Annotated in this window: 98 protein-coding genes, 7 tRNA genes and 1 pseudogene; 38 read left to right on the forward strand and 68 right to left on the reverse strand. The window is 38.9% G+C overall.

The features are described from left to right. Window positions 1-34: 34 nt before the first annotated feature. From JEP71_RS08615 to JEP71_RS08630, 4 genes are all read right to left on the reverse strand, one after another. Window positions 35-382 (reverse strand): YfiM family lipoprotein, encoded by a 348-nt coding sequence (locus tag JEP71_RS08615; protein ID WP_198620366.1) that lies wholly within the window; start codon window positions 380-382, stop codon window positions 35-37. 131 nt (window positions 383-513) lie between these two features. Then, a complete protein-coding gene (gene pssA / locus JEP71_RS08620; RefSeq protein WP_198626177.1) occupies window positions 514-1872 on the reverse strand; it encodes a CDP-diacylglycerol--serine O-phosphatidyltransferase in 1359 nt (452 codons plus the stop codon). A gap of 178 nt (window positions 1873-2050) precedes the next feature. Continuing rightward, on the reverse strand, window positions 2051-4720 hold the full coding sequence (locus JEP71_RS08625) for a bifunctional acetate--CoA ligase family protein/GNAT family N-acetyltransferase (RefSeq protein WP_198626096.1): 2670 nt from the start codon (window positions 4718-4720) through the stop codon (window positions 2051-2053). Window positions 4721-4748: 28 nt separating this feature from the next. Continuing rightward, window positions 4749-5450, reverse strand: coding sequence for a tRNA-uridine aminocarboxypropyltransferase (locus tag JEP71_RS08630; protein ID WP_196534197.1), 702 nt, complete (start codon window positions 5448-5450; stop codon window positions 4749-4751). A gap of 231 nt (window positions 5451-5681) precedes the next feature. Between JEP71_RS08630 and JEP71_RS08635 the strand changes: the two genes are divergently transcribed. Further along, window positions 5682-6845: a tRNA/rRNA methyltransferase gene (locus JEP71_RS08635; RefSeq protein ID WP_100159391.1), complete on the forward strand. Its 1164-nt coding sequence runs from the start codon at window positions 5682-5684 to the stop codon at window positions 6843-6845. 90 nt (window positions 6846-6935) lie between these two features. Here the strand turns inward: JEP71_RS08635 and emrB are convergent, their stop codons facing one another. The 8 genes from emrB to JEP71_RS08675 all read right to left on the reverse strand — a co-directional run bounded on the left by emrB (window position 6936) and on the right by JEP71_RS08675 (window position 16489). Beyond that, window positions 6936-8453 carry a multidrug efflux MFS transporter permease subunit EmrB gene (gene emrB, locus JEP71_RS08640; protein WP_109374058.1) on the reverse strand — a complete coding sequence of 506 codons (1518 nt, stop codon included), beginning with the start codon at window positions 8451-8453 and terminating at the stop codon, window positions 6936-6938. Window positions 8454-8468: 15 nt separating this feature from the next. After that, complete coding sequence (gene emrA, locus JEP71_RS08645; RefSeq protein ID WP_198626097.1) at window positions 8469-9647, reverse strand: multidrug efflux MFS transporter periplasmic adaptor subunit EmrA; 1179 nt, start codon at window positions 9645-9647, stop codon at window positions 8469-8471. A 192-nt stretch (window positions 9648-9839) separates the two neighbouring features. Further along, window positions 9840-10367: a transcriptional repressor MprA gene (gene mprA / locus JEP71_RS08650; protein ID WP_023581117.1), complete on the reverse strand. Its 528-nt coding sequence runs from the start codon at window positions 10365-10367 to the stop codon at window positions 9840-9842. Window positions 10368-10858: 491 nt separating this feature from the next. Then, window positions 10859-12067, reverse strand: a complete 1209-nt coding sequence (locus tag JEP71_RS08655; RefSeq protein WP_198626098.1) for an MFS transporter — start codon at window positions 12065-12067, stop codon at window positions 10859-10861. Between the two features lie 166 nt (window positions 12068-12233). Beyond that, window positions 12234-12641, reverse strand: a complete 408-nt coding sequence (locus tag JEP71_RS08660; RefSeq protein ID WP_198626099.1) for a hypothetical protein — start codon at window positions 12639-12641, stop codon at window positions 12234-12236. Between the two features lie 10 nt (window positions 12642-12651). Next, the gene (locus tag JEP71_RS08665; RefSeq protein WP_198626100.1) at window positions 12652-13983 is read right to left on the reverse strand and encodes a phosphatase PAP2/dual specificity phosphatase family protein; all 1332 of its coding nucleotides are present in this window, start codon (window positions 13981-13983) and stop codon (window positions 12652-12654) included. A 104-nt stretch (window positions 13984-14087) separates the two neighbouring features. After that, window positions 14088-15857, reverse strand: coding sequence for a bifunctional alpha/beta hydrolase/class I SAM-dependent methyltransferase (locus tag JEP71_RS08670; RefSeq protein ID WP_198626101.1), 1770 nt, complete (start codon window positions 15855-15857; stop codon window positions 14088-14090). Next, the gene (locus JEP71_RS08675) at window positions 15854-16489 is read right to left on the reverse strand and encodes a CDP-alcohol phosphatidyltransferase family protein (protein WP_198620373.1); all 636 of its coding nucleotides are present in this window, start codon (window positions 16487-16489) and stop codon (window positions 15854-15856) included. Before JEP71_RS08675 ends, JEP71_RS08670 begins: the two co-directional genes overlap by 4 nt. 562 nt (window positions 16490-17051) lie before the next feature. Between JEP71_RS08675 and JEP71_RS08680 the strand changes: the two genes are divergently transcribed. Next, window positions 17052-19385 (forward strand): TonB-dependent hemoglobin/transferrin/lactoferrin family receptor, encoded by a 2334-nt coding sequence (locus JEP71_RS08680; RefSeq protein ID WP_232797567.1) that lies wholly within the window; start codon window positions 17052-17054, stop codon window positions 19383-19385. Between the two features lie 101 nt (window positions 19386-19486). Here JEP71_RS08680 and JEP71_RS08685 read toward each other — a convergent pair whose 3' ends face one another. The 8 genes from JEP71_RS08685 to nrdH form a co-directional block, all read right to left on the reverse strand. Continuing rightward, the gene (locus JEP71_RS08685; RefSeq protein ID WP_198620374.1) at window positions 19487-19837 is read right to left on the reverse strand and encodes a ribonuclease G; all 351 of its coding nucleotides are present in this window, start codon (window positions 19835-19837) and stop codon (window positions 19487-19489) included. A gap of 283 nt (window positions 19838-20120) precedes the next feature. Then, the gene (proX, locus tag JEP71_RS08690; RefSeq protein ID WP_075671542.1) at window positions 20121-21116 is read right to left on the reverse strand and encodes a glycine betaine/L-proline ABC transporter substrate-binding protein ProX; all 996 of its coding nucleotides are present in this window, start codon (window positions 21114-21116) and stop codon (window positions 20121-20123) included. A gap of 111 nt (window positions 21117-21227) precedes the next feature. Further along, window positions 21228-22427 (reverse strand): glycine betaine/L-proline ABC transporter permease ProW, encoded by a 1200-nt coding sequence (gene proW / locus JEP71_RS08695; RefSeq protein ID WP_198626102.1) that lies wholly within the window; start codon window positions 22425-22427, stop codon window positions 21228-21230. After that, window positions 22420-23619, reverse strand: coding sequence for a glycine betaine/L-proline ABC transporter ATP-binding protein ProV (gene proV / locus JEP71_RS08700; RefSeq protein WP_100159403.1), 1200 nt, complete (start codon window positions 23617-23619; stop codon window positions 22420-22422). The genes proW and proV overlap by 8 nt, the downstream gene beginning before the upstream one ends. A 623-nt stretch (window positions 23620-24242) precedes the next feature. Beyond that, window positions 24243-25211, reverse strand: a complete 969-nt coding sequence (gene nrdF / locus JEP71_RS08705; protein WP_196534186.1) for a class 1b ribonucleoside-diphosphate reductase subunit beta — start codon at window positions 25209-25211, stop codon at window positions 24243-24245. Window positions 25212-25235: 24 nt separating this feature from the next. Next, the gene (gene nrdE / locus JEP71_RS08710) at window positions 25236-27362 is read right to left on the reverse strand and encodes a class 1b ribonucleoside-diphosphate reductase subunit alpha (protein ID WP_198620378.1); all 2127 of its coding nucleotides are present in this window, start codon (window positions 27360-27362) and stop codon (window positions 25236-25238) included. A 5-nt stretch (window positions 27363-27367) separates the two neighbouring features. Then, window positions 27368-27787, reverse strand: a complete 420-nt coding sequence (nrdI, locus tag JEP71_RS08715; protein ID WP_198620379.1) for a class Ib ribonucleoside-diphosphate reductase assembly flavoprotein NrdI — start codon at window positions 27785-27787, stop codon at window positions 27368-27370. A gap of 11 nt (window positions 27788-27798) precedes the next feature. Beyond that, window positions 27799-28023 (reverse strand): glutaredoxin-like protein NrdH, encoded by a 225-nt coding sequence (gene nrdH / locus JEP71_RS08720; protein ID WP_023581131.1) that lies wholly within the window; start codon window positions 28021-28023, stop codon window positions 27799-27801. 283 nt (window positions 28024-28306) lie between these two features. Here nrdH and JEP71_RS08725 point away from each other — a divergent pair, with 283 nt between their 5' ends. Together JEP71_RS08725 and cspE are read left to right on the forward strand one after the other, a co-directional pair. Next, window positions 28307-28780, forward strand: a complete 474-nt coding sequence (locus JEP71_RS08725) for a methylated-DNA--[protein]-cysteine S-methyltransferase (RefSeq protein ID WP_198626103.1) — start codon at window positions 28307-28309, stop codon at window positions 28778-28780. Window positions 28781-28977: 197 nt separating this feature from the next. After that, window positions 28978-29187, forward strand: a complete 210-nt coding sequence (cspE, locus tag JEP71_RS08730) for a transcription antiterminator/RNA stability regulator CspE (protein WP_023581133.1) — start codon at window positions 28978-28980, stop codon at window positions 29185-29187. 98 nt (window positions 29188-29285) lie between these two features. Here the strand turns inward: cspE and crcB are convergent, their stop codons facing one another. The 10 genes from crcB to rsfS all read right to left on the reverse strand — a co-directional run bounded on the left by crcB (window position 29286) and on the right by rsfS (window position 38202). Beyond that, window positions 29286-29660: a fluoride efflux transporter CrcB gene (crcB, locus tag JEP71_RS08735; RefSeq protein ID WP_023581134.1), complete on the reverse strand. Its 375-nt coding sequence runs from the start codon at window positions 29658-29660 to the stop codon at window positions 29286-29288. Window positions 29661-29673: 13 nt separating this feature from the next. Continuing rightward, window positions 29674-30639: a lipoyl synthase gene (gene lipA, locus JEP71_RS08740; RefSeq protein ID WP_198626104.1), complete on the reverse strand. Its 966-nt coding sequence runs from the start codon at window positions 30637-30639 to the stop codon at window positions 29674-29676. A 101-nt stretch (window positions 30640-30740) separates the two neighbouring features. Then, entirely contained in the window at window positions 30741-31385 is a 645-nt protein-coding gene (gene lipB, locus JEP71_RS08745) for a lipoyl(octanoyl) transferase LipB (protein WP_109374076.1), read from the reverse strand. A gap of 163 nt (window positions 31386-31548) precedes the next feature. After that, window positions 31549-31812, reverse strand: coding sequence for a DUF493 family protein YbeD (gene ybeD / locus JEP71_RS08750; RefSeq protein ID WP_036912266.1), 264 nt, complete (start codon window positions 31810-31812; stop codon window positions 31549-31551). 192 nt (window positions 31813-32004) lie between these two features. Continuing rightward, on the reverse strand, window positions 32005-33216 hold the full coding sequence (dacA, locus tag JEP71_RS08755) for a D-alanyl-D-alanine carboxypeptidase DacA (RefSeq protein WP_198620382.1): 1212 nt from the start codon (window positions 33214-33216) through the stop codon (window positions 32005-32007). A 122-nt stretch (window positions 33217-33338) separates the two neighbouring features. Next, window positions 33339-34340, reverse strand: coding sequence for an endolytic peptidoglycan transglycosylase RlpA (rlpA, locus tag JEP71_RS08760; RefSeq protein WP_198620383.1), 1002 nt, complete (start codon window positions 34338-34340; stop codon window positions 33339-33341). Between the two features lie 10 nt (window positions 34341-34350). Continuing rightward, window positions 34351-35463: a peptidoglycan glycosyltransferase MrdB gene (mrdB, locus tag JEP71_RS08765; protein ID WP_198620384.1), complete on the reverse strand. Its 1113-nt coding sequence runs from the start codon at window positions 35461-35463 to the stop codon at window positions 34351-34353. Window positions 35464-35468: 5 nt separating this feature from the next. After that, on the reverse strand, window positions 35469-37364 hold the full coding sequence (mrdA, locus tag JEP71_RS08770) for a peptidoglycan DD-transpeptidase MrdA (protein ID WP_198620385.1): 1896 nt from the start codon (window positions 37362-37364) through the stop codon (window positions 35469-35471). A 38-nt stretch (window positions 37365-37402) separates the two neighbouring features. Then, the gene (rlmH, locus tag JEP71_RS08775; RefSeq protein WP_004246050.1) at window positions 37403-37873 is read right to left on the reverse strand and encodes a 23S rRNA (pseudouridine(1915)-N(3))-methyltransferase RlmH; all 471 of its coding nucleotides are present in this window, start codon (window positions 37871-37873) and stop codon (window positions 37403-37405) included. Between the two features lie 2 nt (window positions 37874-37875). Continuing rightward, complete coding sequence (gene rsfS / locus JEP71_RS08780; protein ID WP_006537732.1) at window positions 37876-38202, reverse strand: ribosome silencing factor; 327 nt, start codon at window positions 38200-38202, stop codon at window positions 37876-37878. A gap of 514 nt (window positions 38203-38716) precedes the next feature. Here rsfS and JEP71_RS08785 point away from each other — a divergent pair. Beyond that, on the forward strand, window positions 38717-39463 hold the full coding sequence (locus JEP71_RS08785) for a YbgA family protein (RefSeq protein WP_198626105.1): 747 nt from the start codon (window positions 38717-38719) through the stop codon (window positions 39461-39463). 10 nt (window positions 39464-39473) lie between these two features. Here the strand turns inward: JEP71_RS08785 and nadD are convergent, their stop codons facing one another. The 8 genes from nadD to JEP71_RS08825 form a co-directional block, all read right to left on the reverse strand. Further along, window positions 39474-40145 (reverse strand): nicotinate-nucleotide adenylyltransferase, encoded by a 672-nt coding sequence (nadD, locus tag JEP71_RS08790; RefSeq protein ID WP_198626106.1) that lies wholly within the window; start codon window positions 40143-40145, stop codon window positions 39474-39476. Then, complete coding sequence (gene holA, locus JEP71_RS08795) at window positions 40138-41172, reverse strand: DNA polymerase III subunit delta (RefSeq protein ID WP_198620389.1); 1035 nt, start codon at window positions 41170-41172, stop codon at window positions 40138-40140. The genes nadD and holA overlap by 8 nt, the downstream gene beginning before the upstream one ends. Continuing rightward, window positions 41169-41717, reverse strand: a complete 549-nt coding sequence (lptE, locus tag JEP71_RS08800) for an LPS assembly lipoprotein LptE (protein ID WP_198620390.1) — start codon at window positions 41715-41717, stop codon at window positions 41169-41171. The genes holA and lptE overlap by 4 nt, the downstream gene beginning before the upstream one ends. Before the next feature lie 12 nt (window positions 41718-41729). Continuing rightward, window positions 41730-44312 (reverse strand): leucine--tRNA ligase, encoded by a 2583-nt coding sequence (leuS, locus tag JEP71_RS08805; protein WP_198626107.1) that lies wholly within the window; start codon window positions 44310-44312, stop codon window positions 41730-41732. 326 nt (window positions 44313-44638) lie between these two features. Beyond that, window positions 44639-45364, reverse strand: a complete 726-nt coding sequence (locus JEP71_RS08810) for an amino acid ABC transporter ATP-binding protein (RefSeq protein WP_109374086.1) — start codon at window positions 45362-45364, stop codon at window positions 44639-44641. Beyond that, window positions 45365-46039, reverse strand: coding sequence for a glutamate/aspartate ABC transporter permease GltK (gene gltK, locus JEP71_RS08815; RefSeq protein WP_006537724.1), 675 nt, complete (start codon window positions 46037-46039; stop codon window positions 45365-45367). Beyond that, complete coding sequence (locus tag JEP71_RS08820) at window positions 46039-46779, reverse strand: amino acid ABC transporter permease (protein WP_099075884.1); 741 nt, start codon at window positions 46777-46779, stop codon at window positions 46039-46041. Before JEP71_RS08820 ends, gltK begins: the two co-directional genes overlap by 1 nt. Before the next feature lie 116 nt (window positions 46780-46895). After that, a complete protein-coding gene (locus JEP71_RS08825; protein ID WP_109374089.1) occupies window positions 46896-47789 on the reverse strand; it encodes an amino acid ABC transporter substrate-binding protein in 894 nt (297 codons plus the stop codon). Between the two features lie 365 nt (window positions 47790-48154). Here JEP71_RS08825 and JEP71_RS08830 point away from each other — a divergent pair, with 365 nt between their 5' ends. The 4 genes from JEP71_RS08830 to JEP71_RS08845 all read left to right on the forward strand — a co-directional run bounded on the left by JEP71_RS08830 (window position 48155) and on the right by JEP71_RS08845 (window position 51902). Next, complete coding sequence (locus tag JEP71_RS08830) at window positions 48155-48544, forward strand: metal resistance protein (protein ID WP_196534176.1); 390 nt, start codon at window positions 48155-48157, stop codon at window positions 48542-48544. Window positions 48545-48628: 84 nt separating this feature from the next. Next, on the forward strand, window positions 48629-50668 hold the full coding sequence (locus JEP71_RS08835) for a protein-disulfide reductase DsbD family protein (protein WP_198626108.1): 2040 nt from the start codon (window positions 48629-48631) through the stop codon (window positions 50666-50668). After that, entirely contained in the window at window positions 50668-51399 is a 732-nt protein-coding gene (locus tag JEP71_RS08840) for a DsbA family protein (protein ID WP_198620394.1), read from the forward strand. Before JEP71_RS08835 ends, JEP71_RS08840 begins: the two co-directional genes overlap by 1 nt. Further along, complete coding sequence (locus JEP71_RS08845) at window positions 51399-51902, forward strand: protein disulfide oxidoreductase (protein WP_198626109.1); 504 nt, start codon at window positions 51399-51401, stop codon at window positions 51900-51902. The genes JEP71_RS08840 and JEP71_RS08845 overlap by 1 nt, the downstream gene beginning before the upstream one ends. An 87-nt stretch (window positions 51903-51989) precedes the next feature. Here the strand turns inward: JEP71_RS08845 and lnt are convergent, their stop codons facing one another. The 5 genes from lnt to miaB form a co-directional block, all read right to left on the reverse strand. Continuing rightward, the gene (gene lnt / locus JEP71_RS08850) at window positions 51990-53516 is read right to left on the reverse strand and encodes an apolipoprotein N-acyltransferase (RefSeq protein WP_198620396.1); all 1527 of its coding nucleotides are present in this window, start codon (window positions 53514-53516) and stop codon (window positions 51990-51992) included. 7 nt (window positions 53517-53523) lie between these two features. Continuing rightward, on the reverse strand, window positions 53524-54405 hold the full coding sequence (corC, locus tag JEP71_RS08855) for a CNNM family magnesium/cobalt transport protein CorC (RefSeq protein ID WP_023581153.1): 882 nt from the start codon (window positions 54403-54405) through the stop codon (window positions 53524-53526). A 71-nt stretch (window positions 54406-54476) separates the two neighbouring features. Next, window positions 54477-54944: an rRNA maturation RNase YbeY gene (gene ybeY, locus JEP71_RS08860; RefSeq protein ID WP_151434555.1), complete on the reverse strand. Its 468-nt coding sequence runs from the start codon at window positions 54942-54944 to the stop codon at window positions 54477-54479. Beyond that, window positions 54937-55998: a PhoH family protein gene (locus JEP71_RS08865; RefSeq protein ID WP_198620397.1), complete on the reverse strand. Its 1062-nt coding sequence runs from the start codon at window positions 55996-55998 to the stop codon at window positions 54937-54939. The genes ybeY and JEP71_RS08865 overlap by 8 nt, the downstream gene beginning before the upstream one ends. Window positions 55999-56026: 28 nt before the next feature. Next, on the reverse strand, window positions 56027-57457 hold the full coding sequence (gene miaB, locus JEP71_RS08870) for a tRNA (N6-isopentenyl adenosine(37)-C2)-methylthiotransferase MiaB (protein ID WP_198626110.1): 1431 nt from the start codon (window positions 57455-57457) through the stop codon (window positions 56027-56029). Between the two features lie 205 nt (window positions 57458-57662). Between miaB and ubiF the strand changes: the two genes are divergently transcribed. Beyond that, complete coding sequence (ubiF, locus tag JEP71_RS08875; protein ID WP_109374098.1) at window positions 57663-58850, forward strand: 3-demethoxyubiquinol 3-hydroxylase; 1188 nt, start codon at window positions 57663-57665, stop codon at window positions 58848-58850. Window positions 58851-58904: 54 nt separating this feature from the next. Here ubiF and fghA read toward each other — a convergent pair whose 3' ends face one another. From fghA to nagB, 13 genes are all read right to left on the reverse strand, one after another. Next, window positions 58905-59735, reverse strand: a complete 831-nt coding sequence (fghA, locus tag JEP71_RS08880) for an S-formylglutathione hydrolase (protein WP_198626111.1) — start codon at window positions 59733-59735, stop codon at window positions 58905-58907. Window positions 59736-59788: 53 nt separating this feature from the next. Then, the gene (locus JEP71_RS08885) at window positions 59789-60901 is read right to left on the reverse strand and encodes an S-(hydroxymethyl)glutathione dehydrogenase/class III alcohol dehydrogenase (RefSeq protein ID WP_198626112.1); all 1113 of its coding nucleotides are present in this window, start codon (window positions 60899-60901) and stop codon (window positions 59789-59791) included. A gap of 18 nt (window positions 60902-60919) precedes the next feature. Next, on the reverse strand, window positions 60920-61195 hold the full coding sequence (locus JEP71_RS08890) for a metal-sensing transcriptional repressor (RefSeq protein WP_036938507.1): 276 nt from the start codon (window positions 61193-61195) through the stop codon (window positions 60920-60922). Window positions 61196-61458: 263 nt separating this feature from the next. Further along, a tRNA-Leu gene (locus tag JEP71_RS08895) sits at window positions 61459-61543 on the reverse strand. Between the two features lie 52 nt (window positions 61544-61595). Beyond that, a tRNA-Gln gene (locus JEP71_RS08900) sits at window positions 61596-61670 on the reverse strand. 5 nt (window positions 61671-61675) lie between these two features. Next, window positions 61676-61752, reverse strand: a tRNA-Met gene (locus tag JEP71_RS08905). Window positions 61753-61784: 32 nt separating this feature from the next. Beyond that, window positions 61785-61859 (reverse strand) — tRNA-Gln (locus JEP71_RS08910). Window positions 61860-61900: 41 nt separating this feature from the next. Then, window positions 61901-61975 (reverse strand) — tRNA-Gln (locus tag JEP71_RS08915). Window positions 61976-62002: 27 nt separating this feature from the next. Further along, window positions 62003-62087: transfer RNA gene (locus tag JEP71_RS08920), tRNA-Leu, on the reverse strand. Window positions 62088-62094: 7 nt separating this feature from the next. Then, window positions 62095-62171, reverse strand: a tRNA-Met gene (locus tag JEP71_RS08925). A gap of 411 nt (window positions 62172-62582) precedes the next feature. Next, window positions 62583-63815, reverse strand: a complete 1233-nt coding sequence (gene nagC, locus JEP71_RS08930; RefSeq protein WP_198626113.1) for a DNA-binding transcriptional regulator NagC — start codon at window positions 63813-63815, stop codon at window positions 62583-62585. Between the two features lie 13 nt (window positions 63816-63828). After that, window positions 63829-64989: an N-acetylglucosamine-6-phosphate deacetylase gene (gene nagA / locus JEP71_RS08935; RefSeq protein WP_109374101.1), complete on the reverse strand. Its 1161-nt coding sequence runs from the start codon at window positions 64987-64989 to the stop codon at window positions 63829-63831. Between the two features lie 124 nt (window positions 64990-65113). Then, on the reverse strand, window positions 65114-65920 hold the full coding sequence (nagB, locus tag JEP71_RS08940) for a glucosamine-6-phosphate deaminase (RefSeq protein ID WP_109374102.1): 807 nt from the start codon (window positions 65918-65920) through the stop codon (window positions 65114-65116). A gap of 480 nt (window positions 65921-66400) precedes the next feature. Between nagB and nagE the strand changes: the two genes are divergently transcribed. The 6 genes and pseudogenes from nagE to JEP71_RS08970 all read left to right on the forward strand — a co-directional run bounded on the left by nagE (window position 66401) and on the right by JEP71_RS08970 (window position 74397). After that, window positions 66401-68443, forward strand: coding sequence for an N-acetylglucosamine-specific PTS transporter subunit IIBC (gene nagE, locus JEP71_RS08945; RefSeq protein WP_198620402.1), 2043 nt, complete (start codon window positions 66401-66403; stop codon window positions 68441-68443). Between the two features lie 197 nt (window positions 68444-68640). Then, window positions 68641-70308, forward strand: a complete 1668-nt coding sequence (gene glnS, locus JEP71_RS08950; protein WP_036912065.1) for a glutamine--tRNA ligase — start codon at window positions 68641-68643, stop codon at window positions 70306-70308. A gap of 639 nt (window positions 70309-70947) precedes the next feature. Further along, the gene (gene chiP / locus JEP71_RS08955) at window positions 70948-72342 is read left to right on the forward strand and encodes a chitoporin ChiP (RefSeq protein WP_109374105.1); all 1395 of its coding nucleotides are present in this window, start codon (window positions 70948-70950) and stop codon (window positions 72340-72342) included. 530 nt (window positions 72343-72872) lie between these two features. Beyond that, window positions 72873-73712 (forward strand): DUF817 domain-containing protein, encoded by an 840-nt coding sequence (locus JEP71_RS08960; protein WP_196534167.1) that lies wholly within the window; start codon window positions 72873-72875, stop codon window positions 73710-73712. Window positions 73713-73773: 61 nt separating this feature from the next. Further along, a pseudogene (locus JEP71_RS08965) lies at window positions 73774-74051 on the forward strand (type II toxin-antitoxin system HicA family toxin). Then, the gene (locus JEP71_RS08970; protein ID WP_198626114.1) at window positions 74044-74397 is read left to right on the forward strand and encodes a type II toxin-antitoxin system HicB family antitoxin; all 354 of its coding nucleotides are present in this window, start codon (window positions 74044-74046) and stop codon (window positions 74395-74397) included. Before JEP71_RS08965 ends, JEP71_RS08970 begins: the two are co-directional and overlap by 8 nt. A gap of 81 nt (window positions 74398-74478) precedes the next feature. Here JEP71_RS08970 and fur read toward each other — a convergent pair whose 3' ends face one another. The 4 genes from fur to ybfF all read right to left on the reverse strand — a co-directional run bounded on the left by fur (window position 74479) and on the right by ybfF (window position 77209). Then, window positions 74479-74925: a ferric iron uptake transcriptional regulator gene (fur, locus tag JEP71_RS08975; RefSeq protein ID WP_023581171.1), complete on the reverse strand. Its 447-nt coding sequence runs from the start codon at window positions 74923-74925 to the stop codon at window positions 74479-74481. A gap of 189 nt (window positions 74926-75114) precedes the next feature. After that, window positions 75115-75642, reverse strand: coding sequence for a flavodoxin FldA (fldA, locus tag JEP71_RS08980; protein ID WP_004244384.1), 528 nt, complete (start codon window positions 75640-75642; stop codon window positions 75115-75117). A gap of 273 nt (window positions 75643-75915) precedes the next feature. After that, window positions 75916-76224, reverse strand: coding sequence for a LexA regulated protein (gene ybfE / locus JEP71_RS08985; protein ID WP_198626178.1), 309 nt, complete (start codon window positions 76222-76224; stop codon window positions 75916-75918). A gap of 190 nt (window positions 76225-76414) precedes the next feature. Beyond that, complete coding sequence (gene ybfF / locus JEP71_RS08990; RefSeq protein WP_198626115.1) at window positions 76415-77209, reverse strand: esterase; 795 nt, start codon at window positions 77207-77209, stop codon at window positions 76415-76417. Between the two features lie 460 nt (window positions 77210-77669). Here ybfF and seqA point away from each other — a divergent pair, with 460 nt between their 5' ends. From seqA to JEP71_RS09025, 7 genes are all read left to right on the forward strand, one after another. Further along, window positions 77670-78221: a replication initiation negative regulator SeqA gene (seqA, locus tag JEP71_RS08995; RefSeq protein WP_196573948.1), complete on the forward strand. Its 552-nt coding sequence runs from the start codon at window positions 77670-77672 to the stop codon at window positions 78219-78221. A gap of 74 nt (window positions 78222-78295) precedes the next feature. Continuing rightward, window positions 78296-79936, forward strand: coding sequence for a phosphoglucomutase (alpha-D-glucose-1,6-bisphosphate-dependent) (gene pgm, locus JEP71_RS09000; RefSeq protein WP_198626116.1), 1641 nt, complete (start codon window positions 78296-78298; stop codon window positions 79934-79936). 147 nt (window positions 79937-80083) lie between these two features. Continuing rightward, the gene (locus JEP71_RS09005; RefSeq protein ID WP_098943871.1) at window positions 80084-80566 is read left to right on the forward strand and encodes a DUF1456 family protein; all 483 of its coding nucleotides are present in this window, start codon (window positions 80084-80086) and stop codon (window positions 80564-80566) included. 157 nt (window positions 80567-80723) lie between these two features. Continuing rightward, window positions 80724-80966: a type II toxin-antitoxin system ParD family antitoxin gene (locus JEP71_RS09010; protein WP_109373939.1), complete on the forward strand. Its 243-nt coding sequence runs from the start codon at window positions 80724-80726 to the stop codon at window positions 80964-80966. Next, the gene (locus JEP71_RS09015) at window positions 80959-81252 is read left to right on the forward strand and encodes a type II toxin-antitoxin system RelE/ParE family toxin (protein WP_198626117.1); all 294 of its coding nucleotides are present in this window, start codon (window positions 80959-80961) and stop codon (window positions 81250-81252) included. Before JEP71_RS09010 ends, JEP71_RS09015 begins: the two co-directional genes overlap by 8 nt. Window positions 81253-81619: 367 nt before the next feature. Further along, a complete protein-coding gene (locus JEP71_RS09020) occupies window positions 81620-81826 on the forward strand; it encodes a YbfA family protein (RefSeq protein ID WP_036912074.1) in 207 nt (68 codons plus the stop codon). Window positions 81827-82048: 222 nt separating this feature from the next. Beyond that, the gene (locus JEP71_RS09025; protein ID WP_109373941.1) at window positions 82049-82792 is read left to right on the forward strand and encodes a type 2 GTP cyclohydrolase I; all 744 of its coding nucleotides are present in this window, start codon (window positions 82049-82051) and stop codon (window positions 82790-82792) included. Between the two features lie 94 nt (window positions 82793-82886). On the opposite strand, the gene JEP71_RS09030 is transcribed toward JEP71_RS09025, so the two are convergent. The 6 genes from JEP71_RS09030 to JEP71_RS09055 all read right to left on the reverse strand — a co-directional run bounded on the left by JEP71_RS09030 (window position 82887) and on the right by JEP71_RS09055 (window position 95153). After that, entirely contained in the window at window positions 82887-84959 is a 2073-nt protein-coding gene (locus tag JEP71_RS09030) for an SWIM zinc finger family protein (protein WP_198626118.1), read from the reverse strand. Further along, window positions 84956-86110 (reverse strand): VWA domain-containing protein, encoded by a 1155-nt coding sequence (locus tag JEP71_RS09035; RefSeq protein ID WP_198620409.1) that lies wholly within the window; start codon window positions 86108-86110, stop codon window positions 84956-84958. The genes JEP71_RS09030 and JEP71_RS09035 overlap by 4 nt, the downstream gene beginning before the upstream one ends. Next, complete coding sequence (locus JEP71_RS09040; protein ID WP_198626119.1) at window positions 86097-88679, reverse strand: DUF5682 family protein; 2583 nt, start codon at window positions 88677-88679, stop codon at window positions 86097-86099. The genes JEP71_RS09035 and JEP71_RS09040 overlap by 14 nt, the downstream gene beginning before the upstream one ends. 99 nt (window positions 88680-88778) lie before the next feature. Beyond that, a complete protein-coding gene (locus tag JEP71_RS09045; RefSeq protein ID WP_100159446.1) occupies window positions 88779-89888 on the reverse strand; it encodes an ATP-binding protein in 1110 nt (369 codons plus the stop codon). A gap of 25 nt (window positions 89889-89913) precedes the next feature. Continuing rightward, window positions 89914-93642, reverse strand: coding sequence for a DUF4132 domain-containing protein (locus tag JEP71_RS09050; protein WP_198626120.1), 3729 nt, complete (start codon window positions 93640-93642; stop codon window positions 89914-89916). A 380-nt stretch (window positions 93643-94022) separates the two neighbouring features. Then, window positions 94023-95153 carry a multidrug effflux MFS transporter gene (locus tag JEP71_RS09055; protein ID WP_198620412.1) on the reverse strand — a complete coding sequence of 377 codons (1131 nt, stop codon included), beginning with the start codon at window positions 95151-95153 and terminating at the stop codon, window positions 94023-94025. A gap of 102 nt (window positions 95154-95255) precedes the next feature. On the opposite strand from JEP71_RS09055, the gene JEP71_RS09060 reads away from it, so the two are divergent. Further along, a complete protein-coding gene (locus JEP71_RS09060) occupies window positions 95256-96017 on the forward strand; it encodes an AraC family transcriptional regulator (RefSeq protein WP_198626121.1) in 762 nt (253 codons plus the stop codon). Between the two features lie 80 nt (window positions 96018-96097). Here the strand turns inward: JEP71_RS09060 and JEP71_RS09065 are convergent, their stop codons facing one another. Beyond that, window positions 96098-97381, reverse strand: a complete 1284-nt coding sequence (locus JEP71_RS09065) for a citrate synthase (protein WP_100159450.1) — start codon at window positions 97379-97381, stop codon at window positions 96098-96100. A gap of 623 nt (window positions 97382-98004) precedes the next feature. On the opposite strand from JEP71_RS09065, the gene sdhC reads away from it, so the two are divergent. From sdhC to ybgE, 12 genes are all read left to right on the forward strand, one after another. Further along, window positions 98005-98385: a succinate dehydrogenase cytochrome b556 subunit gene (gene sdhC / locus JEP71_RS09070; protein ID WP_129586864.1), complete on the forward strand. Its 381-nt coding sequence runs from the start codon at window positions 98005-98007 to the stop codon at window positions 98383-98385. Further along, window positions 98379-98723, forward strand: coding sequence for a succinate dehydrogenase membrane anchor subunit (gene sdhD / locus JEP71_RS09075; RefSeq protein ID WP_006537664.1), 345 nt, complete (start codon window positions 98379-98381; stop codon window positions 98721-98723). Before sdhC ends, sdhD begins: the two co-directional genes overlap by 7 nt. Then, entirely contained in the window at window positions 98723-100489 is a 1767-nt protein-coding gene (gene sdhA / locus JEP71_RS09080) for a succinate dehydrogenase flavoprotein subunit (RefSeq protein ID WP_023581183.1), read from the forward strand. Before sdhD ends, sdhA begins: the two co-directional genes overlap by 1 nt. A 34-nt stretch (window positions 100490-100523) precedes the next feature. Continuing rightward, a complete protein-coding gene (locus tag JEP71_RS09085) occupies window positions 100524-101240 on the forward strand; it encodes a succinate dehydrogenase iron-sulfur subunit (RefSeq protein ID WP_006537662.1) in 717 nt (238 codons plus the stop codon). Between the two features lie 244 nt (window positions 101241-101484). Beyond that, window positions 101485-104289: a 2-oxoglutarate dehydrogenase E1 component gene (sucA, locus tag JEP71_RS09090; RefSeq protein ID WP_109373950.1), complete on the forward strand. Its 2805-nt coding sequence runs from the start codon at window positions 101485-101487 to the stop codon at window positions 104287-104289. A gap of 13 nt (window positions 104290-104302) precedes the next feature. Beyond that, window positions 104303-105508 carry a 2-oxoglutarate dehydrogenase complex dihydrolipoyllysine-residue succinyltransferase gene (odhB, locus tag JEP71_RS09095; protein ID WP_023581185.1) on the forward strand — a complete coding sequence of 402 codons (1206 nt, stop codon included), beginning with the start codon at window positions 104303-104305 and terminating at the stop codon, window positions 105506-105508. 161 nt (window positions 105509-105669) lie between these two features. Then, window positions 105670-106836: an ADP-forming succinate--CoA ligase subunit beta gene (sucC, locus tag JEP71_RS09100; protein WP_198626122.1), complete on the forward strand. Its 1167-nt coding sequence runs from the start codon at window positions 105670-105672 to the stop codon at window positions 106834-106836. Then, window positions 106836-107705 carry a succinate--CoA ligase subunit alpha gene (sucD, locus tag JEP71_RS09105; RefSeq protein ID WP_006537657.1) on the forward strand — a complete coding sequence of 290 codons (870 nt, stop codon included), beginning with the start codon at window positions 106836-106838 and terminating at the stop codon, window positions 107703-107705. Before sucC ends, sucD begins: the two co-directional genes overlap by 1 nt. Before the next feature lie 1487 nt (window positions 107706-109192). Next, window positions 109193-110761, forward strand: a complete 1569-nt coding sequence (gene cydA / locus JEP71_RS09110; RefSeq protein WP_198626123.1) for a cytochrome ubiquinol oxidase subunit I — start codon at window positions 109193-109195, stop codon at window positions 110759-110761. Window positions 110762-110775: 14 nt separating this feature from the next. After that, entirely contained in the window at window positions 110776-111933 is a 1158-nt protein-coding gene (cydB, locus tag JEP71_RS09115; protein ID WP_088493410.1) for a cytochrome d ubiquinol oxidase subunit II, read from the forward strand. A 12-nt stretch (window positions 111934-111945) separates the two neighbouring features. Next, window positions 111946-112059, forward strand: a complete 114-nt coding sequence (gene cydX, locus JEP71_RS09120) for a cytochrome bd-I oxidase subunit CydX (protein ID WP_099075922.1) — start codon at window positions 111946-111948, stop codon at window positions 112057-112059. Then, window positions 112059-112343, forward strand: coding sequence for a cyd operon protein YbgE (gene ybgE / locus JEP71_RS09125; RefSeq protein ID WP_075672722.1), 285 nt, complete (start codon window positions 112059-112061; stop codon window positions 112341-112343). The genes cydX and ybgE overlap by 1 nt, the downstream gene beginning before the upstream one ends. Before the next feature lie 91 nt (window positions 112344-112434). Here ybgE and JEP71_RS09130 read toward each other — a convergent pair whose 3' ends face one another. Beyond that, window positions 112435-113322, reverse strand: coding sequence for a LysR family transcriptional regulator (locus tag JEP71_RS09130; protein ID WP_198626124.1), 888 nt, complete (start codon window positions 113320-113322; stop codon window positions 112435-112437). 89 nt (window positions 113323-113411) lie between these two features. Here JEP71_RS09130 and JEP71_RS09135 point away from each other — a divergent pair, with 89 nt between their 5' ends. Together JEP71_RS09135 and JEP71_RS09140 are read left to right on the forward strand one after the other, a co-directional pair. Continuing rightward, a complete protein-coding gene (locus JEP71_RS09135; RefSeq protein WP_198626125.1) occupies window positions 113412-114782 on the forward strand; it encodes an MFS transporter in 1371 nt (456 codons plus the stop codon). Beyond that, on the forward strand, window positions 114772-115179 hold the full coding sequence (locus JEP71_RS09140; protein ID WP_109373955.1) for a DUF4440 domain-containing protein: 408 nt from the start codon (window positions 114772-114774) through the stop codon (window positions 115177-115179). The genes JEP71_RS09135 and JEP71_RS09140 overlap by 11 nt, the downstream gene beginning before the upstream one ends. The last annotated feature ends 164 nt before the right edge of the window (window positions 115180-115343 follow it).

Genomic DNA, 115343 nt, shown 5'->3' on the forward strand with positions numbered 1-115343 from the left:
CTCTGTCTCTATTTTATTTTTGAGAAATAAAACACTATTTTAATTGCTGATAAAGCAATGAACCCGCCGCAGCTCCCGCAACATCGTAAGCAAAATCATGCCAGCTCCAGCCAGTACCTTCTGGACGACTATCATAAAGCTCTTTTGCTGCACCTAAACTAATCGAAAACGAGAGCCCAATTAATAATCCTTCTCTATGACCATAATTTTGATGATCTGCATACGCATTTGCGCCCGCTGAAGCAACCATAGAAAATAAAAAATGTTGAGCTTTATCTTTGCCTTGCCAATTATCATTGGCAAAATGAAATGACTGACAACCCGTTAAAGTCATTATTGATAATAAAATGATCAGAGAACCACATTTAAGCCTTAGTTTCATAAAAAATAAAAGCCTTTTCACTGATAAAAATATTTTAATATAAGTGCTTATTAAGTATAGAAGATAATTTTAGAAAACAAAAAAGCCTTACTGATATTTAAGTAAGGCTTTAAGACGGGAAGCGTTAGCGTTTAAAGTATACGGCTAATTAATCTATCAACACGAATACGTCGTAATCGTTTGATTAATTTCTTCACTTTTAGAGGATAAAGTTTAATATTTTCTAGATCTTGGTAATGTTTTACGACAATAGTATGTTGGCGAATACAGGCTAACTCATTGTGTCGTTGCTCATGTAATTCATGCTTAGGATCATGAATTAATATGGCATTTTCTAAATCTAATCCCCATGCACGCGGATTAAGATTATTACCAGTAATTAATTGCCAGCTATCATCAACCCACATGCCTTTTAGGTGATAGGTATTATCGTTATCTTTCCAAAGTCTTACTGTTAATTGGTCATTATCAATAAAGCGTTGGAAACGTTGGGTAAATTTACGCAGATTGATCTCATAGAGATAAGGTAGAGCACCAATAATTTTAAATGGCTCTTCTGGTGGAATATAGAAGTCATTTGCAGTTTTATCACCAATAATAATTTCGACTTGCTTGCCATTTCTTAATAAATGACTGATTTGACGTACAAGGATCGCAGGTAAATTAAAATAAGGTGTACAAATAACAAGCTTTTCTTCAGTAGAAGCCATAAGGTGAGAAATTGTCTTATTTAAGATATTTTTCTTACCTAAACCCATTAAAGGTGTTACTGCCAGCTCGTTGTTAGACGCATTGGCTTTAATATCATAGCCATCACGAGTGCGTAAATTGAAACGAAATTGACGAATACAGTTTTTAATTTCGGCACAACGAACTCTATCTTTGATATCCAATCGTTGAATCGCTTCTGATTGCAAAAGATCAGTCACAATAAACTGCTTCATTGTGGAGGCTAATTCGCTATTTTGGATGATGTGATATCTGTCATAACGATATTTATCTAGTTTGTGCAAATAAACATTATTAATACTTGCGCCACTATAGATAACCGTATCATCAAAGATAAAGCCTTTAAGGTGTAATACACCTAATGCTTCACGAGTGTTTACGGGAATACCGTAAATAGGGATCTCGACATCAGGGTGTTGCTGTGCAACGTGGTAGTACCAATCTGCATTCGTTGCATCAGCAGAGACACCAATACGCCCACGTTGAGCACGGTGCCAGTCAACAATAACTGTAATGGATAATTCAGGACGTTGTTGTTTTGCGCTGTAAAGCGCATCAAGGATCTCTTCACCAGCCTCATCGTGCTCTAGGTAAAGAGCCGTAATAAAGATCTCTTTCTTTGCTTGAGCAATATATTTCAATAAGGTGCTGCGAAACGCGGACGTCTGATAAAGCGTTTCAACATCAGCAACTGACTGAGCTAATTTAGGCAGTTGTGCAAGGTGTTGTTGATGCTTAGCAAGTTTTAGTTTAGACAACATCACAGTGCTTAATTCTCTTGTTTATGATGGCAGATGGAGCCATCGTCCATGTAGATTTTCTTTAACCGATCTTCTGATCATAACATTAGTTATATGGGATGTACGCATAAAATCATCATATATAGCTAATTTATCAAAGGATGCGTGAACAATCACATAAAGAAACTTTCTCTTATGATTATAGCGTTGGGCCATCTTTTGATGTTCCAAGCTGCAAATCAAGATTGACTATTCCTTCATCAAATTGTACTTCAACAGAAAATCCCAGTTTTTTCGCTAAACTTATCATGTTGCGATTCTCAGGCATGGTTATCGCGGTCAAACGTTTAATGCCATGTTCTCTAGTATAGTTGATAAGTTTAGTCATAAGTTGATGACCTAAAGTATTTCCTTTTAAATCAGAACGCACAAGAATAGCAAATTCTGCATGCTGATTATCCGGATCTGCCATTGCACGGGCAACACCAATGATTTCAGGCCGATCTTCTGGATTTCGGATTGCAACAAAAGCCATTTCTCGATCGTAGTCAATTTGGGTCATATTCGCGAGATCGTCATGCGTAAACTCACTGATCTCACTAAAATAGCGATAATAAAGATCTTCTTTTGTTACTTGGTTTATAAAGGTTTTAAGTAACGGTTCATCTTCCGGCAAAATAGGGCGGATAAAGCAAGGATTGTTATCTCTTAGAAAGAAGGTTTCTTCTAATTCATTGGGATAAGGGCGAATAGAGAGCCTTTGATGAGGATCGCCTTGTAGAGGCGCTAACTCCATCGCGACATCGAGTAGTGTAAAATCATTACCTGAAGCCAGTAGAGGATGAATATCTAATCTGACAATTTGTGGACAATCTAAAAGTAAGTGAGAAACCTGCACCAAAAAATGGCTTAGACTTAATATATTTAGAGGCTGTAAAGCGCTTCTAGGCTGTATTTTTCCGCTTTTTATCGCATTAATAACTAGATAACGGGCAAGCGCCATATTAAGAGGTGGTAAAGCAACTGCAGCTTTAGTTTCTATTTGCCACTCAACTCCCCCTTCACCTAATACAATTAATGGACCAAAAATAGGATCTTGCTCTATTGCGACTCGTAGTTCTTGAGAGCCAGCTCTATTCGCCATACTTTGCACCAATAATCCCTGAATTTGTGCTTGAGGGTAGAGTTCTGTAACACGCTCTATAATAGCATGAGCTGCTGATGATACTTCTGTACTGTCTCGAAGATAAAGCATAACACCTTGTACTTCGGACTTATGAGGGATATCAGGAGAACGCAACTTCAGCGCAACAGGATAACCAATCTTTTCAGCAATATTGACAGCTTCTTGTGCATTATGGGCAATCCAAGTAGGAAGAGTATTAAAGCCGTAAGCTTCCATAATTGGCTGAACTTGGTGTGTGTCTAATCGATATTGCTTATTTTTTAATGCCTCTTCAATGCAACGATGTGCTTGTTGCGTATTCATTTTGACATCTAAAGGTAATGCCGGTGTCTCTTTTAACTGCTTCTGGTTACGGCGATATTCCACCATATGCATAAATGCAGTGACGGCACCTTCAGGTGTTCGATAGGTTGGAATTCCTGCTTCACTAAATAATTTGCGTGATTGCTGAGAGGAATACTCTCCGCCCCAGTTAGTGAAAACGGTAAGCCATTTACGTCGAGGGTGTTTATTGATGGCTTCTATGACTCGTTGCGCAGTTTCAATGCTAGGAGCAATGGCACTTGGTGTGTGAATAAGGAGTAAAGCATCATGATCATGGCTATCTAACAAACAATTCAATGCCAAAATATAACGTTCAACCGTTGTATCATCACCTAAGTTTAGCGGGTTGCGAATGGCATTTTCTTCTTGAATAACACTTTGTAGTTTTTGTTTTGTTTCATCTGTAAGTTGTGCGAGCTTTCCTGAATGCAAAAATAGCTCATCAACTGCCATTGCAGCAGGTGCAGAGCCATTACTCATAATCATTAATCTTTCGCCTTTTAAAGGCGTCATATAGCTAAGTGTTTCAACGGCAGAAAACATCTCATGGGTATCTTGTACTCGTAATAAACCCGCACGTTGAAAAGCGGCATCATAAGCCACGTCATAACTCGGTGTATCGCCCAATAACAGTTGAGCTTTTTGAGTACGACCACTTTTTATCACCAGAATGGGTTTATTACGCGAAGCACTACGAGATGCTGACATAAATCGTCGTGCATCTTTTATATGTTCGAGATGCAATAAAATAGCACTGGTTTTACTGTCCCTTGCTAGAAAATCTAATAAATCATCGACTTGGATATCTTGATTATCACCTAGCGCAATAAAATAGGAAAAGCCGATATTACGATAATAAGCCCAATCTAAAATCGTGTTGGCGACAGCCGCTGATTGCGAAATAAAAGCTAACTTTCCTTTTTTAACGGGAAGAGGTGAAAAGCTGGCATTTAAACCTTGCCACGGTGCTAAAAGCCCCAAACTATTTGGGCCAAGTAAACGGATATGATATTGCTGACAAAGTAATTTTATTGGCTGAAATTGTTCAGGTTGTGCAGAAAGCACAATCACGGCTTTGCAACCAGATCCACCTAATTGTTTTAGTAGCTCAAGGTTGCGACGATGATGTGTACAAATAATCGCGAGATCAGGAACTTGAGGCAATTTATCAATAGAAGGATAAGTGAAAACACCAGAGACAGAACCACGAGAAGGATTAATCGGAAACACTGGGCCATTAAATCCACCACTGAGCAAATTTTTCATCATGGTGGTTCCTGCTCGACCTAATTTTTCAGAGGCACCGATCACCGCAATAGATTTAGGACGTAATAGTGCTTCAAGACCTCGTTGGCTCATATCCACTCCAGAGTTTCATTATCAACTGCTATTCAATGTAGCTGATTTGATCTTCTTTTGCCTGACTCCGGTCTGGTTTTCCAAGTAAATATTGTTGACGAAAGTAACTAAAATGAGAAAAAAGTTGTTGTGAGGCTTGAATATCGCCGACATTCTCTAAAATAGAAGCTGCAACTTCTGCTGTACAATGTTGATCTTCCCTTGCTGCTTGGCGAAGTATGTACTCACATTTACTTGCCTCATTTAAAGAAAAGAGGGGTAATGAATTGAGATAAGGGCTTTTGCGAAACATTTTGCGTGCTTCACTCCAAGTGCCATCAAGGAGAATAAACAAAGGTGGTTTGCTATTTGCAGGGAGTTGGTTGTATACAACACGTTCATTTGACGCATAGCTTTCAGGGAAGACAACATAAGCTTGCCGATCTGGTGTATTGATTAGATCAAGCAAGGCCTGTTCTGGAGCGGTTCGGGACCATAAAAAAGCCTGCGTGTTTGGCAATACGTCGGCAATTAATTTCCCCGTATTACTTGGCTTCATCACTTCGGTGTCATACATCAATAAACAAAATTGGCTTTTTGCAGGTTGATTGACAATCGTGTCACAAAGACATTGTTTTTCAGGTAATAAGCAAAAAGAGCAACGTTTGGTACGAAAACCTCGTGCTTTAAAAGGGCGAGTCGAAATCGAAAGTCGATATTGACGAAGTCGAGAGACTGCATTGTCACGCATAACAGATTGACCAATACTCATAAAAAAGAATCGAATATTATCATGTTCAAAACAAACAAACTATTCAGTCTGTTTTTATCATAAAAATCATACTGATATATTGGTTATGCATGAGATGGAGTTAATTATCAATTGATCCTGATTAGTTTATCGATTCCTGTGCGTGATTCTCTCGGTGACAGTTGCTAAACTATCATGTAATCTGCGCCCCTATTGCAGTTGGAGAGACAAATGAACGATTCTTATGAAGGTAAAAACGGCAAGGTAAAAGTAATGTATGTCCGTAGTGAGGACAATGCCGATAATAAACCTAAAAAACCATCCCGCCGTCCTGAAAATGGTCGTGGTGATAGCCGTGATAACAAACGCGGTGATAACCGTGACGACAAAAATCGTGATAATAGACGTGGTGATAACCGCGACGATAAAAATCGCGATAACAGACGTGGTGATAACAAATTTTCTCGTCGTGATGACCGCGGTGCAGGTAAGCCTTCAGGGCGTGGCGCATCACGTAATGAATCAAAACCTTCTCGCGATAGCGAAGGCGGAAGTTTTTCTCCATGGAAAACAGTTTCTCGCCCTGCTGGCGAAGAGGCAATTAAAGAGCACGATGGCATTACTGGTAAGAGCCAAATCGATCCTGAACAGTTGCGCCGCCAACGTTTAGAAGAAACGCGCATTTATGGTGAAAATGCGTGTCAGGCTATGTTTAAAAATCGTCCTGATGCTATTGTTCGTGCTTGGTTTTTACAAGATGTGACACCACGTTTTCGTGATGCACTAAAATGGATGGCTGCAAATCGTAAAGCCTATCATGTTGTTGAAGAAGAAGAGATGGTCAAAGCGGCTCGTACCGATCACCATGGTGGCGTATGCTTCTTAATTAAAAAACGTGTTGGTCATGATGCAGAAACCTATTTGAAAGATGCACCTGAACATGATTGCGTTTTAGCACTTGAAGATGTGGGAAATCCACATAACGTCGGTGCAATTATGCGTAGTTGTGCGCACTTTGGTGTGAAAGGGGTTATCTCTCCTGATTCCGCTGTATTAGAATCTGGTGCTGCTGTTCGTACCGCAGAAGGTGGTGCTGAATATATCCAAGGTATTGATGCTGATAACTTTGCTCAAACTTTAGATAAATTTAAAAAAGCGGGTTATACGCTGGTGGCAACATCAAGCCATAAAGGCAGTGTGCCATTATCAAAAGCACAATTACCAGCGAAAATGGTACTGATCTTAGGTCAAGAGAAAGATGGCTTAAGTGAAAGCACATTAAATCAAGGTGATATGAGCATTTACATCGGTGGTACTGGGCACGTTGAAAGTTTAAACGTCTCAGTGGCTTCTGGTGTGTTATTAGCAGAATGGTGGCGTCAGCACCAAGGCTAATCGCTTTATTGCTTTAAAGAATAAAAAATCCCGCTTAATCATTATGATTTTTAAGCGGGATTTTTATTTATAAGATCTACGCTAATAGCATTATTTTCCTGGTGAGAATGGCGGTTTAGCAAACCAAACCACAATCATCATGATAAGAAAAATACCTGCTGCTAACCAAAAAATTTCATTGGCTGAAATAATCAATCCCTGTTCTGTAATAGTCTTAGCTAAATACGCTGACGCTTGTTCATTTGAAAGACCCAGATCATTCATTTGTTGGTACGCCATTTGCGAATCTGGATCGAGTGGATTAATTTTTTCTACAAAGGTTTCATGGTGAAGTGATTCTCTTTGTGTCCAAATTGTTGTGGTTAACGATGCGCCAATTGCCCCTGCCAATGTTCTTAAGAAGTTCGAAAGACTTGACGCTGATGCCATTTTTTCTGGTGGTAACCCAGATAATGTCATTGTCGTTAATGGCATAAAGAAACACGCAACTGCTAAACCTTGCCAGAATTGTGGCCATGCCACAGTGGCAAAGTCCATTCCTGGTTCGAAGGTATAAGCTCGCCAATAAAAACACACAGAAAACATAATAAAGCTAAAGCTGATGATATAACGTAAATCCACTTTACCACCAAACTTACCTATAATTGGTGTGATAATTAAAGGCAATAAACCTACGGATGCTGATGCTAATCCAGCCCATGTTGCTGTATAGCCAAAGACTTCTTGTAAAAGTAGTGGCAATAAAACAATAGTACCAAAATAGATCATATAGGCGAGGCTGAGTGTGACGCAACCAATGGTAAAGTTTCGACTCTTAAAGAGTGAAAGATCTATCACTGGATGATCGTCTGTTAACTCCCAAACAATTAAGAAGCTAAGTGCGACCACCGCCACAATAGTGAGGACTATAATTTCTGTTGAATTAAACCAATCGAGCTCTTTACCCTGATCAAGCATGATTTGCAAAGCACCTATACCCACGACGAGTAAAACAAGGCCAATGGTATCTATTGGTTTAATTTCAGTTTTTGTTTCGCGCCCAGATAAGGTGTTTGATATACACATAATAATCAACACACCAAATGGAACGTTAATAAAGAATATCCATCCCCAATGATAGTTATCGCTGATGTAACCACCTAAGATAGGGCCTAAAATCGGTGCAACAACAATAGTCACTGACCATAGTGCAAGCGCCATATTTCGTTTTGCTGGTGGATAGTTATTCAATAACAAACTTTGTGACAAAGGAATAAGTGGTCCAGCTACTAAACCTTGAAGCACACGAAAGAAAATAAGCATTTCAAGACTTTGCGAAATACCACAAAGCCAAGAGGTTAACGCAAAAAGTGCCGTTGACCACATAAAGAGTCGAACTTCACCAATACGTTTTGCTAACCAACCTGTAATTGGGATAGAAATAGCATTCGCCACACCAAAAGAGGTAATAACCCAAGTCCCCTGTGAGTTAGAGGCACCTAAGTTTCCTGCAATAGTTGGAATGGCTACGTTAGCGATTGTAGAATCGAGAACTTGCATAAAGGTTGCCAACGCAAGGGCGATGGTCATTAAAGCAAGTTTTCCTCCTTGTAATGGCTCTTTGATCACCTTTACACCTCGCCTTTATTGTCCTGCATTTTGTTCAATGATTTCATTGATCAGTTTATTAATCTCTGACATATCAATGGTTAAAGCATCAGTATGGTAAGCAGGTGTTTGGCGTTCGCTGTGTGATAATACTTTTCCATCAAGGTTAATCGTATCGACAGTCACTTCAGAAGAAAGACCAATACGTAATGGTTTTTCTGCTAATTCTTTTTCATCTAATGAAATACGAACGGGTAAACGTTGAACGACTTTTATCCAGTTACCACTGGCATTTTGCGCAGGTAATAATGAGAAAGCACTCCCTGTTCCCATATCTAAACCTAATACCGTACCGTGATAAATAACTTTTTTGCCGTAAAAATCTGTTGTGATTTTTGCTGGTTGGCCAATACGCATATTGGCGAGCTGGGTTTCTTTAAAATTGGCATCAATCCACATACCCGTTACAGGAACAACGACCATTAACGGTTTACCTGGTGAGACTTGTGCGCCAACTTGAACGCTACGACGTGAAACATAGCCATCTGTTGGGCTTAAAATTTTAGTACGTTCTAAGGCAAGCCATGCATTACGAACATCAGTTGATGCTTGTAAAACAGAGGGTTGTTTTGCAATTGGTGTATTTAATATAATTGCCTGGTTAGCATTATATTGCTCTCTTGCAACTTCTAAAGCCGCTCTTGCAGTAGAAACAGCTTCTCTGGCGTGTTGAAGTTCTTCTTTACCAATAACATTGCGTTCGCCTAAAACTTCACGGCGACGAAGATCATTCTGTAATTTAGTGAGCTCTGTTTCGCGTAAAACGATGTTTGCTTTTAATTGACGGCCGTTGATGATTTGCTGATGCATTTGGCGAACACTATTAGCTAATGCTGTTTTTGCTTTTTCTAATGCCAGTTTTTCATCACTTGAATCTAATAAAACTAAGGGTTCACCCGCTTTTACAAAATCAGTGTTATCCACATAAACGGTGGTAACAGAACCAGAAATCTGTGGCATCACCATGATTTGATTGCCAGTCACATAAGCATTATCTGTCGTTTCATGATGTCTTAGCACCAAAAACCAATAAGCTGTGTAAGCTGCGCCAGCAACAATAAATAGGATAGTTAGCAACAGTAGAACATTTCGGCGAGTTCGTTTTTTATTGCGAATGGGAGCCTGAGGGGGGGTATTTTCCTCATTAACACTCATTTAGAAGATCTCCATAAAACCAGAAAAACATCATTAGATATGTTTCCAGTATTAAAACTGGAAACATAATTATAAAGTCAATCTTAGAATAATTATTAGCGTGAAGGTAAATTATAAATGCTAATGGGTAAGTATGTTTGCCGATTTATGGCGTAAATAGGATTAGATCAATAAAACTATTTATTATGCTACTTATTCACAACCTTTTTCAGCCAAAGTATCTAATTGTAATAATAACTTACGCATTAGCGTTTCAAGCTGTCTTTGTTCGGATTGATCTAATACAGACCAGATTTGTTTTAAACACTGATGCTGCGGTGGTAATAAGCTATTTAAAAACTCTTCACCTGCATCAGTTAAATGGAGATGTAAACAACGGCGGTCATTATGACTTTCACGACGTTCAATCCAACCTTGCTTTTCAAGTTCATCAGCAATACGGGTTGCATTTGTTCTTGAAGAGCCCAAAGCTGCACTTAATTCTGATGGTTGAATACTACGATTTTCTGTCGTATCTAAAATCATTAGTGCCATAAATAATGTCTCGTTAATACCCTGAGACTTCAACATATTATTACGACTTTCAAGAAGTTTGCTTTGAACATGCATAGAAAGGCGAGTTAACAAAATTTCTTGATAAGGAATATCTTTGTTAAGCGATTTCTGTTGTGTAGCGCGAGTGTTTAGTAATTCTTCTGTTGGCGTAAATGAGCTTTCCATTTTTAGACACCTTGTTAGTTTCGAAAATTAGGATAATTTTGTTATCAACATGTTAAATGGTATATTAAACACACAATTTAGCAATTTTTATTATTTATAGTCACTATGTTTTTTTGATTATGTTACCTGATTCATAAATTTTCTGAATGATAACACAAAAAAAAGATAGGTACTTATCTCTTTGCAATAAGTTAATAAAATCAATTTATCACTTATCTGACAATGAATAGTAGTCTATTTGCGAAAAAAGGGATCATTTTTTACGATAAAACACGTAATAAATTTATTATCACTATCAATGGTTGTTATGTAGATAGTATCGAAATGAAATTATTTATACAGTGCTTTATTGGGTGGATTGATATAATTTTCTTAATAAAGAATGGGATGATGATATACATTAATAGTAATCACGCTGTTAAAACATTCATATTTTATTCTGATTAGTGGGGGGGTGAAGAAATAATATAACCCATCCTTGGGTCTAAAAATTATTCGGCGTGGATTATTGGATCATTTTTATAACCTAAAAACCAAACAATCAGACCGATAACACCAATGACTAATCCGGCGATAGAAACACCTGTCCATCCATATTGATGATAAGCATAACCTGATAGTAAAGATCCTAGCGCACCACCAATAAAATAACTTGTCATATAAGCGGCAGTCAGGCGGTTTCTAGCATCAGGTAAAATACGGTATATGGTGCTCTGATTGGTGACATGAACACCCTGAACAGCTAAGTCTAGCAGGACAACGCCAATAATAAAGCTGATGAGCCCAACCCAGTGATAATAAGGTGCAACAATGATAAAACCCCAAGAAAGAAAGAGGATGATTAATCCTACTGTGGTGGTTTTCTTGCCTTTTCCTTTATCTACTAATACACCCGCTTTACCCGCCATTAATGCACCTGCGGCACCTACAAGACCAAATAAACCAATCACAGCATCCGAGTAATTAAAAGGATCAGAAGCCAATAAAAAGGCCATTGAGGTCCACAATAAACCAAAGTGAGCAAAAATAAGCGCACCAACTAATGAGCGAGTTCTTAATATGGGAGTTGTTGCAAATAATTTGAAAATAGAACCTAGCAATTGGAAATAATTTAAGTTGGTTTCACTTTTATAAGTGGGTAAACAGCGCCATAAGGTGATGGCTAAAATCGCCAGAAAAATACTGGCTATCCAGAAAATACCCTGCCAATTAGTAAATGACGCCATTAACCCAGATGCGGTTCTCGCCAGTAAGATCCCGAGTAAAAGGCCACTCATAATCGTTCCGACAGCCTTTCCACGTTGATGTGGCGCGGCAAGCGTTGCAGCAAAAGGAACAAGAATTTGAGCTACAACGGAGAACATGCCTGAGAGTGCAGTTCCTATTAACATCACCCAAATATTAGATGCCATGGCGGTAATTAATAGGCCACTTGCTGAAATTAATGTCATGGTAATAATGAGTGAGCGACGTTCAAAAATATCGCCAAGAGGCACTAATAACATTAACCCTATGGCATAACTTAATTGTGCGGTGGTGACAATAAATCCAGCCAAAGTAGCAGATATGTGGAAATAGTTTGCGATTGAATCAAGTAGAGGTTGTGCATAGTAGTTACTGGCAACAACCATACCTGTGGCAACCGCCATAAGTAAAATAAGACCTTTGCTTAGCGATGTTTGTGGTGCGGTGTTTTCCATAATACTCGTAACAAATCATTTGTAAGGTAAATGATAGTAACATGAGTCATTTTTTTGAGAAAAGAATTACTGTGATAGAGATGTTCAATTAATTTGATACAAAACCTTAGAATATATTTTTATAACATATTGTTTTATATAATAAATAAACATTGGGTTTTGCTTGTTAATAACTAAAAAGCGTAAAAAAGAGCATAGCCAAACACCATATCCATTGAATTGAAACGCCAATCACGGCAAAAGAAAATAGGCGTTTAGTCCCTAGCCAACGGGCTTCCATAATCTGTTTTTGGGGACGTTTAGGAAATAATATAGAGAGACTTTCATCAAAACTAACATCGTCTTGATAACGATAAAGAGCTTGAAAAAAATGGCTATCAAGCCATAAACGAAAAAGATGATATTGAGTAAATAAAAATAAAAGAGAAGCAACAAAGAAAGCCAATTTATTGTGAAAATAAAGGCTAAATACAGGCAATGTGCTTATATAAGGTAACAGTGATAACAGCAGTAAGTAGCGCCAACTTTGAGTTAAAGACACAATGACTTTACCGCTAGTTTTTGTTGTCAGCATAGTTGCCTCGTTATCTATTTTGTTGGAAACGTGAATACCAAATTTGTAATGCCTCTTGTGTTTCTGAATTTAAGATCACTTGAGGGCGTGTTTGATACACCTGTTTTATTGCGTCTTCCAAAGTATCTACTGTGCCATTGTAAACGAGCCATGCAACCGCAATGGTTGCACTGCGTGAATAGCCTAATTTGCAATGAATATAAACAGTACCTACTTGGCTAAGTTGTTCCATAGACAACATGGCTTTGCTGATATCATCTGGAGATAATGGTAATAAATCGATTTGAGGTTGGGCTAAATAAAGCTGATTTTGGCTAAATTTGTTTCTTGGCCATTCACAGGTTAAATCAAAAACTGCATTTGCTTTTAATTTATAAAGTGGGCGTCCACCTAATAAAATACCTTCAGTTACTAAACTGGGTGTTTGGCAGCAAGTTAAATAATAGCGATAAGTACACCAAGCAAAAAAGCGATAAGGTAATAGGATTATCTGTGCAGAAAGGGGAATTTCACCCTGTGCATTTTTTTGAAAAATAGAAGCTCCAGCCCCTAAATAACCTAAAGTCACAAAAGTTAATGTGATTGCAGGCCAGAGAAAAACCCAAAAGAAACCTTGTAAACCAAAAGATAACAGGTAGAACACCATTGCTGATAACGCATAGTTTTTACCAATACGTAAACTGCGTCTGCTGCCAGTAAAATGCCATTTCCAACGTGAATTTATTGGCAATAAATAACAGATAAATACGCCAACACCAAAGCCTGTAATAATATCAATAAAGTGATGCTGCCATGTTGTCAGTACAGAAACAGCAATAAGCAATGACCATAAATTTAAAAACCATTGCCATGATTTAGGCGTATGTGCGCGAAAACGTAACCAAAGTATCCACAATAAGATAATGTGCAAAGAAGGAGCTTGATTATAAGGTAAATCAAAACCTTCTAATTGGGTAAATAACCAACCAGAAAATCCTTCTGTTGTTGGGCGAATAAAACTAAATTTTAAAGGAAATAATAAAAAACCAGCACAAGCAATAAGAGAGGCCACAATTAAACGTAGCCCATGTATAAATTGTTCTCTCAATGTTGTACAAATAATCAGTGAAATACCATAGGCAATATTCACACTCCAATAAGGAATGATTGTCCAAGGTAAAAAGGGAATCGCTTTTTCCCACGAATAAACAAAAGAAGGAACATCAGATAAAGTGGAAGTGTAAGTGTTAACTTGCATATAAGTTAAATAGAAAAATGGGGCAAGAAACAACAGCCATACAATACCAGCAAGCCAGATACTTTTTCTCGATGATGTTATTTGAGTGTGTTGGGTTCCACCCATACTAAAATTCCTTTCTTTGTTTATGTTTCTATTTTTACAACAACTTAAAACTATCGCTATATGTTGCCATATAGCGATAGCTCAGTTATTGATGGTGCATTCCGTTAGCGACGTTTTGCTATTGATACACTGAAAATACCCCAATGATCAATTTGTTGATCTAACTTCTCAAAACCAGCTTCATTAACTAAAGCATCCATTTCACCCTGACTACGGCAACGCATGATCCAAGGTTGTCCATTTTGGTGACTCGGTAATACACGCGCAATCATTTCAAGTTGGGGGTGCCAAGGTTGACAGGTATAAATTAATAAACCGCCACTTGGTATGGCTTGCGATAGCCCTTTTAAAGACTCTTTTAACAGATGATTTTCAGGGAATAATTCATAGAGCCCGCTGACAATACCTAATGTTGGTGAAGGCGAAACAGTACTCAAGCTTTCTGCATCAAAAGCGTTACCTTCTTCAAAACGCACTTTATCTTCTAAGTGACGTTCTTTAATCACCATTCTGCCTTGTTCAACGTTAATAGCGCTATAATCGCGCATTAAAATCGAATCGACCTTACCATAATCATTAACAGCATCAAAAAGATAGCGACCTTGTCCTGCGGCGATATCCATAATATGCACAGGCATATTATTTTGTATTAATTGGCGAATGGCATAACGAATTGTATTTTCAATATTAATTTTTCGTTGGCGAATGCCTTGCCAACCAATACTATTTAAATATTGTCTATCAACGACACGACCAAATAAGCCTTTTCCCTGCGGTTGATTACGATAGACATAATCCAGAGTTGATCCAGAATCAAAACCTTTATCGTAACCCAGAGCAACACCTTCAGATGCTTTACCTAAAGTGCTCATAGAACGGCTAAGTATTTTGTAATAAAGTCTTTTTGGACAATATGTAGGAAGAGGGGTTTGTAATGTGCGATAAACATCTGCACTATGGCTCCAAGTATCTTCATATTGGTAATCATGTTGATAAAGTGGTTGTGCAAATAATTTTTCAATAAAACTGCGCATTTTATTGATAGGGATAACTCTATCTTTCTCACCTAAGGTATCGTGGTAAAAGCCTGGTAGAACATGTTTTTCTTTAATTGATGTGTTTAAACGTTCATAGAAAAGATGTTGAGGCTTGGCGTGAACAACATGATCATTGCCTGAAATAAATAACTGTGTTGGTAAAGTAATCGCGTTTGCGTCTTCAACAACACGATCTGCTGTTTTATAAAGCTCTAATAAAATATTGACAGCAATAGGGCGAGTGATTAGTGAGTCTTGGTTAAAAGAGTCGATACGACTTTGGTCATGGGTTAGGTATTTCGCTTTCACATACGAATTAACATAAAAAAGCCCGCGAACTTTTTGCATTAAGGCAAGACCTGTACGTGCAAAAGGAACATATAATTTCACTTTAAATGCAGGAGAAGCTAGCACCATGCCACGAATTTTGGGAGCGTAATCGTGTACCCAACCAGTAACTAAAACGGCACCTACACTTTGACCAACAACCAGAATATTCTCCATTGGAATATTATAGTTAGAAGAAACGTAATGAACGAATTCGTCTATATCTTTTATTGATGTTCCCATTGATGGGCTATAACCACGAGCACCTTCATTTTTACCATGCCCACGAGCATCCCAAGCAAACATTGAAAAATCAGGAAGATCTAGCTCATCAACGAGATGAGCAACACGGCCTGAGTGCTCATGTCCTCGGTGAAATAAAATAATTGCTTTTGGCTCAGTGGTAATTTGAGCCGGCCAATGACGATAATACAACGGTGTCTTATCGCTGGTGGTAAATTCAGACTCAATCATATTCCTTTGAGTTTGATATTGCGGCTGTTGATTCATAACGATGTATCCTTATCTTTATCTGTCATCGTTGCTTCTTTTAGTGCGCGATGAATTCGGTGATAACAAGTCAACAAAAGTAATAAATTAATAATAATAAAAAGATAATGTGTGCTTTCTGATAATGTCAGTGAGGGGAATAATCCGATAAAAAACGCAATAGCACCAAAAATAAAAGCTCTATCACTTTTTCCCATCGGGCCATCATAACGACGAGAAGCATTAATAGTTTGGGCTAAAACGCCTAAGAACTCAGTCATTATCATTAAAAAAAGTGTCAGCATGATCCACCAGTAGGCTTGTGGAAAAATAAAAGCAAAAGGTAGATAGAGTGCAATGTCTGAAATAACATCACTGGCTTCGTTTAATATCGCCCCAAGCGCACTTTTTTGATTATGTTCTCGTGCAAGCATGCCATCTATGGCATTAAGCGCCATACGAAAAAAGAGGACAAAAGGGAGTAATAAAAATAAACGAGGGGAAGGATAAAGTAAAAGTAACCCACCAACGGCAATGGATAACAGTAAAGCCGAGAGCGTGACCTGATTTGCGGTGATCCCTTTTGTGAATAACTGTTCTACATAAGGGCGCAATAGAGATTGAAATTTGGGTTTTAGGTCATAAATTGTCATGACGCATCCTTGTGTTCAAAAGTGCGTATATTGCCTCAAAATTATTATTTTATTATTAGCTGATTTTTATCCCATTGAATATCTTTATTTCAATGGTTTAATTTATTTAAGATTTAAACATAAAACTAATATCTGAAATTTACTTGAATTAATAATTATTTAGCGCTTTAAAAAAGGGAAAATAAGATACGCATAATTGTAATTATCAGACTGTTCCGTGTCTGTTTTATTCTTTTTATTTTAAGAATGATTAAATTTTCTTTAGTAATATATTCGTAATTATAATTAGAGAATTAAATGAGAGGAATGAAATAAGAGGAATGAAATAAGGAATATCAAATACCTTATAGTAACTAATGAAATTAGTTTGATTTATTAAAAATATCATTTTAGGTAAGATTTAAATCTAACAGGAGTGTATCAATAGAGTAGTTATCTGTATTGAGTGATAAATGCAAAAAAACTAGATAATGATAATTATTATCATTATCATAATTAGCGCTGTTAGTTACAGCTCTAACCATCTATCAAACTAATAACCATACAAAAAGATACTACTATTATGATCCATTTCTTAGCAAAAAATGATGCTTATCGTCAGGGAATTGGGATATTTTCATTTTCGTCATCAGCGATTGCATTATTATTGACTTCACTCACTTCGTTAAATAGCTATGCAACTGAAAGTGTAAAACCAGAAATAACGACATCCACAAAGTCGGAGAGTCCTGTACAACCAAAATCGAGTGAAAAGATTATTCTTGAGCCTATCTATGTATCAGGTGAGCTCAATTCGAGTGTTGATGCAGGAAGTACCGTTCTGACATTAAAAGATATCGATAGAATTCAGCCTAATAATATTGCAGAGCTGGTGGATAAATTACCCGGAATTTCATCATCGGGTTCACCCAGACCAGGTGGTCAAACATTAAATATCTGGGGGATGGGTAATCCTGAAGATATTAAAATCACCCTTGATGGTACACCTAAAACCTTTGAGAAATATCGTCAAGGTTCAATTTTTATTGATCCTGAATTAATACGTCGTATTGATGTTGATAAAGGGCCTCATAATATTACTCAAGGAAATGGCGGATTTGGTGGTTCGGTGAGAATTGAAACCAAAGATCCCGATGACTTATTATTACCCGATCAGAATATTGGGATGTTTTTAAAATACGGACATCATACTAACGACAGACAAAATCGTTATAGTGGTGCGGTATATGGCAAATTACTTGATGGTCAAGCTGACGGATTATTCTATTTCAACCGCCGTGAAAGTGATGATCTGCGACGCCCTGATGGGACTAAATTTGGCTATTCACAGTCAGACCAAGATTCTTTTTTAATTAAAACGAATATCTATTTAACTGAAGCACAAACATTAACGTTATCAGCATCACGATCAGAAAGTGATGGTTGGACACCTTGGGCGGCTAAACGGGATGAATTAGCTAAACCTAGCCAAGCTGAAGTGGATAAATATGGCTTTGATGCGGCGATGAAACGTAAATTAGTTTATCGTGATCAAAAAGATGACACCTTCAGTGTGAAATGGAATATTCAGCCAGTTGATTCTGATCTAATTAATTTAACGCTTACCTACGGTTATTCAAAAACTAAGCAAAACGATAGTCGCCCAGAGACAGCAAGCTCCTATTTTAGCAGCAGCATGGGAAATCAAAGTTGGGTAGATTATCGAAATCATCAAATTGAAATTAAAAATGAAAGCACTATTATGCAAGGTGCTTTAGAGCATAAAGTATTAGTGGGAACACGTTGGCATCGTAATGATCGTGATGTCTTAATGTTTACTCGTGATAAAGCTAAGAATCCAAATTATAACTATGGATATTATGCGCCTCCTTATATGCCAGAAGGTACGCAAACGACAACCAGTTTCTATCTTCAAGATTCGATGAGTTATAGAAACCTGACGATAACACCAGGCGTTCGCTACGATATCGTTAAAAATCAAGGTAAAGGAAGCCGAGCTATCACTTATCAAGATCCTGATCCCTATTATGGCCATGATTATTCGGATGTGACTTATAGCGGGGCAACGCCTCACTTAGGTTTATTATGGAAAATGAATCAGAATTTCAGATTCTTTGGTGATCTAACCTACACATGGCGAGCGCCATTGATTGATGAGCAGTATGAAGTTCAAGGAAGTGTTTCTAGCTTAACGGGAACAAGTCGCCACCTAGATAAAGAAACAGTAAGAGCTGCACGAATTGGTGCAATTGCAGACTTTGAAAGTGTTATTCAGCAAGAAGACCAACTGCAATTAAGAACAACACTGTTTGATACTCGTGGCAAAGACGAAATCTTCCGCCGCCGTGGTGTCTATTGTGAAAGCCAAAAAGTGGATGGGCATAATGGAAATTGTCCGCCTTCAATAGGTAATTACCGTAATTTACCGGGTTACCATATTCAAGGGTTGGAAATTGAAGCCTTTTATAATAGCCCTAATGTATTCGGTCGTTTAGCGTATTCAACAATGAAAGGAAAACGTGACCAATCACCGCGTGATCCGTGGTTTGGTCAAAAAACATGGATTGCAGAGATCCAGCCTGACGCTTTACATGCCACCCTTGGCGTAAAAGTACCAAGTATTAATGTCAATATGGGATGGACGGGCGATTTTATTGGCGCTCAACGCCGCTCGCCAATAGATGCTGATCCTGATGCTGGCTATTGGTCATTACCAAAAAGTAAAGGTTATGCAATCCACGGTTTATTTGCGAATTGGGAACCTTCTTTTATAGATAATACTGAGGTTCGTTTTACGGTCGCAAATTTATTTAACCGTGATTATTACCCTTATTTAGGTGAATCAGTTTCAGGTGTAGGACGTGATTATCGATTTACTGTGGTAAAACGTTTCTAATATTACTGAAAATAAAAACTGCGGCCTTTGGTCGCTTAAATAAACCCCATAGATATTATGGGGTTTATTGTCATTTAGAATTCAATACTCAAGATATTGAATTAATAACCGTGTGATGCAGAAGTTGCAATCATTGCCATCATGGTAGTGAAGAAGAAAATAAAGAAAAGAACAGCCATAATGATACTAATAATAAAGTAAATAAAGCCCGCTCTGTTCCATGTTTCTTGCACTTTCATAAAGGTTTCAACAGAATCGTAATCACCACTTTTCCAAGCCCATTCATTCCCTTTAATACCACAGACAAAGATCCAAACAAGATTAAGCAAAGGAACAAGTACTAATAATGGAAGATAGGATTTATTACCGAAACCCCAAATAATATTAAACATGAAAGCACCCCAGTTCCAACGTTTAATTTCTTCAGGTACTGGTTTGTTAGTGTAAGACACAGTTTATTCCTTATTTAAAATAATAAATATAAAAATGAAAATGCCAAAATGGCAACTGGAGAAAGGAATAATCATAATTGAATAAATGAGAGAATGAAAGACAGGTATATCTTTGCCATTAATAAAAAGAATAATCTTAATAATAAAGTTGTATTAAGATCTTTTAATTTTTATATAAACTCGTTTTGCCTAATTACATGTAATTTTAGTTTTTTATAAATAAAAACAGGCCACAATAATGTGACCTGTTTTGTGATAATCTTAATTTAAGATTATTTATTGATTACTTTGCAGCAGCCTGAGCTTGTTCAATCCAACCATCAAAGGTTTTTTGATGGGCTTTGATCCATGCATTAGCATGACGTTCAATATCTGCTTGTGATTTTTGACCATTATGCATACGCAAGTTTTGCGCATTAATATCGGCAACAGACACTTTCATCACTTCAAAGAGTTTTGCCGCAGCGGGATTTTCTTCAGCCCATTTTTTATTTGCTGCAATATGCATAGTACTTGGTGGAAAGCCGTAGTTTTTACCATTTGCTAATGTGGTATCGGTTTTATCATCACCTGGTAACGAAGAGAAGGGGACTTGTAACCAAACAACATCTTTACCCGGTTTTAATACATCACTTATCCAGTAAGGCGTCCATGTGTAATAAAAAATGGGTTTGCCTTCTTTATAGCGAGTAATGGTATCTGCCATCATTGCCGCGTAATTGCCTTGGTTATGTGTGACAGATTTTTCTAATCCATAGGCTTTTAAGTGGTTGTTGATCGCTTCTTCACAACCCCATCCCGGATTACAACCTGTTAAATCAGCTTTGCCATCACCATTGGCATCAAATAATTTGGCAATTTTAGGATCTTTTAATTGCTCAATATTCGTAATGTTATATTTCTCTGCTGTTTTTTTATCAATCAAGTAACCTTGAGCTGCATTAACGACATAATCCCCTTTACGATAAAAGGTATTATCACCTCCCGCCGCTGCATATTGTGAATTATGAAGAGGAACCCAACTGACTGCCATAAAAGTTGCATCACCATTGGCGATAGAGGAATAAGCAACGTTATAGTCAACTTCTTTAATTGGCTGAACAGTGTAACCTAATTGTTCTAGTGCTTTATTGACGATTAACGTTTGAAAGGTTTCTTCAGAAATCGTACTTTGCACGGGTTGAACCGAAATCCCTTTTCCAGGTAAATCAGCAGCGGATAACTGGGTGCTTATCAGTGTGGCGGACAATACTGTTGCCCAGATAACTGGATTACGCATAGTTTTTCCTTCTGTTGTGATGGTAAGAGATAAATAGCGACAGCGAACTGTCGCCTCTATTTCTTGTATTGATTTTTGATACTGATTTTAAATAAATAGTGAAAATATTTATTACGATGCTTTTTTGCCAAAGAGTCGACAAATTAAACCGATAGGCCCTGTCATATACCAGCATCGATTGCCTTTATGACGGCTGTTTTGACCTAAAGATTGTGTTAATCGGTCAAGAATAATGGCGAGGATAACAATACCTGCACCTCCTACGGCAGCAAGTCCCATATCAAGGCGACCTATACCGCGTAATACCATTTGACCTAATCCACCAACGGCTATCATTGATGCAATAACAACCATTGAAAGCGCTAACATCAGTGTTTGGTTTACACCAGCCATAATCGTTGGCATGGCGAGTGGCAATTGCACTTTAAACAGCATTTGACGAGGATTTGCACCAAATGATTGTGCCGCTTCAATTAAATCTTCAGGGACTTGTTTGATCCCTAAAATAGTCAATCTCACAATTGGAGGTAAGGCAAAAATAATGGTGACCACAACGCCGGGTACGTTACCAATACCAAATAACATGACAATAGGCACTAAGTAGACAAACGCAGGTGTTGTCTGCATTGCATCCAGTAAAGGCCGAACAATTTTGGATGCTCTATCACTGTTAGCTAACCATATTCCTAATGGGAGCCCGATAATAAGACAAAACAGTAATGAAGTGAGTACCAATGCAAGGGTAACCATAGCTTCAGACCAAGCACCAATCGCACCAATTAAGATTAATGAGATAAAGGATGCGACCCCCATGACTTTGCCTGAAAGTTGCCATGCAATCAGAGAAAACAGAATAATGGCGATAGGTGCTGGCATTGAGGTTAAGAAATTTTCAAAACCACTTAATACCAAATCAACTGGTACACGAATACCTTGGAAAACAGGGCGAAAGTGCAACACAATCCAGTCAATCGCATCGGTAACCCATGAATCTAATGGGATCAGCGTATTGTGAAACGGATCCATAAGATTGAAAGAATCGGGTGCGACATCCGTCGATGCGGCATCTAGCCAATCACTGCCAGCGGATGAGGTGTCAATATTGTCAGTACCACTGCCTGCACCCCACGGATCGGCATCTGTTGATATACTGTCAGCACTGCTCCAAGGATCGCTTTCTGTTGCGCTAGTATCTGTTGTTGCCCAAGGATCATCATTTACGTGATTGGTTGTCTCTTGTGCAGTTTCGTTTGTCGCAGCCTCTTGGATCTTTGTATCCAAAACTGTATTTTGATCTGTTGTATTACTCATTTGGCGTCTCCTTATCCAGTGCTTGTAGTAACATTCCTTTAGAAATTAAGCCGATATAACGGTTTTTTTCATCAATAACAGGAATTGCACAGGGAGATTGTGCAACCGTTGAAATCAGCTCGTTTAACGGTGTATCACCATTAATGGCACAAGGCTCAGGTAAAATAGCTGACTCAATAGGTTGTTTATTCTTGAGTGCCTCTTCAAGAGATGTGACTGAAACAATACCAACAAATTTTCTTCCTCGTTCAATGAGATAGCCAAAGTTTCTATCTTCATCTTCGAGTACTTTTAATGCAGATCGAGGACCAAAACCGGGCGCAACATGCAGTAAGGTTTCTGGGCGACGTTTGGCTATATCTTTTGCACTAAATACGTGGCTAATATCAACACCACGGAAAAACGTACGCACATAATCGTTTGCTGGATTGTTGAGTATCTCATCTGGTGTTCCCGTTTGGACAACAACGCCACCTTGCATAATGGCAATTCGGTCACCAATACGCATCGCTTCATCCAGATCATGAGAGATAAAGACAATGGTTCGCTGTTTATCGCCTTGTAAGCTTAATAACTCATCTTGCATTTCAGTACGAATTAACGGGTCGAGTGCTGAAAAGGCTTCATCCATTAACAAAATATCAGGATCATTAGCAAGCGCACGCGCAAGGCCGATACGTTGACGCATCCCACCAGAAAGCTCATCAGGCCAAGAGTTTGCGTAACTACCCAAGTTGACTTGCTCTAAGGCATCCATCGCTTTTTTATAACGCTCATCTTTGCTTAACCCCGCGAGATCCATTCCAAATGCAGTGTTATCAAGCACATTCATATGAGGCATCAATGCAAATGACTGAAACACCATACTGATTTTTTTACGACGAACTTGTCGTAATTCTTTATCTGACATGGTGGCAATATTTTCACCATCAATAAGCACCTCTCCCTTTGTCGGAGAGATCAGACGATTGAGAAGGCGGACTAGAGTGGATTTACCTGAACCAGATAACCCCATGATGACAAATATTTCGCCTTCTTCAATTGCCAGATTTGCATTTTGAACGCCCACTGTAAGCCCTGTTTTATCAAAAATCTGATCTTTATTCATACCTGATTCTAATAATTCAAAAGCGCGTTTAGGGTGCTCGCCAAATACCTTGTAGAGATTTTTTACTTCGAGTTTAATTGCCATGCAATATAGTGTTTCCTATTTAAATATTGAAAGGAATAAATTAAATATTAATAAATAAGTGTTGTTATTTTTCCTAAATAAGATTTTTAGTAAGAGAAATACCCTACCACAATGATTGAGTCTGACAACCCTATGTTAATTATAATTAATTAAATAATTTGGCTGTTTTTTCTTTATTTTTAATATGATTAATAATTAAATAAAGTGAAATAAATAAAATTTATTAAAAGAGATATTATCTTCTAACTAACTGAAATAACTTTATTTTTAGAGATATTGTTATTTTGATTAGGATCTCAATAAAAATGAAAACTCAATATCAAAATAAAAGGGAAAAAGAGATGAAAATTAAATGAAAAAAAATCATAATGCATTAGTTAAATTAATGTTTGTTATCTTATTATAAGCTCTATCTACTTAATGTAAGCTAAAATTATTCGAAAAAAATTGATTTTTTGACAATATTGAACGGCAAAAATCAATCAATTAGATTGTTTAGTGAACAAATAAAAATACACCAAAAAATAGTCTATATTTTTCAGTGTATTATGTTTTATATGTGATACATAATTAAATTGAATGTATTGTGTTATTTATCTTAACTTCAACTAGGCTAATAAACCTTAAAAATCCCAATCATCGTCTTCAGTGTTAATGGTTTTTCCAATAACATAAGATGAGCCTGAACCAGAGAAGAAATCGTGATTTTCATTTGCATCTGGTGATAATGAAGAAAGAATTGCAGGACTGACATCAGTTATTTCATCAGGGAATAAAGCTTCATACCCTAAATTCATTAATGCTTTATTTGCATTATAATGAAGAAATTTTTTGACGTCTTCTGTCCAACCTACAGTGTCGTAAAGATCTTCGGTATATTTCACTTCATTGTCATATAAATCTAATAATAATGAGAAAGCAAAATCTTTAATATCTTGTTTTTCTAATTCTGATTTATTTAATAACTGATTTTGAAATTTATAGCCAATATAATAACCATGAACGGCTTCATCCCTAATAATAAGACGAATTAAATCAGCTGTATTGGTTAATTTCCCTCGACTTGACCAATACATTGGTAAATAGAATCCTGAATAAAATAAAAAGGATTCTAAAAAGACGCTGGCGATTTTTTTCTTTAAAGGATCTTTATCTTGATAATAACGCAAAATAATTTCTGCTTTCTTTTGTAAGTAAGGATTTTCCTCACTCCAACGGTATGCCTCATCGACATCGGTTGTTAAGCAGAGTGTAGAAAATATCGAACTGTAAGAACGAGCATGAACCGCTTCCATAAAACAGATATTAGATAATACTGCTTCTTCATGAGGCGTGAGTGCATCTGGCATTAAAGTAGGTGCGCCTACGGTGTTTTGGATCGTATCAAGCAAAGTTAACCCTGTGAAAACACGGATCGTCAGTTGTTTTTCAGCTTGAGTCAGCGTGTTCCATGAGGGAATATCATTAGAGAGTGGAATTTTTTCAGGTAACCAAAAATTCATGGTTAAACGGTTCCAAACTTCTAAATCTTTTTCATCTTCAATGCGATTCCAGTTAATCGCATTAACGTGGCTTAATAAAGGTGATGACATGCTATGTTCTCCTTATTGTTATTATTAAAGTGCGCACGAAACACAGCCTTTGATTTCAGTACCTGCTAATGCAGATTGTCGAATACGTATGTAATACAAGGTTTTAATACCTTTACGCCATGCGTAAATTTGCGCTTTGTTAATATCTCTTGTTGTGGCTTCATCAGAAAAGAACAACGTCAGTGATAACCCTTGATCGATATGTTGTGAAGCTTCGGCATAGGTATCGATAATTTTCTCAGCTCCAATTTCATATGCATCTTGATAATATTGACGGTTTTCATTGGTCATAAAGGGAGCAGGGTAATAAACTCGCCCAATCTTACCTTCTTTTCTGATCTCTATTGGCGCGGCAATAGGATGAATACTTGATGTAGAATGGTTAATATAGGAAATAGACCCTGTCGGTGGTATTGCTTGTAAGTTTTGATTATAGATCCCATGCGTCATAATAGATTGCTTGAGAGTCTGCCAATCTTCCTGTGTTGGAATATGAATATTAGATTGGCTAAATAGCTGGTGGACTTTTTGAGTTTTAGGCAACCACTGTTGTGATACATATTTATTAAAATATTCACCCGTTGCGTATTTTGAATTTTCAAAGCCTTTAAAGTGCTGCTTTTTCTTAATCGCTAATTGATTTGAAGCTAATAACGCATAGTAAGTGACGGTATAAAAATAGATATTAGTAAAATCTAACGCTTCCTCAGAGCCATAATAAATTCCTTCACGGGCTAAGTAGCCATGTAAATTCATTTGCCCTAAACCAATGGCATGAGAAGCGAGATTACCTTTTTCAATAGAAGGAACGGACTCAATTTTCGTCATTTCAGAGACATTACTTAATGCCCTAATTGCAGTGCTGACGGTATGTGCAAAGTTAGGTGAGTCCATTGCCATAGCAATATTCATAGAACCTAAGTTACAACTGATATCATGACCGATATGGCGATAACTTAAGTCAGGGTGATACTCACTTGCGCTGTTGACTTGTAAGATTTCAGAGCAAAGATTGCTCATGTTAATTCTACCAGCGATAGGATTGGCGCGATTTACTGCATCTTCAAACATGATATAAGGATAGCCAGATTCAAATTGAATTTCGGCAAGTGTTTGGAAAAACTCTCTCGCTTTAATTTTTTTCTTACGAATTTGCGCGTTATTCACCATTTCACTGTATTTTTCACTAATACTGATCTCTGACATAGGTACGCCATAAACACGCTGTACATCATAAGGTGAGAAGAGATACATATCTTCATTGCGTTTCGCTAATTCAAATGTGATATCAGGGATAACAACGCCTAAAGAGAGGGTTTTTATTCGCACTTTTTCATCCGCATTTTCTCTTTTTGTATCAAGAAAATGGTAAATATCTGGATGATGTGCATGAAGATAAACAGCACCAGCTCCTTGTCTTGCGCCTAACTGATTGGCATAGGAAAAAGCATCTTCAAGCATCTTCATAACAGGAACAACGCCAGAAGATTGATTCTCTATACGTTTAATGGGGGCACCAGCTTCACGTAAATTAGTCAGCAAAAATGCAACGCCACCACCACGTTTAGAAAGTTGTAATGCGGAATTTACCGAACGACCGATAGACTCCATATTATCTTCTATACGCAGTAGAAAGCAGGAAACCAATTCACCACGCTGTTGCTTTCCACAATTTAAAAAAGTCGGTGTTGCGGGTTGAAAACGGCCACTAATGATTTCATCAACAAGATGAAGTGCAAGATCAGTATCACCCTGTGCAAGCGTGAGAGCCACCATGCAAACGCGATCTTCATAGCGCTCAAGGTAGCGCTCGCCATCAAATGTTTTTAAGGTGTAACTGGTGTAATACTTAAAAGCGCCAAGGAACGATTGAAAGCGAAACTTTTTACTATAAGCATGTTTGAATAGCTGTTTGATAAAGGCAAATTCATACTGTTCTAACACTTGAGCTTCGTAATAGTGTTGTTGAACTAAGAATTCTAATTTTTCTCTTAGATCATGAAAAAATACTGTGTTTTGATTTACATGCTGACGAAAAAAATGGTGTGTCGCTAATTTGTCTTTATCAAACTGAATATTACCTTGCTCATCATAGAGATTTAGCATGGCATTCAATGCATGGTAATCCAGTTGTTCTGTTGATTGTGTCATGTTAATTATCTCGTGACGCATTGGTCAGTAAGGCTTGACCAAAATGTGCTTAAACCTGTTTTTACGCGGTTTACATCTTCTGGCGTACCTAATAATTCAAATCGATACAAAAAAGGGATTTGGCATTTTTGTGCAATAATATCGCCTGCTAATCCGTAAGCTGCACCAAAGTTAGTATTTCCAGAAGCAATGACTCCACGTATTAATTGACGGTTTTCAGGAATATTTAAAAACTGAATAACCGCTTTAGGCACTGCACCTTTAGTACCGCCACCGCCATAAGTTGGGCAAAGCAACACAAAAGGTTGTGTTGCAAGCAAGGTTTCATCTTCAATAATTCTGGTCGCCTTTAAATTGAGCTTTTGTACAAAGCGATGGCAGTTTTCAGAACGACTTGAAAAATAGATCAAAGGTGCAGTTTGCATGAGATGCTCCTTTAGAGCGTGATCTGTCTGATTTTATCAGGGCAGAAACCCGACCAATGTTGTTCACCGTGAACAACTACAGGTACTTGGCGATATCCCATAGAAACAATGTGAGCGAGGGCTTGTGTATCTTTGGTGAGATCAACTGCAACAAACGGAATATTTTTCTGTTTTAAAGCGCGTTCTGTGGCACTGCATTGAACGCAATTCGGTTTGGTATAGAGGATAACAGACATAAAAATAACCCTTATAAAAATATGGATGCGTCTGTTTTCACATCCATAATGAGAAGTCCTTAAATACTATATATAGATTTATTTATTTTCAACCACACAATATATGGTGATTTTCGTTTTTGATAATGATTATCATTAAAATTAAATAGTTAGTGAATTAATTTTATTTTTAGATCGCTCGATTGATCAATTTTTATTAGATATACGAGTAATTAGATGATTGCTTTACCAATCAAGCATGATTTAATCTTGTTATTAAAGACAAATCAGCAGAGAAAACATTATGTACCAAGACTATCTCGATGCACCGAAAGGATTTCCGAAACCCTATATCTCTATCACTGCAAATGAAAAAGGGATCACAAGTCTCTATTTTGTGAATGATAAAGAGGTTGCTGTAAACACAAGCCCCGTGATTAAGCAATGTATGCAACAATTAAAAGAGTATTTTGCGGGTAAACGCACGACGTTTTCAGTGCCATTAGCGCCTGAAGGAACTGAATTTCAAAGCCGTGTTTGGAAGACATTACAGACAATCCCTTATGGTGAAATTTGGAGCTATAAAAAATTAGCGCTTACATTAGGTTCGATCAATTATTGCAGAGCGGTAGGAATGGCAAACTCGCGCAATCCAATTTCTTTAATTATTCCTTGCCACCGAGTGATTGGTCATAACGGTAAGTTGGTCGGCTATACTGGTGGATTAGATATTAAGCGTTGGCTACTTCACTATGAAAAAGTAGAAATTGATGAATAGTTCAGATTGTAAGTATTAAGTATTGTTTCTTAAGTGAACTATACGTTAAGGCATGGGATTTGTCTGAATATTAATCATTTGGCAGAAAAAAAATGTGAGTTTCGTGATCTAGACTGTGGACAGGGAATCATCATTTTTGTTTTACTATAGCCAACGCAAAACGCTTGCGTTTATTTTCTATTTTAAAGGTAAACTTGATGTCTAAATTAAAAGGTAACGTTAAGTGGTTTAACGAAACTAAAGGTTTTGGTTTTATCACTCCAGAAGATGGCAGCAAAGATGTATTTGTACACTTTTCCGCTATTACATCAGAAGGCTTTAAAACCCTTGCTGAAGGTCAAAAAGTAGAGTTTGAAGTTACTGACGGCGCGAAAGGGCCATCTGCTGCAAACGTTGTCGCTATCTAATTAACGACTTCTTTGAGACAGTAAAAACCCGTTTTTTAACGGGTTTTTATATACCTAGAGCAAAACCTGTTTTTTAACGATTTTTTACATTCCGAGTATTACATCTCTCGTAGTAACCAAAACGCAAATGCGGTCATTAAAAATGAACCCGCCAAGTTAGCACCCATCGTACTTAATGCCCATCCTATCTTTCCTTCAGTTAAGAGTGCGACAACTTCGACAGAAAAGGTTGAAAATGTTGTCAGACCGCCACAAAAGCCCGTAGTTAGCATAATTTTCCAAATAGGATCAATATGTGGCGCTTTGCTAAACCAAGCGATACCAAAGGCAATAATAAAAGCACCAATACAGTTAGCAATAAAGGTGCCTGTAGCAAAATGAGGAAAAATAGAATTTAGGCGGTAACTAATCAGCCAGCGCAATACGCTACCTAAACCACCACCTATAAATACAGCAATTGCAATGTTAAGCATGAGAGATTAATTGTTATTTAACCTCAATCCCCTGAGCTTGAAGATCAGCATGATAAGACGAGCGAACAAACGGCCCACAAGCTGCATGGGTAAAGCCCATCGCAAGTGCTTGCTCTTTCATATATTCAAACTCATCAGGACTGACGTAGCGTTGAACAGGAAGATGGTGACGACTTGGCTGTAAATATTGCCCTAATGTCAGCATCGTTACCCCATGTTTACGCAGATCACGCATAACGTCAATAATTTCTTCGTTGGTTTCCCCAAGGCCGACCATTAAACCCGACTTAGTAGGAATATCAGGGTGAGCTTGCTTAAAACGCTCTAACAATGTCAATGACCATTGATAGTTAGCACCTGGGCGTACTTGACGATAAACGCGAGGAACGTTCTCTAAGTTATGGTTGAAGACATCAGGTGGTGTGTCTGTGAGGATCTCAAGTGCTTTATCCATACGACCACGGAAGTCAGGGACTAATGTTTCAATACGGATCGTTGGATTTTTTGCACGAATTGCAGCAATACAATCAGCAAAATGTTGAGCACCGCCATCACGTAAATCATCGCGGTCTACGGAAGTAATTACGACGTAGCGTAACCCCATATCTTTAATCGTCTGAGCGAGTTTTTCTGGCTCTTGCGGATCGGGGGCATTTGGGCGGCCATGAGCAACATCGCAGAATGGGCAACGGCGTGTACAGATCGCGCCTAAGATCATAAAGGTTGCTGTTCCGTGGTTAAAGCATTCTGCAAGGTTAGGACAAGAGGCTTCTTCACAGACGGAATGAAGACCATTTTTACGCATTGCTGCTTTGATACCCTGAATTTTACTTGAGTCAGCGGGTAACTTTATTTTCATCCAATCAGGTTTGCGTAGCTGTTGTTCACGTTCTGTAGCGACTGTTTTAACAGGAATAAGTGCCATTTTATCGGCGTCGCGATATTTAACTCCGCGTTCCATCTGAATAGGTTTACTCATAATTGTGCCAGTTCCAGTTATCTAGAGTGATTAACACGATGTGACTGAGGTAATCAGGGTTTTAAAAAAATATGACAAATGTTAAAAAAATTATAGCATTTTTATTGCTGTGGTTGGAATCCTAGTTGTGTACAAAAATGCTTAACTAATAACGGTGCTACCTGTGTCGTTGTCGTATTTGGTGCAAAATCAATTAACTGCGTCATTTTTAGATCAGAATAACCACAAGGATTTATTCGTGCAAAAGGGGATAAATCCATATCGATATTGAGCGCAAGTCCATGAAAGGAGCAACCTTTACGAATGCGTAATCCTAAAGAGCAAATTTTATCACCTTTTACATAAACGCCGGGCGCATCAACACGAGCATAAGCTTCTACATTAAACTCCGCTAGCGTATCAATAACGGTGTTTTCAAGAGCGGTGACTAATTGACGAACACCTACATGATTGCGTTTTAAATCAATTAAAACATACATTACTTGTTGACCTGGGCCATGATAAGTCACTTGACCACCACGATCAGATTGAATAACAGGAATAGACCCCGTATTTAATAAGTGTTCAGCTTTACCTGCTTGGCCTTGGGTAAAAACCTGTTCATGTTGAACGAGCCATATTTCATCAGGTGTGTGACTTTCCCGTTTTTCCGTAAACTGATGCATAGAATCAGAAACCGGTAAATAGGGTTTCACACCTAATTGGCGAATAATGATTGTCTTGTCTTGCACCGTGAAAATCTTCATTTGTAGCGTAATTGTGAAGAGCAGTATAACGCTCCAGTAAATGAACTACCAGATTGAGATGTTTTTTTTCCTCGGTAGGATGAAAAATGAAGGGATGCAGAATAAGAAAAAGCGCCTTAATGATAAAAGGCGCTTTTAAAAAGTTATCTATTAAAAGAAGAGATTACAGAACCATACGTACCAGTTCAAGTTCACCTAATTCTTTATATAACGTTTCTACTTGATCGATATGAGTTGCGTTGATGGTAATAGAAACAGAGTGGTAATTACCTTTGCTACTTGGTTTCACTGAAGGTGTGTAATCACCAGGAGCGTGGCGTTGAATAACTTCAACGACTTGATCCACTAATTCTGGTTTTGCGTGACCCATCACTTTATAAGTGAAAGAACATGGGAACTCTAACAGTTCGTTTAATTTTGTTTTCATCATAATGTAATTCCTTAAGACAACAGGTGCTGTTGTTTTAATAATTTATGTCTACACCTAATCTTAGCAAATAAAAAGCGCATTCCTTAAATAATAAGGAATGCGATACTGGTAATTAGGGTAAATGGTAAATGTGTTTGTGCCAATATCTAGATAATAGTTATATGTGGTCACATTTACCTTTTTCAAGCCTTAGCCAAACCAGTGTGAGAATAATAATTTGATGTAGTCGATAATACGACTAAAGAAGCCACCTTCTTTTACTTCATTCATCACAACAAGCGGACGTTGTTCAATAACTTGACCATCAAGTTGGAAATTAATTGTTCCCACAACTTGGTTTTTGGTCACGGGTGCATGTAATTCTACATTATCAAGAACATAGCTTGCTTTTAAATCTTTTAAACGACCACGAGGAATAGTTAAATAAACATCTTTATCTACCCCTAATTGTACTTTATCTGTTTCGCCATACCAGATAGGCTCAGCAGCGAACTCTTTACCCACTTGCAATGGTTTTACAGTTTCAAAGAAACGGAAACCCCAAGTGAGTAATTTTTTACTTTCGGCATCACGACCTTTAGATGAGTGACCACCCATAACCGCAGAAATTAAACGCATATCGCCTTCAGTTGCAGAAGCGACAAGGTTATAGCCAGCAGATGCAGTATGGCCTGTTTTAATACCATCAACGTTTAAACTGGTATCCCACAACAAACCATTTCGATTAGTTTGGCGGATATTGTTGTAGGTGTACTCTTTTTCTTTATAGATAGCATACTCATCAGGTACATCACGAATTAATGCCGCACCAATTAGCGCCATATCGCGAGCCGAGCTGTATTGTCCTGGGGCATCAAGACCATGAACGGTTTGGAATTGTGTATTTTGTAAACCTAGGCGTTTAACGTAATCGTTCATCATGGTCACAAACGTATCTTGGCTGCCCGCAACATAAGAGGCCATTGCGACACAAGCATCATTACCTGATTGTAAGTTAATGCCGCGAGTTAACTGTGCAACTGTAACTTGATCACCCGGTTTTAAGAACATTAAAGAAGAGCCACGAAAAACAGGATTACCGGTTGCCCATGCTTCTTCACCAATGGGTACGATATCGCTATTAGAGATTTTACCTGCACGAATAGATTGACCGATAACATAGCTGGTCATCATCTTGGTTAAACTTGCAGGATCACGGCGAACATCGGCATTCATTTCAGCCAGTACTTTCCCAGAATTATAATCAATAAGAATATAAGATTCGGCTTCGATACTAGGAACAGCGGGTATCATTGTTTTTAGGGAATCTTCCGCAATACTTTGATGACTTACTGTGAGTAAAGCAAAAGTGGCACTTAATAGGCTTGTTCTTAGTAATTTTGCTGGGAGTATCTGTTTCATTCTGTTTGTTTAATCCGAAAATTCAGGGAAAAATAGGGACTGATAAATAAAATATCAGCAAATCCAGACGATTCTACGCTTGAATTTGCTGATATAAAAAGGATTTTACGTAAAATTATCCTTTATTGGGTAATAATAAACCCAGTGATATCTTTAACTTGTTTCAGCTTGCTTTTTATCACTTCGGCTTGATCCTTAGATGAATAAGGGCCGAGTTGCACTTTATATAATCCATCTGTTTTATTGATCACACCTTGGGTGCTAACTGATGATGCTAAATCATCTAGCCAACGTTGTGCGTTATTTTCATTACTGAGAGCACCGACTTGAACATAAAAGCCTTGTGCTATGGAATTTGAGGATAATACTGGTTTTGGCGCTTTTGTTTCTGTCTCTACTGGAGCGGGCATTGGAACTGGCGCTGGCGTTGTAGTTTGGGCTGGAACTGGCGTTGGAGCAGGTGGCTCAACTGGCATATTGTTGTTGGTAGGCGTTGATGTCGCTAATGGCGCTGGCGTTGCTGGTTGAGCATTAAAATTAGGACGCTCAGGTAATGCCGTTGTTTTTTTCTCTATCTGCGCACCATGTGTACCAATACCACTCATATGGCCAGTTTGGTCAACAACAATTCCTTCAATAAGCAATGGAGTTGTCGGCATTAAACGTAAGCTATCAGAAACCGCTGGCGTAACTTGGATTTGTTTTCCATTAACATAGGGGCCTCGGTCGTTAATACGTACAACCATTGTGCGCCCATTGAGCAAGTTTGTGATTTTCGCATAGCTTGGGATCGGTAATGTAGGATGCGCAGCGGCAAATTCATAGGGATTTACGCGCTCACCAATGGTAGTTAAACGACTCATCGCTAAACTATCATAGACAACCGCTTCTCCTCGTTCACTGAAGTTTGCAGGATCAGTCACAATACGGTAAACCACCCCATTTTTTCGGTAATCTTGATTTGCCGTAGGGTGATAAGGCTCGTAACGAGGCTCTGCACCGAGAACACGTTGAGCTGGCACATTGGGTAATGGTGCTGGCTGTTTATTGGTATTCGGCTTATCAATAACACACCCTGACAGTAGCAATGTACTGATACCAATCAAAACCCATTGCAGACGCATAAAAACCTCATTATAAACTTTTCGATAGTAGTTTTCGGTGTGTATGAATTGACATCACGATACCAAACCCTGCCATTAACACAATAAGGGCGGAGCCTCCATAACTCATCAGCGGTAACGGAACCCCCACAACAGGAAGGATGCCACTCACCATTCCTATGTTGACAAAAACATAGACAAAGAAAATTAGCATTAACCCGCCAATCATTACTCTACCAAATGTATTTTGTGCTTTCGTCGCAAGGTAAAGGCCTCGCGCGATTAAGAGTACATAGAGAGTCAGTAGTATCAAAACACCAATTAATCCGAGTTCTTCAGCCAATACAGCAAAAATAAAGTCTGTATGGCGCTCTGGTAAGAATTCTAATTGAGATTGAGTGCCTTGTAACCATCCTTTTCCATGTAATCCACCAGAACCAATGGCAATTTTAGATTGGATGATATGATATCCTGCGCCAAGCGGGTCTGATTCGGGGTCCAGAAGCATCATTACCCGTGCTTGCTGGTAATCATGCATGAGGAAAAACCAAAGTATGGGGATAAAGGCGGCAACAAGTACAATTGCGATAGTAATAAGACGCCAGCTCATTCCAGCAAGGAAAAGAACAAATAGCCCTGAAGCAGCAACAAGGATGGATGTCCCCAAATCGGGCTGAGCTGCAACTAATAATGTTGGAACAAAAATAATGACCAGAGCAATGGCGGTATTACGTAACGTAGGTGGGCACACATCTCGATTCATAAATCGCGCCACCATCAAAGGAACGGCAATTTTAGCAATTTCTGAGGGCTGAAAACGTACAATACCTAAATCGAGCCAGCGTTGTGCTCCCTTGCTGATTTGTCCGAAAACATCAACGAGGATCAATAAGATAACGCAAAAGAAAAAGAGATGAGGCGCCCAACTTTCATAAACTCGGGGAGGGATTTGTGCCATGATGATCATGACCATAAATCCCATTGCTATTTGTCCTAACTTACGTTGCATCATTTCTGGATCTTGCCCGCTGGCACTCCACATAATAAATGCGCTGTATCCTAATAAAGCAATAATACAAAGTAAGAATAGAGGATCGATATGGATCCGTGTCCAGAAGGATTTTTTCTTATTATTTTCAGTCATGAGTATTATTCCTCTGAACCACGCGGTGCTGGTGGAGAAGCTGGCAATACCGTGTTGTTATCACCAAGGAGAATGTGGTCAAGAATTTGTCTTGTAATATCACCGACAGAAGGGCCTGCGCCACCATTTTCTAGGATAATAGAGATGGCTACGGTCGGCTTATCATAAGGCGCAAAGGCAATCATCAGTTTGTGGTCACGAAGATGTTCAGCCAATTGGCTCGCATTGTAGGTTTCGTAACTAAACACCTGTGCAGTTCCCGATTTTGCTGCTACTTTATAAGGAGCATCAGCAAAACTTCGGCGACCTGTACCATTAGGGAAGTTAGCCACACCATACATACCGTGTTTTGCTAATTCCCAATAACCTGAGTTGATATCGCCAATTTGGCGTGTTTCGGTATCAACATAAGGCAACATTTCATTGCCAAGTTTTGTACCGTAAAGTAGGTGAGGGGTTTTAACTTGACCATCATTAATCAATGTCATTAAAGCTTTCGCCATTTGAATTGGCGTTGCTGTCCAATAACCTTGCCCAATCCCTACGGGGATCGTGTCACCTTGATACCAAGGCTTTTTATAACGTTGCTGTTTCCACTCACGCGTTGGCATGATGCCATTGCGTTCTTCGGATAGATCAATACCTGTATATTCGCCATAACCAAAGCGCCCCATCCAAGTTGATATACGATCAATTCCCATATCATAAGCAACTTGGTAGAAGAAGGTATCCGCAGATTCTACGATAGATTTTGTAACATTAAGTTTTCCATGTCCCCAACGTTTCCAATCTCGATAACGTTTTTCAGAGCCAGGAAGTTGCCACCACCCGGGATCATGAATTGTTGTATTGGCTGTGATTACACCTTCACTTAATGCAGCAACAGACATAAACGGCTTTACGGTTGATGCAGGTGGATAAAGACCTTGGGTTGTACGGTTGATCAACGGTCTATCTGGGTTATTTAGTAACCCTTGATATTCGCTGTTCGAAATCCCACCAACAAATAAGTTAGGATCATAACTAGGGTTCGATACAAGCGCTAAAATCTCACCATTGCGAGGATCGGTTACTACAACCGCAGCTCGGCTTGTGGTGAGTAATGTTTCAATATAGGTTTGCAGTTCAAGGTCGATGGTAAGATAGATATCTTTACCTGCCTGTGGAGGTTGTTCGTGTAACTGGCGAATAACTCGACCACGACTATTAACTTCAACTTCTTCATAGCCTGTTGTACCGTGCAAAACAGACTCATAATAACGTTCGATGCCTAACTTGCCGATATCATGAGTCGCAGCATAGTTAGGTGATAAACCTTCTTTATCAAGGCGTTCAACATCCTTATCGTTAATTTTTGCGACATAACCAATTACATGCGTTAATGCTGAACCATAAGGATAATAGCGACGTTGATAGCCTTTAATTTCTAAGCCAGGATAACGGTATTGATTGATAGCGAAACGTGCGACTTGTACTTGGCTTAATGTTGTTTTTAAGGCAATAGAACTAAATCGACGTGAGCGCTTGCGCTCTTTTTCAAATGCAGCAATATCTTCGTCCGTTAAGTCAACGACATCCCTTAAACTTTCAAGTGTTTCTTGTAAGTTTGTTACCTTCTCAGGCACAACTTCTAATTGATAGATAGTACGATTGAGCGCAAGAGGGATACCTTTGCGGTCGTAAATAATGCCTCTGCTGGGAGCAATCGGTACTAATTTAATTCGGTTATCATTTGAACGTGTTTGATAATCATCATGGCGAGCGATCTGTAAGTGATTGAGGTTAAAAACCAAAACTCCACTCAATATAATAATTACTGAAAATGCGACAATCACACGACGGATAAATAGCTTTGATTCCGCAGTATAATCTCGAAACGGGGTACGTTTTTTTCTTTTCATCCCATTTGACTTCACTTACTGACCCGCCAATTTATTGATTATTCACGATGATAAGGATGGTTTGTGGTAATGCTCCATGCTCGATAAAGGCTTTCTGCAACCACGACACGAACAAGGGGGTGTGGCATTGTTAAAGGAGATAAAGACCAGCTTTGTTCAGCCGCAGCTTTACAAGCGGGTGCTAATCCTTCGGGGCCACCAATGAGTAAGCTGACATTTCTACCATCAAGCTTCCATCGATCAAGTTGTTCTGCAAGTTTTGGCGTATCCCAGCGAGCGCCAGGAATATCGAGAGTGACGATACGATTTCCTTTACCTACTGCTGCTAACATTTGTTCACCTTCTTTTTCGAGAATACGTTTAATATCCGCATTCTTCCCACGCTTACCAGCGGGGATCTCGATAAGTTCTAAAGGCATGTCTTTTGGGAATCGATTAAGATAATCCATAAAGCCGGTCTGTATCCAGTCCGGCATTTTTGTACCAACGGCAATGAGCTGTAATTTCAAACTCAGCTCCAGAGTTTTTCAAGTTCGTACATACGGCGACTATCTTCTTGCATGACGTGTACCATGGCTTCACCAAGATCAACGACAATCCAGTCAGAAACGCCTTGTCCTTCAACACCTAAAGGTTGTAATCCCGCTTCGCGGCAATCATCAACGAGATTATCTGCAACAGACATGAGGTGTCTGCTTGATGTACCCGTACAAATAATCATGTAATCAGTTACACTTGATTTTCCGCGGACATCTAATGCAATAATGTCTTGAGCTTTAGAATCTTCAAGTTTATCAATAATAAATTGTTGTAATTCAGAGCCTTGCAAAAGGATCACCTTTAATCTAATGAGTTAATTCAATCGAAAAATAACATACTCGTGATACTTCAAGTTGTAGCGTTGTTGACTACATTTATTCGCACTAGTTATATACTGTGGCATATGCCTAGCGACTTACTCCACTTGTTGTCTAACTGCATCTCAAATTATTTAGAATATGAATGCTATTTTAAAGGAATTTATACCAATAAATCTATTTTACTGGATGATTAATTCCAGTTAGCAATAACAAGAACATAAATCTCATTTTCTTGTTTTTCGACGTTTGATTTAGAAAAATTCATATATGCCCATTAACTGCGTCATAATAAATAACAAAAAGAAGGCAGATAAGAACTTTTTCGTTTAGACGACAGTTTTACCTTACAGTTCCCTTAAGGGAACAGAGGTGAGAATAACAGCTAAACCTCGTCTGTCAATGCTGATTAAACACCTAATTAGCGTGTTTTGACTTTGTTACGTTTAGATTATACAGACTAATACTCATACTTTTTAGTTAGAGAGAAAAAGAATGGAAAGAAAAGAAAATTATCTCGGGCTATCTTCAGAAATTGTGAGTAACAGCGATCGCCAATTACAAGAAAAGTTAGCGTTACTTTGTCGTGTCGTTAAAGATGAAAAAATAGGCATTATGCGGATAGATCTCCAAAACAGAGATCATCCGTTGCCGATTTATGGTTATATCGGAAAAGAAGGGGACAGACTTGTTTCGCCATCAAGTTTTATTTTACCTCAATTAAGTCTTGAGCAACTTTTGCAGCCTATTGTTCTCGATCACTTTCTTACTCAATTCTTTACACTATGCGATTATCAACAACAGGTTAATCAATCATTAAGTAAAGGGGCTTTGATTAAATTTCATAGTCGATATAAATATTTAATTATGGCTTATTCACAAGTAGCTTATCGTGAATTAGGGCGTTATATCGCTAATCTTTCTGACGAAATCTCTCTTGATGAAATTGCATCTAAATATCAACAAAAGTTAATGAAGGCATTAAGCGTTGCACCAAGTCGAGAAGGACAAACTAATGCATTAATGCATATGGCGGGTTACTTTAAGCGAGATCTGAGTTCGCAACAGAAACAAGAAATATCACAGACAATTTTGCTATATCGTCAAGGTGTCGTGCCTTTCTCTAAACCTTATGATTTACTCCAATATTGGTTAACCATTTACCCCGATGACTATTTGATTAACCAACGCTATTTTTCGCCTTATCCATCTGCTTTTAATTATTTAAGAGAACAACTTTAAAAAGAATACGTTATTTATAAAGTTGTTGTTGGCGAATATAGTTTTCAACGGAGTTGGGTAGCAAATCGTGGCAATCTAAACCTGCTTTGTGGCGAGCTCGAATGTCTGTCGCTGAAATATTATAAAGTGGTGTGTCAGCGAGGAATATTTTACCTGCGGGTAAGCAATGAATATCTTCTTGCTGTTTGGTTTGGTGCTTTTCCAACCATGCTTGCATTTGCGCTGATTCAAAATGAGTTTGATAACCAGGACGAGCACAAACTAATAAATGACACACGTCTAATAAACTTTCCCATTTGTGCCACGTATTTATTGAAAGCAATGAATCTTGACCAATAATAAAGGCTAAAGGTTGTTTCTCGCCAATTTCTTGTCTGAAGTCTCTTAATGTCTCGATGCTATAAGAGGGGGTTGGTTTTTCAAGCTCGCGGGTATCCACTTTAAAGGAGGAATACGGCTCAAGCGCAAGACGCACCATTTCAAGACGTTGTTGAGAGGATGCTTCTGGTTGAGGGCGATGAGGAGGAATATTGTTAGGTAACCAAATCACTTCTTTTAAACCAATTAATCCTGAGAGTGCTTCAACAGGACGCAAATGCCCATAATGAATAGGATCAAATGTACCACCATATAAAGCGATGGCTTGATTAATTAAAGGTGTTGAGTGATTGGTTCTAGGCATGACTGACAAATCCTTCTGGTAGTGCTTTTCCACAAAGTAATAAGCCCAGAGCACTGAGCGAGGGCCAAACTGTCTGTCCGTAATCTTGCTTAATAGTAATTTCAATTGTTGCAAGTAATCGTATTGCTGTCAGCAATTGATGTTCAGATAAACGTTGTAGTGCTGCTGTGAATATTGGGCGTCGGTTTTGCCAAATTCGATGTTTATCAAAAATCGTTTTTAATGAAGCTGTTTTAGATTCACGATGTAGCGTAATCAGCTGCATTAACTCACGCTGTAAAGTTCTGAGTAAAATAACAGGTTCAGAGTCTTCTCTTTTGAGTTGTTGCAATATATGCCATGCTCGTTGTGTTTTCCCTGCAAGTAATGCATCAACCCAGTGATAAGGGGTAAAATGTGACGCGTCATTGACCGCCGCTTCGACTCTTGGGAGCGTTAATTTACCGTCAGGGTACAACAGCGAAAGGCGCTCGATGGCTTGTGCTAGTGCTAGTAAATTTCCTTCATAACAGTAGCAAAGTAATTGATTACCTTGTTCATCCAGCGCTAACCCTTTTTGTTTTGCTCGACGCGCAACCCAAGTAGGTAATTTATCAAGCTCAGGTGTCAGACAAGAAACATAGGTTCCATGTTGGCTTAATGTTTTAAACCATTCACTGTTTTCTTGCGCTTTTGTGAGTTTATTGCCACGTAAAATCAACAATAAATCTTGATGCAATTCTTGAGATAGGCGAGTGAGTTTCTCTGACATCGCTGCATTGGGGCCATTTTCAGGTAAATGCAGTAAAAGAGATTGTCTTTGAGAAAAAAGGCTTAGCGATTGACAAAGCGAGTAAATTTCATTCCAGTCTGTATTATTATCAAGGGTAAATTGATAATGCTCGATAAATCCTTGGGATTTAGCGACGGATTGAATAGCATCTTGAGACTCTTGGAGTAATAGAGGTTCATTACCCCAGAGTAGGTAACTTTGGCGCAGCCCCTCTTGGAGCTGCGCATTCAGTTGTTCTGGATATAAGCGGATCATTTGGCTGGTGAGATTATCTGTTTTGCCTGCTCAGCTTGTACGGCTTTTTGGCGTTCAGCGTTGTGAACAACCAATAATTTACGCACTAATATTGCTGTCGCTTGTTCACGCATCTCTTGCTTGATAATGTCATTTTCAGCATCTTTCGCTAATGCTTCTAATGGGTTATCGAAGAATGGGCGTGAAACCTGTGATGAAATTGGGTAAATCGTACCATCAGGCATAATCACTTGCGCATCAAGCACAAATGTTAACTGACGTTCTGCTGATTTACCGTCTTGATACACAGATACGGTTTCTTTACTTTCTGATGAGCCGACAATTTTAAGAATAGGGATATTGGCTGTTGGATCCTCAACAAGCTGAACACCACTAAGTCTAAGTTGTTGACGCATTACTCGAGATAATGGGCCATAAGGGTCACCAGAGCTAAGATAAAGCGTTTTTAATTCTGCTGGAACCTGAGTTTTACCTTGAAGGTGAAAACCACAGCCAGCGGTGATTAACACCGCCAAACCGAAAAATAGCGAAAATAGATATCGCACTAGGCCTCCTTATCAGCCAACAACGATGTTCAGTAATTTGCCTGGAACATAGATGACTTTACGAATAGCCACATCTTCCAAGTATTTTGCAACACTGTACTCTTTTGTCGCCATTTCCTGAACATATTCTTTTTCTGAATTAGCCGGAACAGTAACACGACCACGAACTTTACCATTCACTTGAACGATAATCAGTTTAGTGTCATCAATCATGGCTTCTTCATCAGCAACAGGCCATGGCGCAACATCAACGTCTTCTTTGCCACCTAATGCTTGCCACATAACAAAACATGCATGAGGAATGATTGGAGAAAGCATACGAACAATCGCTTCTAATGCTTCTTGCATTAATGCACGATCTTGTTCTGTTTCTTGTGTTGCACGAGTTAATTTATTCATTAACTCCATAATGGCAGCAATCGCGGTGTTAAAGGCTAAACGACGACCTACGTCATCAGATACTTTCGCAATCGTTTTATGTAAGTCACGACGTAAATCTTTTTGTTCTTCTGTCAGTGTAGAAAGATCAAGAGACTGTGTCGCTCCTTTTTGAGTGTGCTCGTGAACTAAACGCCATAAACGACGTAAGAAACGGTTTGCACCTTCAACGCTAGATTCTTGCCATTCCAGTGTTAATTCTGGTGGAGCAGCAAACATCATAAATAAACGAACGGTATCTGCACCATAACGTTCAACCATAGTTTGTGGGTCGATACCGTTATTTTTAGATTTAGACATTTTGCTCATGCCAGCATAAGTCAATTCATGACCTTCGCTGTCAGTCGCTTTAATGATGCGATTTTTCTCATCACGTTCAACAATCGCTTCAGCAGGAGATACCCAATGGCGAGCACCATCTTCACCAGTGTGATAGAACGCATCCGCTAATACCATGCCTTGGCACAGTAAGCGTTTTGCTGGTTCATCCGAGTTTACTAAACCGGCATCACGCATCAGTTTATGGAAGAAGCGGAAATACATTAAGTGCATGATGGCGTGTTCAATACCACCAATATACCAGTCAACAGGTAACCAATAGTTAGCTGCTTTAGGATCTAACATGCCTTTATCGTAATCAGGGCAGGTATAACGAGCGTAATACCAAGAAGATTCCATAAAGGTGTCAAAAGTATCCGTTTCACGCAGCGCAGGTTGACCATTAATTGTGGTTTTTGCCCAATCAGGATCTGCTTTGATTGGGCTAGTGATCCCGTCCATTTTGACATCTTCTGGCAGGATAACTGGCAGTTGATCTTCAGGAACAGGAACAACAGTGCCGTCTTCCAAAGTCGCCATTGGAATTGGCGCACCCCAGTAACGTTGACGAGAAACACCCCAGTCACGTAAACGGTAGTTAACTTTGCGCTCACCAACACCCATTTGTGCCAGTTTATCAGCAATAGCGTTAAAGCCAGCTTGGTTATCAAGACCTGTGAATTCACCAGAGTTAATCAGGCTATTTCTTTCAGTGAATACACAGGCAGAGACATCTGGTTGGTTACCTTCAGCATCTGCAATAACAGCTTTAATTGGTAAATTGTATTTAGTTGCAAATTCCCAGTCACGTTCATCATGACCTGGAACCGCCATTACAGCACCCGTGCCGTATTCCATTAAGACAAAGTTAGCAACCCAAATAGCGACTTTTTCTTTAGTTAATGGGTGAATAGCGTAAAGACCTGTTGCAATCCCTTTTTTCTCCATTGTTGCCATATCGGCTTCTGCCATTTTCATGTTACGGCATTCATCAATGAATTGTTGAATTTCAGGATTATTTTGAGCAGCTTTTTGCGCTAATGGGTGACCTGCTGCAACTGCAACATAAGTGACACCCATAAATGTATCTGGACGCGTTGTATAAACGGTCATTGTGTCGTTGCTGTCAGCAACATCAAATTTAATTTCGACACCTTCAGAGCGACCAATCCAGTTACGTTGCATGGTCTTAACTTGTTCAGGCCACTCATCTAACGTATCTAAATCGTTTAACAGCTCTTCGGCATACTCGGTAATTTTGATAAACCACTGTGGAATTTCTTTACGCTCAACAGGGGTATCACAACGCCAGCAGCAGCCATCGATAACTTGTTCGTTGGCTAAAACTGTTAAGTCGTGTGGGCACCAGTTAACAGCAGAGGTCTTTTTATAAACTAAGCCTTTTTCATATAACTTAGTAAAAAACCACTGTTCCCAGCGATAATATTCTGGTGTACAGGTAGTGACTTCACGATCCCAATCGTAACCAAAACCCAGTTTTTTTAACTGGTTTTTCATGTAATTGATGTTTTCGTAAGTCCATGGTGCAGGGGCGGTTTTATTTTTTACTGCGGCACCTTCTGCTGGTAAGCCAAACGCATCCCAACCAATAGGCTGTAAGACGTTTTTACCTAGCATACGTTGATAACGGGAAATCACGTCACCAATGGTGTAGTTACGGACGTGTCCCATGTGTAGTCGGCCAGAAGGATAAGGTAGCATTGACAGGCAGTAATATTTTTCTTTGTTATTATCTTCTGTCACTTTAAATGTATTGTTCTTTTCCCAGTGTTCCTGGATAGTTTGCTCTATATCTTCGGGACGATATTGTTCTTGCATGGCACCGATAATCCTATGGTGAATTAATGGCTACCGGAGGGTAACCGCTATTATGAAATTAAGACTTGCATAGCATAGCTGATTTTGTCTAATAGCCACAACTATTGATCTCAATGAAAGCCACTGTTTGCATAACTTTTTCAAGACAATTGCGAGATATCTTGGAAAGAGTTAGAGCAAAAAGACAATAAATGCGTATTTTCTGAAAAAATAATAGGAATATTGCGAAAAAAGAAGATTATTTGATATTTAGTTGCGAGGTTAATCGAAATTATTATTTGGGGCTGACGTGCTAAAAAAGCACGCCAGCAGAGGAGATGTGGGGGTTAGTGTAGAATTTTAGCGAGGAAATCTTTTGCTCGCGCTGATTTTGGATTATCAAAAAAGTCATTTTTAGGTCTATCTTCCACAATTCGACCTTCATCCATAAAAATAATACGGTCAGCAACTTTTTTAGCAAAACCCATTTCATGGGTCACTACCATCATTGTCATACCTTCATTTGCAAGCTCTACCATTACATCAAGTACTTCATTAATCATTTCAGGATCAAGTGCTGATGTAGGTTCATCAAATAACATTGCAATAGGATCCATGCATAATGCGCGAGCGATGGCGACACGTTGTTGTTGGCCACCAGAAAGCTGAGCTGGATATTTGTTAGCATGGCTTGCTAATCCTACTCGCTCTAATAGCTTTAATCCTTTCTCTTTTGCGGCACCTTTCTCTCTATTAAGCACTTTAACTTGTGCCAGTGTAAGATTTTCAATAATAGAGAGGTGAGGGAATAGTTCAAAATGTTGGAAAACCATACCCACTTTTGCTCGTAATTTAGCAAGATCAGTATGCTTGTCATTTACTTTGATTTCATTAACAAAGATCTCGCCTTGTTGTATCGGCTCTAAGCCATTCACTGTTTTGATCAGTGTTGATTTACCTGATCCAGAAGGTCCACAGACAACAACAACTTCTCCCTTTTTAACTTCAGTGGAACATTCAGTCAGTACTTGAAACTGACCATACCATTTGGATACGTCTTTTAGGGAAATCATCTAGGTAGTCCTTTTTTTAAGAAAGTTTACTAACATCGAAGCAGCGAAGCTAATGACAAAATAAACAAAACCAGCAAAGAGGATCATTTCAACTTGTGTACCATCTCGTTCTCCAATATTTGCCGCTGTTCTGAAAAAGTCAGTAAGACTTAAAACGTAAACCAAGGATGTATCTTGGAATAATACAATTCCTTGAGTCAGTAAAAGCGGGATCATGGCTCGAAAGGCTTGAGGTAGGATCACTAAACGCATGGTTTGTGATTTGGTCATACCTAACGCGAGTGAGGCTGAAAATTGTCCTTTGCTAACACTTTGAATACCTGCTCTTATAATTTCAGAGTAATAGGCCGCTTCAAATAAAGAGAACGCTATCATTGCTGAAATTAAACGGATATCACTTTTAGGTGAAAGTCCTAGAACATTTTGTAATATGTTAGGCACAATTAAATAAAACCACAGCAATACCATGACTAATGGGATAGAACGGAAGGTATTAACGTAAGCGGCTGCAAACCAGCTAATAGGCTTAAAGGTAGATAGGCGCATAACGGCAAGCACCGTTCCCCATAAAATACCGACCACAATAGCAGTGATAGTGATTTTTAGTGTGATAGCCATTCCATCGACTAAAAATGGTAGGCTTGGAACAACAGAACTCCAGTCAAATTCGTACATTATTGACCTCCTGTTGTGCCGGGTAAGCGAACGCGTTTTTCAAGCCAATGCATTATTAGCATAATGATGACATTGATAAATACATAGGCCAGAGTGATTGCTGTGAATGACTCATACGCTTTCGCGGAATAGTCGAGGAGTTTATTTGCTTGTGCCGCCATATCAATAAGTCCGATAGTAGAGGCAATCGCTGAGTTTTTCACGAGATTGAGCATTTCGGATGTCATTGGTGGAATAATGACTCGGTATGCATTGGGTAATAAAACATAACGATAAGTTTGAGGTAAAGTTAAGCCCAATGCTAAACCTGCGGCTTTTTGTCCGCGGGGTAATGAGTTTATTGCGGCTCTAACTTGTTCACACATACGCGCGGCGGTAAATAAACCTAAGCAGAGTGCTGATGAAACAAAAAATTGCACATTGGGCGCTAAGTCCATTTTAAACCAGTCGCCAATAGATTGAGGCAAGAGTTCAGGAATAACTAAATACCACGTAAAGAATTGAACAATAAGTGGTACGTTACGAAATAACTCAACATAAACAGTGCCTAAGCTTGAAAGCCAGCGATTAGGTACTGTGCGTAAAATTCCGAATAAAGAACCGACAAGAAAGGCAATAATCCAAGCGCATAAAGATAAGGCAATGGTGACTTGAAAGCCAGAAATCAGCCATCCTAAGTATGTGGTGTTTCCGAAAGGGGCTTCTTGGAAGAATATCCCCCAATCCCAATCAATCGACATGATTTCACCTCCGGTGAAAAAAGAGGGGCAGGGAACGGCTGCCCCAAACTTCACTGATCTGTCTGTCCAACAGATACTTTATAATTATTTATTTTGCATCAATTACTTATGTGTTTTTAATTCAATGCTTTATCATTTGGTGATGCAAATAATGCTTTCATTTCATCAGAGATGGTGAATTCTAAGTTAAGGTTTTTAGGTGGGATCGGTGCATTAAACCAGCGATTGAACGATTTTTCTGCTTCACCCGATTTTTGTGCTTGAGCGATAGTTTCATCAATTAGTGCTTTGAATTGAGCATCATCTTTACGCAACATACAACCATAAGCTTCTTCAGATTGCGGGGTTCCTACAATTTCCCACTCACCTGGTTTTTTCGCTTTAGCACGCTCACCAGCCAGTAATGCGTCATCCATCATAAAGGCAACAGCACGACCTGATTCAAGTGTACGGAATGAGTCTCCATGATCTTTTGCGCTGATAATGCGCATATTCATCTTTTTCTCATCATTTAATTTGTTGAGTAACATTTCAGACGTTGTTCCTGATGTTACGACAACGTTTTTACCTGACAAGTCAGCAAAATCTTTAATTCCACTGTCTTTTTTCGCCAGTAAACGTGTACCTACGATGAAAATAGTATTAGAGAAACCAGCTTGTTGCTGACGAGCTTCATTGTTGGTTGTTGAGCCACACTCAAAATCAAATGTACCATTTTGTAATAATGGAATACGATTCTGAGACGTAATAGGAATGAGGCGAACTTGTAAGTTTGGTTTGCCTATTTTGTCTTTTACAGCCTGCACAATTAGGTTGGAATAGTCTTGCGAATAGCCAACGACTTTCTGTTGATTATCATAGTAAGAGAAAGGAACAGAGGATTCTCTGTGCCCAACAATAATAATATCGTTGTCATTGATTTTCTTTAAGGTTCCAGTGAGTTCTTCTGCCTGTACTGCTCCTGCCGCCCCTAAGATCATTAATGATAATGCTAGTTTACGCATGCGCATAATAACTCCTGTCGTGGTGATAAGTGATATTGGTGTTTTGCTTTGTGTTGCTTTTTTGTTTTAATTTGTTTTGATAATGTTAATAGATAGAACAAATAACATACTGTTGGGAAGTGCAATTTGTGAAATACGAGAGGTATCTCCCAATAAAAGAATGAAATCAAATGTAGTTGATTATTTTTTTGGAAGTTGTTTTCAATATTTAAAATTATTGTAGTAGAAACCTTATAGAAATAAAGGTTAAAGATGAAAATTTGAGATGATGCGAAAAATAAACTAAGTAGGGATTTGTAAAGTTTGTCTTAAGGAGTTGTTTGTCTGTGGATTACCGTTAAGATAGCGAGTCATATTGATGAGGAACATCTATGAGTAATTGGCGGTCAGGTCGCTGGCTAGTGGTGATAACAGTTTTGCTGATCTTGTGTTGCATTGTTCAGCGTTCATTAGGTGCCCACATCATTAGTGAGCGCTTAGCAACAGCTGTTGCTCAAACACAATACCCACTATCAACACCAATTGCTGATGAGAATAGCGTAACAGAGCACACTTTTTCATTATCTACCTGTGAATTAAGCGCCAAATCATTATTATCTGTTCCTCCATTAACAATAGAGCCATTTTTCCATTCATGGGTTGTATTACTATTGTTAAGCATGGCTGCTATCTATGTATCGCGTCAGCGTAATCAGAAAAAACACCATCATCCACCTCCACCAATCAGACTTCACCTTCATTATTGTATTTTGAGGGATTAGAAATTTCCTTTTAGCTAAAAGATTGCTCGTCTATTTTGGACGTGGCTCTATGTGTAGCGTTGTAGGAATTTTTAGGGAGTTGTTATGTTTCGTTCTTTTGTTATGGCGTTGATATTAACGCTATTTACTTTATCTACTTCTCAAGCAGCAGATACAGGCTGGTTAACCACGCCTGATAATTCTCATGCACAAGTTAGGGCGACAGCACAAAAGTTCCCAACAGGTGATGTGAAAGTTTTACTTGAAGTACAGCTTGAGTCTGGATGGAAAACGTATTGGCGTTCTCCAGGAGAAGGTGGTGTTGCCCCTGAAATTAATTGGTCGCAAGATGTAAATGCAATGATTTGGCATTGGCCTTCGCCTTCAGCTTTTGATGTAGCAGGTATTCACACACAAGGTTATGATAAACAAGTTATTTTCCCCATTGAGTTATCTCCTGTTCACGCTGATCGTTTAACAGGGGTTTTAACTTTATCAACATGTAGTAATGTCTGCATTCTGACTGACTACACTTTAGATTTAGATCTTACCGAACCTGTGCCTGCTGATTTTGAATGGCAATATAATCAGGCAATGGCCAAAATTCCTGTTGGAACGGGATTAATATCATCAGTTTCTTCTGGTTATAACAATAGCCAACTCACTATCTCTTTACAAAAAGAGCAAGGTGCTTGGGTTAAACCTAATATTTATCTCGATCCTCCTGAAGGTATGCTTTACGGTATTCCAAAATTAAAGCATCAAGATAAAAACTTATTTGTCACGGTTGATGTGACAGATGATTGGGGGGATGCTGCTGGTAATATCTCAGGTAAGGTACTTTCTTTTGTTATTACTGACCAAGATTTCTCTCGCCAAGTTAATGACATAATAGGGCATGGAAAAGAGGAGACTGCTCCATCTTCTAATTCAGGTATTGGGCTTTGGGGTATTCTTGCTTTTGCACTATTGGGCGGCTTAATTCTGAATTTAATGCCCTGCGTATTACCCGTACTTGCGATGAAAATGGGATCAATTTTACATCTCGAAAATCGTGATAAAGGCGTTATTCGCAAGCAATTTTCTGTTTCTGTTTTAGGTATTTTAGTCTCATTTTGGGCGCTAGCTCTGTTTATGACAGGCTTACGTTATAGCCAAGAAGCTTTAGGTTGGGGGATCCAATTCCAAAGTCCTTGGTTTATTGGCTTTATGGTATTAGTTACCGCTATTTTTACCGCAAATCTATTCGGATTATTTGAACTGCGTTTAAGTAGCAATATGAATACTAAAATGGCAACAGCGGGTGGACAAGGATATAGCCGACACTTTTGGGAAGGTGCATTTGCAACCTTACTCGCGACACCTTGCTCAGCACCGTTTTTAGGAACCGCAGTCGCTTATGCACTTATAGCGCCTCTAAATGAACTATGGCTTATTTTTACTGCCCTAGGAATTGGAATGAGTTTGCCTTGGATCTTAGTGGCAATATTTCCATCTATCGCCAAAGCACTACCAAAACCAGGTAAATGGATGAATCGCCTAAGAGTTGTTTTGGGCTTTATGATGCTGTTGTCGAGTATTTGGCTAATAACGCTCTTGATCCCTCACTTAGGAATGCCAATAGTTGCAGGTATTTTTGTTATTATTGGGCTGTTGTTATTGTTTGCTATCGCAAAACATTATGGCAAAAAAGTATTATTGATTTCTACCGTGGTAGCCTTCCTTTTAGGGGGAAGCACCTATCTATTTGTGGAGCAACCAGCAAGCCAAACACTTGCGGGTCAAGATACGATAAATTGGCAACCTTTATCAGAAGAAGCGATACACCAAGCATTAGCAGAAAATAAACGCGTATTTGTTGATGTAACAGCAGATTGGTGTGTAACCTGCAAAGCAAACAAATACAATGTATTATTGCGAGAAGAGATCCAAACTGCACTTTCTGCGCCAGATATTGTTGCATTAAGAGGGGATTGGACTAAACCCTCCGATAAGATCACTCAATTTTTAAAACAACGTGGTCAAGTTGCAGTACCTTTTAACCAAGTTTATGGACCTTGCCATAAAGATGGCGTGGTTTTACCTCCTATTTTAAATAAAGATTCAACATTGACAGTTCTTTCTGAGGCTAAAGGAGCCCAATAATGAAAAAAACACTTTCTGCACTGGTTATCTCTTCGTTACTTTTTGGTGCAAATGTACAAGCAGCAGCGTTAAGTGCGGATCAGGAAAAAGAAGTTCGCGCGCTGGTTCGTGATACGTTAATTAAAAATCCAGAAATTTTGGAAGAAGCTATCACAGCATTACAAGCGCAAAAAGCAGATGAGCAACAAGCTCAATTCCGTACTGCATTAAAAGCAGAGCATGACGCATTATATAACGATGCAGCAAGCCCTCGTATTGGTGCCAAAGACGCTAAGTTAGTGTTGGTTTCTTTTACTGATTATAACTGTCCTTATTGCAAACGCTTCGACCCATTATTAGAACAAATCACAAAAGATTATCCTGAAGTTGCCGTGGTTATTAAACCACTGCCATTTAAAGGTGAAAGTTCTGCAAAAGCCTCTCAAGCTGTGCTTTCAGTTTGGAAAGAAGATCCGAAAGCATTCTTAGCATTACACCAACGTTTAATGCAAAAGAAAACAATGCTCGATAACGCAAGTATTGATGATGCAATGAAAACAACCAATACAAGCAAAGTGAAATTAACCGATGAAAGCCTAAAAGTGTTACAAAACAACTTAGATCTTTCTCGTAAGTTAGGTATTCAAGGTACACCTGCAACGGTTATTGGCGATATGGTTATCCCTGGTGCTGTTGATTACGCTCAGCTAGAAGTGATTGTTAAAGAACAACTGGCTAAAGTGAAAAAATAATGCGTAGTCGCTTACGAAAGTGGAGTAAAGAACTGATTGTTCTGATTGTCATTTTCGTTTTAGCTTCTTTTGCAATGGATTGGTGGCGTCAACCTACGCCACCAGCCTTAACGAATTTGCCTGAGCTATATACTGTTGATAATAAAGTTGTTTCTTTAGCTGAATTGAGTGCTGAAAAGCCTTTGTTAATCTATTTTTGGGCAACTTGGTGTGGAGTTTGTAAACTCACAACTCCCTCAGTAAATTCGTTAGCACTAGATGGCTATAACGTGACATCTGTTGCGATCCGTTCTGGTGATAACGCAAAGTTAGAACGCGGTATTCAGTCTAAAGGATTGGTCTTTCCTGTAATAAATGATAGCCGAGGAGAGATTTCTCAGCAGTGGGAAATTAGTGCAACACCTTCATTTGTTATTGTTTATAAAGGGGAAATGGTAGGCTTTACGAGCGGTTGGTCATCTTCGTGGGGATTAAAACTACGTTTATGGTGGGCTGGCCTTTGAACGGTATACAAGCAATCATTTTAAGCTTTAATCGATTAAAAATAACGGAATTCATTATTATATTGAATTCCGTTATTTTATTTTGCTTTACTCAACTCGCCGTTTAATAAAGGCGATGATAAAAAATAATCCAACCATTATCCACAATGGTGTATTACCCCACTTGTAATAAGGGGTTAACCCAGTTGTTGGTGTGATTTTTTCTGCTAAAGCACCTTCTTCAAACTGAGGAAGTTGAGAAATAACATCACCATTGGCTGCAATAAAGGCGGTAATACCGTTATTCGTTGAGCGTAATAATGGTCTTCCTAACTCTAAAGAGCGCATTCTTGCCATTTGAAAATGTTGCCAAGGGCCGATTGAATTACCAAACCACGCATCATTAGAAATCGTTAATAAGAATCGTGTATCGGGTTTAAAATTAGCGCGGACTTGTTCACCTAAAATAATTTCGTAACAAATAGCTGCGGTTATTTTGGCATCATTGACAGTGAGCTGAGGCTGTACATATTCACCTTGGCTTAATGATGACATCGGTAAATTAAAGAAAGGCGCAAGTGGGCGTAATAGCGATTCTAATGGTACATATTCACCAAAAGGAACAAGGTGATGTTTGTTATAGCGATCTGTTGCTGGGTATTGATAAGCATAGTGTTCACCTAATGTGATGACACTATTGTAGAAACGATAACCTTCTAATGTCGGTCGAGCATCAATAATTCCCGTCATTAAATGGGTATCTTGCTCTCTTAATTGCTTATCTAATTCTGCTAAAAAACCTTGCTGTTGAATTTCAACATCAGGGATCGCAGATTCAGGCCAAATAATGAGATTTGCATTACCAATAAAAGGGCGACTTAAGGTGAGATAGGTTTTTAATGTGCTCTCTAATGTACCTGGTTCCCATTTTAACGATTGTGCAATATTACCTTGGACTAATGCAATTTCTTGCGTTTCATCAGGCAAAGGTTGATACCACTGATAGGACTTAAAGCTGATAGGTAATACTAATAAAAGCAGTGCAACCACGACGCTATAAATCGATTTGCGATAGAGTGCAAACGCAATTAATCCACTGATAATGGTTAGGAGTAGCGTTATCATGGTAACACCAAAAATAGGTGCAATACCTTTTAATGGGCCATCAATCTGGCTATAACCAAACTGCAACCAAGGGAAACCTGATAACACCCAACCTCTTAAGAATTCAGTGATTTGCCATAATGCAGGAGCTGCAAATACAAACCGCCAGAGCGTTGGTTTTGGAAAAAACTTATTCAGTAATCCTGCAAATAATAGCGTGTAGAGTGATAAATAGAGTGCTAATAAAATCACTAAAAAGATATTTATCGCAAACGGCATACCACCAAAATCAGCGATACTGACGTAAACCCAATTTACGCCACTACCAAATAACCCAAATCCCCAAGCAAAACCAAGGAATGCGCCTTGACGAGTTGTGCGGTGAGTGATTATCAGTAATAAGCCAAGTAGTGAAATTAACGCCGCAGGCCAAAAATCAAATGGCGAAAATGCTAATGTGCCAATGGCACCGAAAAAAACCGCCAGAAGGGCGCGAACCCACTGGCGGTTTAAGAAAGAGATCTTATTCATTGATATCCTATGCATCATTACCTAGTTCAGGGATTGGCGCATCATCGGGGATATGCACATAAACCTGAATGATCTTACGGCTATCTGCCATAACAACTTTAAATTGGTAATTATCAATGGTAATAGTTTCACCACGAGCAGGAAGGTGACCAAAGGCTTGCATGACTAAACCGCCAATCGTATCAACTTCTTCATCGCTGAAATGCGTACCGAACGCTTCATTGAAATCTTCTATCTGGGTTAAAGCTCGAACTGAGTAAGCGTGACGACTTAATGGACGAATATCAATATCATCCTCATCATCATACTCATCTTCAATTTCGCCTACGATAAGTTCAAGAATATCCTCAATTGTGACGAGTCCAGATACGCCTCCAAATTCATCGATCACAATCGCCATATGATAGCGTTGAGAGCGGAACTCTTTTAATAGGCGATCAACCCGTTTGCTTTCAGGCACAACAACAGCAGAGCGTAAGACTTTATCCATACTAAATGGCTCTGCGTCGGTACGCATAAATGGCAGTAGATCTTTTGCCATTAATAAGCCTTCAATATGATCTTTGTCCTCGCTAATGACTGGGAAACGAGAATGTGCTGAATCAATAATCACATCTAAACACTCATCAAGGGTTTGATTGCGTTTTAGTGTGACAATTTGCGAGCGAGGGATCATTATGTCCCGAACGCGTTGTTCAGCAATATCCATTACCCCTTCAAGCATGTCGCGGGTGTCGGGATCAATTAATTCTTTCTGTTCAGAATCGCGGATAAGCTCCATCAGATCATCACGGTTTTTAGGTTCACCGTGGAACCACTGATTAAGCAGTGTGAGAAACCCTTTCTTAGGACCAGGGTTATCGTTACTCGAAGATTGGTCGTCGCTCATGGCGTTTTAACTATTTTTCCTCATTGAATGGTTAATTAGATATAGTATTTATCATAAAAATAAGAGAACTGTTACTCTTTTTCAATCAAATAGGGATCTGCATAACCTAAATTTTGTAAGATTTCTGTCTCTAAACCTTCCATTTCTTCGGCTTCATCATCTTCAATATGATCATAGCCTAAAAGATGGAGACATCCATGAATAACCATGTGTGCCCAGTGTTCTTCAACAGTCTTACTCTGCTCAACCGCCTCTTTTTCTACCACTTGGCGGCAAATAATCAAATCACCTAATAACGGCAATTCAATTTCAGGCGGAGCCTCAAAGGGAAAAGAAAGCACGTTAGTCGGTTTGTCTTTTCCACGATAAGTGAGATTCAGTTCGTGACTTTCTGCCTCATCAACAATACGAATAGTCACTTCACTTACAGGTTGAAATTGCGGTAATACCGCTTCTAACCATGTCATAAATTGGGCTTCAGTAGGAAGCCCTTGCGCATTTTCACTTGCTACTTGTAAATCAAGGATAACTTCACTCATGATTTTCTCTCTGAAGCTTCTCTTTTTCTGCTTTGATAGCTTGGCGGCGTTTTTGATCTTCCGTTTCCCAAGCTTCATAGGCGATAACAATTTTGGCAACCACGGGATGGCGAACAACGTCTTCACTATGGAAAAAGTTAAAACTTAAGTCATTAACATCAGATAAAACTTCAATGGCATGACGTAAGCCTGATTTATTGCCTCTTGGCAGGTCAATTTGGGTAATATCCCCAGTGATAACCGCTTTAGAGTTAAAGCCAATACGTGTTAAGAACATTTTCATCTGTTCGATGGTCGTGTTTTGGCTTTCATCAAGAATAATAAAGGCGTCATTTAATGTGCGTCCACGCATATAGGCGAGGGGGGCGACTTCAATGACATTACGCTCTATTAGTTTCTCAACTTTTTCAAAACCTAACATCTCAAATAACGCATCATAAAGTGGTCGTAAATAGGGATCGACTTTTTGACTTAAATCGCCCGGTAAAAAGCCCAGTTTTTCACCCGCTTCAACCGCAGGACGCGTTAATAAAATACGACGCACTTCTTGGCGTTCAAGAGCATCAACAGCAGCAGCAACAGCCAGATAAGTTTTCCCTGTACCAGCAGGCCCAATACCAAAAGTAATATCATGAGTCTGGATATTGGCAATATATTGTGCCTGATTCGGTGTACGAGGTTTTATCACACCTCGCTTAGTTCGAATATTGGTTGATTTCCCAAATTCAGGAACATGCTCATCACTTTGCTCAAGCACACGGCTTTCTTTGATTGCAAGGTGAATTTGTTCAGGGTCGATATCGGGGATCACGCCTTTAATTGGCGAGGTTTCCACATACAGGCGACGTAAAATTCCTGCGGCTGCATTGACACACAATGATTTTCCCGTGAGTTTAAAACGGTTATCACGATGATTAATCTCGATACCTAAACGGCGCTCAAGTTGCTTAATATTATCGTCAAATGGACCACATAGGCTCATTAAACGGGCATTGTCAGCTGGCTCTAAGAAGATTTCTTGGGTCGCTACCTGTGCATGTGCTATTACTGTCACTGATTATCCTTTTGTTCAATCTGATCAATTAAGGTTGGTAAACACCTACCCCTAATTCATCTTCTTTACGTGTACGTGCAATGACGGATTCTGGAGATTCGTGAATACGTAAATCCATTTGGTCTTCCGTTCTAATGACTTTACCACGTAGTGAGTTGGCATAAACGTCAACAATCTCAACATCAACGAACTTACCAATCATATCTGGTGTACCTTCAAAGTTAACCACACGGTTATTCTCAGTACGACCAGAAAGCTCCATCACATTTTTACGTGAAGGTCCTTCAACTAGAATACGCTGTACCGTATTTAACATTGCACGGCTAAAGTTCATTGCTTGTTGATTGATGCGCTGTTGTAGCAGATATAAACGTTGTTTCTTCTCATCTTCACTGACATCATCAGGTAAATCAGCCGCTGGGGTGCCCGGACGTGCTGAATAGATGAAACTAAAGCTCATATCGAAATTAACATCCGCAATTAATTGCATGGTTTTTTCAAAGTCGTCTTGGGTTTCACCCGGGAAACCAATGATAAAGTCTGAACTTATCAGAATACCAGGACGTGCTTTGCGTAGTTTGCGAATGATGCTCTTATATTCAAGTGCAGTATGGTTACGCTTCATTAATGTTAGAATGCGGTCAGAACCACTTTGCACTGGCAAGTGTAAATAGCTGACTAATTCTGGAGTATCTTCATAAACCGCAACAATATCGTCAGTAAATTCGATAGGGTGGCTGGTAGTAAAGCGAATGCGGTCAATGCCGTCAATTGCGGCGACTAAGCGAATTAATTCAGCAAAGCTACAGATTTGACCATCAAAAGTAGCGCCTCGGTAGGCGTTAACGTTTTGACCTAACAAGTTTACTTCGCGCACACCTTGTGCCGCTAATTGAGCAATTTCAAATAGCACATCATCACAAGGGCGGCTAACTTCTTCACCGCGAGTGTAAGGAACTACGCAGAAAGAGCAGTATTTGTTACAGCCTTCCATGATGGAGACGAAAGCAGAAGGACCTTCAGCGCGAGGCTCTGGTAAACGGTCAAATTTTTCAATTTCAGGGAAGCTGATATCGACAACAGGGCTTTTAGTCCCTTTAACCTGATTAATCATTTCAGGTAAACGGTGTAAAGTTTGTGGTCCGAAGATAATATCGACACACTGCGCACGTTGACGGATGTATTCACCTTCTTGAGAAGCAACACAACCGCCGACGCCAATGATAATATCGGGTTTATTATCTTTAAAATATTTCCAACGTCCTAACTGATGAAAGACTTTTTCTTGTGCTTTCTCACGGATAGAACAGGTATTTAGCAGTAGAATGTCCGCGTCTTCGGCGACATCGGTTAACTGATAACCGTGGGTGCTTTCGAGTAGGTCTGCCATTTTGGATGAATCGTACTCATTCATCTGACAGCCCCAAGTTTTAATGTACAGTTTTTTTATCGTCGACATTGTGTAAATCCGGTATTTTCAGTGAGACAATAGCTAATCATTGGAAAACGTTGCGTGTAATAAGCCAATAAGGCGGTTATTGTAGTCATTTGTGTGGTCAGTGACTAGAGCAAGTCGGCGCTAATTCTCTATGGCGTTTAGTTTAATCGAAATAAACTGAAACAGCGCTTACCTATTATTTAAAGTAATGAGTTATGGCATAACAATGATGAGTAATGTAAAAAACGATTTTGATGCAATCATCGCTGGTGGAGGGATGATTGGCGCTGCTGTTGCAATTGGGCTGGCGCAAGAAGGATTGCGTGTTGCAATGATTGAACGGCAGTCTCCAGCACCTTTTGATGCGTCATCTCATCCTGATATCCGTATTTCTGCGATTAGTTGCGCGTCTGTTAGTCTATTAAAACAATTAGGTGCATGGCAACATGTTTTAGCGATGCGTTCTGCGCCTTATCTTACCTTAGAAACATGGGAAGAAGAAAATGCCCATGTGGTTTTTGATGCTAAAAGCTTAGGTTTACCTGAATTAGGCTATATGGTTGAAAACCGAATTTTGCAATTAGCCCTTTGGCAAGAGGCTGAACGTTATAGCAATATCACTTTATTATGTCCAAATAGTCTAAGTAAAATGACTTATTTAGATGATAAATGGAAAGTAACCCTTTCAGATGGCAGTGAAGTGACCACAAATTTAGTGGTGGGTGCGGATGGTGCAAACTCTCAAGTGCGCCAATTTGCGGGTATCGGTAGCAATGGCTGGCAATATCGTCAATCTTGTATGCTGATCACTGTGAAAACAGAGTTGCCTCCTGAAAAGGGTACATGGCAACGTTTTTACCCTTCAGGTCCTCGTGCTTATTTACCGCTTTTTGATAATTGGGCTTGTTTGGTTTGGTATGACTCGCCTGACAGAATTAGAAAACTGCAAAATATGACAATGGCGCAGTTAGAAAAAGAAATTCAACATGCTTTTCCTGAGCGATTAGGTAAAGCGACACCTATTGCTGCAGGTTCATTCCCATTAACGCGTCAGCATGCAAGTCGTTACGTTGATAAAGGCATTGTTTTGTTGGGAGATGCGGCTCACACCATCAATCCTTTAGCGGGACAGGGCGTTAATTTAGGTTACCGTGATGTGGATTGTTTCTTAGATTTAGTCGCTGATGCCAAAAAACATTTTGAGCCTTGGGATTCAATGGCGTTATTGAAGAAATATCAGCGCCGTCGTATGCCTGATAATTTAGTCATGCAAGCGGGCATGGACGTATTTTATCACGCCTTTAGCCACCAATTACCGGGTTTAAAAGTTGTTAGAAATATCGGTCTTTTAGCTGCTCAACATGCAGGAAAAGCGAAAGAAGCGGCATTACGTTATGCGTTAGGTATTAAGTAATTAGAAATGCGATGATCTGAGTTGAATATCAGCAATAAGATCATCGCATTGTTGTTATGCTTTTAAATGCTTGGCATGAAAAGCAATATGCTCACCAATAAAGCTCGCCACAAAGTAGTAACTGTGATCGTACCCTTGATGTAAATTCAATTGATAAGGAAATTGTTTTGCATCACAAGCTTGTGAAAATAATTCAGGCTTCAGTTGCTCTTGATAGAAAGGATCATCGAGTCCGACATCAACACGCATAGGTAATACACTTTCTGCTTGGCTAATTAATGCCACCGCATCATATTGGTGCCATTGTGTCGTATCATCGCCTAAATAAGCGCTAAACGCTTTTTTACCCCAAGGAACAACTGACGGTGCTACTATCGGAGAAAACGCTGACACACTGCGGTAGCGTGCCGAATTTCGCAATGCAATCGTTAATGCCCCATGACCTCCCATCGAATGCCCACTAATAGCACGTTGATGAGTCACAGGAAAATGCATTTCTATCAGTGTAGGAAGCTCATCAACAATGTAGTCATACATATTGTAATGAGTATTCCACGGCGATTGTGTCGCATTAAGGTAAAAGCCAGCGCCTTGCCCTAAATCATAAGCACTATCATCAGCGACATTTTCACCGCGAGGGCTGGTATCAGGTACGACTAAAATAATGCCATGTTGTGCCGCAAATTGTTGAGCGCCTGATTTAGTAATAAAATTTTGTTCGTTGCAGGTTAAGCCTGATAACCAATATAAAACAGGGTATTTTTGTTCTTCTTCCATAGGAGGAAGGTAGATGGCAAATTTCATCTCACAATTTAACGTCTTTGATGTATGTTGATAGACTTCTTGCCAACCGCCAAAGCAGGCGTGACGTTCAATCCTTTCCATTTTGACTCCTTTAAAAGCAAAGACAAACCTATGAGACATAGGTTTGAAGATGATTAATCGAAATGAATAACTGTACGGATTGATTTACCTTCGTGCATTAAATCAAAAGCTTCATTAATTTTTTCTAACGGTAGTTTATGGGTAACAAAAGGCTTAAGTTCGATATCGCCTTTCATTGCATCCTCAACCATACCGGGTAATTGGCTACGACCTTTAACACCACCAAAAGCGGTGCCTCTCCACGAACGACCTGTGACTAATTGGAAAGGACGAGTTGAGATCTCTTGTCCTGCACCAGCAACACCAATAATAATGGATTGACCCCAGCCACGATGTGCACTTTCTAATGCAGCTCTCATGACATTAACGTTACCAATACATTCAAAAGTATGGTCAACACCCCATTGTGTCATTTCAACAAGGACTTGCTGAATGGGCTTGTCGTAGTCATTAGGATTTAAGCAATCTGTAGCACCAAATTGACGTGCTAATTCAAATTTTTCAGGATTAGTATCAATCGCAAAAATTCGACCTGCTTTGGCTTGTCTTGCGCCTTGAAGAACAGCAAGACCAATGCCTCCTAAACCAAACACTGCAACCGAATCACCTTCTTGCACTTTTGCTGTATTGTGAACCGCGCCAATACCGGTTGTTACGCCACAACCTAATAAGCAAACTTCTTCGTGATTGGCTTCTGGATTGATTTTTGCTAGAGAAACTTCAGCCACCACAGTGTATTCGCTAAAAGTAGAGCATCCCATATAGTGATAAATAGGCTGCCCGTTATAAGAAAAACGTGTTGTTCCATCTGGCATTAAACCTTTACCTTGCGTTGCTCTGACTGCAACACATAAGTTTGTTTTGCCTGATTTACAGAATAGACATTCACCACATTCAGCAGTGTACAGAGGAATAACGTGATCGCCTGGTTTAACGCTAGTGACACCTTCACCAACTTCTACAACTACACCAGCACCTTCATGACCAAGAATTGCAGGGAATACACCTTCAGGATCATCACCAGAGAGTGTAAATGCGTCTGTATGACAAACGCCTGTGTGGCTAATTTTTATGAGCACTTCACCCGCTTGAGGTGGCATTACATCAACTTCAACGATTTTTAAAGGTTCTCCTGGTCCAAATGCGACCGCAGCACGAGATTTCATGGTGTATCCTTTTTGTTATTAACGCAGGTAAGTGCGGATAAGTGAAATGGCATCATCAACGGAATTTTTTTGATCTTCAGGAGAAGCGACGGCATCCATAAGACCTTCACGTAAATGACTTTCGAGCACACCTGCCATCAGACCGTTAATAGCACCTCTGATGGCGGCAATTTGTTGTAATACCTGACCGCATTCATTTTCATTTTCAAGTGCAGTTTCTAATGCAAGAAGCTGCCCTTTAATTTTTCTTACGCGAGTTAACGCGGCTTTTTTTTCTGCTGGTGAGTGTGGCATACATAATCCTTAAATATACTATGGGGGAGTATAGTATCTGGAGAGATATATGTACAGAGGGATCAATAAAGTGTGGAGTGATGAGAATAAATAAAAAATGATGATGTGGAGAATGTTGATCTTTGAGAGTAGAGGAATAAGAAAAGAAGGGGGAAGAATGATGTTTAGATAACAGATAGGAAAAAATGAAGAGATAAAAACAAAAAAGACCCGCTATTGCGAGTCTTATCTGTTGATTTCGTGATAAACACGTTAGTAATCAATGGTGCGGGAGGCGAGACTTGAACTCGCACACCTTGCGGCGCCAGAACCTAAATCTGGTGCGTCTACCAATTTCGCCACTCCCGCATACAACTTTTCAGAAAAAAAGACTCGCTCTGCGAGTCTCTCTTTCAAAATATGGCTGGGATACCAGGATTCGAACCTGGGAATGCCAGGATCAAAACCTGGTGCCTTACCGCTTGGCGATATCCCAAAAAATGGTGGCTATGACGGGATTCGAACCTGTGACCCCAACATTATGAGTGTTGTGCTCTAACCAGCTGAGCTACATAGCCTTATTGAATCTAGCTATCTTTCTTTTGAAAGATGGCTGGGGTACCAGGATTCGAACCTGGGAATGCCAGGATCAAAACCTGGTGCCTTACCGCTTGGCGATACCCCATCCGCTAATTCAATTGTCAACACACTTATTTATCAGAAATATGGCTGGGATACCAGGATTCGAACCTGGGAATGCCAGGATCAAAACCTGGTGCCTTACCGCTTGGCGATATCCCAACTGATAAATTCTTGACGAGGTTAAAATGGTGCGGGAGGCGAGACTTGAACTCGCACACCTTGCGGCGCCAGAACCTAAATCTGGTGCGTCTACCAATTTCGCCACTCCCGCAAAAAGATGGTGGCTATGACGGGATTCGAACCTGTGACCCCAACATTATGAGTGTTGTGCTCTAACCAGCTGAGCTACATAGCCATCTTTTTTTTGCATAACCTTCGTCGGCGTTGCGGGGCGCATTATGCGTATTACAGACAAATCCGTCAACTGCTTTTTGCATTAATTTTCGAGAAACGTGTCCGTTTGCTCGATGGTTAATCATTTTGTCGAAAAAAGATCCAAAAAACAACCTTGTTGATGAAAAATATCTCAAAGAATAAGGCGCAATAGTGTGTGAATAAAAAGAAAAAACAAAGCAGTAAGAGAAATGATATTAAGTGAAAGAAGGAAAAGATGAAGAACAATGAGCATAAAAAAAGAAATGAGGTGAAAAAATCACGCTACATTTCTTTTTCTTTGGATATTACTGATTGAATTTTAGACTTATTTTGCAATAAAGGTCAGAAAAGTATACATTCAACTCAAAAAGTATAATTTATCGACAATAAATTACTTTTCTAATAGCTGTTGAAGCAATTCTCCGTTAAGCATTGCGCGTTTAGTTAAGGCAAAAGCCCCTATGGCAGAACGATGATCAAGCTCTGATGTGACGACAGGAAGCTCTTCTCTGAATTCTTTTAATACTTGCGTATTAATACAACTTTGAATTGAGGGAAGTAAAACTTCAGCTGCTTCAGTCAATTCACCCGCTAAAACCACTTTTTGTGGGTTAAATAAGTTAATAGCGATCGCAATCGCTTTACCTAAATGTAAACCCACTTGTTTGATGGTTTCGACTGCTAGCGGGTCATTTTTTACAGCAGCTCGACAAATATCTTGGATTTGGCACTGTGTTGGCGATAAATACTGGCTTGGGTAGCCTTGCTCTAATTGATAGCGCACTTTGGCTTCGATAGCAGTATTGGATGCAATCGTTTCTAAACAACCAAAATTACCACAATGGCAACGTTCACCTAGAGGATCGATTTGAATATGACCAATTTCCCCAAGGTTACCACGCTGGTTGAGCAGAATTTTATTATTAATGATAACACCCGCACCTGCACCACGATGTATCCGGACGAGTAGTGAGTCTTCACAATCTCGTGTGGCACCAAAATAGTTTTCAGCTAGTGCAAGGCTTCGAATATCATGCCCAGCATAACAAGGCAGGCTAAAGCGTTTTTCTAAGCTATTTACCAGAGCCCAATTATCTACTTTCATATGAGGCATATAACGAACAATGCCTTTATTTGGATCAACAAGACCGGGCAAAATCACGGAAATTGAAATAAGCTCACGAATGCGACGTTGATTTTGTTTAATAAAGTCATCAATTGCATTGATGAGCAGGGCTTCAACTCCATTTTGAGTACTCTGCTCTAGAGGGTAGTGTTGCTCAATGATGACTTTACCGCTCAGATCGTAAAGAGCGACGGTGGCATCATTACGCCCCAATCGCACACTGACTGTATTAAAATTGCGGTGTTCAACAATAATAGAAATTGCGCGACGTCCACCTGTTGATGCCTGTTGATCAACCTCTTTGATTAAGCCTCGTTCAAGCAACTGACGAGTAATTTTAGTCACACTGGCTGGCGCTAGTTGGCTTTGTTCGGCTATTTGGATACGGGAAATTGGCCCGTGTTGATCAATCAGTCGATACACAATCGCACTGTTAAGTTGTTTAACAAGATCGATATTGCCAATTTGCGTTTCAGTGTTGTTATGACTCATCAGCATAGACATCCATTAGTTATTCAGTTATTTCGATACCATTGACAAACGTTGTGCAAAGGTTGAAGTCCTTGTCGAAAGAAGTGAGGTTTGCAATTTTTCCTGCTTCAATTGTTCCCAATTCTTTTTCCATTCCGATTGCACGAGCAGGATAAAGTGTTGCCATCCGCAATGTTTCATCTAATGGAATACCTACATGGATCACGCTATTTTTAATTGCACCAATCATGGTCAGTGATGATCCACTTAATGTGCCATCTGCATCGACACAAAGACCATTACGATAATATATGGTTTTACCCGCAAAAACGAAGCTATCCATCTCATTTTTACTAGGATCAAGCCCTGCTGGCGCAGTTGCATCTGTGACTAAAAGTAGTTTTTCACCTTTCAGACGCTTACTGTTACGAATATTTGCCCATGAAACATGTAAACCATCGGCAATGATACCAGCATAAACCTCAGGTGTATCATAAATGGCACCTACAAGCCCCGGACCTCTGCCTGTAATATAAGGCATTGCGTTGTAAAGGTGAGTCGATAATGAGATTCCATTACGGAATCCTTTACGTGCTTCTTCATAAGTCGAATTGGAGTGACCCGCAGAAACAATGATACCTGCTTTGATTAATTGACGAACATACTTTTCATCAACCATTTCAGGCGCGAGGGTTATTTTAGCGATAACATCAGCATTATCGCACAAATAGTCAATCATCTGTGCACTAGGTTGGCGAATAAACTGTGGATCATGAGTCCCTTTTTTAATTACATTGATATAAGGGCCTTCTAAATGTAATCCCAACACTTTATTTTCATGTTTCTTCATATAAGCACGAGTTGCGTCAATGCCTATTTTCATCAATTCATCAGAACAGGTAATTAACGTGGGTAAATAGCTAGTGCAACCTAAACGTTCATTTGCTTTTTGCATAATTTCTAACGTTTCAACGGTGACATTTTCAGGCGTGTCATTAAATTGTACGCCACCACAGCCATTAACCTGTAAATCGATAAAACCGGGAGAGACAATTGCACCTTTCATATCACGAACAGTGATATCTTTTGGCAGTTGATCCTGTGGGCAAACCTGCTCAATACGGGAGCCGTTAATAATAATGGCGTGGTTTTCTAAACGGTCGAAACCTGTATAAATAACAGCATTTGTTAAGGCAAACATACCTTTGTCTCCTGATAAGGGAAGTCAATCTAAAAATCCGATATCAGCCAGCAAATTCTGGCTGATAAGTAAGAGAGCTTAGCCTTTTCCACTACTTAATCAGTAGGTACTTATTTTACTAAACTTAGTCTTGGTATTTCTGACACTCTTGCGCTTCAATCTGTTGGAAATAACGCAATGTTTTTACTCGTAATTCCATTGTTGCAGGATCATCACACACTAAAATGGCTTTAGGGTGAAGTTGAACACAGGAAATCGTCCATAAATGGTTAACAGCGCCTTCTGTTGCAGCATGTACTGCTTGCGCTTTATTAAAACCAGTTGCCAAAATCATTAATTCTTCAGCATCTAATAATGTACCTACACCAACTGTCAGTGCATATTTAGGAACATGATTAACATTATTATCGAAGAAGCGTGAATTTGCTAAACGAGTGTCTTCTGTTAGCGTTTTCATGCGAGTACGTGAAGAAAGTGATGACGTTGGCTCATTAAATGCGATATGACCGTCGTTACCTACACCGCCCATAAACAAATTGATTTTGCCATAAGACTTAATTTTAGCCTCATAACGTTCGCATTCTGCTTGTGGATCTTCTGCATTACCGTTTAATAAATTGATATTTTCATCTTTAATATCAATATGATTAAAGAAGTTTTCATACATAAAAGTACGATAACTTTGTGAATGATCTGATGGAATACCAACATATTCATCCATATTGAACGTTACAACGTGTTGGAAGCTGACTTTTCCTGCACGATGTAATTCAATTAACTCTTTATATGTCGCCAATGGTGTGCCACCAGTTGGTAAACCAAGCACGAAAGGGCGCTCTGCTGTTGGATTAAACGCATTGATCTTCTCAATGATATAATTTGCAGACCACTTACCAACTTGTTTTGCCGTGGATAGGGGGATTAACCTCATAGTAACCTCATAGAAAAAAGACAAATCTGATAACTCAGTAACGTGTTATTTTATCGTGTGATTATCAGTGGCTCATCTATACTCGTCATCCTTCAAGTTGCAGGGGTGTTGGCTACGCTCAGCTACCCGAATCACATACATGAGTATATTCATCGGGATATCTTTGCTTGCCGCCTACCTGCAACTCGAATGATTTAGAGTGTATAACACGAATTTCTTTTCATTTTTAGCTGATGATCGAAATGTCCCGCCAAAAGATATTTTTAATCATAAAATAAGCTTTCTGACTTAGCCAGCATTTCAGCTAAAAAATATACTATATTGGTGACTTAACTCACAAATTATGACTAATTAATTTGCGATACGAAATAAATTTTTTAGACTAAAAATGGAATTAAATAATTAGCTCATCATTTTTCTTATAAAATATGAATGAGTATGAATAAGATCCCAATATAGGGGCTATCCAAGGGGGAGTTTGTGAATATTTTAAGTTATCTGCAGAAGATAGGACGGGCGCTGATGGTGCCTGTCGCTACATTACCTGCAGCAGCAATTCTGATGGGGATTGGCTACTGGATTGACCCAGTAGGCTGGGGTAGTGATAACGCGCTTGCTGCCTTACTTATCAAATCTGGTGCTGCTATCATCGACAATATGTCAGTCTTGTTTGCCATTGGTGTTGCTTATGGTATGTCGAAAGACAAAGACGGTGCTGCCGCTTTAACAGGGTTTGTTGGGTTCTTAGTTGTGACAACACTTTGCTCTCCAGCCGCGGTGTCAATGATCAAAGGCCTACCTTTAGAAGAGGTTCCAGTTGCTTTTGGTAAAATAAATAACCAGTTTGTTGGGATCTTAGTTGGTGTACTTTCAGCCGAGCTTTATAACCGCTTCAGTAGCGTTGAGCTGCCTCGCGCACTGTCGTTCTTTAGTGGTCGCCGTTTAGTTCCTATTTTGACCTCGTTTTTAATGATCATCGTCGCCTTTATTCTGATGTATATCTGGCCTGTGATTTATGGCGGATTAGTTAGCTTTGGTGAAAGCATTAAAGATATGGGAGCATTAGGTGCGGGTATTTACGCATTCTTTAACCGTTTATTAATTCCTGTGGGCTTACACCATGCGTTGAACTCTGTATTCTGGTTTGACGTTGCTGGTATTAATGATATTCCTAACTTCCTAGCAGGTCAGCAAGCTATTGATTCTGGCTTAGCAACAGTGGGTGTTACAGGTCGTTATCAAGCAGGTTTCTTCCCAGTAATGATGTTTGGTTTACCGGGTGCAGCTCTTGCTATTTATCACTGCGCACGTAAAGAACACAAAGCAAAAGTGGCTGGTATTATGATGGCGGGTGCGTTTGCCGCATTCTTCACTGGTATTACTGAGCCGCTTGAATTCTCCTTTATGTTCGTCGCACCAGTGCTTTATGTTATTCACGCATTCTTAATGGCGATTTCTGTTTATATCGCGGCAAGCATGGAGTGGATTTCAGGGTTCGGCTTTAGTGCAGGCTTAGTGGATATGTTCTTATCTTCACGTAACCCACTAGCTGTTCATTGGTACATGCTGATTGTTCAGGGTATTGTTTTCTTCTTTATCTATTACGGTATTTTCCGTTTCACTATCACTAAATTTAACCTGAAAACACCAGGTCGTGAAGATGAAGTGACCGGTGATGAAACTGCTGATGGTTATGATGAAGATATCAAAACAGCGCCAGCAAATAGTAAAGAAGGTATTCAACAAGAAGCTCGCCAATATATCGCGGCTATCGGTGGTTCTGATAACTTAACGGGTATTGATGCTTGCATTACACGTTTACGTCTTAATGTAAAAGACTCTGGCGTTGTTAATGATGCATACGCAAAACGTTTAGGGGCTTCAGGCGTTATTCGCTTAAACAAACAAAGTGTTCAGGTGATTGTGGGTACACGAGCAGAGCTTGTCGCTAACGCAATGCGCGATGTATTAACACAAGGTCCTGTGCCTGCTTATGAAGGTGCTTCTGCTTCAACAGTTTCTACTGAAAAAGCACCCGTAAAACAAGCGAATGCCAATGCAAAAGTGTTACTTGAAATGATTGCACCTTTTGATGGTGAAGTGGTGGCATTAAAAGAAGTGCCTGATGAAGCGTTCTCTAGTGGTGTTGTTGGCGATGGTGTAGCAATCAAACCAACCTCTAATATCGTGATGGCGCCTGCGACAGGTACTGTTGTTAAGATTTTTGATACAAACCATGCATTTTGTATTGAGACTGACAATGGTGTGGAAATCATTGTGCATATGGGCATTGATACCGTTGCATTAGGCGGCAAAGGCTTCAAGCGTTTAGTTGAAGAAGGTGCAGACGTTAAAGTTGGTCAACCTATCTTAGAATTAGATCTTGAATATCTGAACGCTAATGCTAAATCGATGATAAGCCCTGTTATTGTCAGCAATATCGATGATTTTGATAAGATTGCTGAACAAGTTGCAGGTGTTGTGGTCGGAAATAAAACGGTTATCTACAAAGTGTTAAAATAAATTCTATATAGATATTTAATCCTCTATAAAGAGATGGTTAAATAAGACGATAAAACGGGGAGTCTTTCGAACTTCCCGTTTTTTTATCTCTATTTTGATAAATATCTCAGGGGTGTATTTAGCTAAGGTATTTATGAAACCTGCTTATTGGATTATAGTGGGTTAATTATGCGTTTTGCTTTGAGGAAAAAATGACCATGAATGAGGCAGATGCCCGCCCAACGAACTTTATTCGTCAAATTATTGACGAAGATCTGGCTACCGGGAAACATGATAGCGTTCAAACGCGTTTCCCACCTGAACCTAATGGCTATCTTCATATCGGCCATGCGAAATCAATTTGCCTGAATTTTGGTATTGCTAAAGATTATCAGGGAAAATGTAATCTACGTTTTGATGATACCAATCCAGTAAAAGAAGATATTGAGTACATCAACTCAATTCAAAAAGATGTTCAGTGGTTAGGTTTCCAATGGGAAGGTAGCATTCATTACTCCTCAGATTATTTTGATCAACTTTATCAATATGCGATTGAGCTGATTAATAAAGGCTTAGCTTATGTTGATGAGTTAAGTGCTGAAGAAATTCGTGAATACCGCGGTACATTAAAAGAGCCAGGTAAAAACAGCCCTTATCGCTCACGTAGCGTAGAAGAAAACTTAGCGCTGTTTGAAAAAATGCGTGCGGGTGGCTTTGAAGAAGGTAAAGCGTGTTTACGTGCGAAAATTGATATGGCATCACCTTTTATTGTTATGCGTGATCCTGTTCTTTATCGTATTAAATTCGCTGAACACCACCAAACCGGAAATAAATGGTGCATTTATCCAATGTATGATTTTACCCACTGTATCTCTGATGCACTGGAAAATATCACACATTCTTTATGTACTTTAGAATTCCAAGATAACCGCCGTTTATATGATTGGGTGCTGGATAATATCACTATCCCTTGTCATCCTCGTCAATATGAATTCTCGCGTCTTAACCTTGAATATACAGTGATGTCAAAGCGTAAGCTGAATCAGCTTGTGACAGAAAACATTGTGAATGGTTGGGATGATCCTCGTATGCCAACGATTTCAGGCTTACGTCGTCGTGGTTATACCGCAGAATCTATTCGTGAATTCTGCCTACGTATTGGTGTGACGAAACAAGAAAACAACGTCGAAATGGCAGCTTTGGAATCTTGTATTCGTGATGACTTAAACGAAAATGCACCACGCGCAATGGCGGTTATCGATCCAGTTCGTTTAGTGATTGAAAATATGCCAGAAGGTGAAGAAATTCTTGTTGCACCAAATCACCCAAACAAGCCAGAAATGGGTACGCGTGAAGTACCATTTAGCCGTGAGATCTATATTGATCGCGCAGACTTCAAAGAAGAAGCAAACCGTCAATATAAACGTCTGGTGCTAGGTAAAGAAGTGCGTCTACGTAATGCTTATGTGATTAAAGCAGAACGTGTCGAAAAAGACGAACAAGGCGAAATTACGACCATTTACTGCACCTATGATGCAGAGACTCTAAATAAAGATCCTGCTGATGGGCGTAAAGTAAAAGGCGTTATTCACTGGGTAAGCATTCCACATGCTATTCCTGCTGAAATCCGTCTTTATGACCGTCTATTTAGCGTACCAAACCCAGCAGCAGAAGATGATTTCTTATCAACAATTAACCCTGAATCATTAGTTATTCGTGAAGGTTTTGTTGAACGTAGCTTAAAAGATGCCGCTATCGAAAAAGCGTATCAATTTGAGCGTGAAGGCTACTTCTGCGCTGATAAGCTTTCAACAGCGGATAAACTTGTGTTTAACCGTACTGTGGGCTTACGAGATACTTGGGCGAAGATTTCTCAGCAAGGTTAATCTGCTGCCGCGTTTTAAGACACATTAGTACTTTAATGAATAAAATGCTCGATAATTATTTATCGAGCATTTTTTATCTGTTTTACATCTTAGTTTGGATGATTTTTCATCTATTGATATTAAATATTTACCATTCTTAATTTGATTAGTCTCTCGTTTTTTCTTTTTTAGGTGATAACTTTTCATTTATTTCATTTGAAATAGTTTATTCACTATCACTTTATTCTTTTGTTTTTTCATACCATCACGCTAAATAAAACTGTAATAAGAAAAGTGTGATTAATACCACCTATTTCACATGGTTAAAAAAGATCATTTATAAATACTGCTTATTATTCCTTTCTATAAAAACGAAATTTCATATCATTTAAAGATTGTTTTATAAAATCCATTTAAATCAATTAATTATGATTGGTTTTAATCAATAATTATAAAAGCAAGAAAATGAAACGATCATTTGGTTATGTGCCCTTTGTCATATTTTGATAAAAATTCTTTTTTTTAGGTTGATAATTCGCGTCGCGAAAAATATGCTGTTTCTAACCTAATTTAGGTTTTTTCCCCACTTGGGGTTTTATATTTGGAAATAGGCATTGTGCTTATTTCTTTTTTAGTCAAAGTCAAAGAGGAAACAATGCTATGGTTATGCAACATGCTAAACCAGGCAGGGTGGCACTTGCCGTTATGGGCGCATTGCTTGTAACTGCACTACCTGCAAAAATGTCTCATGCTGAAGGGTTTATTGATGACTCAACCTTAACAGGCGGTCTTTTTTATTGGCAACGTGACCGTGATAGAAAAGAGTTAACACCAAATAGTCCTGATTACGGCAAATACAAAGCTAACTTACACCATTCTACTTTCAACGCTAATCTAGATTTCTCATCAGGCTACCTTGGTGATTTTATTGGTATTGATTTAGCTGCTTTTGGTGCGGCTGAATTGAATAACAGTGGCCCAGCTGCACCTAATGAAATTGGTTTTAGTGATGCAAAAAGTCGCTGGGATGAAAAATGGACTGGCGATCGCAGTGGCATGAGTGTTTATAAAGCGGCTGCGAAATTCAAATTAGGCAATTTCTGGGCTCAAGGTGGATATATTCAACCTAAAGGCCAAAGCTTATTGCGTCCACATTGGAGCTTCTTACCGGGGACTTATCGCGGTGCTGAAGCGGGTGCTGTTTTCGATTTCGATAAAAGCGGTGAATTATCTTTCTCATATATGTGGACTGATGAATATAAAGCACCGTGGTATCGGAATATGTATAACTTCCGTAAAGCTGATCTAGAAACCAATATCAGCTATCTTCACTCTTTTGGCGCCAAATATGATTTTAAAAACAGCCTAGTGTTAGAAGCTGCATTTGGTCAGGCCGATGGTTATATCGATCAGTATTTTGGTAAAGTTTCTTATGATTTTCCAATTGCTGACAATGCATTAAGAACGTCTTACCAATTCTACGGTGCTAAAGATAAAGTTACCGGCGGTGGTGTTAATGACGTTTATGATGGGTTGGCATGGTTACAAGCACTGACTTTTGGTTATACCTACAATGTATTTGACTTCAAAGTAGAAGGAACGTGGGTTAAAGCTGAAGGTAATCAAGGTTATTTCTTACAACGTATGACTCCAGGCTGGGCAACCTCTAACGGTCGTCTTGATGTTTGGTGGGATGGTCGTTCTGACTTTAACGCCAATGGAGAAAAAGCACTTTATGCTGGCGTTATGTATGATCTGAAAAACTGGGATCTGTCAGGTTGGGCTGTCGGCACTTCATATATTTACGCATGGGATGCGAAACCAAGTGGTAAAGCCGTTTATGACCAAGGTCAGCGTATCAGAGAAAGTGCATGGAATGCGGATATTATGTATACGGTTCAAGAAGGTCGCGCTAAAGGTACTCTCTTTAAGCTTCATTATACCCGTTACGATAACCACTCCGATATTCCAAGTTATGACGGTGGTTTTGGTAATATCTTCCAAGATGAAAAAGACGTTAAGTTTAACGTGATAATGCCATTCACTATTTTCTAATATCAGCATAGGGATAAAGTGTATTAATTGCACTTTATCCTGAATAAAACTAAAAAAGCTAAATACGATTACGATAAGTAAAAATAAGTAGTAGAAAGATAGAGATGCATTAATTAAGAAGAACCTTACAAATAAGCCTCGTTAATAAAGTGAAGTAGTCAGCAGCAGTAGTAAGAAGTAAAAGAGCCGAAGTAAAGAGTCGTTTTAAAATCGCAGTATGTAGTAAAAGTAATGAAGTAAAGTCGTCATGTCATGTCGTCTGAGATAAATGTGAGTGGGTTATGTTTATCTCCTGTGCTTCAGTTATTTCGCAGAATTTGCGTAAGGTATTTACCCTAAGTAAAGGCAGTCAGAGTGGGTATCGTAGTGGGGGGTAAATACCTTTATTTTTTCATTCCTTTCTTTTTCGTCCTTTTCATCCTTGTACGTTTTTTTATTCTATGGCAAATTTCTTGCCATTCATTTTATCTCACCTTATTTATTATTCTGCATTGAAGGCTGTTCGATAATGCGAGTTTTCAGGAAGAAACATGTTAAAGCGATTGGATGATTTTTTATTAGAACCACCATTGAAGCCCTTTAAAGGTATAAAACGATTTGTTGTTGAATTTCTCTTTTTTGGTGTGAAAGAGGCACGTTCTTGTTTATTTGCAGGATTTTTCTTTTTTATTTTATTTGCAACACCAAGCAACGGTGTTTTTGGTATACCTCGTTATGATGTGCTTCTTATTCTCGCTATCGCTTTTCAATTATGGATGGTGTGGGGAAAGTTAGAAACATGGGATGAATTAAAAGCGATTTGTTTTTTCCACATTGTTGGTTTTGTGATGGAGTTATTTAAAACATCAGCGGCAATTGGTTCATGGAAATACCCTGATTTTGCTTACACAAAATTGTGGGAAGTCCCATTATTTACAGGCTTTATGTATTCGGCTGTGGGGAGTTATTTAATTCAAGCATGGCGTTTTTTAAAGGTACGAATTGAACATTATCCACCTTATTGGCTGGCAACATTGGTTGCACTTGCGATTTATATTAATTTCTTTTCTCATCATTTTATTGGTGATTATCGTTGGTATTTAACAGCCTTTATTTTAGGTCTTTATGCTCGTAGTGTGGTTTATTTTACGCCTTATGATACAGAGCGAAAAATGCCCTTATTACTTGCTTTTGTTCTGATTGGTTTCTTTATTTGGCTTGCTGAGAATTTTGGTACGTTCTTCGGTGTTTGGCAATATCCAAACCAAATTGGTGCTTGGTCTGCCGTGCATGCAGGGAAGTGGGGCTCTTGGTCACTGTTAGTTATCGTTACTTTTACGATAGTGGTGCATTTAAAACATATCAAACACAGTATTAGTGTGGCGAAGTGAATTGTTATAGATTATGTTCTTTTTAAGATGACGTCATATGTTGACGTCAATGGAATGAATGATGATAAAGACCAACGAACTGAGTTCCAAACACTATAAGACACTCGCTGATATACTAACAGTGCCTCCAAAGTCAGGAATTAAGTGGATGATGTAAAGAGCCTAATAAATAATCTTGGTGGGAAAGTTAAAAATGGTAATGGCTCTAGACGAAAATTTATTTTAATGGGATCTGTTTATCAAACACACCAACCTCATCCTGAGAATGTTATGGATAAAGGCTCTGTAAATGGTCTACGTGAATGGTTTGAGAATGTGATAGGAGTAAAGCATGATTAAAAGTACGAATATCATGATAATAAGTGGGCATCCAGCATCAGTTGTTTATGAATCTGAAATTAAAGCCTTCAGAGGACAATTTTTAGATGTAAATGGATATTGTGATTTTGTGGCTGATAGTATTGATGGATTACAAAAAGAAGGGGCTATTTCCTTAACGGAGTTTGTTGAAACTTGCATTGAAGAAGGAATTACGCCTTTTAAAGAGGAAGATAAACTTAAAGCATTTACATTACGTTATCCTGCTTGGTTAGAAACTCGATTGAATGCAACCGTTGCAGCACATGCAATCTCAAAAAATCAGTTTATTGTCCAGTTATTAGAGCGTGAACTAGTTACACGATAATATTTGGGTTCATAACATAGGGCAATAAAAAAGGAACTGTTCACAGTTCCTTTTTTTTACTGAGAGATTATCCAGAATGAATTATTTCTCATCATGTGCGTGGCTATCTTCTTTACAATTACCTTCAGCACAATGGCCATATAAATAAAGGCTATGATTGGAAAGTTTGATACCATGACGTTCAGCGATATTTCTTTGGCGTAATTCAATTGCATCGTCTGTAAACTCAATAACTTTGCCACAATCAAGACAAATTAAATGGTCATGATGGTGTTGTTGAGTTAATTCAAATACTGATTTACCACCTTCAAAATTATGTCGGGTAACAATACCAGCATCATCAAATTGGTTTAAGACGCGATACACTGTTGCCAGACCAATCTCTTCACCGATATCGATAAGTTTTTTGTAGAGATCTTCAGCACTGACATGATGGCACTCAGGATCCTGGAGCACTTCCAAGATCTTTAAGCGAGGAAGTGTAACTTTTAACCCAGCATTTTTTAACGCTTTATTATTGTCGGTCATGCGGATTTAATCCTGTTGCTAATGGTGAATTTAATTTTTGTGCTCACAAATGGGCTTTATTCATTAATACTCGGGTGAATAAATAACCTCATTGATTATAGGCATGATATTTAAAAATAAACACCCCACCTATCACACTATCTTAGCACACCATTGAATAATTATCATTCTCAATATTGAGTATTTATATTATCCCAAAATTTCGTCTAGGCTCATTTCTTCTTTGATTTGAGCAACCCAAGCGTCAACACGCTCTTCGGTTAATTCTGGTTGACGATCTTCATCAATCGCAAGACCGATAAAATGATTATCATCTGCAAGCCCTTTAGAGGCTTCGAAATGATAACCTTCGGTTGGCCAATGTCCTACGATAACTGCACCACGAGGTTCAATAATATCGCGGATAGTACCCATTGCATCACAGAAATATTCTGCATAGTCTTCTTGGTCACCACAACCAAATAGTGCAACAAGCTTACCATTGAAATCAATATCTTCTAGTGTTGGGAAAAAATCATCCCAATCACATTGTGCTTCACCATAATACCAAGTAGGAATACCTAGTAACAGAATATCGAACGCTTCGATGTCTTCTTGACTGGATTTTGCAATATCATGAACTTCGGCATTATCAGCGCCCAGTCTTTCTTGAAGCATTTTGGCAATATTTTCAGTGTTGCCAGTATCACTGCCGAAGAATATTCCTATGATTGCCATAAAGTGAGATAACCTCTTTTATTCTAAATTCGTTATATTTCAAATTGTAGCGTTATTGACTACGTATATTTCCACAAGTCACATACTTCTTGTATGTTTCTAGTGATTCATTCACTTGTCACCTAGCTACACTTCAAAATATTTAGAGTATATTTGTCTGTGTTTGAACAATTACTAGTGAAAGATAAGCATTGTGTTTTCATAATAGAAAACTAAAAACGTATTTTGACGAAAATAGCAGGCTAATTCTGTCGAATTTGTGTGGTTTATCTGCTAGCTATTCTTGTTTTGATGCCTTTTTAAGGCGTTATTTTGCGCCAATTGCTCTAGTAATATTTCTTCAATAAGTTCACTACGACTGACGTTTCTTTCTGTCGCCAACTCATTGAGAGCATTTACAGCATCTTCATTTAATTTTAACTCAACTCGACGTAAACCATTAACTCTGTCACGTCTTAATTGATTGCGTTTATTAATTCTAAGCTGTTCATCCCGAGAAAGCGGGTTTGTTTTAGGTCGCCCAGGTCTGCGTTCATCTGCGAACAAATCCAGTGTGGTGCGATCAGTTTGTTCTTTTGCCATAAATTTTGCTGTGAAAGGGCGTATACCAATGACTAAATTGCGAAACGCCCAATAATACCCCACATAGTGATGTCTCGCCACTGCTTCCTGAGTTTAACTTATTGTGATTTGGTCTTTTTATCAACAGACGCTATTTTTAAGCACAATAATTATACATTCTAGTAAATTATCATTTTTCAGTGACGTTATTTTAAGCTGTTAAGTAAGCTTTCGCTAAAAAACGACGAATAGCCTTAATAACGGTATCTGGCTTTTCTGAATGTACCCAATGCCCTGTATTTGCGACAACAAAGGCAGTCGCGAGCGGAAATTGACGAGCGATGTTTTCACGATACTCATCTAAAATGTAAGGTGATAAACCGCCACGAATAAATAATACAGGATGATGCCAAGCAGGCACCTCTTGCCAGCCAATAATGTCTGAATAAGCATTTTTTATTGCAGGTAAATTAAATAGCCACTCACCATTTTTGAATGATTTGAGTAAAAATTGGATCACACTTTCCTCTTTAATAAAAGGACGCATTATTTCCACAGCATCTTGACGACGTGTGACTTTAGCTTCTGTTACGGCTTCAAGCGCTGCAAAAATTTTGTCATGGCGGCGAACGTTATAAGCAACGGGTGACATATCAATCACAACAATATTTGCAATACGTTCGGGAGCTAATGCTGTCATCGCCATCGCAATTTTGCCTCCCATTGAGTGCCCAATAATAATGGCTTTTGAGATAGTTAAACTATCAAGCAATGCGAGCACATCTTGCGCCATATCTTGATAATTCATACTTTCGCTATGAGGAGAGTGTCCATGGTTACGCACATCAATTTGTATCACGGTATTATCTTGACGAAGTGCACGACCTAAAACACCTAAATTATTGAGATCACCAAAGAGGCCATGGATCAAGACGATAGGTAAATTAGATACAGGTGTCGTTTCAGGTTGGTGTAATTGATAATTTAGTAATGTATTGAGTTTCATATTAATGACCAAGATGATTGCGATTTTCTTCTATGATGACATGCACAAGATGCTAAGCCAACTTATCGCAATAATATGAAAGAGTAATGAAGTTCAGAAATAATTAATAAGAGAAATTTATAAAAAACCATAAAAATGCCATTATCCAGATGTATATTCCAAACTTATTCAAAAAGTTGAAATCTTGACATTGCTCAAAAATAAATAATTAGAATTTTATATTATTTGGGGGCTGGGATAGTGTGATATAGCGGCGTTTAAAACTGGCTTTGTGCGAATAAGTTCAAAGAATAGAAGATGATACCAAGATAAACAATAGGATAAATACCGAGCTTAGCCTTTAAAATGGCAGGATCTTGAATAGATCCTCTTTAAGTTATTGAAATTTTGCCTATTTTGTTTTTAAAGATTATATCTTATAATCCTAATTACTTTTTTTTGAAAATAGTACTGGGTAGCAATGAAAAAGATAGAAATTGATGACGAACTTTACCGCTATATTGCTAGCGAAACTAGACATATCGGTGAAAGCGCTTCAGATATTTTAAGGCGTCTACTGAAGCTCGATGCCAAACAGCCCGTACAACCAGTCGTTGTCACTGAGTCAGTACAAGTACCTGTTATTAAACAGGAAGCTGAACCTACACCTATAACACCAGCAAAAAATCCGATCCGTGAAATGCGAGAACTGCTGTTATCTGATAGTTACGCAGAAAAAACAAAATCAGTTGATCGTTTTTTACAGATCCTTTCTACGTTATATAGCCTAGATAGCGCTACTTTTACTCAATCTGCTGAAACAGTACATGGACGAACACGCATCTATTTTGCTGGTGATGAACAAACATTACTCGATAGTGGACGTCATACAAAACCGCGCCATATTTCAGGCACGCCGTTTTGGGTTATCACTAACTCGAACACAGAGCGTAAGAGAACGATGGTACAAAGCATCATGCAGGATATGCAATTCCCTGCAAATGAGATTGATAAGGTGTGTGGAACTATCTAACCACTATTGTTAATTGATGCATTGCAAAGGCTTTTGTTTAAAGCGTGATTGTGATGTCAAATAGGAGAAGATTTGTGGCAATTCATCCAAGAGCAGGGCAGCATACTCGTCAAAGTGATCTGATTAATGTGGCGCAATTAACGTCTCAATATTATTCACTTAAACCAGAAGCTAGCAATAACGCTCATCGTGTGAAATTTGGTACATCTGGTCATCGTGGAAGTGCAAATCGCCATAGCTTTAATGAAGCACATATTCTGGCAATTGCGCAGGCTATTGCTGAAGTACGTGCTAAGAATGGAGTAACAGGGCCATGTTACGTGGGTAAAGATACTCATGGACTGTCAGAGCCTGCATTTATTTCTGTTTTAGAAGTACTTGCTGCCAATAAAATTAAAGTGATTATTCAAGAAAATAATGGCTATACACCAACACCGGCAGTCTCTTTCTCTATTTTGACATACAACGAAGCACATCAAGATATTGCTGATGGTATCGTGATCACTCCATCTCATAATCCACCCGAAGATGGCGGTATTAAATATAATCCATCAAATGGTGGACCTGCTGATACCGATTTAACTTCAGTGATTGAAAAACGTGCCAATGAACTGCTTGAGAACAATTTAGCAGGGATCAATCGTCTTTCTTATGATGAAGCATTAGCAAGTGGTTATATTCAAGCACAAGACTTAATTATGCCTTATGTCAAAGCGTTAGGTGACGTTGTTGATATGCAAGCAATTAAGAAAGCGGGCTTAAAATTAGGTGTTGACCCATTAGGCGGTTCAGGCATTGAGTACTGGAAACGTATTGGTGAGTATTATGATCTTGATCTTGAATTAGTTAACGATCAAGTTGATCAGACATTCCGTTTTATGACGCTTGATCACGATGGTGTTATTCGTATGGACTGTTCATCACCATGGGCAATGGAAGGCTTATTACAATTACGTGATAAATTTGATTTAGCCTTTGCTAACGATCCTGATTACGATCGTCATGGTATTGTGACACCTTCTGGTTTAATGAATCCTAACCACTATTTAGCGGCTGCAATTAACTATCTTTTCCGTCATCGTCCACAATGGGCTAAAGATGTAAAAGTGGGTAAAACACTGGTTTCAAGTGCAATGATTGACCGTATTGTAGCAGATTTAGGTCGTGAATTAGTTGAAGTGCCTGTTGGCTTTAAATGGTTTGTTCAAGGCTTATTTAGTGGTGAGTTTGGCTTTGGTGGTGAAGAGAGTGCAGGTGCATCTTTCTTACGCTTTAATGGTAAACCTTGGTCAACTGATAAAGACGGTATCATTTTATGTCTGTTGGCTGCTGAAATGAAAGCTGTAACAGGTAAAGATCCGCAAGAGCATTACAACGAATTAGCACAACGTTTTGGTTCACCAAGCTATAACCGTATTCAAGCATCAGCAACCCATGAACAAAAAGCGTTGTTATCACGTTTATCACCTGAAATGGTGACTGCAAGCACCTTAGCAGGTGATCCAATTACTGCACGTTTAACACATGCATCAGGTAATGGTGCATCTATTGGTGGCTTAAAAGTAATGACCGATTACGGTTGGTTTGCGGCTCGTCCTTCTGGCACTGAAGAAGCCTATAAAATTTACTGTGAAAGCTTCCGTGGCCCTGAGCATCGTGAATTAATTGAAAAAGAAGCCATTGAAATAGTAAATAATGTTTTTGCTAACAAATAAGTTAGTACAATAAACTATTTATATAGAATAACACTCTACCTAAAGGTAGAGTGTATTTTTTTAATTATTGAATATTTTTAGATCACAGCATTGATATCCATCATTGAGGTTGATTTAGAATTAAAAATAGAGTGGATAATCAATACAATGCAAAATAATTTTGTTTTACGAAGTGTACGTTACATGCTGGATCTAAGTGATGCACATGTTGTTGAAATCATGAAACTGGCTGATTTCACAGTCACAAAAGAGTTAGTAAATAGTTGGCTGAAAAAAGACGATGAGCCTGAGTTTGTTGAGTGTGACGATAATGCGATGGGGCATTTTTTAAATGGTCTAATTTTTTATCGTCGTGGCAAAGATGAGAATTTTCCAGCACCTGAAGTTGAAAAACGTATAACCAATAATATTATCTTAAAAAAACTGCGTGTCGCTTTTGAGTTAAAAGATGTTGATATTTTAAAGATTTATGAGCTTGCAGACTTCCGTGTTTCTAAGCCAGAACTCAGTGCAGTATTCCGTAAGCCTGGACATAAAAACTATCGTAACTGTGGCGATCAACTCGTGAGATATTTCCTTAAAGGGTTAACCGAAACCCTACGCGGTAAAGGCAAAACGGTTAAGAAATAAAGTTTAGGGTATTTTAAGATATAAAATTCTCTATTTATTAAATAATACCCCAAAATTGGTTTTCGATTTTGGGGTATTTTTTTATGGTATTAACTGGCGAAAGAATGAATTTACTGCTAATGTTGTATTACTAAGTAATACAATGTAGGAAGGATTTATGGCTCGAGTAACTAGTGTGACTTTGGGTGAACACTTTAATGGCTTTGTTGGTGAAATGATCAACTCAGGACGTTATGGAAATACCTCTGAAGTAATAAGAGACGCTTTACGTATGATGGAAATTAGAGAAGAACGGATCCAAATAGTTCGTAAAATGGTGCTAGATGGTGTGAATTCACCAGAAAGTAAAAATAACATGGATGATATTTTTGCAAGAGCTGAAAAGGATTTAAATGTATAAACTTTCTGAGTTAGCAGAAGAAGATATTTATCAAATTGCGCGTTATACCATACAACAATTTGGTGTAATTCAGGCAAAGAAATATCATGATGACTTGAAACGGACATTTGAGCTACTTGCTAGAGCACTCTGGATTGGGCGAGAGTGTAGTTGGGTGTGTAATGGTATGAGACGATTGGAGTTTAAAAAACACTCAATCTATTATCTACCAAAGAATAATACCTTATTTATTGCTCGCCTTATTCACCATTCAATGGATGTTGATTCTCTTGATTTTCCTGAATAAATATTTAATTATTCACTGTTGAATATATTGTTCATAATAATACTATTTAGCAGTGGATCTGTATTTTTAGCAGTAAACCTCATTCTCGAATATCTCATATCTCCTCACCGGTTTGATTTTTTTCCTTTCTGATAATATATGGCTGAAATTATTTATTATGAACTTAATTAAGTAAAAATACTGATCTTACTTTGTTAATAACTATGTCATTTTTGTTTCTTTTTTGTTTTCATTATGAAATTTAATTACATATCAAGCAAAATAAAGGTGATTTTTCGCACGAATTAAGTGGTCTGATCAGTAGTAAAATTTCATCAAATGAGGTAAAATTTCAGTCATCAAATTAATCTCTATACAGGAGAGCACTATGCCAGCTTATAACGAATATACAAAAAAACATGTTTTAGCCCGTCGTACTGGTGCTGTTGCGCTAGGTGTTGTGGCATTTCCTGTTATGATTTTTCATCCTAAACGCGCACAATTTTATAGCTATATACACCGTGTATGGTCTAAAACAAGTGATAAACCCGTTTGGTTGGCAAAATCAGAAGTGGCACTAAATAGTCACAAATAACAGAATATTAAGATAACGCCTGCAAAAGTAGGCGTTATTCTTATCCCTCTTTAAGCACTTTTTTGGTGCTACCTTCTTGTTTTTCCTTATCTGTAAATAACCTTCAATTTTTACGTTACAATAAACAGTAATGAGTCATTTAAACGAAGGCGATTCATCTATTGCTATTTATCTTATTGTTAGATAAATAGTGGCATTCGTGATAACAGGGAAATAAATGAAATGAAGAATACTGATCTGGAATTAGTGATTAATGAGAAGTTAAGCATTGAAAACTTTCAAGATTATGCACCTAATGGACTTCAAGTCGAAGGACGCCCTCATATTCAAAAAATAGTAACGGGTGTAACGGCAAGCCAAGCATTACTTGATGAAGCTGTACGATTAAACGCGGATGCAATTTTAGTACACCACGGTTACTTTTGGAAAAATGAGCCTGTTGTTATTCGCTCAATGAAGCGTAATCGCTTAAAGACATTACTTTGTAATGACATTAATCTTTTTGGTTATCACTTGCCGTTAGATGCTCACCCAATCTTAGGTAACAACGCTCAGTTAGCGTTAAAAATGGGCGTTAAAGTTGAAGGTGAAATATTACCTTTGGTGCCTAAAGGTGTGTTTGATTTACCTTTAACACCTCTTGAATTAAAAGCACGTTTAGAAAAAGCATTACAACGCAATGTATTGCATTGTGGTGATAATGCACCTGAAACTATTCGTAATATTGCTTGGTGTACAGGCGGTGGACAGGGCTTTATTCAAGATGCAGCAGAGCAGGGTGTGGATGCTTTTGTGACTGGTGAAGTTTCGGAACAAACTATTCATATCGCAAGAGAAATGGGCGTTCATTTTTTTGCAGCAGGACATCATGCGACAGAGCGTTATGGTATTAAAGCATTAGGTGAATGGCTTGCTCAAACACATCACTTCGATGTGACATTTGTCGATATTGATAATCCAGCATAAGCCTATTTATTCTTATCCTATAAGCTATCTCTCTAATTAAAGAGAGATAGCTTTTTGCTTATTACTACTTATTACTACTTATTACTACTTATTATTACTCATTAAGCTGAATGGGTAATGGGCTTTGTAATTGTTGCAGATTATCGCATAGCCAAATTAACTGTAATAAAGCTTGTGGATCTCGTGTCGTTAATGTCAGATAACGAGCTAATTGGTTGGCAATTAATGTCATTCCTAAATCGTCAGCAGTATGCTTGCTTATCTCTAACTGCTCTTTTTGCATTTCAGAAAGCAATTCTCTCCCAGTACATGCTTGGGCTTCTAATACTGACAAAATAGGGCGACAGAATTTTTGTGCCAAGGTCGGCTCGCTGTGATGCATCGCCGTTTGTTGTTTACGTTTAGCCATATATTCTTGAATACGGCTAATAAACTCAGACTGTTTTTTCTTACGCGGAAATTGGTCAAAATCGAGATAAAACAGTTCAATACCTTTTGTCGTTTTAAGCCAAATGGTCGTTGGCAATAAATCCATATTTAAATCACGTCGAACAGGCTGTACCGTGACTGCAACTATCTCTAATTCTCGTTTAGTGAGATAACGTAATTCTTCCAGATTATTTTGCATCGTTCCTTCCCAATAAAGACGTAAGAAGGCTGAATTGTCATGATTATCTGAAACATCCCAAATAACGCACTGTTCTATTTCATACCAAATTAATGGCTTATAGCTTTTGATATGTAAGACGAGAGGCGAAAGAAATCCTTCAGGTTGATTAGCAAAATAGTCCGGCAACGCTTGCCAATTGTTGATCCCTAATTCAGTTTGTAGATTTTGGTAATCCGTAATATCAAGAAAATCAGTTTGGCTTTGAGCAAAACTTTCGCCAATAGTCGCCAGTTTTCCTTCATCAGAAATACGAGGCTCTTGTAATAAAAAAGGGCGGCGCATTAACTTATCGGATGTTTGTTTCCATAACGATAAACTATTCCAAACACTATAACGGTTAAACAGAGTATCAAGTTGATTAGGGCGTGCTTGTGTCGCTTGTAAGAGCTGCTTCTCTTCTCTATCCCAAAAGGTAAAGGTGGCTCCTAATGCACCACTTTGTGCTGTCCACCAGTTTGCACCAATTGGAATAAGCGAGAGACTCGTTTTTTTATCGTCATATTGACGACGAAGTTGTCCTCGTAATACTTTTAACTGTTCAGGTGTCGCATTGGATAATTGGAATAGATAGGCTGAAATATGAGCCAATAAGCGCAAGACATTGCTTTCATCCATAGTGAAATGTCTTTCTGCTAATAGTTTGACTTGGGTGCTTAATGTTCGCAAATAAGACGCTAAACGAGGTAAATCCTCTGCTCGAGCCGACATATTCAATAAGTGCAACTGTGTGGCACTGCTTAAGCTGATATGTGATAACCCTTGGCGTAAGAGATCATAAATAAACTGTTCAATGGTTGTTATTAACGCTGACTCTTCATCATTAAGAGGGCGTTTTGAAGATTGCACAATGATTAAATCTTCAGGCCAAACCCAAGGTTGAGCATGTTGTTCAAATATTTTAGCCACAATAGCAAGGTGGAATGCTTTTTTCTGTGAGTCAGAAAAAGGCGATAACATGCCATCGTAACCACTACCTTGTAAGAAAATAACAGGCTCATCAACATCAGGGAGTTGAATTTTTAACTGTGTCCCTGTGTCTTCTAAATTTAATGTTGTTGTTTCCCACTGCTCAACTAATTTAATGGCCGCACGACAGGCGGGTTTTCCTGCTTTTTTGATTAATACTTCCGGCTCAAGAGCAAATAGCGTGGGTAACAGAGGGGCGATTTCAATCTGTTCAGTAATGGCTTCTGATGATGCTTCACCACTCTTATCGTCATTTGAATTATCAGCACTATTATTGGCTTGTAACCATAAAACGGCAGCTAAAATATGTTTACAACAACCTGATGCCGAACAATCACAACTGGCTTGTTGGATCCCCGCTTCATGTAAAACAACATTTTGTCCATCACTACTAAACTGCCCTGTATTGGCATCAGTGAGTGAAACTTTTTCGTTATCAACATCTTTTTTTGCGCGTCTTAATAATCCTGTATTAGCAAATACAGTGAGCGCGTCTTCATCGTAATGAAAGTAAACAGTTTGCCAACTCATTGCATTACCTCTGCCAACCATTGTGCGAAATGTTCAGGTGTTAACGCTGCAACTTGCATGCCTCTGTCTGCAAGTTTCTGAGCAATTGCAGAGTCATAAACAGGTTGAGCCTCATCATCAAGTGCCGCAAGCCCTAATAATTTAACTTGTTGGCTATTAAGGCGTTGTGTGCAATCTAATAAGCGGTTTAATGATCCACCTTCTTCAAAGTCACTGATAAGTGAAATAACCGTACGTTTAGGATTTTTGACTAAGCTTTCGCAATATTGCATTGCACCTGCAATATCAGTACCGCCTCCCAATTGTACAGTCATTAAAACTTCAACGGGATCGTCTGCTAAATGTGATAAATCGACAACTTGGGTATCAAAAACCACTAAAGAGACATTAACAGCAGGTAATGAAGCTAAAATACTGGCGCAAACAGCGGCATACATAATTGAGCTAGACATTGACGCACTTTGGTCAACACAAAGAATAACATCCCATGGAAAGTGCTGTTGCATCCGTGAGTTAAAATAAGGTGTTTCAATGACTAAACGGCGATTTTGAGTATCGTAATGTTTTAAATTCGCCGCAATAGTTGCGCGCCAATCAAAGTTGCGACTATTTGGTACTAAAGAGCGTCTAAAACGGTTACGGCGACCTGTTAATGATTGGCGAAAGTTATTGCGAATTTGACGTAAAATATCATCAACCACTTTACGAATAATGGTTTTAACCGCATCTCGTGTTTCTTCACTCATGCGTCCGCGTAAACTTAATAATGTTTTAGCTAATGCTTTTGTTGGCTCCATCGCTTTTAACGTATTGGGATCTTTAAGAAAGCTACTAATTTGATAGCGTTCAATCGCCTGTGATTGCATACGTTCAAATGTGCTATTAGGGAATAGCTTACGTGCTTGATTAAGCCAGTTCACCGCGGTGAGTTGAGAGGCATCGAGTGATCCATGACGTCCTCGCTCTTGGCGTAATCCTCGGCGTTGATATTCACGGCGATAGAGAAAATCGAGCGTGCGCTCCACTTTTAAATCATCAGTATTAAAAGTGGCTTGTCCAAGAGCATCATCAGCATATTGACCTAAAATCAGGCGCCAGCGTTTTGCTTGTTTTATTTTATCTTCAGGCATATCGTCATTATGCTGACTCATGAGTCGTATCTCCTTTCTCTATTTTCTTAGCATCAAACCAAGAAAGCATGCCTTGTTCCATTATTCGCTGTTGTAATTTTTGATTGAGCTTGGTGGCTTCAATCATCTGTTTGGCGCTAAAGTCTGACTGCCACAAAGATAACGCTTGCGTATCTAAACCAATATCGTTGGCAATATATTGTGCAAGCTCTGCATTTTGTTTGGGATTAAGTTGGCTAAAGGCAAAACGCAGATCAGGTAAGATCTGAATAAATCGTTCTTCATCCCATTGCTGTAACAAAGTATTTAAGTGATCGACTAATAACGGTAAGCGAATAACTAGCTCTGGTGCAGTTCGCATCATCCCGACAAAATAACCAATGGCATGTTCGGGAGAACTACCTGTGCTAAAGGTCGTATTTAGCGCGGTGACCAACGTATTTTCGTCAATATATGAACCTAAATAACGTAATGCATCTACCGCACCTTTTAATAAAGGCACGGTATCTAATTGACCATCAAGACGATTGAGTTGCTGATAGAAATCACTTTTATAATCATGCTGATTATTGAGTGATGGCATAAATTCAATCAATTCACGCAAAGAGAGCAGAGCTTGTAAATTGCTTTCTTGTTGTTGCTCATCACCTTGAGCCAGTTGTTCTAAACAAAAGAAAGCTTGAGGAATAACTTGATGTAGGCGATTTTCAAGTGAAAGCTCATCCGTAATATCAAGATATTGGCGACCTCGCCATAAATGGATCAGTTTATGTCCACATTGAGTGAGTGACTCAAGACGAAAATCTTGCTGAATATAGCTATCTAACAGTTTAAAGAGTGATGGTATGCGCTGGTGAAGCCCAATTAATGCTGCTTGGATTAATAACGTGACTGCACTTTGGCTTGAACGGCTTTGCCCTTGTTCTTCAAGCTGTTTTTCCATTGATAACAGCTTACTTAGGGCGATGGCTTCAAGTTGAGAGCCTTTCTCTGATAATGAAATCAGCTCGCCTTCCACATTGGGTGTCCAAGCGTATTGCCACTCTTCAAATAGCAGATCTAATTGATGACCAGAAAGAAAATCAGGGCCATTTACACGGTGTGCAAAATGGATCTCTAAGAAAGCCAATAAATGTAAAAAGCGACTTCTTAAGCGATGTTGCGGGTTACGGTAAACATCACATTTAGTGGTTTTTGCTAATGTATCATCCAGTTTGAAACGAAAAGCTTTAGCTCGTTCATAGGTTTCATTAACTAAAGGAGGCGTTGCTGTACCTAATGGAATTTTACCTAAGAGATAGCCTGAAAAGCAGGTTTTAATTTCAGTCCATAACTCGCTTTGGCTATCATCTAAACTGCCCTTAATAAAGGCACTTTGTAAACCATCGAGTAAATCATAGCGACCTGTACCTGCATGATCTCTTAGTAAAGCGAGGCGTAAACTCTGCTCTGCTGCGAGTTTTACAGCTAAATAGCTAGGTGGATTATCAAATTGTTTTTCTCTGATCGCCTGAGCTACTGAGCTTAGAAAAGCAATCCCCATTTTATTGCGATAAACTTGAGTTGGTTGTTTTGCCGCATCATTATTCTCTGATTTATCATGATGTTGTTGCATTAAACTTTGCCAGGCTTGTTGATAAAATGCGGGAGAAGGCATGCCTGAAGCATAACCATTAAGTGCATCTAATCTGTCAAAACTGTAGCGAATAAGCCAAGCTTGTTCATTTTCACCCATTTTTTGCATTTTAGTGAATTGCTTTTGTTCTGTGCTAGAAATGGCGAAAGATTGAGATTGTGAATGTGCTAGACCTTCAATTAATGCAAGAGTATGGAATCCCCCAGTGACGATTAAAATTTTGGCATTGGGCTCTTGTTGTTTGATGGCTTGAATATGAGTGAGCATATGTGCTTCACGTTGTGAAGAGCCTTCAGATTCAAGCACTTCAGGTTCATAATCAAGTCGTGCTAGTGCGCACCAAATAAAGGTGTCATTAAACAGTGTTTGCCAATCTGCTAAGGCTTCAATATTGCGTAATTCAAAAAGATGCTCCCAAACATCATCATGATCACGACAGTGGCATTTTTTGGCTAATTGCGCGATAAACTGGCTATGTGCTAAATAACGTTCTTTTTGTAAGCTACGACTCTGTGAATCACTATATTCTTCGTTATTAACTTGTGCAGCCCAAGGTAAATCGATAAAACGTGTTTTGGCATTGATGCGCAAACCACCCCGCAAAGCTTGCCATTCAGGCGAATATTCACAAAATGGGAAATAGGCAGAGTGTAGTGATTTCTCACGATCTCCTTGGTTTCCATCATTATGCAAATACTCTGCTTGTCCCATAATCGCAACAGGAGGCAGGGTATCTTTATCTGTTAGGCTAGGAATAAGCGAATTAAAAGTATCTGGACCTTCAATTAAAATATAATCGGGTTTTACAGAATCAATTAATGATAAAACTGCATAAGCACAAGCAGGGCTATGGTGGCGTACAGGGGCAAAATAGAGATGTTGTTGCTGTAACGACGTCCATTTCAGTCGTGCTTGGTCAATTCTTTCTGGTAAAGGTATTGAAGGTAGCGTCACCGTGTCGATCCCTTTTCTGGGTGAAAAGGCAGAGTGAGTTAACTCTGCCTTTAATAGATAAATAACGTATTTTAATGCGTAGCCACGAGTCTTAGCGTTTTATTGCCAAAACTCTTTTGATGCATCAAAGAAAGCTTTCCACTCTTTACTGTTTCTTGCTCTCTCTCTGGCTACGTTGTCCATGTAATAACGAATACGTTTGATATCATCAGCATTGTCTTTTAATACAACACCAATTAGTTGGCGGGCAATTGCACCTGCATTCATTACACCATCACCTAAATAATGTGCTTCTAAAGCACAAGCATAAGCAATGTTCACGGCTTCTGCGGTTGACATAACCGCATCAGGTGTTTTGATATTGCCACCATCTTTCGTATTACCTGAACGCAACTCTTGGAATGTTGTGACCAGTAATTCCACAACATCTGCGGGTACAGTGACTTCATTTGCTAAAGAGCCTAATTCATTTTCAAGCTGTGATTGGATTAAGCTAATTTCAAATGCAGGATCACGAATAGGTTTCACGGTTTCAAAGTTAAAACGGCGCTTTAATGCAGCCGACATTTCATGAACACCGCGATCACGTAAGTTTGCTGTACCAATAAGGTTAAATCCCGGTTTTGCACTAATACGTGCACCATCACCCATTTCAGGGATCATCAATTGTTTCTCTGACATCAAGGAAACCAGCACATCCTGAATTTCAGGCGGGCAACGGGTTATCTCTTCAAAGCGAACAATTTTACCTTGCAACATACCTTGATAAAGTGGTGATCCCACTAAAGCGCGTTCTGTTGGGCCTTCTGCTAATAGCAATGCATAGTTCCAAGAATACTTAATATGATCTTCTGTTGTGCCGGCAGTGCCTTGGATAGTTAATCCTGAATCACCACTGATGGCAGCAGCAAAAAGCTCTGAGAGCATTGATTTTGCTGTACCAGGTTCACCAACCAGCATTAAACCTTGTTTACCCAATAATGTGACAATTGCACGATCAACCAATGCATCATCGCCGAAAAACTTAGGTGTGATGCCTAATGCATCATCACCTAAAATAAATTGGCGTACAGCACGAGGAGAGCGAAGCCATCCTTGTGGTTTAGGATTATTAGCATCAGCTTTTGTTAAACGCTCTAACTCTTGGGCAAATCGAACCTCAGCGCTTTCCCTAATTGCTTGTTGATCTGCGGGTGCTTTTTTAGCCATATTTTTTCCTAATTATCCCTATTCTTTACCAAGGTGTTTTCTTTTCCCATTCAGGATCAAATCCTGCACAAGCTTCAGCGACTTTTAGATAATCAGCATAGCTTTCTGCTAATAGAATGGGTGGTACATCTTTTAGCTCAACATTATTACGATCCCAGTAATCTTGCTGATTTTTTTCAAAGCTCAAATCAAATAAGACCGCTGGAATGTTTTCTTCTGGAACATAGCTACCACTGAAACCGATATTTACATAGTAGTTTAAACTAGAGAAGAATTTGTAATAGTGAGAGAACGAACCACCATCTTCAGCTGGTCCACGTTGATAGCCCATTTTGGTTAAAATGCCACGTAGTGTGAAGGTATCAGTGATCCAACCTTTTCTATCTTCAATCTCAGTCAGTTTTAGATCTAACTCAGGGATTTTATGTTCCATTTGTGAGAACAAGAATTTCACTTTGTAATCTTTGAAATGAGCCATCCATGCCTTACGTTCATCTTCATTAACCAATGCTGCGTGAGCAAGCTGGATCAACGAATCGTTTTGTAAAGTCACTTCATCATCTTCTAGATCAAGCAATGCACCGTCATCAGAAGGACGGAATGTATTGATAACCTTGCCATCTTTCACTTCTTGCCAAACCAGTTGTTCAATCAGTTTATGCATGATTGGGTGAGCTAAGATATATTCTTGCCAATCTGCGCTTAACCACTGACGTTGAGCACACATGGCTTCATATAAACGCACACTTTGTAGCTCAATAACTTGTTTAAGTTCTTTTTTACTTGAAGTGAAGAGTTTTTTCGCTTCTTTGATAAGCTCTGCATCGTCATTTTTACGCGCAGCAGGTAAGGCTTTAACTTCTTTACCTTCAGGATTAAACAAGACCAGTTTTTGTTTTGCATCCATCTTCGCGGTAAAGATACGCTCACCATATTCCAGTACTAATGTACCAGTATCATCAAAGCCTGCGGTTGGAATGGTTCTATCTGCTAATTCATCAGCACTCCAGCCATTACGCTCAGCAATTTGCGTGACTAAATTACGGGCTTTTTCTTGTACAGACGCGGTGCGATAGCGACGTGATAATGAAAGAAGAAGCTGAATGATAATAGGATCATTGCTTGATGCTACCGCATCAATCATGGCTTCAATTTGCGCACGGCGCTGATAGTGATCACGCATATAGTTACGTAATACAGATACTGCAACATGGCCTTCAATACCGCAAACCAGGGCAAGCATACCTTTATCACTAATGGCAGAGCCTAAATAACGACGTAGCACCTCGTTTTTAATCTCTTCAATCACTTGCTCTAAAGTATAGGTTTCATATTTAGCATAATATTCAGGATAACGTTTAGCCCAATCTTTGTATTGCGTTAAGCGAGAAGGGGCATTTTTTCGCGCTTCTAACATCGCTTCTTCAAGTGTTGGTCCTTTAATATCCTGAGCCACGAAGGTATGCAGAATAAAGCTTGAAAGTTTATGTTGGCTATCGGTAGAAAGCAGTCCGATATAACGTTGTAATAACGCGTTTCCTCCTGGCATTTTTAGTTTTACTGCCAGAATAATCCACCAACGAATAATCGCTGGATCAACTGCTTTTTTGTTTTCCCACGTTAATGCAGGAATAGCATCAAAGTTAAACCAAGCAAGGCTTGCAGGTGCTTTGGCTTTAAGACCTTTTTCAGCTTCAGCTAATAGCGTTTTTGGTGATAAATAACTTGAGATATCTTCACCAAGTTCCTCTAACGCTGTTAATAAAGAGGCTCGTACTACTTCGCGTTTTTCTTTTTTCAATAAGGCATTCAATGCAGGCAATGATTCTGGATTTTTTAAACGTGCCAACCACTCAATAGCGGTAACGCGAATTTCTTGTTTCGCAGAAGATAAACCTTCTTGAGCACTTGTATGAATATTTGGTAGTGTCTCAAGTAAATTCTGCGCTGAAACGCGGTGCATTTTATTTTCACCCAATGCCAGCTCCATAATTCGAGGCACGAATTGTGCTGGAATGGTAGGGAAACGACCTAGTACTTTAATGCCTTGTGAAATTTCAAACTGGCGATAGCGACGCTCGCTTTGACTTGGCATTAAATTCAGCGCTTCAGCGATATAATCTGGATGTTGAGAGAAGAAAGGCCAAATTTGCTCTGGTCTACGGAAGCGTTTTAAACCATCTTCATAAGATTCTAAACATAATGCAGCAGTCAGGCGGGTTGCATTTTTAAAGTTGCAACGTTGCAGCACGTCTTCAAGATGGCGTAATTCAATATCACTAAACAAGCGTTCAGGAATTTCGCCATTAAAATAATGAGAGGAGAAGTGATCGGCATGTTGGCGATTATTCACTATCACACGTACAGCATGAAATAGAGTATATTCAGGTAAATTTAAAACACGATTTTTATGTTTAATGATTTGAATTTCATTTGATTGAATAGAGCCTTGTCCACTATTCAGTTTATCTACTATTGCACGACACTGTTTTTCATCAATTTTAGATAAATCTTTTAAATGGCGTTGTGCCCAATTATAAGTGTGTTTAGCCGTTTTATTTTCTTCAATTTCACGTTCAGCATTTTCTTTGGCTTTGACTAAGATCTCATTGAAGTTATTGACCATCATATCGCGAACGCTATCAGGTAATGGCGTGTCTTCTAATGGCGTAAAATCAGGAGTCTCAATGGCCTCTACGGTATTGGCATCTTCTGCAACATTAAAACGTAGTAGGGCGCTTTCAATACTTTTCATTACCGATTTTGAGGTTTCATGTTTTAACGCTTCTTCTAGTACATCACGGTTTTCACCTTGGCGTGCAAATAAATCTGCTGCTTGAGTACGTTGTTTTGGCGTACCATTTATTAAAACATGGGTAAGATTTTGTTTAACAATTTCAGGCGGTAAGGTGACTAAAATTGGCTCTGCGGCTTTTTTAACGGTTTTTAAACTGCTGGTGGCAAGTAAAACGATAATATCTGCAAAGGTGTCACGTAATACGGTATTCTTATTTAAGTAATTAATCAGTTCTACTAAGCCGTTAGCTGAAAGTTTTTCAATTAATTCTTTTCGGATAAATTCTTGATGCGTCATTAAATAATCAGAGAGATCATCTAATTCATAAATACGTTTAAGATTAGTGGCATAGTATTCAGAAATGTCTTTTCTATCAAACACAGCAAATAAGGCATTTTCACCTGCAATATTCGCTTCTTGTTCGACCATATTGGCAATAAATGCCATATTCCAATGTTTACGGTGTTCTAAGTTTAGATTACGCGCATTTTCATAGGTGTTATAAAATACGTCAATAAGCAGATAAAGCACCCAAGATGGCACTTCTTTGGTTGTTATTTTGATATTGATATCTTGGCAAGCCGCAGCCAGCACTTTTCCGTAACGAGCCACTTGTTCTGCTGAAAAGCCATCACCGACTTTAGAATAGAGTTTGTGTCGAGCATTTAGCCCTTGCGTGATAATTTTACTGTATTTTCCTGTATTTACGCCATGTGCATACCACCACTCTAACGTACCGGGCTTATCAAAGTAAACGGCCGCTTTTGAAGCATCCAGCTTATTTAATTCAAAAAGCACTTCAGGGTTTTCACCTGTAAGGACATAATTTAATGCACGTTTAGGTAATCCTTCATCGAATACAGCAAGTAATACGAGGGATTCTTGGAGGTGTTTTTCAGTAATTGCGACGTCTTTTTTCCCAAAAATAGGAAAAATGTCTAAGATTTTTTTTATCACGCCAGTTCCTTAAGCTATGTATGGATAAACAGTTTTTTTTACCATGAAATAGCAATGCGAACAATTTGATTATCACTATCATAAATAAAGATAAGAGGTGTTATTGGTTAAATTAATAGAGATAAACGCTAAAAAATTTAACTGAACTTTATTAATATTCAATTTAGCTTTATATAAATAGGTATATTAGGAAAAAGTGCTGAAAATGAAGAAATGAGAATAAAGGTGTTTTTTGTTGAATTTAAAAAGATTAAGAATTGTCTGTTTAGCAAAATAAGCGTTAACCCTTAGCTAAATTGATTAAAAATTAACAGTAAAAAACGAAACTTAATATTGCTAGAAAAAATCCCGTACCTTTTATTCAGTGCGGGATCAATTTATTATTTTGTCGTTTGACGAGAAAAAGAGAGTAACAATGAACCTAGACTACAAATCAGTAAAGTGATTGCTAAACTTTGACCCCATCCCGCAAGAGCAAGCCCGCCACCAATTAATAGATAGTAGAATAAACCTAATAATGCCCCCGCAGTGCCTAAACGATCTTTATATTGTGCTAATGCTGTGGCTAAAATATTTGGAATAGCAATGCCATAAGCCACAACACTGGCCATCATCGGAATAACAAAGCTAATGTGGTTACGTAATAAATAAACACCGACTGCACTTATCAACGCAATAAAACTCGCGAGTAATACTAATTTCTCACACTGCCAATGCTGGTTTAATAAGGCTTTATTAATATAAGAACCTATGCCCACACCTATTGCTAACACAATACCACTATAGCCAAAAGTACTTGCGCTATAACCTTGATTATCAAACATAAAAGGAGCCAATTGATAATAAGCAAATAGGCTGATATTAAAAAAGGCAATTAATAATACTGTTTTAGCAATTTGCTTATCCTTAAGCATGTTTATTGCAGTTTCTCCTAACGGTGCTGTTTTTACTGTTTTAGGGCGACTTTCAGGTAAAGCAAAAGTACTCCATAACAGTAAAATCATAGCGAGGAGGGCAAGGCCACTAAATACACCTTGGTAACCAGCATAACTCACTAATAATGAACCACTTAGCATCCCAATTGCTGGGCTTAGAGCGATAGCTGCCCCCATAACAGAGAAAACTTTAGCCAGTTCATCACCACTGTACACATCACGCATAATGGTTTGTGTGCCGACTGAGCCTACCGCAGCACCAAAAGCAGAGAGCATGCGCAGCCCAAGTAATACAGAAAAGTCATTGGTCATAAAAACGCCAAGGCAAGCAATAGCATAAATAAACAACCCAGCTAACATTGTCGGACGACGACCAATGACATCACATAATCGACCCCATATAATGACGCCCAATGCAAACGCAAAGAAATAGAGCGAAAGTGTTTGTCCAGCCTCGTTTGCACTGACATAAAAGCCGTTTGCAATATCAGTAAGTGCTGGGCTATAAATGGTTTCTGCAATTTGTGGAAACATCATTAACGCAATTGCTAACCATAAAGAGAGTTTTTTGTTCATCTTTTTTATCCTACATCCTTAAATCTTGATGAACAGAATACAGAGATAATGAATGTCTCGTTATATATATAAAGACATATTATATTTCAAATAGGACAAGTGATGGCTTGGCTTAATCAATACGACCACTTTGTGCCAGAAGAGCATCTTGCATCAGTCGTTGGTATTGCAGCAGAAATGGGAAAGCACGATTCAGGATTTCATTCTCATGATAGAGGGCAGTTATTATTTACGCAGTCAGGATGTATGCGAATTACTTTGGCCACCCGCGTTTCTGTATTACCTCCCATGAGGATTGCGTGGATCCCCCCAAGAGTTGAGCATCGAGTCGAAATGTATGCCTCTGTTGGATATCGTTCAGTTTATATTAGTGAAGAATTTCATGATAATTTTCCAATTGAGAGTGAAATATTAACAATTTCACCTCTTTTACGAGAAATATTAGAGCGAATTTCCATTGCTGATTTTGATACTCAATGGGAAGAAGGGCGCTACGCTAATTTATTGGCAGTTTTCTTTGATGAAATCACTCAGGCACCGCGACAACCCAATCATTTATTTATGCCTAAAGATAGACGGCTAAGTCGTTTATCCTTTGATGATTTACCGCCAGCATTACAAGAAATGGCAAAGTTCGTAGGGGCGAGTGAAAAAACGATCACACGCTTATTTTACAAAGAAACAGGACTGAGCTATCAACAATGGCGCCAACAATGGCGGTTAATGAAAGCCATTGAGTTGTTAGCTACCCATCATCGCTATATTGATATTAGCCAGATATTAGGATTTGCCAGTGATAGTGCCTTTATTACCTTTTTTAAAAAAATGACAGGGCAAACTCCGCAAGAATATTTAAAAAGCTGATTAGATTTTGTTGATAATTTTAAAACATAAAGCCCCGATTTAAACGGGGCTTAGCAAGATAAATAATTAATAAAACTCAATTATTTCTTTTTAATTTCACTTTTGAAATCGCGCTCATCATAACCAGTATAAAGCTGACGAGGACGCGCAATTTTCAGACCATCTTCGTGCATTTCATTCCAGTGAGCAATCCAACCAATTGTACGTGCAATAGCAAAAATAACCGTAAACATATTGGATGGGATACCTAACGCTTTAAGGATAATACCAGAGTAGAAGTCAACGTTAGGGTACAGTTTTTTCTCAATAAAATACGGGTCGTTTAGGGCAATACGTTCTAATTCCATTGCCACTTCAAGTAAGCTGTCATTGAGGTTTAATTCTTTTAACACTTCATGACAGGTTTCACGCATTACTGTTGCACGAGGATCGTAGTTTTTGTAAACACGGTGACCAAAGCCCATTAAACGGAAGGAGTCATTTTTATCTTTTGCACGTTTAATAAATTCAGGAATGTGTTCAACCGTTTTGATCTCTTCCAGCATACGCAGACAAGCTTCGTTAGCACCACCGTGAGCTGGCCCCCAAAGTGACGCGATCCCTGCTGCGATACAGGCAAATGGGTTTGCACCAGAAGAGCCCGCAGTACGTACAGTCGAGGTTGATGCATTTTGCTCGTGATCTGCGTGAAGGATGAAAATTCTATCCATTGCACGTTCAAGTACTGGATTAACAACATACTCTTCGCATGGTGTTGCAAACATCATATGCAAGAAGTTACCTGCATAGGAGAGGTCATTTTTTGGATAAACAAAAGGTTGGCCAATCGAGTATTTGTAACACATCGCTGCCACTGTTGGCATTTTTGATAGTAGGCGATAAGCCGTGATATCACGGTGAACTGGATTACTGACATCCAATGCATCGTGATAGAACGCAGCTAAAGCCCCTGTAACACCACACAGTACGGCCATTGGGTGTGAGTCACGACGGAACCCATTGAACAGTCGGGTGATTTGTTCATGGATCATGGTGTGACGAGTTACTGTGGTTTTAAATTTATCGTATTGCTCCTGTGTCGGTGCTTCACCGTACAGCAGGATATAACAGACTTCCAAGTATGTTGATTCAGTCGCTAATTGCCCGATAGGGAAACCACGGTGAAGTAAGATACCGTTATCACCATCAATAAAAGTGATTTTTGACTCACAAGAGGCGGTTGAGGTAAAGCCGGGATCATAGGTGTAATAACCTTTGGAGCCGAGAGTACGAATATCAATAACTTTGGAACCGAGTGTAGGGGATAGAACGTCCAAGTCTACAGATGTTTCAGCAATCGTTAGCTTAGCTTTGTTATCAGCCATTTATAATCTCCTTAGCGCTTATATGTCTCCTAACAATATCGAGGGTATCTTCATAAAGATGCACTTCGATAGTGAAACTATAGTTGATGTAAGGTACCCAGCCGAGTTTTATTTAGTGCCCGTAATGTCTAGGTCTATAGTGTGTCACTTATGTTAAGGAGCTTTTGATGTTATGTTTTTTTAGGTGCTTTTTTATGCAATGCACTTAGAATTAGTACTGCTATCACTTTTACATAAGTTTGAGGTTTCTGGAAGCGTGTTTGCGCACAAAAAAAACATAAACATTAAAATAATGCAGTGAATGTAATAAAAATGTTGTGTATGTGTCAAAAATGATAATCATTTTTGCATCGGATGTATTAAATAGTGATCCCTCTCACTGTTCGAGGCAAATGTCGGGCACACAAGTTGTGTGGTAATTGTAATAATTTTGTGAAGCACTTATACTGCGCGCAGGTCTCCGGAACCGTTGTTGTATGGAGAACCAGCGTAACGAATCCACACTTTTTGTAAAATAGACGGATTTAACATTTTACTTAAAATGTGCCTTTGTACCCCATTCGCTGTTTGATTTCCATCCAGGTCCGGAGGAAGGAAAAATTATAAAAGCTGTGTGGGCATAAATTGTGAAAAAACAAAGACCTGTCAATCTGGATTTACAGACGATACAGTTTCCACTCCCTGCTATCGCATCGATCTTACATCGTGTCTCTGGGGTTATCATGTTAGTCGCAGTTGGCATCTTACTGTGGTTACTTGGCACCTCTCTCTCCTCTCCTGAAGGTTTTCAGCAAGCTGCTGAAATTATGACTGGCTTCTTCGCGAAATTTATTTTGTGGGGCATCCTAACGGCATTGGCATATCACATTTGTGGTGGTATTCGTCATATGTTAATGGACTTCGGCTTTATTGATGAAACCTTGATTGTAGGTCGCAACTCAGCGGCTGCATCAATGGTTATTACAGTTATTTTATCAATATTGGCGGGGGTATTAGTATGGTAAGTAATTCTTCTACTTTAGGCCGTACTGGCATACAGGATTGGTTATTCCTTCGTGCCTCAGCCATTATTATTGTTTTATATGTTCTTTATCTTGTGGGATTTATTGCTACAACAGAAATAACCTATGAGGTATGGCGTGGGTTCTTTAGCTCATCCTTAACCAAAGTGTTCACCATCTTGACCCTGCTTTCTATTCTTATTCACGCGTGGATCGGAATGTGGCAAGTGTTAACGGACTATATTAAACCGCTGGCATTACGCCTGACTTTACAACTGATTATTGTTGTTGCGCTGTTGGTTTATCTTATTTATGGAACAATTGTGGTGTGGGGTGTGTAATGAATCTGCCAGTAAGAGAGTTTGATGCCGTTGTTATTGGTGCAGGTGGTGCTGGTATGCGTGCCGCTTTACAGATTTCTCAAATGGGTCTGTCTTGTGCACTGATTTCTAAAGTTTTTCCTACTCGTTCTCATACTGTTTCCGCTCAAGGTGGTATTACAGTTGCACTGGGTAATACCCATGAGGATAACTGGGAATGGCACATGTACGATACGGTAAAAGGTTCCGACTATATTGGTGACCAAGACGCTATCGAATATATGTGTAAAACCGGCCCTGAAGCAATTTTAGAGCTAGAACATATGGGACTCCCATTTTCTCGCCTAGATGATGGTCGTATTTATCAGCGTCCATTTGGTGGTCAGTCAAAAAACTTTGGTGGTGAACAAGCTGCACGTACAGCTGCTGCTGCTGACCGTACTGGGCACGCATTGTTGCATACCCTTTATCAGCAAAATTTAAAAAATCACACAACCATCTTTTCAGAGTGGTATTCACTGGATTTAGTGAAAAACCAAGATGGCGATATCGTTGGTTGTACTGCAATTTGCATCGAAACGGGTGAAGTCGTTTATTTCAAAGCAAACGCTACGATTTTAGCTACTGGCGGTGCAGGTCGTATTTACCAGTCAACCACAAATGCGCATATCAACACAGGTGATGGTGTGGGTATGGCTGTTCGCGCAGGTGTTCCTCTGCAAGATATGGAAATGTGGCAATTCCACCCAACGGGTATTGCGGGTGCGGGCGTATTAGTGACTGAAGGTTGTCGTGGTGAAGGCGGATATCTGTTAAATAAAGACGGTGAACGCTTTATGGAACGTTACGCACCGAACGCCAAAGACCTTGCCGGCCGCGATGTGGTTGCGCGTTCTATTATGATCGAAATTCGTGAAGGTCGTGGTTGTGATGGTCCTTGGGGCCCTCATGCGAAATTAAAACTCGATCATCTGGGTAAAGAAGTTCTTGAGTCTCGTTTACCAGGTATTCTTGATCTTTCTCGTACTTTCGCACACGTTGACCCAGTTAAAGAACCAATTCCTGTTATACCTACTTGTCACTATATGATGGGGGGTATTCCAACAAAAGTAACGGGTCAAGCTATTCGTGTGAACGAGAAGGGCGAAGATGTCGTTATTCCTGGATTGTTCGCAGTAGGTGAAATTGCTTGTGTATCTGTTCATGGTGCAAACCGCTTAGGTGGTAACTCACTGTTAGACCTCGTTGTATTTGGTCGTTCAGCAGGAGTTCACTTAAAAGAGTCACTGATGGAACAAGGTACAATGCGTGATGCGAGCGATTCTGATGTTGAAGCCGCATTAACTCGCTTAAATCGCTGGGAAAACAACCGCTCTGGTGAAGATCCAGTTGAAATCCGTAAAGCGCTGCAATCTTGTATGCAACATAACTTCTCGGTATTCCGTGAAGGCGATGCAATGGCAAAAGGCTTAGAAGAACTGAAAGTTATTCGTGAGCGCTTACAAAATGCACGACTGGATGATAATTCAAGTGAATTTAATACACAGCGTATTGAATGCTTAGAATTAGATAACCTGATGGAAACTGCTTATGCCACTGCGGTATCTGCAAACTTCCGTACAGAAAGCCGTGGAGCTCATAGCCGTTTCGATTTCCCAGAACGTGATGATGCGAACTGGTTATGCCATACATTATATCAACCGCAAACCGAAACAATGACACGACGTGAAGTCAATATGCAGCCAAAACTGCGTGAAGCCTTCCCACCAAAAGTGCGTACATATTAATTAGCGGTGTTATTGAAGTTGCGGAGACTTAAATATGAAACTTGAATTTTCGATTTATCGTTACAATCCCGACGTTGATAATGCGCCGCATATGCAAGATTACACCCTCGAAGTTCCTGAAGGGCGTGACATGATGCTGTTGGATGCATTAATTCAATTAAAGGAAAAAGATCCTACCTTATCGTTCCGTCGCTCTTGTCGTGAAGGTGTTTGCGGCTCTGATGGCGTGAACATGAATGGTAAAAATGGTTTGGCTTGTATCACACCTATTTCATCTTTACAGAAAGGAAGTAAGAAAATTGTGATCAGACCGTTACCCGGTTTACCAGTAATTCGTGATTTAATAGTGGATATGACTCAGTTCTATACACAGTATGAGAAAATTCGCCCGTATTTAATTAATAATGGCAAAAATCCTCCTGCTCGTGAGAACTTACAGTCACCAGAACAGCGTGAAAAGCTTGATGGACTTTATGATTGTATCCTTTGTGCTTGTTGTTCAACCTCTTGCCCGTCATTCTGGTGGAATCCAGATAAGTTTATCGGACCTGCTGGATTGTTAGCGGCTTATCGTTTCTTGATTGATAGTCGTGATACAGAAACTGAATCTCGTCTTGATGATCTTAACGATGCGTTCAGTGTGTTCCGTTGTCATGGCATCATGAACTGTGTCAGCGTATGTCCTAAAGGACTTAATCCAACAAAAGCGATTGGTCATATTAAGTCAATGTTGTTAAAACGTAGTGCATAAAATAATAACCGCCCTAAAATAGTTAGGGCGGTTAATGGAAAAACTAAATTAGACGTTTGCGGTAAAAATAGTAAGGCACCTTTAAACACTGAAGACAGTGCTTAAAGGTTCCTTGAGAGCTAAAGCTCCATATTTAAAGAACCTGCGAGATAGCGGGTCATAAGAGAACCTTGCAATCGACACCGTTTAATCACGGTATTAGTTATCCACGGCGAACTAAAGCTGTATAGCTTAAGGGATCATAATGCAGAACGGCGCAATGAAGGACTGGCTAGAATCAACTTTTCTAGCAGGAGAGAATCAGTCTTACATAGAAGATATCTATGAAGATTACCTAACTGACCCAAACTCTGTTGACGAAAGTTGGAGAGAGATTTTTCAACAACTGCCCGCAAGTCAAGGCATAGAACAGTCGCATTCTCAAACCCGCGACTACTTCAGACGCCTCGCAAAAGAATCCACTCGATATCATACCTCGGTAAGCGATCCGGCAATGGACTCAAAACAAGTTAAAGTTTTGCAGCTCATCAATGCCTTCCGTTTTCGTGGTCACCAAAACGCTAATCTCGACCCACTTGGTTTATGGAAACAAGAATCTGTTCCAGATTTAGATCCCGCTTTCCATAATCTAACTAAAGAAGACTTTGAAGAAACTTTCAACGTCGGTTCTTTTGCTATCGGCAAAGAAACGATGAAATTAGGTGATTTATATGAAGCACTGAAACGCATTTACTGTGGTTCAATCGGTGCTGAATATATGCATATCACTAATACTGAAGAAAAACGCTGGCTACAACAACGTTTAGAATCAGTGAATGTTGCAGACCAATTCACTAAAGAAGAAAAGTTACGCTTCCTGACAGAGCTAACAGCAGCTGAAGGCTTAGAGCGCTATTTAGGCGCGAAATTCCCAGGTGCAAAACGCTTCTCTTTAGAAGGTGGTGATGCATTAGTTCCGATGTTAAAAGATTTAATTCGCCATGCAGGCAAACAAGACACTCGTGAAGTGGTTCTTGGTATGGCACACCGTGGACGTTTAAACGTTCTGGTTAATATCCTAGGTAAAAAACCGGCTGATTTATTTGATGAATTTGCGGGTATTCATAAAGAGCATTTGGGAACAGGTGATGTTAAATATCACCAAGGTTTCTCGTCTGATTTTGCGACTGAAGGAGCGCAAGTTCACCTTGCATTAGCCTTTAACCCGTCTCACTTAGAGATTGTTAGCCCTGTTGTTATCGGTTCTGTTCGTGCTCGTCGTGATCGTTTAGATGAAGCGCGTAGCAATATGGTTCTTCCTATCACTATTCATGGTGATGCTGCTGTGACTGGTCAAGGTGTTGTGCAAGAAACCCTGAACATGTCTCAAGCGCGTGGCTATGAAGTAGGCGGTACAGTTCGTATTGTTATCAATAACCAAGTTGGTTTTACGACTTCAAATCCAAAAGATGCCCGTTCAACACAATACTGTACTGATATTGTGAAAATGGTTCAGGCACCAATTTTCCACGTTAATGCAGATGATCCTGAAGCAGTCGCTTTTGTAACTCGCTTAGCATTGGATTTCCGTAATACCTTTAAACGCGATGTGATGATTGATCTCGTTTGTTACCGTCGTCATGGTCACAACGAAGCTGATGAGCCAAATGCGACTCAGCCTCTGATGTATCAAAAAATCAAAAAACATCCAACTCCACGTAAAATTTATGCGGATAAACTGGTTGCACAATCATTGCTTGATGCCAATGATGTGACTGAACTGGTTAATCTCTATCGCGATGCGCTGGATCGTGGTGATTGTGTTGTTGAAGAATACCGCCCAATGGGTCTGCATTCTTACACATGGGAACCGTATTTAAATCACGAATGGAATGAAGAGTATCCACATAAAGTAGAGAAAACGCGTTTACAAGATTTAGCGCGCCGTGTGAGTACCGTTCCTTCAGAAATCGTGATGCAGTCTCGTGTTGAGAAAATTTATGCTGACCGTGCTGTTATGGCAGAAGGTGAGAAACTACTCGACTGGGGTGCAGCAGAAACATTAGCGTATGCGACTTTAGTTGACCAAGGTATCACCATTCGTCTTTCTGGTGAAGATGCGGGACGTGGTACATTCTTCCATCGTCATGCCGTTATTCATAATCAAACAAATGGCTCTGTTTATGTACCATTAGCTAATGTTCATAATGCTCAAGGACAATTTAATGTCTGGGACTCTGTATTAACAGAAGAAGCAGTACTTGCATTTGAATATGGTTATGCCACAACGGAACCTCGTGGTTTAACGATTTGGGAAGCACAATTTGGTGACTTCGCAAACGTTGCTCAAGTGGTTATCGACCAATTTATTAGCTCTGGTGAGCAAAAATGGGGTCGTATGTGTGGTTTAGTCATGCTGTTACCACATGGTTATGAAGGCCAAGGTCCTGAGCACTCCTCTGCACGTTTAGAACGTTATCTGCAACTGTGTGCAGAACAAAATATGCAGGTTTGTGTGCCATCAACTCCGGCTCAGGTTTACCATATGTTACGCCGTCAAGCGTTACGTGGTATGCGTCGCCCACTTATCGTAATGTCACCAAAATCACTGTTACGTCATCCATTAGCGGTTTCTGCATTGGATGAATTAGCAAATGGTAAATTCTTACCTGTCATTGGTGAAATTGATGATTTAAAACCTGCTGATGTGAAACGTGTTGTGATGTGTTCCGGTAAGGTTTACTACGATTTATTAGAACAGCGTCGTGCTAATGAGCAAAACAACGTTGCCATTATTCGTATTGAACAACTGTATCCATTCCCTCACGAAGATATTGCGCAAATTCTCGCACCTTATGCTCATGTAAAAGAGTTTATTTGGTGTCAAGAAGAGCCTCTGAATCAAGGTGCTTGGTACTGTAGTCAGCATAACTTCCGTGATGCTATTCCTACAGGCGCAACATTACGTTATGCAGGACGTCCTGCATCAGCCTCTCCAGCAGTTGGTTATACCTCTGTTCATCAGGAGCAACAAAAAGCTCTGGTTGAAGATGCACTGAAAGTTGAATAAATAAGGATAGAAAATGAGTAGTGTAGATATTCTAGTACCGGATCTCCCTGAATCAGTTGCTGACGCATCAGTCGCAACTTGGCATAAAAAACCTGGTGATAGCATTCAACGCGATGAAGTGCTGGTTGAAATCGAAACAGATAAAGTTGTTTTAGAAGTCCCTGCAAGTGAAGCAGGTGTTTTAGAAAGTATTCTTGAAGAAGAAGGCGCTACTGTTGGTTCACGCCAATTACTAGGCCGTATTCGTTTAGGTGATAGCACTGGCATTCCTGCTGATGTGAAACCTGCTCAAGATAGCACTCCAGCACAGCGTCAAAGTGCTGATATTGCTGAAAAAGGCAATAATGATGCCTTAAGTCCAACAGCGCGTCGCTTAGTGGCTGAACATGATATTAACCCTGCTGATGTGAAAGGTAGTGGTGTGGGTGGACGTTTAACTCGCCAAGATATCGAAGGTCATGTTGCGAATAAATCAACGGCACAACCGGTAGCAGAAGTTCCTCAAGCACTGTTATCTCACCGTAGCGAAAAACGTGTACCAATGACACGTTTACGTAAACGTGTAGCAGAGCGCTTGTTAGAAGCGAAAAATACCACTGCAATGTTGACAACGTTTAACGAAATCAACATGCAACCAATCAAAGATTTGCGTGCCCAGTATGGTGAAGCATTCGAAAAACGCCACGGTGTACGTTTAGGCTTTATGTCTTTCTATATTAAAGCGGTTGTTGAAGCACTGAAACGCTATCCAGAAGTCAATGCTTCTATCGATGGTACTGATGTGGTTTATCACAACTACTTCGATATCAGTATTGCAGTATCAACACCGCGTGGTCTGGTAACACCAGTATTACGTGATGCGGATGCAATGAGCATGGCGGATATTGAGAAAAACATCAAAGCGTTAGCGGTAAAAGGCCGTGACGGTAAGTTAACTGTTGAAGACTTAACAGGTGGTAACTTCACTATCACAAATGGCGGTGTTTTCGGTTCATTAATGTCAACTCCAATTATCAACCCACCACAAAGTGCCATTTTAGGGATGCATGCAATTAAAGATCGCCCAATGGCAGTAGATGGTCAGGTTGTTATTCTACCAATGATGTATCTGGCTCTGTCTTATGACCACCGTTTAATTGATGGTCGTGAGTCTGTCGGTTTCTTAGTAACCGTTAAAGAGATGCTAGAGGATCCAGCTCGTTTATTACTGGATGTATAGGTAATAAATATCGCTTTTAGGCAGGAGATGCTCCTCCTGCCTACTTAGCAACAGACACAAGCATCAAAGAAGTACAGTGTGTTCGTGAAGCCAGATTTCTCTGGCTTATAGTCAAAAAAATAAGAAAGCCCGACTTTCAACAAGATTATGGATAGAACATCATGAATTTACACGAGTATCAGGCAAAACAGCTTTTCACACGGTATGGATTACCAGCACCTGCTGGTTTCGCCTGTTCCACGCCGCGCGAGGCAGAAGAAGCTGCATCAAAAATCGGTCAGGGCCCTTGGGTCGTGAAATGTCAGGTTCACGCGGGTGGACGTGGTAAAGCGGGCGGCGTAAAAGTCGTTAAATCTAAAGAAGAGATCCGTGCATTTGCTGAACAATGGTTAGGCAAACGTTTAGTCACTTATCAAACAGACGCTAATGGTCAGCCTGTTACACAGATTTTAGTTGAAGCTGCAACTGATATTGCTAAAGAGCTTTATCTTGGAGCGGTTGTTGACCGTGGTACCCGTCGCGTTGTCTTTATGGCCTCAACAGAAGGCGGCGTTGAAATTGAGAAAGTGGCAGAAGAAATGCCAGAACTTATTCATCGCGCCATTATTGATCCACTGACAGGCCCTATGCCTTATCAGGGAAGAGAATTAGCATTTAAACTGGGTTTAAAAGGCAAGCAAGTTAGTCAATTTGCTAAAATCTTTATGGGATTAGCCTCTATTTTCTTAGAGCGCGACCTTGCTTTAATCGAAATTAACCCACTGGTTATTACTAAAGAAGACGATCTGATTTGTCTTGATGGTAAATTAGGCGTAGATAGCAACGCGTTGTATCGTCAACCAGAAATGCGTGAAATGCACGATCCTTCACAAGAAGATCCTCGTGAAGCACAAGCTGCACAATGGGAACTGAACTACGTTGCATTAGATGGCAACATTGGCTGTATGGTCAATGGTGCTGGTTTAGCGATGGGGACAATGGATATCGTTAAACTCCACGGTGGCGAGCCTGCAAACTTCCTCGATGTAGGTGGTGGTGCAACAAAAGAGCGCGTAACTGAAGCATTTAAGATTATTTTGTCAGATGAAAATGTCAGTGCTGTATTAGTCAACATTTTCGGCGGTATTGTTCGTTGTGACTTAATCGCAGACGGTATTATTGGCGCAGTTGAAGAAGTTGGCGTTAATGTTCCTGTGGTTGTTCGTCTTGAAGGAAACAATGCAGAGTTAGGCACCAAGAAATTAGCGGATAGTGGATTAAATATTATCGCTGCTAAAAGCTTAACTGATGCCGCGAAACAAGTTGTTGCAGCAGCGGAGGCAAAATAATGTCTATTTTAATCGATAAGAATACCAAAGTAATTTGCCAAGGCTTCACGGGTAGCCAAGGAACATTCCACTCTGAGCAAGCTATTGCTTATGGTACGCAAATGGTCGGTGGTGTAACACCAGGTAAAGGCGGTACTACGCACTTAGGTTTACCTGTATTTAATACAGTACGTGAAGCTGTTGAAGCAACAGGTGCAACTGCGACAGTTATCTATGTACCCGCACCATTTTGTAAAGATTCAATCTTAGAAGCGATTGATGCAGGCATCAAACTAATTATTACTATTACTGAAGGTATTCCTACGCTGGATATGCTGACTGTTAAAGTTAAATTAGATGAAGCTGGCGTACGTATGATTGGCCCTAACTGCCCGGGTGTTATCACGCCAGGTGAATGTAAGATTGGTATTATGCCAGGACACATCCACTTACCAGGCAAAGTAGGTATTGTATCTCGCTCAGGTACATTAACTTATGAAGCGGTTAAGCAAACAACGGACGTTGGCTTAGGCCAATCAACCTGTGTTGGTATTGGTGGCGACCCAATTCCGGGTTCTAACTTTATTGATATTCTGAAGCTATTCCAAGAAGATCCACAAACTGAAGCGATTGTGATGATCGGTGAAATTGGGGGCACCGCAGAAGAAGAAGCGGCTGCTTATATCAAAGATCACGTCACTAAGCCTGTCGTTGGCTATATCGCGGGTGTAACAGCGCCTAAAGGTAAACGTATGGGACATGCGGGTGCCATTATTGCTGGTGGTAAAGGCACTGCGGACGAGAAATTTGCTGCCCTAGAAGCTGCTGGTGTTAAAACAGTTCGTAGCTTAGCGGATATCGGCGAAGCAATTAAATCACTGATCAAGTAAGTAACAATTCTGTTAATAATTTCAGATTGATACTATTTTAAATGCCAGTTTTCTAAAAAGAAGCTGGCATTTTTTATTTCTAGTTTCATTTAATAGTCATATCAATAGCTGATATTGTAATTAACACATCAATATCCTACCTAAATTTACGCTAATAAATTGTTTTATATTGTCTTTTTCTTAAATTGATCTGTATTCAAAACATCATTTTTCTATTTATTTACTTTCTTGTAGAGCCTAAAAATAATGATATAAACCATAAATAAGTCTCCTGAATTGTTAAAAATAATATTTTAAATACGTGTTTTGAGTGAAAAAGAGTGTCGTTAGAAAAAATGAACACTTGTTTCATGTTGTTTTCAATATAAGTGCTTCTATAAATATCGTAATAACTAGCTTTAATTTTATACAAGGATCACGCTGTAAGACTGATTTTTGCTAAGAAAATAGACTTTTAAACATGTTAATGAATGCGTGGGGAAGAGGGGGAAGGTAAGTTCTTTGATAGGAAAAAATACCTTTTTATTATGATAAAACATCAAAATGACGATTAAAGATGAATTATGACCTTCTTACCGTTATAAAAATTGATAATAAGACGTTCGTGAGGATCTCGAAAAGCACCCTATTTAGATAAGAGAATATAGTAAAAGAGTTTTTGTGTTTTTGCTCATTCCATTCAATAAATAACTTATTTTTATTGGATATCTGATTGATTTTTATTGATATTTATTTTTATTGATAATAACGGATTCGTGCTTTATCAATTAAATACACATTTATTGCACTTCGTTTATTTAGAATAAAAAAGAAACTAAAAAAGAAATAACATTAGGAATGGATAATCAAGATCAGATTTTTTATATATCTTTATTAGATAAAATAATTAAGAGTATTTTTTTATATTTACATTTTTGTAAATTTCAACTTATTAATTAATAGATTATTTTTTTAAAATATTTATTATTTACCTGCAAAAAAATGAAATTGATATTAAAATTAATAAAACACAATTAAAAGTGTTTATTTTTAAGTCTTTTATGAAAATAAAAAGTTAATTTTTTTATGGAAAATATAAGGAGGTAAATTACACTTAAAAATAAAAACAACATTGCATTAACACAATGGTAACTATTGGGTAATTTATTCGCAACTAGTTAACATTAAAGTGTTTTTTTGATGTGGGTCAAGTTATTAATTGTGGCAAAAATTTCTGAATATGCTTAAATTGGCACACGATCAAATATGCTGTTACAAACCTAAAAGTCGTATTGTTGACCTAAGCTCAGAATTCAAATCTGGGTCACGCAAAATATATTTATTATATGTAAATATAAGCGTACTATTTGTAAGGTATTGTGTTTTTGGTCTTTAATATTCGTTGTTGTTTTTAGAGGCATTTATTGCTGGTAGTTATGAGGCTTTATAATTTAATAAAGTCGGGTTGCCGCAAGTCGGTGTCTTCCTGCTAGGAGCAAGGAGTCAAGATGTTTGATATTGTCGAACTGTCACGGTTACAGTTTGCCTTAACAGCAATGTATCACTTCCTGTTTGTCCCATTAACGCTGGGTATGGCGTTTATGCTGGCAATCATGGAAACGATATATGTTCTGTCGGGTAAACAAGTTTACAAAGATATGACAAAGTTCTGGGGTAAGTTATTTGGTATTAACTTTGCTCTGGGTGTCGCAACTGGGTTGACCATGGAGTTCCAATTTGGTACTAACTGGTCATATTTCTCTCATTACGTCGGTGATATCTTCGGTGCGCCTTTAGCAATCGAAGGTTTAATGGCGTTCTTCTTAGAATCAACTTTCGTCGGATTGTTCTTCTTTGGCTGGGATCGCTTAGGTAAGAAGCAGCACTTGATGGTAACTTGGTTAGTTGCTTTCGGTTCTAACTTCTCTGCACTGTGGATCCTTGTTGCGAATGGTTGGATGCAAAACCCTGTCGCTGCAGACTTCAACTTTGAAACCATGCGAATGGAAATGTTGAGTTTTGCTGATCTGGTTTTAAACCCTGTCGCTCAAGTTAAATTTGTTCACACCGTTGCTGCTGGTTACTGTACTGGTGCATTCTTTGTTCTGGGTATCAGCTCTTACTACTTGCTCAAAGGTCGTGATATCGGTTTTGCAAAACGTTCTTTCGCAGTTGCTGCTACTTTTGGTATCGCAGCTGTATTATCTGTTATCGTACTGGGTGATGAATCTGGTTACGAAATGGGTGACGTACAGAAAACCAAACTGGCTGCAATTGAAGGTGAATGGCATACAGAAGCCGCTCCAGCTGCATTTAATCTGATTGCATTCCCTAATCAAGAAAAAATGGAAAACTCGTTTGCATTACAAATCCCTTATGTGATGGGTATTATTGCAACGCGTTCTTTCGATACACCAGTATTAGGTCTTAATGATCTGATGAGTCAACACGAAGTTCGTATTCGTAATGGTATGAAAGCTTACGAATTATTAAGTGAATTGCGTTCAGGTAATACTGATCCTGCTATTCGTGCTGCCTTTAATGACGCTAAACAAGACTTAGGCTACGGTTTATTACTGAAGCGTTATACTGATAAAGTTGTTGATGCAACAGAAGAGCAAATCAAATCTGCTGCAAAAGACACTATTCCTAATGTCGCACCACTGTTTTGGTCATTCCGTATCATGGTTGCCGCAGGCTTCCTGATGTTACTGGTTGTTGCGATTTCCTTCTGGACAGTTCTGTCTAACCGTATTGGTAACTATAAATGGTTACTGCGTACTGCTCTGTTAAGTATTCCATTACCATGGATTGCAGTTGAAGCAGGTTGGTTTGTTGCAGAATATGGACGTCAACCGTGGGCAATTGGTGAAATCCTTCCTACGGCTGTAGCAACTTCTTCACTGACACAGGCTGATATCCTTGTATCTATGGGTCTTATCTGTGGTCTGTACACATTATTCCTAGTTGCTGAAATGTTCCTGATGTTCAAATTTGGTCGCCTTGGGCCGAGTAGCCTGAAGACGGGTCGCTATCACTTTGAACAGAAGAACGCATCTTCTGCACAAAGTAAGTAACACAGGAGTCCACTATGTTTGATTATGAAGTATTGCGATTTGTTTGGTGGCTACTGATTGGTATCTTACTGATTGGCTTCGCAGTCACTGATGGTTTTGATATGGGTGTGGGTGTGTTACTACGCGTGATCGCTAAAGATGACACTGAACGCCGTATTTTAATTAACTCTGTTGCTCCTCACTGGGATGGTAACCAAGTATGGTTAATCACAGCGGGTGGTGCATTATTCGCTGCATGGCCAATGGTTTATGCTGCGGCATTCTCTGGTTTCTATTTCGGTATGATCTTCGTACTGGCGGCATTATTCTTCCGTCCAGTCGGTTTTGACTACCGCTCTAAACTGGAATCTCCAAAATGGCGCGGCATGTGGGATTGGGGTATCTTTATTGGTAGCTTCGTTCCACCATTAGTTATCGGTGTCGCTTTTGGTAACCTGCTACAAGGTGTTCCATTAGAAGTCGATAGTATGCAACGTGTATCTTATAACGGTACGACTAACGCCCTGATTAACCTGTTAAGCCTATTAAACCCATACGGTTTATTAGCGGGTGTGGTTAGCTTAATGATGATTGTTGCACACGGTGCAAGCTATCTTCAAATGCGTACTACTGGTGAGTTACATGAGCGTACTCGTAAAACAACGTATATTACCTCATTAATTACGTTTATCGCATTCGCATTAGCAGGTGTGTGGTTAATCTATGGTATTGATGGCTTTATTATTACAAGTGCTATTGATACAGCAGGTCCATCATCTCCACTGCTGAAAACCGTTTCTCACGAAGCGGGTGCTTGGATGACTAACTACAACAACTATCCAGTATTATGGGCGCTGCCTGCATTAGGTCTGTTATCTCCATTACTGGCGATTGTTGCAACTAAAGCAAACAAAGGTGGTTGGGCATTCCTGTTCACTTCACTGACTATTGCTTGTGTTATCCTGACTTGTGGTGTGACTATGTTCCCATTTGTGATGCCTTCAAGCACTTTCCCAGATGTGAGCTTAACAATGTGGGATGCAACTTCTAGCCTGTTTACTCTTCAGGTAATGACAGTTGTTGCGATTATCTTTGTACCTATCGTTCTCCTTTACACCATTTGGTGTTACTGGAAAATGCACGGTCGCCTCGATAAGAAATTTATCGAAGGCAATAATCATACTCTTTACTAAGGAGCATAGAGAATGTGGTATTTTGCATGGATCCTCGGCACACTCTTCGCTTGTAGTATTGCGGTGATCGCAGGACTGGCTTTCGAACACGCTGAAGCTAAAAAAACTTCAGAAAGTGAAGAATAATGTTGGATAAAAGCTACCAACTACTAGACAAGGGCCCTATTAGGGCTCTTGTTTTAATCATGGCGTTGGTCATGGCATTTTGTGTCATGTGGGATCCTAGCCGATTTGCAGCGAACACAAGTTCACTTGCAATTTGGCAAGGTATTCTTCTTATTTGGTCTGTGTGTGCTGGTGCAACTTTTGGTCTAGCATTTCGTCCTAAACATGTTGTTGCAAAATGTTTATTACATCCAATCCCTGCAATTATTATTTTAGTTGTTGGGTTAAGTTACTTTTTCTTCTAAAAAAATACCTTATTTCTGCTCATAATATGAAAAAGAAATAAGGTATTTTATTTTCTATAAAACCGCGCTAAATTCTTTCATCCCCGTGTTTCTATAATTGAATATTCTCTTTTAAGTAATCAATAAATAAACGTGTTTTTCTTGGGATGTATTCGCTATAAGGAAAAATAATATTAACGGATTGTGTTAATAGCGATAGTTCAGGAAATAGCACTACTAATTGATTTTCCAATAATTCTTGATGAATATACCAATGTGGTAAAATAGCCATTCCTGAATGCGCTAGTACCATTTTCTTTAATGCAGCAATAGTATTTGTTTCGAAGCAGGCATCTTGAGCTAATTGAGAGAGAAGGGTATTGAATTCTGAAGAGGCTGAAAGCTTACTTTGGCGCAAATTACTATTTGCTAAATAAGGAATAGTGTTCAAGTCATTAATGGTTTTTATTGAGAACTTTTGCAACAAATAAGGTGAGATAACTAAACTTATCTCATAATCCGCCAGTTTTGTAGAGCGATAATTACTGTCTTTTAATGTGCCAAGACGAATGGCAAGATCAAGTTTATGGTTTATTAAATCCTCAATAGAAGAATTAAACGCATATTGTACTTTTAGCTTTGGGTGCAACTGCATAAATTGATTAAGTAATGGCAAAATATAGTGTTCACCAAATTCAGCCGTTGAGCTTAATCTCAACGATCCCTGTAATTCTTGTTGTCCTAATCGCGCCTTATCTAAAGTTTGTTCTAACTGATTTAACACTTGGCGAAAATCTTGATAAAGCATTTCACCAGTTTCAGTTAGTGAAAATCGCCGCGTATTACGATTGAGTAATGACACATCTAATTCTGTTTCTAACGCTTTGATATGAATACTCACCATCGATTTACTTAAACGCAAGTATTTTGCCGCTTGAGTAAATGATCCCGTATCAACAACAGCAATAAAAGAGCGAATTCGATCAATTTGATTTTGCATGATTGTTTACTCTGATTAAACAATAAATTCTATTTTGTCAGATAGACGAAATTCGTCAATCTTCCGTACTCTATGCGTGGAGGATTTTTATGACTTACCGCTATCGAATTGCATCTATATTTCTGCTGGGCTTCTTTATAGATTGCATTAACATTTTTATGTCAGCAATTGCATTACCTGCAATTGCCGATGATATGCAGATCTCTATTGTTTCTGTTACATGGGTTTCAAATAGTTATATTCTGGGATTAACATTAATTATTCCATTGAGTCACTGGTTATCTCAACGTTTTGGAATTAAAGCATTGATGGTAACGTCAATGTTGATGTTTAGTTTATCGGTCGCATTAGTGGGATATTCTCACTCTTTCATCGAACTTATTTTTTGGCGCTTTATTCAAGGTGTGAGTGGTGGACTGTTAATCCCAATAGGGCAAGCATTAACTTTTCAATATTTTCAAGGGCATGAGAGAAGTAAAATATCAACGCTTATTATGGTGATAGCGCTGATTGCACCTGCAATATCACCCACACTGGGTGGATTTATTGTTGATGTGGTTTCGTGGCGTTGGGTTTTTTATAGCAATATTCCATTTTCATTGATAACCGCGTTTCTAGCCTTTATCTGGGTAAAAGAGCCTTTACCTAAAGAAAATGTAATGCCTGATATTAAAGGTATCATTCTTATTAGTTTGATTATTGTATCTGGATTGTTTGCGTTATCTGCATATGGTGAATATCACTCAACATTACTTGCTTTAGTGATTGCCGTACTTTCAACAATTTTTGCTGTACTTTATTATTACCATTATCGACGCCATTCATCGCCGGTTATTAATCTAGCATTATTAAAAAATAGAAATCTATCGCTCTCTATTTTTATTTACTACTGTATTCCAGGTGTTTTTACTGGAGTGAATATCCTCGCTATTTTTTATTTACAACAATATTTAAAATTTACAGCTCAAGGCACGGGTATTTTTATGTTGTTGTATGCACTGGGTGCCTTTATTTCAATGATAATAAGTGGTGCACTTTATAATAAATTAGGTATGAAATGCTTATTTATTATTGCATTGCTATTACACAGTATTGGTATCTCCTTATTAACCTTTGTAAATAGCAATACAGATATTCCATTACTTATTATTGCATATCTAATTATCGGAGTGGGTGGGGGAATTGGCGCAAACACGGCGCAAACCACAGCATTGTATGACTTTAGTGCAAAAAAATTAGTTCAAGCAAGTGTTATTTGGAATATTAACCGACAAGTTGTTTTTAGTGTTGGGGCAACTATGGTTGCTATGTTATTTAATATTTTTTCTCTTTTTTGTTTACCACAAACTGCTTATAGCATGACTTTTTTAATATGCGCCTTGATAGGCATATTACCTCTTACTTTATTACTTACACTAAAGACAAAAGTTATTACACAGGAAATACAAGATGAATTCTAATAGTGATTTAATTATAGAAAGCATTAAATCTTTGCATGATGAGATTGAAACTGTTTTTACGCAATATCCACTACCAGTTGCTGCTATTACAAAAATAGAAAATCTTTTATCTCAAGAGTTTTCAATGGTTGGGATCAGCGGAAAAGCGGTGAGTTATGATGACGTTATTGCGATGTTCAGACAAAATGCAGGAAAAAGAAGTAGTCTGAAAATAAAAACGGATAATTATAAAATAATTTACCAATCAGATTGTTTGGCGCTTGTCAGATATCAAGAAACACATAGTGAAAATAAGAAAATTCTTATGCGCGAGTCTGTGGTGTTATTAAGACGCAATTCTCATGATGGGAGTTGGCAATGGCACTATCTTCATGAAACCCCAATCTCAAATAATTAATTGATTTATATGGAAAACTAGTTTTTTAACTGGTTTTTTTCTGTCATTAAAAATAATACTACTAAATTAGACAATCTATGAATTTCTAATTAGCAAGCATTTTTATGCTGTCTTAATAAAAATATTTTTTCTATTCAGAGCACAAAGCATATTGCGTGTTGCAA

The sequence above is a fragment of the Proteus sp. PR00224 genome, from assembly GCF_016238105.1.
Taxonomy (GTDB): domain Bacteria; phylum Pseudomonadota; class Gammaproteobacteria; order Enterobacterales; family Enterobacteriaceae; genus Proteus.

Excerpts from the sequence above, each read along its gene's own strand:
- JEP71_RS08615 (WP_198620366.1), bottom strand. The coding sequence starts at position 382 with ATGAAACTAAGGCTTAAATGTGGTTCTCTGATCATTTTATTATCAATA.
- pssA (WP_198626177.1), bottom strand. The coding sequence starts at position 1,872 with ATGTTGTCTAAACTAAAACTTGCTAAGCATCAACAACACCTTGCACAA.
- JEP71_RS08625 (WP_198626096.1), bottom strand. The coding sequence starts at position 4,720 with ATGAGCCAACGAGGTCTTGAAGCACTATTACGTCCTAAATCTATTGCG.
- JEP71_RS08630 (WP_196534197.1), bottom strand. The coding sequence starts at position 5,450 with ATGCGTGACAATGCAGTCTCTCGACTTCGTCAATATCGACTTTCGATT.
- JEP71_RS08635 (WP_100159391.1), top strand. The coding sequence starts at position 5,682 with ATGAACGATTCTTATGAAGGTAAAAACGGCAAGGTAAAAGTAATGTAT.
- emrA (WP_198626097.1), bottom strand. The coding sequence starts at position 9,647 with ATGAGTGTTAATGAGGAAAATACCCCCCCTCAGGCTCCCATTCGCAAT.
- mprA (WP_023581117.1), bottom strand. The coding sequence starts at position 10,367 with ATGGAAAGCTCATTTACGCCAACAGAAGAATTACTAAACACTCGCGCT.
- JEP71_RS08655 (WP_198626098.1), bottom strand. The coding sequence starts at position 12,067 with ATGGAAAACACCGCACCACAAACATCGCTAAGCAAAGGTCTTATTTTA.
- JEP71_RS08660 (WP_198626099.1), bottom strand. The coding sequence starts at position 12,641 with ATGCTGACAACAAAAACTAGCGGTAAAGTCATTGTGTCTTTAACTCAA.
- JEP71_RS08665 (WP_198626100.1), bottom strand. The coding sequence starts at position 13,983 with ATGGGTGGAACCCAACACACTCAAATAACATCATCGAGAAAAAGTATC.
- JEP71_RS08670 (WP_198626101.1), bottom strand. The coding sequence starts at position 15,857 with ATGAATCAACAGCCGCAATATCAAACTCAAAGGAATATGATTGAGTCT.
- JEP71_RS08675 (WP_198620373.1), bottom strand. The coding sequence starts at position 16,489 with ATGACAATTTATGACCTAAAACCCAAATTTCAATCTCTATTGCGCCCT.
- JEP71_RS08680 (WP_232797567.1), top strand. The coding sequence starts at position 17,052 with ATGATCCATTTCTTAGCAAAAAATGATGCTTATCGTCAGGGAATTGGG.
- proX (WP_075671542.1), bottom strand. The coding sequence starts at position 21,116 with ATGCGTAATCCAGTTATCTGGGCAACAGTATTGTCCGCCACACTGATA.
- proW (WP_198626102.1), bottom strand. The coding sequence starts at position 22,427 with ATGAGTAATACAACAGATCAAAATACAGTTTTGGATACAAAGATCCAA.
- proV (WP_100159403.1), bottom strand. The coding sequence starts at position 23,619 with ATGGCAATTAAACTCGAAGTAAAAAATCTCTACAAGGTATTTGGCGAG.
- nrdF (WP_196534186.1), bottom strand. The coding sequence starts at position 25,211 with ATGTCATCACCTTTATTAAGCCACGTTAATGCGATTAACTGGAATCGC.
- nrdE (WP_198620378.1), bottom strand. The coding sequence starts at position 27,362 with ATGACACAATCAACAGAACAACTGGATTACCATGCATTGAATGCCATG.
- nrdI (WP_198620379.1), bottom strand. The coding sequence starts at position 27,787 with ATGCAAACTGCACCTTTGATCTATTTTTCAAGTCGTTCTGAAAACTGC.
- nrdH (WP_023581131.1), bottom strand. The coding sequence starts at position 28,023 with ATGTCTGTTATCCTCTATACCAAACCGAATTGCGTTCAATGCAGTGCC.
- JEP71_RS08725 (WP_198626103.1), top strand. The coding sequence starts at position 28,307 with ATGTACCAAGACTATCTCGATGCACCGAAAGGATTTCCGAAACCCTAT.
- cspE (WP_023581133.1), top strand. The coding sequence starts at position 28,978 with ATGTCTAAATTAAAAGGTAACGTTAAGTGGTTTAACGAAACTAAAGGT.
- crcB (WP_023581134.1), bottom strand. The coding sequence starts at position 29,660 with ATGCTTAACATTGCAATTGCTGTATTTATAGGTGGTGGTTTAGGTAGC.
- lipA (WP_198626104.1), bottom strand. The coding sequence starts at position 30,639 with ATGAGTAAACCTATTCAGATGGAACGCGGAGTTAAATATCGCGACGCC.
- lipB (WP_109374076.1), bottom strand. The coding sequence starts at position 31,385 with ATGAAGATTTTCACGGTGCAAGACAAGACAATCATTATTCGCCAATTA.
- ybeD (WP_036912266.1), bottom strand. The coding sequence starts at position 31,812 with ATGAAAACAAAATTAAACGAACTGTTAGAGTTCCCATGTTCTTTCACT.
- dacA (WP_198620382.1), bottom strand. The coding sequence starts at position 33,216 with ATGAAACAGATACTCCCAGCAAAATTACTAAGAACAAGCCTATTAAGT.
- rlpA (WP_198620383.1), bottom strand. The coding sequence starts at position 34,340 with ATGCGTCTGCAATGGGTTTTGATTGGTATCAGTACATTGCTACTGTCA.
- mrdB (WP_198620384.1), bottom strand. The coding sequence starts at position 35,463 with ATGACTGAAAATAATAAGAAAAAATCCTTCTGGACACGGATCCATATC.
- mrdA (WP_198620385.1), bottom strand. The coding sequence starts at position 37,364 with ATGAAAAGAAAAAAACGTACCCCGTTTCGAGATTATACTGCGGAATCA.
- JEP71_RS08785 (WP_198626105.1), top strand. The coding sequence starts at position 38,717 with ATGGAAAGAAAAGAAAATTATCTCGGGCTATCTTCAGAAATTGTGAGT.
- nadD (WP_198626106.1), bottom strand. The coding sequence starts at position 40,145 with ATGCCTAGAACCAATCACTCAACACCTTTAATTAATCAAGCCATCGCT.
- holA (WP_198620389.1), bottom strand. The coding sequence starts at position 41,172 with ATGATCCGCTTATATCCAGAACAACTGAATGCGCAGCTCCAAGAGGGG.
- leuS (WP_198626107.1), bottom strand. The coding sequence starts at position 44,312 with ATGCAAGAACAATATCGTCCCGAAGATATAGAGCAAACTATCCAGGAA.
- JEP71_RS08810 (WP_109374086.1), bottom strand. The coding sequence starts at position 45,364 with ATGATTTCCCTAAAAGACGTATCCAAATGGTATGGTCAGTTTCAAGTA.
- gltK (WP_006537724.1), bottom strand. The coding sequence starts at position 46,039 with ATGTACGAATTTGACTGGAGTTCTGTTGTTCCAAGCCTACCATTTTTA.
- JEP71_RS08820 (WP_099075884.1), bottom strand. The coding sequence starts at position 46,779 with ATGTCGATTGATTGGGATTGGGGGATATTCTTCCAAGAAGCCCCTTTC.
- JEP71_RS08825 (WP_109374089.1), bottom strand. The coding sequence starts at position 47,789 with ATGCGCATGCGTAAACTAGCATTATCATTAATGATCTTAGGGGCGGCA.
- JEP71_RS08830 (WP_196534176.1), top strand. The coding sequence starts at position 48,155 with ATGAGTAATTGGCGGTCAGGTCGCTGGCTAGTGGTGATAACAGTTTTG.
- JEP71_RS08835 (WP_198626108.1), top strand. The coding sequence starts at position 48,629 with ATGTTTCGTTCTTTTGTTATGGCGTTGATATTAACGCTATTTACTTTA.
- JEP71_RS08840 (WP_198620394.1), top strand. The coding sequence starts at position 50,668 with ATGAAAAAAACACTTTCTGCACTGGTTATCTCTTCGTTACTTTTTGGT.
- JEP71_RS08845 (WP_198626109.1), top strand. The coding sequence starts at position 51,399 with ATGCGTAGTCGCTTACGAAAGTGGAGTAAAGAACTGATTGTTCTGATT.
- lnt (WP_198620396.1), bottom strand. The coding sequence starts at position 53,516 with ATGAATAAGATCTCTTTCTTAAACCGCCAGTGGGTTCGCGCCCTTCTG.
- corC (WP_023581153.1), bottom strand. The coding sequence starts at position 54,405 with ATGAGCGACGACCAATCTTCGAGTAACGATAACCCTGGTCCTAAGAAA.
- ybeY (WP_151434555.1), bottom strand. The coding sequence starts at position 54,944 with ATGAGTGAAGTTATCCTTGATTTACAAGTAGCAAGTGAAAATGCGCAA.
- miaB (WP_198626110.1), bottom strand. The coding sequence starts at position 57,457 with ATGTCGACGATAAAAAAACTGTACATTAAAACTTGGGGCTGTCAGATG.
- ubiF (WP_109374098.1), top strand. The coding sequence starts at position 57,663 with ATGATGAGTAATGTAAAAAACGATTTTGATGCAATCATCGCTGGTGGA.
- fghA (WP_198626111.1), bottom strand. The coding sequence starts at position 59,735 with ATGGAAAGGATTGAACGTCACGCCTGCTTTGGCGGTTGGCAAGAAGTC.
- JEP71_RS08885 (WP_198626112.1), bottom strand. The coding sequence starts at position 60,901 with ATGAAATCTCGTGCTGCGGTCGCATTTGGACCAGGAGAACCTTTAAAA.
- JEP71_RS08890 (WP_036938507.1), bottom strand. The coding sequence starts at position 61,195 with ATGCCACACTCACCAGCAGAAAAAAAAGCCGCGTTAACTCGCGTAAGA.
- nagC (WP_198626113.1), bottom strand. The coding sequence starts at position 63,815 with ATGCTGATGAGTCATAACAACACTGAAACGCAAATTGGCAATATCGAT.
- nagA (WP_109374101.1), bottom strand. The coding sequence starts at position 64,989 with ATGTTTGCCTTAACAAATGCTGTTATTTATACAGGTTTCGACCGTTTA.
- nagB (WP_109374102.1), bottom strand. The coding sequence starts at position 65,920 with ATGAGGTTAATCCCCCTATCCACGGCAAAACAAGTTGGTAAGTGGTCT.
- glnS (WP_036912065.1), top strand. The coding sequence starts at position 68,641 with ATGAATGAGGCAGATGCCCGCCCAACGAACTTTATTCGTCAAATTATT.
- chiP (WP_109374105.1), top strand. The coding sequence starts at position 70,948 with ATGGTTATGCAACATGCTAAACCAGGCAGGGTGGCACTTGCCGTTATG.
- JEP71_RS08960 (WP_196534167.1), top strand. The coding sequence starts at position 72,873 with ATGTTAAAGCGATTGGATGATTTTTTATTAGAACCACCATTGAAGCCC.
- JEP71_RS08970 (WP_198626114.1), top strand. The coding sequence starts at position 74,044 with ATGATTAAAAGTACGAATATCATGATAATAAGTGGGCATCCAGCATCA.
- fur (WP_023581171.1), bottom strand. The coding sequence starts at position 74,925 with ATGACCGACAATAATAAAGCGTTAAAAAATGCTGGGTTAAAAGTTACA.
- fldA (WP_004244384.1), bottom strand. The coding sequence starts at position 75,642 with ATGGCAATCATAGGAATATTCTTCGGCAGTGATACTGGCAACACTGAA.
- ybfE (WP_198626178.1), bottom strand. The coding sequence starts at position 76,224 with ATGGCAAAAGAACAAACTGATCGCACCACACTGGATTTGTTCGCAGAT.
- ybfF (WP_198626115.1), bottom strand. The coding sequence starts at position 77,209 with ATGAAACTCAATACATTACTAAATTATCAATTACACCAACCTGAAACG.
- seqA (WP_196573948.1), top strand. The coding sequence starts at position 77,670 with ATGAAAAAGATAGAAATTGATGACGAACTTTACCGCTATATTGCTAGC.
- JEP71_RS09005 (WP_098943871.1), top strand. The coding sequence starts at position 80,084 with ATGCAAAATAATTTTGTTTTACGAAGTGTACGTTACATGCTGGATCTA.
- JEP71_RS09010 (WP_109373939.1), top strand. The coding sequence starts at position 80,724 with ATGGCTCGAGTAACTAGTGTGACTTTGGGTGAACACTTTAATGGCTTT.
- JEP71_RS09015 (WP_198626117.1), top strand. The coding sequence starts at position 80,959 with ATGTATAAACTTTCTGAGTTAGCAGAAGAAGATATTTATCAAATTGCG.
- JEP71_RS09020 (WP_036912074.1), top strand. The coding sequence starts at position 81,620 with ATGCCAGCTTATAACGAATATACAAAAAAACATGTTTTAGCCCGTCGT.
- JEP71_RS09025 (WP_109373941.1), top strand. The coding sequence starts at position 82,049 with ATGAAGAATACTGATCTGGAATTAGTGATTAATGAGAAGTTAAGCATT.
- JEP71_RS09030 (WP_198626118.1), bottom strand. The coding sequence starts at position 84,959 with ATGAGTTGGCAAACTGTTTACTTTCATTACGATGAAGACGCGCTCACT.
- JEP71_RS09035 (WP_198620409.1), bottom strand. The coding sequence starts at position 86,110 with ATGAGTCAGCATAATGACGATATGCCTGAAGATAAAATAAAACAAGCA.
- JEP71_RS09045 (WP_100159446.1), bottom strand. The coding sequence starts at position 89,888 with ATGGCTAAAAAAGCACCCGCAGATCAACAAGCAATTAGGGAAAGCGCT.
- JEP71_RS09055 (WP_198620412.1), bottom strand. The coding sequence starts at position 95,153 with ATGAACAAAAAACTCTCTTTATGGTTAGCAATTGCGTTAATGATGTTT.
- JEP71_RS09060 (WP_198626121.1), top strand. The coding sequence starts at position 95,256 with ATGGCTTGGCTTAATCAATACGACCACTTTGTGCCAGAAGAGCATCTT.
- JEP71_RS09065 (WP_100159450.1), bottom strand. The coding sequence starts at position 97,381 with ATGGCTGATAACAAAGCTAAGCTAACGATTGCTGAAACATCTGTAGAC.
- sdhD (WP_006537664.1), top strand. The coding sequence starts at position 98,379 with ATGGTAAGTAATTCTTCTACTTTAGGCCGTACTGGCATACAGGATTGG.
- sdhA (WP_023581183.1), top strand. The coding sequence starts at position 98,723 with ATGAATCTGCCAGTAAGAGAGTTTGATGCCGTTGTTATTGGTGCAGGT.
- JEP71_RS09085 (WP_006537662.1), top strand. The coding sequence starts at position 100,524 with ATGAAACTTGAATTTTCGATTTATCGTTACAATCCCGACGTTGATAAT.
- sucA (WP_109373950.1), top strand. The coding sequence starts at position 101,485 with ATGCAGAACGGCGCAATGAAGGACTGGCTAGAATCAACTTTTCTAGCA.
- odhB (WP_023581185.1), top strand. The coding sequence starts at position 104,303 with ATGAGTAGTGTAGATATTCTAGTACCGGATCTCCCTGAATCAGTTGCT.
- sucC (WP_198626122.1), top strand. The coding sequence starts at position 105,670 with ATGAATTTACACGAGTATCAGGCAAAACAGCTTTTCACACGGTATGGA.
- sucD (WP_006537657.1), top strand. The coding sequence starts at position 106,836 with ATGTCTATTTTAATCGATAAGAATACCAAAGTAATTTGCCAAGGCTTC.
- cydA (WP_198626123.1), top strand. The coding sequence starts at position 109,193 with ATGTTTGATATTGTCGAACTGTCACGGTTACAGTTTGCCTTAACAGCA.
- cydB (WP_088493410.1), top strand. The coding sequence starts at position 110,776 with ATGTTTGATTATGAAGTATTGCGATTTGTTTGGTGGCTACTGATTGGT.
- cydX (WP_099075922.1), top strand. The coding sequence starts at position 111,946 with ATGTGGTATTTTGCATGGATCCTCGGCACACTCTTCGCTTGTAGTATT.
- ybgE (WP_075672722.1), top strand. The coding sequence starts at position 112,059 with ATGTTGGATAAAAGCTACCAACTACTAGACAAGGGCCCTATTAGGGCT.
- JEP71_RS09130 (WP_198626124.1), bottom strand. The coding sequence starts at position 113,322 with ATGCAAAATCAAATTGATCGAATTCGCTCTTTTATTGCTGTTGTTGAT.
- JEP71_RS09135 (WP_198626125.1), top strand. The coding sequence starts at position 113,412 with ATGACTTACCGCTATCGAATTGCATCTATATTTCTGCTGGGCTTCTTT.
- JEP71_RS09140 (WP_109373955.1), top strand. The coding sequence starts at position 114,772 with ATGAATTCTAATAGTGATTTAATTATAGAAAGCATTAAATCTTTGCAT.